The organism is Streptomyces sp. WAC 01529, from assembly GCF_003945545.1.
In the GTDB taxonomy this organism is placed as follows: domain Bacteria; phylum Actinomycetota; class Actinomycetes; order Streptomycetales; family Streptomycetaceae; genus Streptomyces; species Streptomyces anatolicus.
In genome coordinates, this window is record NZ_CP029617.1 from 7,888,698 (window position 1) to 8,000,885 (window position 112,188).

At 71.3% G+C, this 112,188-nt stretch carries 103 protein-coding genes and 4 pseudogenes (1 of these 107 cut by a window edge); 57 read left to right on the forward strand and 50 right to left on the reverse strand.

Annotated features, from left to right (window positions below):
- Positions 1–377, reverse strand: partial view of a cysteate synthase gene (locus DMA15_RS34645; protein ID WP_125516603.1) — the 5' end (the start) only. The gene continues 916 nt to the left of window position 1, outside the view; 377 of the gene's 1,293 nt are visible here — the first part of the coding sequence; the start codon lies at positions 375–377; its stop codon lies off the left edge, out of view.
- Positions 374–982, reverse strand: coding sequence for a cysteine dioxygenase family protein (locus DMA15_RS34650; protein WP_125516604.1), 609 nt, complete (start codon positions 980–982; stop codon positions 374–376). The genes DMA15_RS34645 and DMA15_RS34650 overlap by 4 nt, the downstream gene beginning before the upstream one ends.
- A 411-nt stretch (positions 983–1,393) precedes the next feature.
- Between DMA15_RS34650 and DMA15_RS34655 the strand changes: the two genes are divergently transcribed.
- The gene (locus DMA15_RS34655) at positions 1,394–2,782 is read left to right on the forward strand and encodes an FAD-dependent oxidoreductase (protein ID WP_125516605.1); all 1,389 of its coding nucleotides are present in this window, start codon (positions 1,394–1,396) and stop codon (positions 2,780–2,782) included.
- On the opposite strand, the gene DMA15_RS34660 is transcribed toward DMA15_RS34655, so the two are convergent.
- Both DMA15_RS34660 and DMA15_RS34665 read right to left on the reverse strand, forming a co-directional pair.
- Positions 2,779–3,288, reverse strand: a complete 510-nt coding sequence (locus tag DMA15_RS34660; RefSeq protein WP_240660098.1) for a 2'-5' RNA ligase family protein — start codon at positions 3,286–3,288, stop codon at positions 2,779–2,781. The two genes, DMA15_RS34655 and DMA15_RS34660, sit on opposite strands and share 4 nt — an antisense overlap.
- A 169-nt stretch (positions 3,289–3,457) precedes the next feature.
- The gene (locus DMA15_RS34665; RefSeq protein ID WP_125516607.1) at positions 3,458–4,357 is read right to left on the reverse strand and encodes a GNAT family N-acetyltransferase; all 900 of its coding nucleotides are present in this window, start codon (positions 4,355–4,357) and stop codon (positions 3,458–3,460) included.
- Positions 4,358–4,820: 463 nt separating this feature from the next.
- Here DMA15_RS34665 and DMA15_RS34670 point away from each other — a divergent pair, with 463 nt between their 5' ends.
- The 3 genes and pseudogenes from DMA15_RS34670 to DMA15_RS34680 all read left to right on the forward strand — a co-directional run bounded on the left by DMA15_RS34670 (position 4,821) and on the right by DMA15_RS34680 (position 7,944).
- Positions 4,821–6,161: a cation:proton antiporter gene (locus tag DMA15_RS34670; protein WP_125516608.1), complete on the forward strand. Its 1,341-nt coding sequence runs from the start codon at positions 4,821–4,823 to the stop codon at positions 6,159–6,161.
- 180 nt (positions 6,162–6,341) lie between these two features.
- The gene (locus DMA15_RS34675; RefSeq protein ID WP_125516609.1) at positions 6,342–6,686 is read left to right on the forward strand and encodes a GNAT family N-acetyltransferase; all 345 of its coding nucleotides are present in this window, start codon (positions 6,342–6,344) and stop codon (positions 6,684–6,686) included.
- A 262-nt stretch (positions 6,687–6,948) separates the two neighbouring features.
- Positions 6,949–7,944 (forward strand): annotated as a pseudogene (locus tag DMA15_RS34680) (alanine:cation symporter family protein).
- 270 nt (positions 7,945–8,214) lie between these two features.
- Here the strand turns inward: DMA15_RS34680 and DMA15_RS34685 are convergent.
- Positions 8,215–9,054: a patatin-like phospholipase family protein gene (locus DMA15_RS34685; RefSeq protein WP_125516610.1), complete on the reverse strand. Its 840-nt coding sequence runs from the start codon at positions 9,052–9,054 to the stop codon at positions 8,215–8,217.
- Between the two features lie 140 nt (positions 9,055–9,194).
- Between DMA15_RS34685 and DMA15_RS34690 the strand changes: the two genes are divergently transcribed.
- Positions 9,195–9,851: a TetR/AcrR family transcriptional regulator gene (locus DMA15_RS34690; RefSeq protein ID WP_125518211.1), complete on the forward strand. Its 657-nt coding sequence runs from the start codon at positions 9,195–9,197 to the stop codon at positions 9,849–9,851.
- A 187-nt stretch (positions 9,852–10,038) separates the two neighbouring features.
- On the opposite strand, the gene DMA15_RS34695 is transcribed toward DMA15_RS34690, so the two are convergent.
- The gene (locus tag DMA15_RS34695; protein WP_125516611.1) at positions 10,039–10,617 is read right to left on the reverse strand and encodes a fasciclin domain-containing protein; all 579 of its coding nucleotides are present in this window, start codon (positions 10,615–10,617) and stop codon (positions 10,039–10,041) included.
- A 241-nt stretch (positions 10,618–10,858) separates the two neighbouring features.
- Here DMA15_RS34695 and DMA15_RS34700 point away from each other — a divergent pair, with 241 nt between their 5' ends.
- On the forward strand, positions 10,859–12,463 hold the full coding sequence (locus tag DMA15_RS34700) for a sulfite oxidase (protein WP_125516612.1): 1,605 nt from the start codon (positions 10,859–10,861) through the stop codon (positions 12,461–12,463).
- A 61-nt stretch (positions 12,464–12,524) separates the two neighbouring features.
- On the opposite strand, the gene DMA15_RS36895 is transcribed toward DMA15_RS34700, so the two are convergent.
- Complete coding sequence (locus tag DMA15_RS36895; protein WP_164551889.1) at positions 12,525–12,677, reverse strand: hypothetical protein; 153 nt, start codon at positions 12,675–12,677, stop codon at positions 12,525–12,527.
- Positions 12,678–12,836: 159 nt separating this feature from the next.
- Positions 12,837–13,076 (reverse strand): hypothetical protein, encoded by a 240-nt coding sequence (locus DMA15_RS34705; protein ID WP_125516613.1) that lies wholly within the window; start codon positions 13,074–13,076, stop codon positions 12,837–12,839.
- Positions 13,077–13,369: 293 nt separating this feature from the next.
- Here DMA15_RS34705 and DMA15_RS37160 point away from each other — a divergent pair, with 293 nt between their 5' ends.
- From DMA15_RS37160 to DMA15_RS37795, 4 genes are all read left to right on the forward strand, one after another.
- Positions 13,370–14,152, forward strand: coding sequence for a hypothetical protein (locus tag DMA15_RS37160; RefSeq protein ID WP_206302896.1), 783 nt, complete (start codon positions 13,370–13,372; stop codon positions 14,150–14,152).
- Positions 14,153–14,155: 3 nt separating this feature from the next.
- Complete coding sequence (locus DMA15_RS34715) at positions 14,156–14,605, forward strand: phage holin family protein (RefSeq protein WP_125516614.1); 450 nt, start codon at positions 14,156–14,158, stop codon at positions 14,603–14,605.
- Positions 14,581–15,255 carry a DUF3618 domain-containing protein gene (locus DMA15_RS34720; protein WP_125516615.1) on the forward strand — a complete coding sequence of 225 codons (675 nt, stop codon included), beginning with the start codon at positions 14,581–14,583 and terminating at the stop codon, positions 15,253–15,255. Before DMA15_RS34715 ends, DMA15_RS34720 begins: the two co-directional genes overlap by 25 nt.
- Before the next feature lie 144 nt (positions 15,256–15,399).
- A complete protein-coding gene (locus DMA15_RS37795) occupies positions 15,400–15,873 on the forward strand; it encodes a hypothetical protein (protein ID WP_240660099.1) in 474 nt (157 codons plus the stop codon).
- A gap of 24 nt (positions 15,874–15,897) precedes the next feature.
- On the opposite strand, the gene DMA15_RS34730 is transcribed toward DMA15_RS37795, so the two are convergent.
- A complete protein-coding gene (locus DMA15_RS34730; protein ID WP_125516616.1) occupies positions 15,898–16,875 on the reverse strand; it encodes a magnesium and cobalt transport protein CorA in 978 nt (325 codons plus the stop codon).
- Between the two features lie 87 nt (positions 16,876–16,962).
- Positions 16,963–18,003, reverse strand: a complete 1,041-nt coding sequence (locus tag DMA15_RS34735) for a YihY/virulence factor BrkB family protein (protein ID WP_125516617.1) — start codon at positions 18,001–18,003, stop codon at positions 16,963–16,965.
- 127 nt (positions 18,004–18,130) lie between these two features.
- Here DMA15_RS34735 and DMA15_RS34740 point away from each other — a divergent pair, with 127 nt between their 5' ends.
- The 3 genes from DMA15_RS34740 (at position 18,131) to DMA15_RS34750 (ending at position 19,854) form a co-directional block, all read left to right on the forward strand.
- Positions 18,131–18,904, forward strand: coding sequence for a YsnF/AvaK domain-containing protein (locus DMA15_RS34740; protein ID WP_125516618.1), 774 nt, complete (start codon positions 18,131–18,133; stop codon positions 18,902–18,904).
- A 170-nt stretch (positions 18,905–19,074) separates the two neighbouring features.
- Positions 19,075–19,272: an antitoxin gene (locus DMA15_RS34745; RefSeq protein ID WP_125516619.1), complete on the forward strand. Its 198-nt coding sequence runs from the start codon at positions 19,075–19,077 to the stop codon at positions 19,270–19,272.
- A 234-nt stretch (positions 19,273–19,506) separates the two neighbouring features.
- Positions 19,507–19,854, forward strand: coding sequence for an SH3 domain-containing protein (locus DMA15_RS34750; protein WP_125516620.1), 348 nt, complete (start codon positions 19,507–19,509; stop codon positions 19,852–19,854).
- A 146-nt stretch (positions 19,855–20,000) separates the two neighbouring features.
- Here DMA15_RS34750 and DMA15_RS34755 read toward each other — a convergent pair whose 3' ends face one another.
- Entirely contained in the window at positions 20,001–20,594 is a 594-nt protein-coding gene (locus DMA15_RS34755; RefSeq protein ID WP_125516621.1) for a hypothetical protein, read from the reverse strand.
- A 737-nt stretch (positions 20,595–21,331) separates the two neighbouring features.
- Between DMA15_RS34755 and DMA15_RS34760 the strand changes: the two genes are divergently transcribed.
- The 3 genes from DMA15_RS34760 to DMA15_RS34770 all read left to right on the forward strand — a co-directional run bounded on the left by DMA15_RS34760 (position 21,332) and on the right by DMA15_RS34770 (position 26,137).
- Positions 21,332–22,282: a 3-hydroxyacyl-CoA dehydrogenase family protein gene (locus DMA15_RS34760; protein WP_125516622.1), complete on the forward strand. Its 951-nt coding sequence runs from the start codon at positions 21,332–21,334 to the stop codon at positions 22,280–22,282.
- A 163-nt stretch (positions 22,283–22,445) separates the two neighbouring features.
- Positions 22,446–24,329, forward strand: a complete 1,884-nt coding sequence (locus tag DMA15_RS34765) for a GAF domain-containing protein (RefSeq protein ID WP_164551890.1) — start codon at positions 22,446–22,448, stop codon at positions 24,327–24,329.
- 122 nt (positions 24,330–24,451) lie between these two features.
- Complete coding sequence (locus DMA15_RS34770) at positions 24,452–26,137, forward strand: tannase/feruloyl esterase family alpha/beta hydrolase (RefSeq protein ID WP_125516624.1); 1,686 nt, start codon at positions 24,452–24,454, stop codon at positions 26,135–26,137.
- Positions 26,138–26,451: 314 nt separating this feature from the next.
- Here DMA15_RS34770 and DMA15_RS34780 read toward each other — a convergent pair whose 3' ends face one another.
- Positions 26,452–27,345: an NAD(P)-binding domain-containing protein gene (locus tag DMA15_RS34780; protein ID WP_125516626.1), complete on the reverse strand. Its 894-nt coding sequence runs from the start codon at positions 27,343–27,345 to the stop codon at positions 26,452–26,454.
- Positions 27,346–27,700: 355 nt separating this feature from the next.
- Here DMA15_RS34780 and DMA15_RS38085 point away from each other — a divergent pair, with 355 nt between their 5' ends.
- A complete protein-coding gene (locus DMA15_RS38085; RefSeq protein ID WP_125516627.1) occupies positions 27,701–28,651 on the forward strand; it encodes a trypsin-like serine protease in 951 nt (316 codons plus the stop codon).
- A 66-nt stretch (positions 28,652–28,717) separates the two neighbouring features.
- On the opposite strand, the gene DMA15_RS34790 is transcribed toward DMA15_RS38085, so the two are convergent.
- Positions 28,718–29,371, reverse strand: a complete 654-nt coding sequence (locus DMA15_RS34790) for an NADPH-dependent F420 reductase (protein ID WP_125518213.1) — start codon at positions 29,369–29,371, stop codon at positions 28,718–28,720.
- A gap of 84 nt (positions 29,372–29,455) precedes the next feature.
- Between DMA15_RS34790 and DMA15_RS34795 the strand changes: the two genes are divergently transcribed.
- Positions 29,456–29,803 (forward strand): helix-turn-helix domain-containing protein, encoded by a 348-nt coding sequence (locus tag DMA15_RS34795; RefSeq protein WP_125516628.1) that lies wholly within the window; start codon positions 29,456–29,458, stop codon positions 29,801–29,803.
- A gap of 67 nt (positions 29,804–29,870) precedes the next feature.
- Here the strand turns inward: DMA15_RS34795 and DMA15_RS34800 are convergent, their stop codons facing one another.
- The 3 genes from DMA15_RS34800 to DMA15_RS34810 all read right to left on the reverse strand — a co-directional run bounded on the left by DMA15_RS34800 (position 29,871) and on the right by DMA15_RS34810 (position 32,333).
- Entirely contained in the window at positions 29,871–30,431 is a 561-nt protein-coding gene (locus tag DMA15_RS34800) for a TerB family tellurite resistance protein (RefSeq protein WP_125516629.1), read from the reverse strand.
- 191 nt (positions 30,432–30,622) lie between these two features.
- The gene (locus tag DMA15_RS34805; RefSeq protein ID WP_125518214.1) at positions 30,623–30,796 is read right to left on the reverse strand and encodes a CsbD family protein; all 174 of its coding nucleotides are present in this window, start codon (positions 30,794–30,796) and stop codon (positions 30,623–30,625) included.
- Positions 30,797–30,929: 133 nt separating this feature from the next.
- Positions 30,930–32,333: a DEAD/DEAH box helicase gene (locus tag DMA15_RS34810; RefSeq protein ID WP_125516630.1), complete on the reverse strand. Its 1,404-nt coding sequence runs from the start codon at positions 32,331–32,333 to the stop codon at positions 30,930–30,932.
- A gap of 147 nt (positions 32,334–32,480) precedes the next feature.
- Between DMA15_RS34810 and DMA15_RS34815 the strand changes: the two genes are divergently transcribed.
- Entirely contained in the window at positions 32,481–33,053 is a 573-nt protein-coding gene (locus DMA15_RS34815; protein WP_125516631.1) for a GNAT family N-acetyltransferase, read from the forward strand.
- On the opposite strand, the gene DMA15_RS34820 is transcribed toward DMA15_RS34815, so the two are convergent.
- A complete protein-coding gene (locus tag DMA15_RS34820; RefSeq protein ID WP_240660100.1) occupies positions 33,017–33,424 on the reverse strand; it encodes a hypothetical protein in 408 nt (135 codons plus the stop codon). The genes DMA15_RS34815 and DMA15_RS34820 overlap by 37 nt on opposite strands.
- 103 nt (positions 33,425–33,527) lie before the next feature.
- Here DMA15_RS34820 and DMA15_RS34825 point away from each other — a divergent pair, with 103 nt between their 5' ends.
- Complete coding sequence (locus DMA15_RS34825) at positions 33,528–34,031, forward strand: metallophosphoesterase (protein ID WP_125516632.1); 504 nt, start codon at positions 33,528–33,530, stop codon at positions 34,029–34,031.
- 38 nt (positions 34,032–34,069) lie between these two features.
- On the opposite strand, the gene DMA15_RS34830 is transcribed toward DMA15_RS34825, so the two are convergent.
- The 4 genes from DMA15_RS34830 to DMA15_RS34845 all read right to left on the reverse strand — a co-directional run bounded on the left by DMA15_RS34830 (position 34,070) and on the right by DMA15_RS34845 (position 36,108).
- Positions 34,070–34,486 (reverse strand): peptidoglycan-binding domain-containing protein, encoded by a 417-nt coding sequence (locus tag DMA15_RS34830; RefSeq protein WP_125516633.1) that lies wholly within the window; start codon positions 34,484–34,486, stop codon positions 34,070–34,072.
- A 97-nt stretch (positions 34,487–34,583) separates the two neighbouring features.
- A complete protein-coding gene (locus DMA15_RS34835) occupies positions 34,584–35,042 on the reverse strand; it encodes a hypothetical protein (protein ID WP_125516634.1) in 459 nt (152 codons plus the stop codon).
- A gap of 62 nt (positions 35,043–35,104) precedes the next feature.
- Positions 35,105–35,509, reverse strand: coding sequence for a hypothetical protein (locus DMA15_RS34840; protein WP_125516635.1), 405 nt, complete (start codon positions 35,507–35,509; stop codon positions 35,105–35,107).
- A gap of 188 nt (positions 35,510–35,697) precedes the next feature.
- Positions 35,698–36,108, reverse strand: coding sequence for an arsenate reductase ArsC (locus DMA15_RS34845; RefSeq protein ID WP_125516636.1), 411 nt, complete (start codon positions 36,106–36,108; stop codon positions 35,698–35,700).
- Between the two features lie 118 nt (positions 36,109–36,226).
- On the opposite strand from DMA15_RS34845, the gene DMA15_RS34850 reads away from it, so the two are divergent.
- Together DMA15_RS34850 and arsB are read left to right on the forward strand one after the other, a co-directional pair.
- Positions 36,227–36,538 carry a metalloregulator ArsR/SmtB family transcription factor gene (locus DMA15_RS34850; protein WP_125516637.1) on the forward strand — a complete coding sequence of 104 codons (312 nt, stop codon included), beginning with the start codon at positions 36,227–36,229 and terminating at the stop codon, positions 36,536–36,538.
- Positions 36,538–37,638 (forward strand): ACR3 family arsenite efflux transporter, encoded by a 1,101-nt coding sequence (gene arsB / locus DMA15_RS34855; RefSeq protein ID WP_125516638.1) that lies wholly within the window; start codon positions 36,538–36,540, stop codon positions 37,636–37,638. The genes DMA15_RS34850 and arsB overlap by 1 nt, the downstream gene beginning before the upstream one ends.
- On the opposite strand, the gene DMA15_RS34860 is transcribed toward arsB, so the two are convergent.
- Positions 37,628–37,987, reverse strand: a complete 360-nt coding sequence (locus tag DMA15_RS34860) for a metalloregulator ArsR/SmtB family transcription factor (RefSeq protein ID WP_125516639.1) — start codon at positions 37,985–37,987, stop codon at positions 37,628–37,630. The two genes, arsB and DMA15_RS34860, sit on opposite strands and share 11 nt — an antisense overlap.
- A 151-nt stretch (positions 37,988–38,138) precedes the next feature.
- On the opposite strand from DMA15_RS34860, the gene DMA15_RS34865 reads away from it, so the two are divergent.
- The gene (locus tag DMA15_RS34865) at positions 38,139–39,503 is read left to right on the forward strand and encodes an NAD(P)-binding domain-containing protein (RefSeq protein WP_240660101.1); all 1,365 of its coding nucleotides are present in this window, start codon (positions 38,139–38,141) and stop codon (positions 39,501–39,503) included.
- Positions 39,504–39,633: 130 nt separating this feature from the next.
- The gene (locus DMA15_RS34870) at positions 39,634–39,879 is read left to right on the forward strand and encodes a chaplin (protein WP_125516641.1); all 246 of its coding nucleotides are present in this window, start codon (positions 39,634–39,636) and stop codon (positions 39,877–39,879) included.
- Positions 39,880–39,956: 77 nt separating this feature from the next.
- Here DMA15_RS34870 and DMA15_RS34875 read toward each other — a convergent pair whose 3' ends face one another.
- From DMA15_RS34875 to DMA15_RS34895, 5 genes are all read right to left on the reverse strand, one after another.
- Positions 39,957–42,179 (reverse strand): VCBS repeat-containing protein, encoded by a 2,223-nt coding sequence (locus DMA15_RS34875; RefSeq protein WP_125516642.1) that lies wholly within the window; start codon positions 42,177–42,179, stop codon positions 39,957–39,959.
- Between the two features lie 73 nt (positions 42,180–42,252).
- The gene (locus DMA15_RS34880; RefSeq protein WP_125516643.1) at positions 42,253–42,891 is read right to left on the reverse strand and encodes a DUF6629 family protein; all 639 of its coding nucleotides are present in this window, start codon (positions 42,889–42,891) and stop codon (positions 42,253–42,255) included.
- A gap of 75 nt (positions 42,892–42,966) precedes the next feature.
- On the reverse strand, positions 42,967–44,247 hold the full coding sequence (locus DMA15_RS34885; protein WP_125516644.1) for a GDSL-type esterase/lipase family protein: 1,281 nt from the start codon (positions 44,245–44,247) through the stop codon (positions 42,967–42,969).
- Between the two features lie 217 nt (positions 44,248–44,464).
- Positions 44,465–45,562 carry a M20 family metallopeptidase gene (locus DMA15_RS34890; protein ID WP_346428941.1) on the reverse strand — a complete coding sequence of 366 codons (1,098 nt, stop codon included), beginning with the start codon at positions 45,560–45,562 and terminating at the stop codon, positions 44,465–44,467.
- Between the two features lie 33 nt (positions 45,563–45,595).
- The gene (locus DMA15_RS34895) at positions 45,596–46,108 is read right to left on the reverse strand and encodes a GNAT family N-acetyltransferase (protein WP_125516645.1); all 513 of its coding nucleotides are present in this window, start codon (positions 46,106–46,108) and stop codon (positions 45,596–45,598) included.
- Positions 46,109–46,133: 25 nt separating this feature from the next.
- On the opposite strand from DMA15_RS34895, the gene DMA15_RS34900 reads away from it, so the two are divergent.
- From DMA15_RS34900 to DMA15_RS34915, 4 genes and pseudogenes are all read left to right on the forward strand, one after another.
- Positions 46,134–46,667, forward strand: a complete 534-nt coding sequence (locus DMA15_RS34900) for a CGNR zinc finger domain-containing protein (protein ID WP_125516646.1) — start codon at positions 46,134–46,136, stop codon at positions 46,665–46,667.
- A gap of 146 nt (positions 46,668–46,813) precedes the next feature.
- Positions 46,814–48,214 (forward strand): annotated as a pseudogene (locus DMA15_RS34905) (alpha-amylase family protein); the annotation flags it as partial.
- Positions 48,215–48,277: 63 nt separating this feature from the next.
- The gene (locus tag DMA15_RS34910; protein WP_125516648.1) at positions 48,278–49,153 is read left to right on the forward strand and encodes an LLM class flavin-dependent oxidoreductase; all 876 of its coding nucleotides are present in this window, start codon (positions 48,278–48,280) and stop codon (positions 49,151–49,153) included.
- 61 nt (positions 49,154–49,214) lie between these two features.
- Entirely contained in the window at positions 49,215–50,192 is a 978-nt protein-coding gene (locus DMA15_RS34915; RefSeq protein WP_125516649.1) for a LysR family transcriptional regulator, read from the forward strand.
- Positions 50,193–50,290: 98 nt separating this feature from the next.
- Here DMA15_RS34915 and DMA15_RS34920 read toward each other — a convergent pair whose 3' ends face one another.
- The 5 genes from DMA15_RS34920 to DMA15_RS34940 form a co-directional block, all read right to left on the reverse strand.
- Positions 50,291–50,923, reverse strand: coding sequence for an isochorismatase family protein (locus tag DMA15_RS34920; RefSeq protein ID WP_125516650.1), 633 nt, complete (start codon positions 50,921–50,923; stop codon positions 50,291–50,293).
- A gap of 27 nt (positions 50,924–50,950) precedes the next feature.
- Positions 50,951–51,943, reverse strand: coding sequence for a helix-turn-helix domain-containing protein (locus DMA15_RS34925; RefSeq protein ID WP_125516651.1), 993 nt, complete (start codon positions 51,941–51,943; stop codon positions 50,951–50,953).
- 171 nt (positions 51,944–52,114) lie between these two features.
- Entirely contained in the window at positions 52,115–53,563 is a 1,449-nt protein-coding gene (gene argG / locus DMA15_RS34930; protein ID WP_125516652.1) for an argininosuccinate synthase, read from the reverse strand.
- A 50-nt stretch (positions 53,564–53,613) separates the two neighbouring features.
- Positions 53,614–54,090 (reverse strand): (2Fe-2S)-binding protein, encoded by a 477-nt coding sequence (locus tag DMA15_RS34935; protein ID WP_125516653.1) that lies wholly within the window; start codon positions 54,088–54,090, stop codon positions 53,614–53,616.
- 18 nt (positions 54,091–54,108) lie between these two features.
- Complete coding sequence (locus DMA15_RS34940) at positions 54,109–56,463, reverse strand: molybdopterin cofactor-binding domain-containing protein (protein ID WP_125516654.1); 2,355 nt, start codon at positions 56,461–56,463, stop codon at positions 54,109–54,111.
- A 297-nt stretch (positions 56,464–56,760) separates the two neighbouring features.
- Between DMA15_RS34940 and pstS the strand changes: the two genes are divergently transcribed.
- From pstS to DMA15_RS34975, 6 genes are all read left to right on the forward strand, one after another.
- On the forward strand, positions 56,761–57,840 hold the full coding sequence (gene pstS / locus DMA15_RS34945) for a phosphate ABC transporter substrate-binding protein PstS (protein ID WP_164551891.1): 1,080 nt from the start codon (positions 56,761–56,763) through the stop codon (positions 57,838–57,840).
- A gap of 90 nt (positions 57,841–57,930) precedes the next feature.
- Entirely contained in the window at positions 57,931–58,554 is a 624-nt protein-coding gene (locus DMA15_RS34955; protein WP_125516657.1) for a LysE family translocator, read from the forward strand.
- 143 nt (positions 58,555–58,697) lie between these two features.
- Positions 58,698–59,792, forward strand: coding sequence for a cation diffusion facilitator family transporter (locus DMA15_RS34960; protein WP_125516659.1), 1,095 nt, complete (start codon positions 58,698–58,700; stop codon positions 59,790–59,792).
- 115 nt (positions 59,793–59,907) lie between these two features.
- Complete coding sequence (locus tag DMA15_RS34965; RefSeq protein ID WP_125516661.1) at positions 59,908–61,350, forward strand: PepSY domain-containing protein; 1,443 nt, start codon at positions 59,908–59,910, stop codon at positions 61,348–61,350.
- Positions 61,351–61,599: 249 nt separating this feature from the next.
- Positions 61,600–62,799 carry an acyl-CoA dehydrogenase family protein gene (locus tag DMA15_RS34970; protein WP_125516663.1) on the forward strand — a complete coding sequence of 400 codons (1,200 nt, stop codon included), beginning with the start codon at positions 61,600–61,602 and terminating at the stop codon, positions 62,797–62,799.
- Positions 62,800–62,871: 72 nt separating this feature from the next.
- Positions 62,872–63,606, forward strand: a complete 735-nt coding sequence (locus DMA15_RS34975) for a hypothetical protein (RefSeq protein ID WP_125516664.1) — start codon at positions 62,872–62,874, stop codon at positions 63,604–63,606.
- Positions 63,607–63,645: 39 nt separating this feature from the next.
- Here the strand turns inward: DMA15_RS34975 and DMA15_RS34980 are convergent.
- A pseudogene (locus DMA15_RS34980) lies at positions 63,646–63,915 on the reverse strand (helix-turn-helix transcriptional regulator); the annotation flags it as partial.
- Between the two features lie 127 nt (positions 63,916–64,042).
- Here DMA15_RS34980 and DMA15_RS34985 point away from each other — a divergent pair.
- The 4 genes from DMA15_RS34985 (at position 64,043) to DMA15_RS35000 (ending at position 69,577) form a co-directional block, all read left to right on the forward strand.
- Positions 64,043–64,987 carry an oxygenase MpaB family protein gene (locus tag DMA15_RS34985; protein ID WP_125516666.1) on the forward strand — a complete coding sequence of 315 codons (945 nt, stop codon included), beginning with the start codon at positions 64,043–64,045 and terminating at the stop codon, positions 64,985–64,987.
- A complete protein-coding gene (locus tag DMA15_RS34990) occupies positions 64,969–67,206 on the forward strand; it encodes a serine/threonine-protein kinase (RefSeq protein ID WP_125516668.1) in 2,238 nt (745 codons plus the stop codon). Before DMA15_RS34985 ends, DMA15_RS34990 begins: the two co-directional genes overlap by 19 nt.
- A 142-nt stretch (positions 67,207–67,348) precedes the next feature.
- Positions 67,349–68,902, forward strand: a complete 1,554-nt coding sequence (locus DMA15_RS34995) for an NAD(P)/FAD-dependent oxidoreductase (protein WP_125516670.1) — start codon at positions 67,349–67,351, stop codon at positions 68,900–68,902.
- 57 nt (positions 68,903–68,959) lie between these two features.
- Entirely contained in the window at positions 68,960–69,577 is a 618-nt protein-coding gene (locus tag DMA15_RS35000; protein WP_125516672.1) for a TetR/AcrR family transcriptional regulator, read from the forward strand.
- A gap of 34 nt (positions 69,578–69,611) precedes the next feature.
- On the opposite strand, the gene DMA15_RS35005 is transcribed toward DMA15_RS35000, so the two are convergent.
- Positions 69,612–70,838, reverse strand: coding sequence for an FAD-dependent oxidoreductase (locus DMA15_RS35005; protein WP_125516674.1), 1,227 nt, complete (start codon positions 70,836–70,838; stop codon positions 69,612–69,614).
- 147 nt (positions 70,839–70,985) lie between these two features.
- Here DMA15_RS35005 and DMA15_RS35010 point away from each other — a divergent pair, with 147 nt between their 5' ends.
- A complete protein-coding gene (locus DMA15_RS35010) occupies positions 70,986–72,098 on the forward strand; it encodes a nitronate monooxygenase (protein ID WP_125516676.1) in 1,113 nt (370 codons plus the stop codon).
- The gene (locus tag DMA15_RS35015) at positions 72,095–73,660 is read left to right on the forward strand and encodes an acyl-CoA synthetase (protein WP_125516679.1); all 1,566 of its coding nucleotides are present in this window, start codon (positions 72,095–72,097) and stop codon (positions 73,658–73,660) included. Before DMA15_RS35010 ends, DMA15_RS35015 begins: the two co-directional genes overlap by 4 nt.
- Positions 73,661–73,713: 53 nt before the next feature.
- Here the strand turns inward: DMA15_RS35015 and DMA15_RS35020 are convergent, their stop codons facing one another.
- Positions 73,714–76,086 (reverse strand): penicillin acylase family protein, encoded by a 2,373-nt coding sequence (locus DMA15_RS35020; protein ID WP_240660343.1) that lies wholly within the window; start codon positions 76,084–76,086, stop codon positions 73,714–73,716.
- A 205-nt stretch (positions 76,087–76,291) separates the two neighbouring features.
- Here DMA15_RS35020 and DMA15_RS35025 point away from each other — a divergent pair, with 205 nt between their 5' ends.
- Complete coding sequence (locus DMA15_RS35025; RefSeq protein WP_125516680.1) at positions 76,292–77,794, forward strand: acyl-CoA synthetase; 1,503 nt, start codon at positions 76,292–76,294, stop codon at positions 77,792–77,794.
- A gap of 6 nt (positions 77,795–77,800) precedes the next feature.
- On the opposite strand, the gene paaK is transcribed toward DMA15_RS35025, so the two are convergent.
- Positions 77,801–79,090, reverse strand: coding sequence for a phenylacetate--CoA ligase PaaK (gene paaK, locus DMA15_RS35030; RefSeq protein ID WP_125518217.1), 1,290 nt, complete (start codon positions 79,088–79,090; stop codon positions 77,801–77,803).
- A 185-nt stretch (positions 79,091–79,275) separates the two neighbouring features.
- Here paaK and DMA15_RS35035 point away from each other — a divergent pair, with 185 nt between their 5' ends.
- Together DMA15_RS35035 and aroQ are read left to right on the forward strand one after the other, a co-directional pair.
- On the forward strand, positions 79,276–80,121 hold the full coding sequence (locus tag DMA15_RS35035) for an alpha/beta hydrolase (protein WP_125516682.1): 846 nt from the start codon (positions 79,276–79,278) through the stop codon (positions 80,119–80,121).
- Between the two features lie 140 nt (positions 80,122–80,261).
- A pseudogene (gene aroQ / locus DMA15_RS35040) lies at positions 80,262–80,771 on the forward strand (gamma subclass chorismate mutase AroQ); the annotation flags it as partial.
- On the opposite strand, the gene DMA15_RS35045 reads toward aroQ, so the two are convergent.
- On the reverse strand, positions 80,700–81,452 hold the full coding sequence (locus DMA15_RS35045) for a hypothetical protein (RefSeq protein ID WP_240660102.1): 753 nt from the start codon (positions 81,450–81,452) through the stop codon (positions 80,700–80,702). The pseudogene aroQ and the gene DMA15_RS35045 sit on opposite strands and share 72 nt — an antisense overlap.
- A gap of 109 nt (positions 81,453–81,561) precedes the next feature.
- On the opposite strand from DMA15_RS35045, the gene DMA15_RS35050 reads away from it, so the two are divergent.
- Entirely contained in the window at positions 81,562–83,007 is a 1,446-nt protein-coding gene (locus DMA15_RS35050) for a PLP-dependent aminotransferase family protein (protein ID WP_240660103.1), read from the forward strand.
- A 92-nt stretch (positions 83,008–83,099) separates the two neighbouring features.
- On the opposite strand, the gene DMA15_RS35055 is transcribed toward DMA15_RS35050, so the two are convergent.
- Positions 83,100–84,776 carry an acyl-CoA synthetase gene (locus DMA15_RS35055; protein WP_125516686.1) on the reverse strand — a complete coding sequence of 559 codons (1,677 nt, stop codon included), beginning with the start codon at positions 84,774–84,776 and terminating at the stop codon, positions 83,100–83,102.
- A gap of 222 nt (positions 84,777–84,998) precedes the next feature.
- On the opposite strand from DMA15_RS35055, the gene DMA15_RS35060 reads away from it, so the two are divergent.
- From DMA15_RS35060 to DMA15_RS35085, 6 genes are all read left to right on the forward strand, one after another.
- Positions 84,999–85,799 carry a crotonase/enoyl-CoA hydratase family protein gene (locus DMA15_RS35060; RefSeq protein ID WP_125516687.1) on the forward strand — a complete coding sequence of 267 codons (801 nt, stop codon included), beginning with the start codon at positions 84,999–85,001 and terminating at the stop codon, positions 85,797–85,799.
- A 194-nt stretch (positions 85,800–85,993) separates the two neighbouring features.
- On the forward strand, positions 85,994–86,956 hold the full coding sequence (locus tag DMA15_RS35065) for an OB-fold nucleic acid binding domain-containing protein (RefSeq protein WP_125516689.1): 963 nt from the start codon (positions 85,994–85,996) through the stop codon (positions 86,954–86,956).
- A gap of 24 nt (positions 86,957–86,980) precedes the next feature.
- Complete coding sequence (locus tag DMA15_RS35070; RefSeq protein ID WP_125518219.1) at positions 86,981–88,036, forward strand: thiolase domain-containing protein; 1,056 nt, start codon at positions 86,981–86,983, stop codon at positions 88,034–88,036.
- A gap of 44 nt (positions 88,037–88,080) precedes the next feature.
- Positions 88,081–89,247 carry a thiolase domain-containing protein gene (locus DMA15_RS35075; protein WP_125518220.1) on the forward strand — a complete coding sequence of 389 codons (1,167 nt, stop codon included), beginning with the start codon at positions 88,081–88,083 and terminating at the stop codon, positions 89,245–89,247.
- A gap of 106 nt (positions 89,248–89,353) precedes the next feature.
- On the forward strand, positions 89,354–89,596 hold the full coding sequence (locus DMA15_RS35080) for a DUF397 domain-containing protein (protein ID WP_125516691.1): 243 nt from the start codon (positions 89,354–89,356) through the stop codon (positions 89,594–89,596).
- Between the two features lie 90 nt (positions 89,597–89,686).
- Positions 89,687–90,610, forward strand: a complete 924-nt coding sequence (locus DMA15_RS35085) for a universal stress protein (RefSeq protein ID WP_125516692.1) — start codon at positions 89,687–89,689, stop codon at positions 90,608–90,610.
- Positions 90,611–90,626: 16 nt separating this feature from the next.
- On the opposite strand, the gene DMA15_RS35090 is transcribed toward DMA15_RS35085, so the two are convergent.
- Positions 90,627–91,511 carry an NAD(P)-binding domain-containing protein gene (locus DMA15_RS35090; RefSeq protein ID WP_125516694.1) on the reverse strand — a complete coding sequence of 295 codons (885 nt, stop codon included), beginning with the start codon at positions 91,509–91,511 and terminating at the stop codon, positions 90,627–90,629.
- A 50-nt stretch (positions 91,512–91,561) separates the two neighbouring features.
- On the opposite strand from DMA15_RS35090, the gene DMA15_RS35095 reads away from it, so the two are divergent.
- A complete protein-coding gene (locus DMA15_RS35095) occupies positions 91,562–91,969 on the forward strand; it encodes a MerR family transcriptional regulator (protein WP_125516696.1) in 408 nt (135 codons plus the stop codon).
- Positions 91,970–92,037: 68 nt separating this feature from the next.
- Here DMA15_RS35095 and DMA15_RS35100 read toward each other — a convergent pair whose 3' ends face one another.
- Positions 92,038–92,763, reverse strand: coding sequence for a leucine-rich repeat domain-containing protein (locus DMA15_RS35100; RefSeq protein WP_206302897.1), 726 nt, complete (start codon positions 92,761–92,763; stop codon positions 92,038–92,040).
- Between the two features lie 374 nt (positions 92,764–93,137).
- Between DMA15_RS35100 and DMA15_RS35105 the strand changes: the two genes are divergently transcribed.
- Both DMA15_RS35105 and DMA15_RS35110 read left to right on the forward strand, forming a co-directional pair.
- The gene (locus DMA15_RS35105; protein WP_125516698.1) at positions 93,138–93,638 is read left to right on the forward strand and encodes a hypothetical protein; all 501 of its coding nucleotides are present in this window, start codon (positions 93,138–93,140) and stop codon (positions 93,636–93,638) included.
- A 160-nt stretch (positions 93,639–93,798) separates the two neighbouring features.
- Positions 93,799–96,132: a glycoside hydrolase family 95 protein gene (locus tag DMA15_RS35110; RefSeq protein ID WP_125518222.1), complete on the forward strand. Its 2,334-nt coding sequence runs from the start codon at positions 93,799–93,801 to the stop codon at positions 96,130–96,132.
- Here the strand turns inward: DMA15_RS35110 and DMA15_RS35115 are convergent.
- Positions 96,129–98,117, reverse strand: coding sequence for an N-acetylmuramoyl-L-alanine amidase (locus tag DMA15_RS35115; protein ID WP_125516700.1), 1,989 nt, complete (start codon positions 98,115–98,117; stop codon positions 96,129–96,131). The genes DMA15_RS35110 and DMA15_RS35115 overlap by 4 nt on opposite strands.
- A 325-nt stretch (positions 98,118–98,442) precedes the next feature.
- Positions 98,443–99,630 carry an aminoglycoside phosphotransferase family protein gene (locus DMA15_RS35120; protein ID WP_125516702.1) on the reverse strand — a complete coding sequence of 396 codons (1,188 nt, stop codon included), beginning with the start codon at positions 99,628–99,630 and terminating at the stop codon, positions 98,443–98,445.
- A gap of 234 nt (positions 99,631–99,864) precedes the next feature.
- Here DMA15_RS35120 and DMA15_RS35125 point away from each other — a divergent pair, with 234 nt between their 5' ends.
- The gene (locus DMA15_RS35125; RefSeq protein ID WP_125516704.1) at positions 99,865–101,358 is read left to right on the forward strand and encodes a hypothetical protein; all 1,494 of its coding nucleotides are present in this window, start codon (positions 99,865–99,867) and stop codon (positions 101,356–101,358) included.
- Positions 101,359–101,372: 14 nt separating this feature from the next.
- Here DMA15_RS35125 and DMA15_RS35130 read toward each other — a convergent pair whose 3' ends face one another.
- Complete coding sequence (locus DMA15_RS35130) at positions 101,373–102,791, reverse strand: PP2C family protein-serine/threonine phosphatase (RefSeq protein WP_125516705.1); 1,419 nt, start codon at positions 102,789–102,791, stop codon at positions 101,373–101,375.
- A gap of 244 nt (positions 102,792–103,035) precedes the next feature.
- Complete coding sequence (gene hemC, locus DMA15_RS35135; protein ID WP_125516707.1) at positions 103,036–103,971, reverse strand: hydroxymethylbilane synthase; 936 nt, start codon at positions 103,969–103,971, stop codon at positions 103,036–103,038.
- Between the two features lie 247 nt (positions 103,972–104,218).
- Between hemC and DMA15_RS35140 the strand changes: the two genes are divergently transcribed.
- Positions 104,219–104,695: a GNAT family N-acetyltransferase gene (locus tag DMA15_RS35140; RefSeq protein WP_206302898.1), complete on the forward strand. Its 477-nt coding sequence runs from the start codon at positions 104,219–104,221 to the stop codon at positions 104,693–104,695.
- A gap of 83 nt (positions 104,696–104,778) precedes the next feature.
- Here DMA15_RS35140 and DMA15_RS35145 read toward each other — a convergent pair whose 3' ends face one another.
- From DMA15_RS35145 to DMA15_RS35155, 3 genes are all read right to left on the reverse strand, one after another.
- Positions 104,779–105,231 carry a peptidoglycan-binding protein gene (locus DMA15_RS35145; RefSeq protein WP_125516709.1) on the reverse strand — a complete coding sequence of 151 codons (453 nt, stop codon included), beginning with the start codon at positions 105,229–105,231 and terminating at the stop codon, positions 104,779–104,781.
- A 174-nt stretch (positions 105,232–105,405) separates the two neighbouring features.
- Positions 105,406–105,996 carry a sigma-70 family RNA polymerase sigma factor gene (locus DMA15_RS35150; RefSeq protein ID WP_125516711.1) on the reverse strand — a complete coding sequence of 197 codons (591 nt, stop codon included), beginning with the start codon at positions 105,994–105,996 and terminating at the stop codon, positions 105,406–105,408.
- A gap of 84 nt (positions 105,997–106,080) precedes the next feature.
- The gene (locus tag DMA15_RS35155; RefSeq protein WP_125516713.1) at positions 106,081–106,779 is read right to left on the reverse strand and encodes a hypothetical protein; all 699 of its coding nucleotides are present in this window, start codon (positions 106,777–106,779) and stop codon (positions 106,081–106,083) included.
- Positions 106,780–107,018: 239 nt separating this feature from the next.
- Between DMA15_RS35155 and DMA15_RS35160 the strand changes: the two genes are divergently transcribed.
- Complete coding sequence (locus DMA15_RS35160; protein WP_125516715.1) at positions 107,019–107,891, forward strand: alpha/beta fold hydrolase; 873 nt, start codon at positions 107,019–107,021, stop codon at positions 107,889–107,891.
- 36 nt (positions 107,892–107,927) lie between these two features.
- Here the strand turns inward: DMA15_RS35160 and DMA15_RS35165 are convergent, their stop codons facing one another.
- The 3 genes from DMA15_RS35165 to DMA15_RS35175 all read right to left on the reverse strand — a co-directional run bounded on the left by DMA15_RS35165 (position 107,928) and on the right by DMA15_RS35175 (position 111,347).
- Positions 107,928–109,181, reverse strand: coding sequence for a cation:proton antiporter (locus DMA15_RS35165; protein WP_240660104.1), 1,254 nt, complete (start codon positions 109,179–109,181; stop codon positions 107,928–107,930).
- A gap of 4 nt (positions 109,182–109,185) precedes the next feature.
- Positions 109,186–109,671: a TrkA C-terminal domain-containing protein gene (locus tag DMA15_RS35170; RefSeq protein ID WP_125516717.1), complete on the reverse strand. Its 486-nt coding sequence runs from the start codon at positions 109,669–109,671 to the stop codon at positions 109,186–109,188.
- Between the two features lie 125 nt (positions 109,672–109,796).
- Entirely contained in the window at positions 109,797–111,347 is a 1,551-nt protein-coding gene (locus DMA15_RS35175) for an ATP-dependent DNA ligase (RefSeq protein WP_125516719.1), read from the reverse strand.
- A 290-nt stretch (positions 111,348–111,637) separates the two neighbouring features.
- Between DMA15_RS35175 and DMA15_RS35180 the strand changes: the two genes are divergently transcribed.
- Positions 111,638–112,051: an SsgA family sporulation/cell division regulator gene (locus tag DMA15_RS35180; protein ID WP_125516720.1), complete on the forward strand. Its 414-nt coding sequence runs from the start codon at positions 111,638–111,640 to the stop codon at positions 112,049–112,051.
- Positions 112,052–112,188 lie beyond the last annotated feature (137 nt).

A 112,188-nucleotide genomic window follows, 5' to 3' on the forward strand; every position in this document is an offset into this window, starting at 1 on the left:
GCCAGAACGCTGTACGCCTCCAGCTCCTTGAAAGTCCCGCTCTCCATACGGCAGTTGCGTTCAGGCCAGAAGCCGCTGAAGGAGATCCACAGATCGCTCAGGCCGACGGCCATGGCGAGCCGTTCGCTGCGAAACACATGAGGCGCACTCGAGCCGGGCACCTCCCGGCACGCCGGCAACCAGAAGCCGTAACGGAAGATTCCCGAAGCCCCGGGCTCAGGCTTGAACCGCAGGGAACCGTAGTCGGTCCGCAAGAGGGAGCCATCCGCGCACGCAGGACATTCCAGGACCGTGCCGTCGTCGACGAGCCTCAGCCCGCAGCCCGTACACACCAGTTGGTAAGACCCGTCACGGGCGCATGGAGCGCCGCTGGTCATCGGGCGCTCCGCCGATCATTCGTGGACGGGGCGGGGGAGGCGATATCGATGAGGTGCGCCGGGTAGATCCGTCGGACGCTGGTGCCCAGCCGGCTGATGTCCGCTCCATACACGTGGAGGGAGATGGCCGGCCCGGGACCAGGATTACGGACCACGTGAATATCGCCTGGCGGGACGAAGCCGTTGACGTCTCCGACGCTGTTGACCAGCCGCTCCGTGGCAACGAGTCTCTCCCCTGGGCCGGTCGAGGCGATGCGGTACCGCTCCTCGACCTCCCTGCCTTCATATACGCCCGTCACGCACCAGGAAACATGGTCGTGGACGGGGGTCTCCTGTCCTGGAAGCCACACGAGCGCGACCACAGAGAAGAGCCCGCCTGGCTCGGCGTGCAGCAAGTGCTGCCGGTATCCATCGGCCCTCCCCTCTCGCTGGTGCGCCGCAAGCAGGCCCGGGGCGGCGAGAAAGGGGCGTAGCCGTTCGGACGTTCTGGCCACTCGCTGTGCCGCAGTGAACGACGATCTCACCGTCTCGCGCACCACTGCCACAAGATCTGCCAGTCGCGCGTTTCCCTCAACCGCATCAGGGCGGGACGGCACACCGACCACGAAGCCACTCCTCAGTCACGTCAGGCCTCGGCCGGAGAGACAAGCCCGAGCCAGATCGTGCTCCACGCTATCCACGCAGATGACACAGCGCCTTTGTTGCTCGGCCAGCTGGGGGCCTGGCTGCGCTCCGGCAGCACAGCAGAGCGCAGCCGGGTCGTCCTCTACGGCCCGCGGGTGGGAGCCGGACCGGGACCGACCCGACGGGGCACCAGCGGCACGATCGACGGCAGGCGAGCCCTATGCGGGCCGAAAGGGTGACCGCCGTACCGCGGGCCGGGTCGGGGAGCGGATTGGAGAGTCCGAAGCCGGATGATGGCGAGGCTTGTAGGGCTGTGACGGTTCGGCGTGGTGGCCCCGGGCGCTGGCGGTCACCGGCCGCCGACGCCGTCGGTGCGTTGAGGAGGATGCTCGATGAGTTTGTCCCGCAAGCAGCTGCTGAAGATCATGGGCGGGACCGCTGTCGCGGCCGGTATGCCGTTGGGCGCTGCCGAGGCTTCGGCGTCCCAGGCTCCGACACGGAAGCGAGATGTCTGCATCGTCGGTGGTGGGGCGTCCGGCACCTACACCGCCATGCGGCTGCGTCAGCTCGGCAAGAGCGTGCTCCTGGTCGAACGTTCCGACAGGCTCGGTGGGCACACCGAGACCCACCGTGATCCCGTCACCGGCGACACCACCGAGATCGGCGTGGTCCTCTGGCGCGATCTGCCCGCCGTCCGCGGCTACTTCAAACGGCTCGGTGTCCCCGTCGAGGTCTTCTCCGGCCACGAGTCGAAGCCTCCGAAGTACGCCGACTTCCGGACCGGGGCTCCGGTCAACGCCCCGGCGTCCCCACCTGATCTGATGACGTCCTACTTCAAGGTCCTCAAGAAGTATCCGTACCTCGCGACCGGATACGACCTGCCCGACCCGGTCCCCGCCGAGCTGTACATGCCGTTCGCGAAGTTCGCCGCCAAACACGGCCTGGAAGCTCTCGTCCCCCTCCTTGTACGGGTCATGATGGGCTTCGGTGACCTGCTCACCCTGCCCACGCTCTACGTCATGAAGAGCTTCGACATCGACATGGTGTCCCGCCTCCTCAACGGCGGCTCCTTTCTCACCACGAAGAGCGGGAACAACAGCGAGCTGTACGAAAAGGCGGCCACGCACCTGGACGATGACGTCCTGCTCAACGCCGAACTCATCCGGGTCAACCGGTCCCGTGACCTCGTCACCATCCGGGTCGGCACGCCGCAGGGGCTCCAGACGATTCTCGCCAAAAAGATCGTCTTCACCGCACCGCCGACGCAGCGCAACCTGGCCCCATTCGACCTCGACCGCACTGAACGGACTCTGTTCAGCCGCTTCCGTCCGCACTTCTACTACACCGGGCTCGTACGTCTTCCCGGCGTTCCCGACACCATGACGGTCCAGAACCTCGGTTCCACGCCGCCGTTCCACATGCCCGCTCTGCCTGCGCTTTACCACATCCAGTCGAGCGGTGTGCCCGGTCTGCACCATGTGAAATACGGCAGTACGGTCCCGCTCACCTATAGGCAGGTGCGGGCGAATATCCACGCCGACATCAAACGGCTCGTAGCCGCCGGGACGATTCCGGCGACGACCGTGAAACTCTCCACCCTCAAGAGCCACAGCCCGTACGGAATGAGCGTCAGCGCCGACGACATCGCCAACGGGTTCTACCGCAGGCTGAACGCCCTCCAAGGCCGCAACCGCACCTTCTACAACGGTGCCGCCTTCCACGCGCACGACTCGTCGCTGCTGTGGCAGTTCACCGAACGGCTCCTCCCCAACCTCACCTAAAGGGTGTTGCGGAGTGCGGCCGAGGGCGAGGTGCCGAGCGGTACCGCGAACCGCGGCTGCCAGCCTGCCTCCGTCAGTGCCACCAGCTGAACCGCCGTCGCCCGAGTGCGCAGCGGCAGCAGACTGCCGATCGCAGCGCGGACTTGGGCGGCGGCTGCCGGGGTGTCCGCACCCATGGCGACCGTGACATGGGCGGCGGGCTGCGCCCCGAAGCGGCCCTTGTACGGGCGCAACCCAGGCCAGCGGGTGCGGAACGCATCGACGATCGTCTGGAGTCCCGGAACGGTGACGGCGACGAAGCCGGACTCCGTCACGACCTCCTCCAAGAGCAGATCGGCTGCCGGAAAACTCGCGGCCAGGGACCGCACGCCCTTCTCGTCCCGATCTGTCAGCGCCGATTCCGGCACGAACGGGTAGAGGAGCGAGACGTGCGCCGGCACGCCACGACGCACCAGGGCCGGGTCGATACGCCATGCCGCATCGAGGAGCGGGGCGGCATCGGGCAAGACAATGACGACGGCAGTGGTCCCTGGCTCTGGCACGCCGTCATCATCGCAGGCCAGTCCGCTGCTGCGCGCGGATCTGGTCGTGGCCGTCCCTACAGCGAGCGCCGCCGCACGGAGCGTAAGGGGTCCGGACCTGACCTTGGCCCGGACCCCTCAGTGCTACTCCCCGCTAGGTCGCTCGGCCCGCCGGGTGGAAGTTGATGCGTTCCCTGACGACGGGGAAGCCGGCCCTGGCGAAGTTCGCGGCCATGGGGAAGTTGGCCTGGTCCGTCGCTCCGCCGATGAACTCCGCGCCCTGCTCGACGAGGAGGTGGGTGCACTCCGCGAGGAGGTCGTAGGCGTAGCCGCGACCGCGCTGTTCCGGGACGACCCCGATGAAGCCGATGGTCGGGCCGGAGGGGTTGTGGGCCGGGATGTGGATGCCGGCCAGGTCGCCCTCCGGCGTGTGCGCGGTCTGCCACCACTCCCGTGGGGAGGGGCACCAGTGGAAGAAGTCGAGTTCCTCCTGGGCGGCCTGGTCGAGACCGCCCTCCCCGATAGCCCTGAGCGCGTGGGCGTCCAGGGTGACGGAGTGGATGCGGCGCAACGCGTCGAAGAACACGGTGTCGTCGGGTTCGGCGCTGAAGCGCAGGCGTCCGGGCCGTTCGGGCAGCCCTCGCTCCGGGGTCCAGCGGTACAGGAAGCGTTCCACCAGGAGTTCGTACCCTGCGGCTCGTGCGGCGGCGAAGCGTGACTCGGCGCCGGCACGCAGGTCGGTCTCTTCCCGCCAGCCGCCTGGCAGGTTGATCTCGAGTTCGACCTGCCAGGGAGCGGAGCGCAGGAGTTCGGCACCTGCCTCCTCCTCGCCCTCGGCCACGTCGAACCAGTTGATGTTGACGGGCTCCGAGTCGTCGGGGCCGCCCCACCAGGCGCCGCGTGCGACGACCTCGCCGTCGCGCAGGGCGACGCGCTTCCAGTCGGGGCGGAACTGGGTACGCCGATGGGCTTCACGGGCGCCCAAGGGATCGGGGAGTACGTCGAAGAGATGAGCGTCGCTCGCGGAGAGCGCGTGGATGACCACGGCGGTCATGGATTCCTCCGGGATACAGGCTGCTTGGAGCGCTCCCGGTCAGAACCTACGAACCACGCCGGGACAGCGGAAAGAGGGAGCGCTGGAAAGGTGTGAACCGCACGGCACTCGCCTCCTTCCATCCGTCTCAGGGCGTGGAGCCACACATTAAGTGGCCCACTGCGCGCCCGTCCACCAATTTCGGATCGAGGCGCGGGTGGCCGGGCGAAACGGCACCGTGAACGTGGGTGTTGGTACGGCGGTACCGGCCAGACGAGGGATTGACGCCGGTGATCGTCTGCGGCGGGGTGTCGGCGTGGTCCTCGGGGTTAGACGTATGACAGTCATACGAAAGCTGAGGAGTTCCGATGAGCCGCCCCTTTCACCAGGACCCGGTGACCCGAGAGGACGGACCTGCCCGGCCGCCGCTGTGCCGTCAGGCCCCCGCGAGTGAGCGTCACGAGAGCCCGGTGAGCACAGCGCAGTGACCATTGCCGATGTGGTGTTCGCGTGGCTGGGAGTGGGGGCGTTGGTCGCCGCGGTGCTGCCCCGCGTAGTGGCGGGGCGGCCGGTGTCGTTGCCGGTGGTGTTCCTGGTGAGCGGCGTCGTCGTGTACGCGCTTCCGCTGCCGTTGCCGGTGGTCGACCCGGTGGAGCACCGGCTCGTGACGGAACACGTCACCGAGGTCTGCGTCATCATCGCCCTGATGGGCGCCGGACTGGCGCTCAACCGGCCGGTGGGCCGGCGCCTGTGGGCCTCGACCTGGCGTCTGCTGGGCATCACGATGCTGCTGACGGTCGTGGCGACCGCCGTGGTGGCGTGGTGGTTGCTGGAGTGGCCGCCGGCCGCCGCGTTGCTGCTCGCGGCGGTCCTCGCGCCGACGGATCCTGTGCTCGCGTCGGAGGTGCGGGTGGGGGAGCCCACCGAGGAGAAGCACGACGAGGACGAGGTGCGGTTCGCCCTCACCAGCGAGGCGGGCCTCAACGACGGCCTGGCCTTCCCCCTCACGTACGCGGCGATCGCGCTGGCCGCCGCCGCGGGCAGCGGCTGGTCGGCCGAGTGGATCGGCACGTGGGCGGCGCATGACGTCGCGTACAAGAGCGTGGTCGGTGTGCTGGGCGGACTGCTGATCGGCAAGCTGCTGGGCTGGCTGTTCTTCCGGACCCGCTCCTCGGTGCTGCGGCTGGCCGATCACCGGGAAGGTTTCGTCGCGTTGGGCGCCACCTTCCTGGCGTACGGGGTCACCGAACTCGCCGGTGGCTACGGCTTTCTCGCCGTCTTCACCACCGCCTGCGCGGTCCGGGCGGCCGAGCGCGCCCACGGCTTCCACAACGTGCTGCACGACTTCGTGGAACAGGTCGAGCGACTGCTGACCGCGGTGCTGCTGTTCCTGCTGGGCGCGTTCATCGCGCTGGGCGGTCTGGCACCGCTGACCTGGCGGGGCGCCGCGACCGGTCTGCTGCTTCTGCTGGTCGTCCGGCCGCTGGCCGGGTGGGCCGGGCTGCTGGGAGGCCGCTTGCGGGGCTGGGAGCGCTGGGTCGTGGCGGGCTACGGGATCCGCGGTATCGGCTCGCTGTACTACCTCGCCTACGCGCTCGGGCAGCAGGACTTCGCGGTAGCCGAGCGCGAGCTGTGGGCGGTGGTGACCTTCACGGTGCTGGTATCGGTCGTGCTGCACGGCGTCACGGCCGGGCCAGTGGTGTCCCGTCTGGACCGGCGGCGGCCCGCACCGCCCCCAGAACCGGGGGAGAAGCGCGGGGACGAGACAGCGCGAGTGGAGGAAGCCCCACGTCCGGCCGTGGGCCCTGCGGCGGGCGATGGCTGAGCCACGGGCCGATCAGCCGAGGAGCGCCGAACACGGGTTCGCCTTTGCGCCCTTCGGGTGTTCCTCTGAGATTCCCTGCCGCAGCCCCGGATCTTTCCACTTGGATGTCCGAGGCGGCGTGGGCACCTTGGGCGGCGCGAGCACCTTGGGCACGCGGGCACCTTGGGCAGGGGGTGGCGAGTGAATCGGCAGGTGTGCTTCGAGTACGTGTGCCCGGCGCTGCCCGCACAACCCCAGGCGGTCTCCATACTGGACGCGGCCCATCACCCGGTGGGGTGCCTCGAATACCAGGTCTGCCATGTGTGTCGCATCGGGTACGTGGCCAACATCGCCGTCGCCACTCACTGGCAGGGCCAGGGGCTCGGCCGCCAGGCCCTGCACACGGCCATGGCCCCGTGCAGGGGTTACGCCTGGTCCACGTCCCGGCAGTCGTCCGAGGGACGCCGCTTCTTCGCCGCGATGGAGGAAGAGACGGAAGTCGCCTTCCCGCCCGCCGGTATGCGGTGCTCACACATGACGTCGTGATCGCTCCGCCTCAAGCGTCCTGCCACGGGCGCAACCGGCTCCAGCACGTTGCTGTCGCCCCGCACTCCCGAATGAGTGTCCGATGACCGGATCAGGAACTGCCCAACCCCGCAGGTGGCCACAGTCCTCGCCGCGACTTCGGAGTCGTCGGCACGCACCGGCAGTACGACCAGGGTGATCACGTTCCGAGTCCGCGGCACGTGAACCCAGGGGCGCCGATCGGACAACGGCGTTCGCTCGAAGACCGCAGGCCTCTGAACCCATAGCCACCTGGCTCGGGGACGTCGGCTTCTGCTCCGTGTCCGTCGGTGGTACGAAGCTGCCCCGTCAGGAAGTTCAGACTCGCCGTCGACGTGGTGCGCGGGAAGTACGACGAGAAGGGGTCGACCGGTGAGGTCAACCACTTCCAGGCGCTGACCGCCGCGGTCTCGGGCACCGTCGGTCTCGGCAACATCGCCGGTGTGGCCGTGGCCGTCTCCATCGGTGGCCCCGGCGCCACCGTCTGGATGATCCTGTGCGGCCTGCTGGGGGCAACCTCTTCCAGGTCAACCAGTGCTACGCCCAGATCGTCTCCGTCACGGGCGGCGAGAGCGGTCTGATGGGCTCCTCCGCCGGCGCGCTGATCATCGGCTTCCAGCGGGCCGCGTTCTCCAACGAGGCCGGTCTCGGCTCCGCCCCCATCGCACACTCCGCGGTCAAGACCGAGCACCCCACCAGCGAGGGCCTCGTCGCCCTGCTGGAGCCGTTCATCGACACCGTCGTCATCTGCACGATGACCGCGCTGACGATCGTCATCGCCAACCCGGCCAGCTGGGTCGAGGCCCGCAAGAGCGAGGGTGGGTCCATCGGCGGTGTCACCATCACCTCTGACGCCTTCGGCACCGCGATGCCCTGGTTCCCGTACATCCTCACCGTCGCGGTGATGCTGTTCGCCATCTCCACCGTGCTCACCCGGGGCTACTACTGCCTCAAGGCTTGGACCTACCTCTTCGGCCGCAGCAGGCGCAGCGAGCTGACTTTCAAGGTGCTCTACACGCTGTTCGCGGTCGCGGGCTCCCTGCTGACGCTGGAGACCCTGATCGGCACGGCCGACGCGGTGCTCTTCATGCTCGCCGTCATCAACATCATCGGCCTGTACCTCCTCGCCCCGGTCGTCAAGCGTGAGCTGAACTCCTTCCTGGAGTTCGTCCGCGCCCGCGACGCCGGCGAGGTCACCGAGGACGACGGAGACCAGGAGTCGGTGAAGACCACCGTCTGACCGCCCCCGCGGCCCGCTCGTCCCGTTGGCGGGGAAGTCCGGTCGGCGTCCCGCCCTCATCTCGATGCCCTGGAGATCGAAAATCCATCTACCAGGGGCTACATCCGTCTGCCAGGCCAACTGCCCAGCCGACGCAGGAGGTTGGAAAGGCTCAGCGTTTTCCATTCTCAGTCTGAGCTGGCCAGATGCAGGCTGAGGGTGGCCTGGACGAGACTCATGATCCGGGCGGTCGAGTATTGCGGCGGTTGGCAACGTGCCCTTTGACGCACGTCATCCCTGCCAGGCGTCGGCCACCGAAGGGGCCAGTGCACTGGCCTGGGCGTGGCCCGCGCGGGCGGCGGCCGGTCGGCGCGTGTCGTCCGTCATGTTGCGGCCCATGATGCGGCGCGCGGCGCGGTCCGGGGACAGCAGGATGACGCGCGCGCCTTCGTCGGACAGTTCCGCGGCCTGCTGCGAGGCGCTCGGATGCGGCCCGACCGCCTGGGGGATCGGTACGACGGCCAGCACCCGGCGGTACTCGCGTGCGAGCTGGAGGTTGGCAGTTGAACGGCTGCCACCATCTATCCAGCGCCGGCCCGCTACGGTAACCGGCGGCCATACGATGGGCACGGCGCAGCTCGCCGCGACCGCTTCGAGGAGGGGCACTCCCGAGTGTGAGTCGAACAGCTCGAGTTGTCCGGTCTGCGCGTCGACTGCGGTGATCCTCAGCTCCCGCTCGGGCCAGTCGCGGACGTCGCCCAGAAGCGCGCCGACCGTGTCGAAGACGTCTGACTCTGGGCCGGTCCGGGCGCGTAGCGCTGCCCGGGCGAGGCGTTCGATGGACCGCTGGGGGTCGCGGGAGCCGAGCGCCGCCCAGAGGAAGCGTGCCGTCTGGCGCGCCGTCACCGGCAGATGGACCGCGTCTGATCCGGAGAGCTGGCGCTCGTACAAATCTGCGGTCGGGACGCCGGCCAGGAGCCGGGATCCGAAGACGGCACCGGCGGAGGTGCCGATCACGACGTCGGCGCTGCGGAGATCGATCCCAGCCTCGGTGAGCCCGGCGAGCACCCCTGCCAACCAGGCTCCACCCACCGGTCCGCCGCCCCCGAGCACGAGTGCGGTGTCGGACACGCTTCCCCCTCCCCGCAGCGACCGCGGACGTCCCGTCCGCGGGAAACGAACCGGGGGAGTCGTCCCCGTTTGGTCGCCTGACGATAGCATCCGTACCGGGGAGCACTCCCCGGTACGAGGGGCGGGAAGAGGGAGACATGATGGGTGACCGTCCGCCGGCAGGACGCCGCGATGCGCTGCGCAACCGGAAGCTGCTGACCGACAAGGCCCGCGAGGTCTTCGCCGAACAGGGCCTGAATGCCCCGCTCGATGAAATCGCCCGGCGGGCGGGCGTGGGCAACGCCACCCTCTATCGCCATTTCCCGACCCGTGCCGCGCTCGTCGATGAGGTCTTCCGGGATGGGCTCACCGAGACCACAGCGGCGGGAGAACGGGCACGAACCGCCGAAGACGCATGGACGGGACTGACGGAGTACCTGCAAACAGTGTTCGCCGGTCTGGCCGCAGACCGCGGCACCAACGACCTCATGACCACGAATGTGGAAGGCGTCGCTTCTCTGGAGGCGATCCACGCCCACAACCGCACAACCATCCACGGGCTGCTCCAGCGCGGTCAGGAGCAAGGCACCATTCGGTCAGACCTCACCGTCGAGGACCTGCTCCTCGCCCTGGCAGCACTGGGCCGGGCCGTTCCCGCGCTCACCACAGTCACCCCGGATGCCTGGCTCCGCCCGCTCACCCTGCTCCTCGACGGCCTTCGCGCCCGTCCGGCCACGCCCCCGCTGCCCGCGCCGGCCCTCACTTCCGCCCAGCTCCGCGCGGTGCTACTCAATCTGAGTCCGTACAGGCAGCGTTGAGCGGTTGCTGGTCAAACACGGTTGTCCTGGTAGACCACCCCTTCACCAGGGACTTACTCGTCTCGACATCGCGATCAAGTGGGAAAGGGCTCACCGTCGCCGGCGGGCACAGTGGCTCGATGCGACAGGTCCTGGCTACGGCGTCGCATGGCGCCGTAGCCAGGACCCATCCCTGGTGTGCAGCCCGCTACTTGGGCGGCATGAGGACGTCGTCGATGATGTGCACCTTCGCGTTGGCCGTCTGGATGTTGCCGCAGACGATGTTCGCCGTGTCATTGACCTTGTAGGACTCGTCCGATCCATCGGTGGTGAGCTTGCTGCCCTCAAGGGTCTTGAAGGAGCCCATCGACAGCTGGCTCGGTGCGATCGTCTCGCCGACCACGTGGTACGTGAGGATCTTGGTGAGCTGCTCCTTGTCGGCGAGGACCTTGTCCAGGTCGGCCTTCGGGATCTTCTTGAAGGCGTCATTGGACGGGGCGAAGACCGTGACGTCCTTCGCGTTGTTGAGCGTGTCGACCAGACCCGCCTTCTTGACGGCGGTCGCCAGTGTCGACAGCTCCGGGTTGTTGGACGCGGCCGTGGCCACCGGGTCCTTGGCCATGCCGTCGAGGCTGCCGGACCCCTCTTCGGGCACCGACGAACACGCGGATCCGAAGGTCTCGTGGTCGTCCGCGTGAGCGGCCGGCGCGAGGAGCCCGAGGGACACGGGCAGGGCGATCGCCGCGGCTGAGACGGCGGCAGTGCGGATCATGCTTCGAGTGGTCATGATCAGTTCCTTCTCTGTGCGAGGCAGATTCTCGAAAGAACCCTTGCGCTGGGAATTCGAAGCGGATTCCGATCCGGATTGGTCCTCTTGCCGGGAACTGGAGTCGAATTCTCGTGTCCGTGACTCCGCTTGCGCGGCTTCGCTCCGCAGCGGACAATTTCCCCGGCGCGTTTTGACGTGTCCGCGGGAATGAGTGCAGGATTCCGCGCCGTACTGCCAGGAAGGTTTTTCCATCTCTGCAATGGGCGAGAAACGGAATTCCTCAGGACGGCGCCGTCGGTGGCGACTCCCCTTGCTGGGTGCGCTGAGCGGACTGCTGACCGGTTATGCGGCTCTGACCGTTGCCGAGCTGGTCTCGGCCGCGATCCGCCCTCAGGCGAGACCCGTGGTGGCGGTGGGAGGAGCCGCCATCGACCGCACCCCGATTGCTCTCAAGGACTGGGCGATCCGGCACTTCGGCACGAACGACAAGCTCATTCTCCAGCTCGGCATCCTGGGCGTACTGGCTCTCCTCGCAGTCGTCCTGGGCGTCGTCGCGGCCCGTTATCGCCGCGTCGGGTCGGCCGGTGTCCTGCTGTTCGGTGTGGTCGGCGCGCTGGCCGCCACCAGCCGTCCGGATTCCAGCGGCTTCACCGATGCTCTGCCGTCCGTGGTCGGTGCGCTGGTGGGCGCTTGCTTGTTGTACTGGCTTGCCGGCCGCTTGCACGCGACTCCCGCCGGAGCGTCGGCTGACGACGGCGTCGGCGCCCGTCCCGGTTGGGACCGGCGCGGGTTCATCACCGCGGCGACAGCGGCTGCCGTGGCCTCTACGGGGGTCGGCCTGCTGGGGCGTGCACTGAACGGTTCCCAGGGTGAGAACGCCGTCGCCTCGCGTAAGGGCGTCAAGCTGCCCGCCGCCGCCTCGCGGGCGAAACCAACCCCGGCCAACGCCCAGGTGCGGGTCCCCGGGACCAGCGCGTTCATCACCTCCAACAAGGACTTCTACCGCGTCGACACCGCCCTCGTCGTACCGAAGGTGGACGCCACGACATGGCGGCTACGCATCCACGGCAAGGGCGTCACCCGCCCCCTCACCCTCACCTTCGACGACCTGCTGCGTCGGCCGCTCATCGAACGGACCATCACTCTGACCTGCGTCTCGAACGAAGTCGGAGGCCCCTACGTGGGCAATGCCCGCTGGATCGGCGTCCGCCTGGCGGACCTGCTCGCCGAGAGTGGCGTCAAGCCACCCTCCAAGGGCGGCCCCGCGGACCAACTGGTGGCGCGCTCGGTCGACGGCATGACGATCGGCACCCCGGTCGACGACATCATGGACGGCCGGGACGCGATGCTGGCGCTGGGGATGAACGGTCAGCCGCTGCCGTTCACGCACGGTTTCCCCGTCAGAATGCTGGTCCCCGGCTTGTACGGCTACGTCTCCGCCTGCAAGTGGATCCAGGACATCGAACTCACCACGTTCGACGACTACGACACGTACTGGGTCAAGCGGGACTGGGCGCAGAAGGCGCCGATCAAGACGCAGGCCCGCATCGACACTCCCAAGCCGTTCGCCACCCCCAAGGCAGGCAGGGTGATGGTCGCCGGAGTGGCCTGGGCGCAGCATCGCGGTATCGACAAGGTCGAGGTCCGCGTCGACGACGGGCCCTGGGAACAGGCCACTCTCGCGGCAGAGGACACCCGGGACACCTGGCGCCAATGGTCCTACGCGTGGAAGGCGACCCCGGGCCGCCATGACCTGACGGTGCGGGCGACCGACCGTACCGGCCGGACGCAGACGCGCAAGCGCACCGGCACCGTGCCGGATGGCGCCAGCGGCTGGCACTCGGTCGTGGTCACTGTCGACTGACGCTGTCACAGGGCTGCCGGAGGGTTCCTGGTGCTGCCAGGTCGCCAGGGCGCGCCGACTGTCAATGGGCTCCGGCCCCGAACTCCGCGTGCCGCGCACGCATGGCGTAGGCATCGTCCTCGCCCTCGTCCGGGGGAGAGGGCGCAGCCAGGTGCCAACGCTGGATCTCCCGGCGGGCCTGAGCGATCAGCTCGTCGAACTCTTCGTCTGTCATCTCGCCCACACCTCCCGCCGTTCCGCCGAGGAAACGAGCCCTGGTCGGGCTCTCCACAGGTGATTCGGAGCGGCCGGCGCGAGCGGATTGGTCTCAGGAGGCCTGGGCAATCCGTCGGTTCGGGACGAACATCCGGCGTCAGCTGACCAGTTGCGAGCCCTACACGTCCGCTGCTGGGTTCGGCTCGCGCGCCTCGCGTGCGGTGTCTGCTCGTAGCGAGCGCCCCTGCGTCATCTCGACGAACCACCAGGTACCGGCCACCACGCACGACCACAACAAGCCGTGCGCCATCGCGCCCGGCCAGGTGGTGGCGTACTCCGCCCACCGTTCCACGGCAGCCACTGCCACCCAGCTGATCAGCGCTACGCACATGACCCGTACCCGTCGATGCTTCAACATGTATGCCTGGCTACCCGCAGTAGTAGTGCTCACACCGCCCCGACCCCCACCACCGCGTAGACGCCGTACGCCGTTACCGGTGCTGCCGGTCCGACATGCGGCGGAGGCCCGCTTGCGGCAGCGTGGGGACCGGAATGCAGCCGCAACCCCCGCGGCCACGCCGCGTCTGCCAGGGCCATGGTCGCCCGGCCATCGCACCGGTGTTCTCCCGCGAAGAAGAGCGGTTCGTCCCCGGGAGAGGGGTACGCGGCGGGTGCCAGACAACCGAACGCTTCGATTGACCAGGAGGAGCTTTGAGTGACTTCCAGGGCACGAGCCGCGCGGACCAGAGCAAGCCGGCAGCGGTAGCGCAGACAGCTCAGGCCAAGGCCGGCGAAGGCGCCGGTCTGGTGGGCGACAAGGCCACCGAGGTGGCCGGCACCGCAAGGGAACAAGCGGCAGGAGTGGCTGAAGAGGCCACCGCTCAGGCGCGTGACCTGGTGGGAGAGCTGCGCGATCAGCTCCAGGACCAGGCCCAGTCCCAGACCCGGCGCCTGGCGGAGAACGTGCGTCGGTTGGCGGGTGAGCTGCAGGAGATGAGTGAGAGCAGCAAGCCGGATTCCAGCGTCTCGGGTGTGGTGCGTCAGATAGCCGATGGCGGCCATCAGGTGGCTTCCCGTCTGGAGGAGCGCGGGCCGGACGGGCTCATCGGTGACCTGCAGGACTTCGCGCGGCGCCGACCGGGCGTGTTCCTGGCGGGTGCGGCGCTGGCGGGCTTCGCCGTGGCGCGGGCCGGCAAGGGGATCAGCGCCGCCGGCTCCCACACGTCGGGCACCGCCGCGACGGAGAGCGGGCAGCGCCAGACTCCCGTCGGCCCGACCGGCTCCCCCCGGCCCCAGGTGACGGAGGCCGGCGCTCCTTACGCAGGGCCTCCAAGCCCCCCGGCCCCCGCCGGTCAGTTCCGGCCGCCGCCCGCTGCTCCCGGCTACGGCCCCTCTCCCGCGCCTTCGCGGCCCGCTGCGACGCCGCCTCCCGCTCCGCCGGCGGCCCCGCCGCCCTACTCGGGTCCGCAGCCGCCGCCGAGCCAAGGGAGCTGAGCGGTGGCCACACAGTTTCCCGAACCCGTCGGAACGGACGCCGAGCATCCGGCGGCCCCGAGAGCCGCCAAGCCGGACGATCCGTCGATCGGTGATCTCCTCAGCGAGATCAGCACGGATCTGTCGCAGCTGGTCCGCGACGAGATCGAACTGGCCAAGGCGGAGATCAAGCAGGAGTCGACGAAGGCGGGCAAGGCCGTCGGCATGCTCGGCGGGGCCGGTTACGCCGGTCACCTCGCGCTGCTGCTCGGCAGCTTGACCGTGATCTTCGCCCTCTCCCATGTCGTGGACATCGCCTGGGCGGCCCTGATCGTCACCGCCGTGTGGACGGTGGTCGCGGCGGTGCTGTACAAGACCGGCCGCAAGCGCCTGCGCACCGTGAACCTCAAGCCCGAACAGACCGTGGAAACCCTGAAGGAGGACGCCCAATGGGCACGACACCCGACGAGCTGAGGACCGACGTGGAGTACCGGCGCGCTCACCTCGCCCACAACGTCGACCTCCTGGCGGACAAGGTGACCCCCCGCAAGGTGGCCCAGCGCAAGGTCGGCGCGGCCCGGGGCCGGCTGACCGGCATCAAGGAGCGCGTCATGGGCACAGCAGGCGACACGGCCGGGAACGTCGCGGACACCGCGCACGGTTTCGCGGACTCGGCCGGCCAGGCGGCAGGCAGCCTCGCCGACACCGCCAAGGACACGACCGGACAGCTCAGTGATGCCGTCCAGCGGGCGCCCTCCCAGGTGAAGCAGCAGACGCAGGGCAGCCCGCTCGCGGCAGGTCTCATCGCCTTCGGCGCCGGCATGCTGACCGCCGCGCTCCTGCCGACCACCAAGGTGGAGGAACGAGCGGGCCAGCAGCTGCGCGAGCACTCCGACGAGCTGCTCGAACCGGTGAAGCAGCAAGCCGTCCAAGCGGCCCAGGACGTCAAGGAAGAGCTGCGACAGCCGGCCGCCGAAGCAGTGGAGGCGGTCAAGTCCACGGCACAGGAAGGGGCCCAGATCACGAAGGAGCAGGCCCAGAGCGCGGGACAGGACACCGCGCAGGGGCTGCGCGAAATGGGCCAGGACACCGCCCGTGAGGTACGCCGGCAGCCCAATACTTGATCGGTACGACGAGGACCGGCCCACCCCTCGGTTCGGGGGTGGACCGGTCCTCGTACGTCGCGCGCGGCGCCCATATGGCGCCGCGTACACATATGGTCCCGGGTATCGGGCACCCGTGAGTCCATGGGAAACCAGACGCCTGCCATGACCACCACGCACCGCCAGTTGACCGGGCGACGAGCTGACGCCCCAGTACGGCGGGCCGGGGGACGGCACCGGCGCTCGTCCGAACGGCGATGGGGTAAATGGCACCGACGGTTCCTGGCCTACCGCGCCATCGAACTGCTGCCCTCCCTCTCGCCCGAGGGAGAGGAAAAGGACTGTCTGCTCCTGGTGCACATCCGCAAAGTGGTCGGACGAGTGACCTATCGCGCGTGCGCCCAGTGTGCCGAGGGAGTCATCACCGACGTGGTCCTCGACGAACCCTTCCGCGACAGCGGGCTCGGTACCAGGGCGCTGTCGCATCTGCGTTCCTGCTACCCCGGCGTGACCTGGCGCACCACGCTAGACCGGCGCCTCACCCGCGACCTGCTGCGGCGGATGCGCGTCCCCACGGCCTCCGCCGCGGGGAGCTGCCCTCATCTCCGGCCCGCCGTCACTGCCCCCGCCGGGGGCTGAGTGGCCCATGGCGGACCGCCGCGGTCATAGCCATCCGTTGCGACGGAACACCCGGTGGAGCGCTGTGCACGCGCCGACCATCAGGACGATGGCGGCGGGGTAGCCGTAGGTCCACTGCAGTTCGGGCATGTGGGCGAAGTTCATGCCGTAGACGCCGGCGATGAGGGTGGGCAGCGCGAAGATGGCGGCCCAGGCGGAGATGGTGCGCATGTCGTCGTTCTGCCGGGCGCCCACCTGCGCCAAGTGAGCGTCCAGGACGGAGTTCAGCAGCTCGTCCAGAGACCGCACCTCGGTGTCGGTGCGGTGCACGTGGTCGGCGACGTCCCGGAAGTACGGAAGGGCCTCCTCGGGCCAGCCGGAGCGCGGCCCGGCGAACTCCTGCACCACCGGCACCAGAGGCTGTACGGCGTCACGGAATTCCAGCACCTCCCGCTTGAGGGAGTACACCTCTTCGATCACCTCCCCGCGGCCCGGCGAGAACACCCGGCGCTCCAGATCGGTGAGGTCATCGCGTACTTCCGCGGCGATCGCGGTGTAGGTGTCCACGGTGACGTCCAGCACGGCATGCAGCACCGCCAACGGGCCCAGCGCCAGCAGGGCCGGGTCGCGATCGAGACGTTCGGCGGCTTCCGCCGCGGGGTCCGCCTGTCCGTGGCAGACGGTGAGGACGAAGTGCGGGCCGAGGAAGATCATGGCGTCGCCCGATTCGATCTGCGAGGTCTCCTCCACGTACCGCAGCGTCTTCAGCGCGACGGACAGCACCTCGCCGTAGCGCTCGCGCTTGGGCCGCTGGTGCGCTTGGACGGCGTCCTCGACTGCCAAGGGGTGCAGGCGCAGCTCGTCGGCCAGGGCCTCCACCTCCTGGGCGGAAGGATCGGCCAGGCGGATCCACCCGAACGAACCTTCCGGCGCGTCCCGCAGCCGCTTCAACGCGCTCTCGCTGCTCTCCGCCACGTGCGGTGCCCGCGGGGCACCGTCGCTTCGATAGATCACACACTCCATGCCTTACACCTGCGCACCGCGCCGCGATTCATGCCCGCTCATCTGCGGAAAGAGCACCAGCACGGATCTCTCGGCGCCGACACCGGTTCACTCCATGCGGCGGCGGTCTTCGTCGGTCCACTTGGCGGTGTCGCGAGGTTCGACGTACGGCTCCTCGTTCTCGGGATGGCCGCCCTCTATGGCCCGCTGGCGGGCCATCTCGGCGTCGAACTCCAGGCCCAGCAGCACCGCGAGGTTGGTGATCCACAGCCACACCAGGAAGATGATGACGCCGGCCAGGGCGCCGTAGGTCTTGTTGTACGAGGCGAAGTTCGCCACGTAGAGCGCGAAGCCTGCGGAGGCGACCATCCAGAGCAGCAGGGCGAGGAAGCTGCCGGGGGTCACCCATTTGAAGCCGCGGCCCCGGGCGTTGGGCGCGGCCCAGTACAAGATCGCGATCATGATGACGACGAGCAGGACCAGGACCGGCCATTTGGCGATCGACCACGCCGTCATGGCGCCGTCCCCGATCCCCAGTGCGGAGCCCGCCCGCTGGGCGAGGGGGCCGGTGAACACCACGATCAGCGCGCTGATGACCGCCAACACCATCAGGACGACCGTCAGCGCCAGGCGCAGGGGCAGCACCTTCCAGGCGGGGCGGCCCTCGGGCATGTCGTAGACGGCGTTGGAGGTGCGGATGAACGCCGCGATGTAGCCGGAGGCCGACCACACCGCCAGCACCAGACCGACGATCGCCATGAGCGAACCGGTGCCGCCGCTGCCCTGCAATTGCTCAACGGCATTGGTGATTATGTCCCGGGCCGGGCCGGGGGCGAGCTTTTGCAGGTTGTCCATGACCTGCTGCGTGGCGGACTTGCCCGCGATGCCGAGCAGGGAGACCAGCACCAGCAAGGCCGGGAAGAGGGAGAGGACACCGTAGTAGGTCAGGCCCGCGGCGCGGTCGGCGAGTTCGTCGTCCTGGAACTCCTTCGCCGTGCGCTTGAGCAGCACCCACCACGACCTCTTGGGCATGGCGGTCGGCTCGTCGGGTGCGTTGCGTTCCACTTCCGGGTCCGGACCGATGTTCTCGGTGCCGTTGTCGCTGCCGGGTTCGTTTCGATTCTGATGGGGTTCCGGGGTCCGTGCCATGCCAGATGGGTAACCGGACCCGACGGGAGAGAAACAGATTCCCTTTGCATGCACTTGAGATGTTTCGTCCCGCGTATGTCGGTGAGCCGGAGGGGGAGCCCAACACCGAGGAAGCAGGAGGGTCACGATGATCACCCGAGAGCAGATCCCGACCGTGCTGGACCACCCGGTCCACGACGCCGAGGGCAGCAAGATCGGCGACGCCAAGCACGTCTTCCTCGACGACGTCACCGGCCGCCCGGCGTGGGTCAGCGTCAAGACCGGCCTCTTCGGCACCAGCGAATCGTTCGTGCCGATCCAGGACGCCACCATGGTCGAGGACCACCTTGAGGTCCCCTACGCCAAGGACAAGGTCAAGGACGCGCCCAACGTCGACGTCGATTCCGGCGGACACCTGTCCGAGGACGAGGAACACCGCCTCTACGAGCACTACGGCATCGCCTGGGACGAGGCCTGGCAGCAGGCCAACAGGCCCGGTGAAGGCGGCTGGGCCCGCGGCGACACCGCAACGCGGCACTCCGGTGACCAGGCGATGACGCGCTCCGAGGAGCAGATGCACGTCGGCACCGAGCGCCGCGAAACCGGCCGGGCCCGTCTGCGCAAGTACGTGGTGACGGAAGAGGTCCAGCAGACCATCCCCGTACGGCACGAAGAGGTCCGCATCGAACGCGAGCCGATCACCGCAGCCAACGCCGATCAGGCGCTGTCCGGCTCCGAGATCTCCGAGGCCGAACACGAGGTCACCCTGCACGCCGAGCGCCCCGTCGTCGAGACCGAGGCCGTGCCGGTGGAGCGGGTGCGCCTGAACACCGAGGAACGCGTCGAGGAGGAGACGGTCCGCGGCCAGGTCCGCAAGGAACGCATCGAGGCCGACACCCCCGACCGCGACACCGGTCGCTGACGACAGGTTCCGCCGTATGACGGAGGCTGACGACAGGTTCCGCCGTATCACGGAGAACGAACCGATCACTCGGACAGACCGCCCGTCCAGCTACAGCGGTTTTGGCCGCGGCTGAGGGGTAGGCGATGCAGCGTACGACGACACACCGGCACCACCGCAGGAGGTAACTCATGGGCAAGCTCGGCGACATGGCGAACAAGGCCAAGGAGCTGGCCAAGGGCCACCCGGACCAGGCCGACAAGGGTGTCGAGAACGTGGAACGCGCGGTCGACAAGCGGACCGGCGACAAGTACGACGCCCAGACCGACAAGGCTGCCGACGCGGCCCGTCGTTCCTACGGAGGGGGCGGCACGGCCGCCGGCCACTGAGCAACACCATCACGGCGAGTCCACAGCGCGGGCGCTGTGGACTCGCCGTTTCGCGGTTGGGTGCCGCCCTCGATCGCTGATCAACACCTTCACCTCGGGGGACCAAGGTTTCGTCATGGTCATCACAAATCTCTGTTAGCGTCCGTAACGCTTGATCCACTCCTCGCCCAAGTGGCCGCAGTGGACGCAGCGTTCAGAAGAAGTGACTGCACGACACACGCAACGGGGATCTGTATGCGCCGTACCAACCTCCGGAAGACGTTCTTCACCGGAGCCGCCACCGTCATCGTCGCGCTTGGCGGCTCCCTGCTGATGGCGCCGAGCGCCTCGGCTGTCGGCTCGTCCGCGTGTACGAAGAACATCGCGGACCAGACCTGGAACGTCACCAACACCTTCAGGTCCGTCATGCAGAACGGACCGGGCTACAGGTACGCGAACAAGGAGGAGCTCTGGGCGGGCGCTCCCTTCCGCGTCTACTGCAAGACGAAGAAGTCCGGCATCACCTGGTACTACGGCAAGCACCTCAACGGCGGCATCAAGGGCTGGCTGGACTACCGCGCCTTTGAGGACTTCGGTACCTGAGAGTTCGGTACCGCGGTGCCGCGCCTCGTGACCTCCTCGCGAGGCGCGGCACCCTCGCGCGGGGCCCTCGCGTAGCGCTTCCTCGACCGGGGCGGTGACTGTCAGCCGCCACATGTTCTGGTCACAGGTCAGGGGCCGGTGGAGGGTCAGTCGTTTTCGTGTGCGGTGATGAAGGAACGCATCTTCGCCAGCGCCGCGGCATTGGAGACGATCATGAGATGGTTGGGTGCCGTCGGCCCGCTCATGAGGTAGTTCTCGTCCGCACCGGCAAGCATCGCGGTGTCGGTCGGCACCGCGTTGTAGTCCGCGGTCGACCTGATCGTGAGGTAGTCGATCCTGTCGTTGAAGGGGACCTCCGTGGGGCTGTTCAGTGCCTTGAGGAACGGGGTGTTCGGAGAGGCGAACTGCTGGCAGGACACGTACCACTGACAGCCGTTGTTGGTGGTGCCGTGCTGCGGTCCGGCGAAGCCGATGTACTGGGAGACCTTGTCGGCGCCGTCGAGGTTCTTTATGTAGTACCGGGCGGCCAGCGTGGAGGCGGACCACGTGGCGAGGACGACCTTGTCGGCTCCGGTCCGGCCGCGAACCTCGTCGACCTTGGCCGACAGCTGCTGGGCGGCCTTGGCCAGGTCCTGCGTCATGGAGCTGCTGTCGGTCCAGGTGACCAGCCTGTCGGCGGGCCAGCCGTTGGTCTGCAGATTCGACTTCATGGCGTTCATGTTGGACGTGCTGCCGGTCATGCCTGGGATCATGATCACGGGGTCGTGTCCGGCGGCGGCGGGCGCCGGCTGGGGCGCCGCACTGGAGGTCTGGGACGCCAGCCCCAGAAGGCTCGTGGTCAGCAGGGCCGCGAGGGAAGCGCTGAGCAGCCGCCGTGAACGGACCGGTCGCCGGTCGCCCGTGCGTGTCGATGCCGTCCCGCGGGGCGTCGTGGATGCAAACAGCATGGGAGCTCCTTGCCCGTCGTGCGGTCATCGAGCGCTGATGGTGCGGCTCGCACTCGGCGGACGCCGACGGGGGTGGTGGGGTGGTGTGACACAGAGCACGCTAAAGCCCCGGCCGCGGCGGCCAGATGGTCACGGCGCACGTCTTTCGCCCGCATCAATGTCCGCTCCGGCCATTACGTCTCGGCCGCACGAGCGGGGCACGCGCTACCGCTGATGCCCGGGCCGCGTGGGCGCGCCAGTATGCGTGGTGCACACCCCTGATGCTCCGCGTGTGTGCGCGGCACCTCTCGTAGCGCCTGGCGGGGGCGGCATACCGTCACAGCAATTCGGCGGGGTCGCCATCGACCGGGCTGTGCGGATCACGTGCCGCGGTTTCAGCTTCAGCCTCCGCCTGCCGCGCGCCTCGCCAGGCATCTCCAGCTCGCGAAGCCGCGAAGCCGCGAAGCGTAGGGTCGCGAAGCCGTGGGGCCGTGGGGCATGGAGGCTCGTACGTCACCGCGTACCCCCGCCCAGCCATTGGAGGACAGACAATGACCCGGTTCGGAATCATCGGCGGTGGGCTCATGGGGCACGGGATCGCTGTTGCTCTGGCTCAGGCAGGGCACCGTGTCATGGTGCACGACGCGGACCCCGCGACCCTCGCCTCGCTCGACGAGCGCATCGTGCGGGCCCTGGAACGCTGTGACACCCCGCCGGGCGATGTCGGGATGACGACCGCACGCATCACCCCGGCCAAAACCCTGGCGGACCTGGTGCTACGCGTGGATGTGGTGATCGAAGCCGTCCCGGAGCGTCTCGGCGTCAAGCACCAGGTCCTGGCAGCGCTGGAGGCGAAGATCCCGGCCGTGATGCCGGTGTGGTCCAACACCTCCGTGCTCTCGCTCACCGAGGTGGCCAAGGGCATGCGGTATCCGCAGCGGTTGGTGGGGGTGCACTGGTGGAATCCGCCCTATGTCATCCCGCTGGTGGAGGTCGCCCCGGGCGCGGAGACGGATCACCGGTTCGTGCGGGAAGCGTGCGACATGCTGGACGGGATGGGCAAGACGACGGTGCGCCTGCACCGGGATGTCCCGGGGTTCATCGGCAACCGACTCCAGTTCGCCCTGGTCCGGGAGGCACTGCATCTCTTGGAGCAGGGAATCTGCGACCCGGGGACGATCGACACGGTCATGCGGACGAGTCTGGGCCTGCGCTGGTCCGCCGTGGGCCCCATGGAGAACGCGGATTTCATCGGCCTGGACCTGACCAGGGACATTCTCGACAGTCTGGCACCCCACTTGTCCGCCGCGGTCACGTTCCCCGCGCTCGATGAATCCCTCGCCGCCGGACATCGGGGCCGCGCCTCCGGTGGCGGGCTGCTGGCCTGGCCGGCCGGGCGGGGGGAGGAGGTGGCAGAGCGCCTGGAGAGCGGCATCCGCCGCAACCTTCTCGAACCGCGAGACAACCTCCTCGAACGGCAAGGCAACCTCCTCGAACCGTAAAGCGCCCGGCGTCGGCGGCAGGCAACCGGCAAGAGACGGCGGTGCCGGAAGAGCAGAAGGCGGCTCACTCACCTCACTGCCGTACCCAGGCAGGCAGCGCCATACTTGCCGGGCGCCGGGCGCCGGGCGCCGGGCGCCGGGAGGACGGCTTGACGGAGGATCGATGGCACACGGGTACGGATACAGATCGTCTTTCCTGAAGCTGCTGGCCGATGACGCCGACCTCGAAGCCTTCGACGAGGCCCTGGTACTGGCCCGCACCGCAGGAGAGCCGCCCGGCCGGCTGGACATGCTGGAGGAGGAGCGGGCGATCGCGCTGCGTCTGCGGGAGAGGCTGCAGCGTCACCGCCGCAACGAGGCGGAGCTCCAGCTGCTCAACGACACGGCGAACGACCTGGCCTCCCTACGGGACTTGGACACCATCCTGCAGGCGATCGCCGACCGGGCACGGCGGCTGCTGGAGTGCGATCTCGCCTACATCAGCCTCAGCGACCGCGGCCGCGGCGACAGTTACATCAAAGCCGCCGCCGGCAACATCTCCGGCCTGCTGCGCGAACTGCGGCTGCCCATCGGGACCGGCGTGGGAGGAATCGTCGCGCGGACCGGCGAACCTTACGCCGTCGCCACCTACCTCACCGATGAATCCTTCGCCCACACCACCGAGATCGACACGACCGTGGCCGCCGAGCGGATCGAGTCCTTGCTGGGCGTGCCGGTCAAGCTCAACCAGGAGGTGATCGGGGTCCTGCTGGCCGCACACCGCAGCCAACGGGACTTCAGCAGCCGGGACATCAGTGTGCTGATGATGCTCGGCTCGCACGCCGCGGTGGCCATCGAGAACAGCCGCCTGCTGAGCGCCGCCCAGCAGGCGGTGGCGGAGCTGCGGGTCGCCAACGACACGATCAGCTCCCACATGGCGGACCTGGAACGCACCGCGGAGGTCCATGAGCGTCTCACCCGCCTGGTCATCCAGGGCAACGGCGTCGACGAAGTCGTACAGGCCACCGCGGCCGCGGTCTCCGGCACGGTGGTCGTCCTCGACGAGGAGGGCAACACGGTGGCCCGGTCCTGCGGCCACGACACGGTCCCGGCCGACGAACTCGGACGGCTCAGCGCGGACGCCTGGCAGGCCGGGCACACCGTGATCCGCACGACACGGTGCGCCGTTCCCCTGATCACCGAGTCCGAGCCCCTGGGCACGATCGTCCTGAGCGCCACGGCGCAGGTCGACGCCACCGACCGGCGCATCCTGGAGAGGGCCGCCCTGGTGGCCTCCCTCGTACTCGTCACCCGCAGACGCATGGCGGAGGCCGAGGCCCGCGTGCGCGGAGAACTGCTGGGCGACCTGCTGGCCGCCCACGACAAGGACCACGACCTCCTGCGGCACCGGGCCGCTCTGCTCGACGTCGACCTCGCCGTCTGCCGCACCGTGGTGGTGGCCCGGGTCGACGACGAACCACGCGAGCGGGTCTACGCCGCCGCCGCGGCCATCGCCCGGCGCTGTCACGGCCTGGCGACCTTCCAGCGCGACGCGATCATCCTGCTGCTGCCAGGAGATGACCCCGAAGCCGTGGCGCGCCACGCCGTCGAGGAACTGGCGCGGACCTCACGCCACCCCGTCACCGCCGGCACCGCGCACGCAGCGGACATCACCCGCATCGCCGCCGCCTTCCGCGAGGCGGACAACTGCCTGCACGCCCTGGTCGCCCTGGGCAGGACCGGCGAGGTCGCCGGCACTCGCGGACTCGGCTTCGTCGGAGCCCTGTTCAGCGGCGAGCCGACCACTGCCTCCTTCATCGAATCCGTCATCGGCCCGGTCATCGACTACGACCGCACCCACCACTCCGACTTGGTCCACACCCTCGACACGTACTGCCGCACCGGTCGGCACGCCCGCAACACCGCGCATCTGCTGCACCTGCACGTGAACACCGTCAGCCAACGCCTGAGCCGGATCAGCCAGCTGCTCGGCGCGGCCTGGCGCGACCCCGAACGGCTCCTGGAGATCCAGGTCGCCCTGCGGCTGCTGAGAGTCAGCAAGCCCTAGCCCGGCCCTCGCCCAGCACATTCTCCGGGCCATTCATGTGTGCGCTCGGCCCATACCGTCTCCGGCGACGCACTCCGTAACCTTTGCGCCTCCCGACACGAGGCACGAGCAACGGAGACGCCATGAGAAGCACCCTCGCCGCCGCCGGACTCGCCTGCGCGCTGTTCAGCGGCACGCTCCTGTTCCCGGCCCACGCCGACCAGCGTCCGGCCGACTGCGGTGACCTGCGCGGCCTGCGGATACCCGCCTCAGAGATCGGGCTGCACACCACGGGCGGCGAGGTGAAAGCGGCGAACACCATCGCGCCACCCGGCAGCGGGACCTCCGCGCCACCCGGCAGCGGGACTGCGGCGACGGGCCCGTACTGCCGTGTCGACGCCGTCATCCACCCCGTAGACCCTCAGGCGCCCGACATCACGCTGCGCGTCGCCCTGCCTCAGCAGTGGAACAGAAAGACGATGATGTTCGGCGGCGGAGGCTATGACGGCACCATTCCCGATGTCACGGGCAACGTCCCCTTCGGCCCGACCGATCAGCCGCGCCCGCTCGGCCGCGGCTATGCCACCTACGCAGGCGACTCCGGCCACCAGGCGGCGCCGGACTTCCAACCAGTCCCTTCCCTCGACGGCTCTTTCGGAGTCAACGACGAAGCCGTCCACAACTTCGCCGGTGACGCACTGAAGAAGACCCATGACGCCGCGCGTTTCATCATCCGCGCGCACTACCGCGCCGCCCCCGCCCACAGCTACTTCGCCGGCGGCTCAAGCGGCGGACGCGAAGCCCTCGCCGTCACCCAGCGATGGCCCGCCGACTTCGACGGGGTCATCGCCGCCTACCCCGCCTGGAACGCCGCCGGTCTCAACCTGTTCTTCGGCCATGAAGCCCAGATCCTCTCCCGCCCCGGAGCCTTCCTCGGCCCAGCCGAACAGGAGTTGCTGTACCGCGCCGTCATCCGGTCCTGTGACGGCGAGGACGGCCTGCGCGACGGCGTCGTCTCCAACGAAGCAGGCTGCCGCTTCCAGCCCCGCACCCTGCGCTGCCCGAACGGCAAGGACAGCGCGGACCCGTGCCTGACCGACCACCAGATCCACGCCGTACAGGCGCTCTCCTCGCCACTGCGGTGGAAGTACCGCCTGGCCAGCGGCGAACGTGGCTACCCGGGGTTCCCCTTCCTCTCCGGCGCCGACATGACCACCCCGCTGCTGGGCATGGGCTCCCGCGCCCCCGGCCATCCGATGCCGAAGGACAGCGGCTACGGCGTCCAGTTCTGGGACCAGTGGGTGAGGTACTTCGTCACCCGTGACCCGGCATTCGACTCGCTGGCCGTGGATCCCCGCCGCCCCGGCATCTGGCAGCAGCGCATCAGCCGTCTCTCCGCCCTACAGGACGTCAACGACCCCGACCTGCGCCGCTTCGCCAAGGCGGGCGGAAAGCTCCTCATCCTGCACGGCACCGCCGACGAGCTCGTCAGCCACCGCTCGACCGTCGAATACTTCCAGCGTGTCCAGAAACTCATGGGCCCGCACGCCACCCGCGACTTCGCCCGGCTCTATCTCATCCCCGGCGCCAACCACGTCAACGTCGACGCGGCCTTCGCGGCAAGCCACGACTCGCTGAGCGCCTTGGAAAGGTGGGCGGAGGAAGGCAAGGCGCCCGCACGGCCCGTCGTCACCGACCTCAGCCCCGCGGGCAACGCCCGCACCCGGCCGTTGTGCGCCTACCCCTCCTGGCCGAAGTACCTCGGCTACGGCGACCCCGCCTCGGCCCACAGCTTCGCCTGCCACAGCAGCGCACGGCCACGAACCTGATCCGCCCCGGGCCCGGGTCGGCCCCCTTCCGCCATGGCCGCGGCGATACGACAGCGCAACCCCTGCCGTCCACTACGTCATGGCAGCCGTGCTGCCCACGGCCCTCGCACTCGGCTGCGCCCACGAGACCCGTCACCGGCACCTGGCGGACACAGAAGCCTCGGTGGTCACCCGTGCTCTCCGGAAGAGCACCGGGAGCCACAGGAGACATGCCAGCAGGGGGACCGCGAAGACACCGGGACGGTGACCCGATACCCGATGCGCCGGTCCACGCGCTCCGAAGACCTCAGTGTCCCCTTGTCGTCCCGCCGCTGTCACACCCGCGACTGCGCGGGCTTCCTGAGCAGTTCATAGAGCACCGAGAAGCTCTCCTCGCGGTGGCCTTCGGCGACAGCGCGTCGCAGTAGATCGTGCATCGGCTCGGTCCAGGCGACATCGACGTTCGCCTCCTCGCCCAGTTCCTTGTCGTAGGCGATCCCCTCGTAGAAGTTCCCGACGGAGGACAACGGCCTGCTGTAGTCGCCGCTGTCGATCTCCTCCGCGATGCCCGGAAGGAGGGCGATGATCATCTCCAGCCATTTGACGGAGTACGGAACCATGCTGCCGGCCTTCAGTCCACGCGAGGAAAGAAGCGCGGCGCCGTGGAAGAACCCGATGAGCGTGGGCAGCAGGGTGGCGCCCACGGCCGACTCGTAGAGGGCCGCGAGGTCCGGGTCTTCCCCGAGGTGCACGGTGTCGCCGCCGAGTGCGCGCAGCGTCGCCTCGTGCTCGTCGAAGGTGGCCCGGTCGCCGCTGTAGTAGAGCAGCGTGTCCGGCAGCCCCACGGCCGCGGGGACGTTCTTCACGGCCCCGTCGAGGAAGCGTGCCCCGTATCCGGCGGCCCGGTCGGCCATCTGGCGCGCCCCGCCCGGGGTACCGGAGTTGAGGGTGACCAGAGTGCGTCCGGTGAGCGCGGCGGCGGCCGGGGCCAGCGCGGCGAGTGTGGCGTCGTAGGTGGTCAGGCAGGCGATGACCAGCGGGCTTGCGGCGACCGCGTCCGCGATGTCCTCGTGGTGGACGGCGCCCCGGGCGACGAGGGGTGCGGCCTTCTCCGCGCTGCGGTTCCATACGGTCGTCGGGTGTCCGGCGCGGACGAACGCCTGGGCGAGCGCCGCGCCCATCGAGCCGAGCCCGATGACGGTGACAGGGGTGCGGTTGTTGCCGCTCATGTGTGCTCCATCTCCGCGTCTTGCGTACGCCTCCATGCTGGTCTTCATACACACACATCCTCAAGTACCTACAATTTAGTGCGTACTTACCTTTCGGTATGTGGGAACACCGAGGACGCACGCGAGCAATCCGGATGGGTCAGGCCAGTAGAACCGCCCGCCCTGGGCCGACCGGCCACCTGCGGCCTACCTCTCAAGGCACGGTTTAAAGGGGGGCGCCTGCACCGAGCCGCCGCGTCGGCCCGTTGTGTCACAGATCGTCGACAGCGCCAACCGGGCAGCAGGCTTCTCCACTCTTGGAGTGCGGACCGGTGACCGCCGTCCGCCGACCGCACGAGCCGAGGAGAACCCCGCCATGCCCGAGACATCCACGCACCTGACCCGGCGAGTTCGGGGCAGGGGTAGGGGACTGGCCGTGGTCGGTGCGGTCCTCGCTCTCGCCTTCGCCGCCCCGGTCCAGGCGACGGCCGTAACCGCCAAGGCCCCCACCCCCACCGCCTCCGCCGTACCCGCCGCCTCCGCCGACCCGGTCTCCGTCCTGAAGTTCACCGCCCAGGAACGCAAGGACGCCCTCGCCTACTGGACGCCCGCCCGGATGAAGGCCGTTGGCAAGTCCGTGGACCTCGGTCCGACCGGGCCGAAGGCCAAGCCGTGGCGCGGCACCACCCTGAAGACCGTGGGGCGGCTCTTCTTCGTCAACGCGAGCGGCGCCGACACGTGGTGCACGGCCACCGCCGTGAAAAGCGCCAACCGCTCCGCCGTGATGACCGCCGCCCACTGCGTGCGCCGGGGCTCCTCTCCCGTCAACACCAACTTCTCGATGGTCTTCGCCCCCGCTTACAGCAAGGGCAGGACGCCGTACGGCACGTTCGCCGTCCGCTCGGCCGCGACTCCGCGCAGCTGGGAGACGGACTCCACCAACGACATGTCCACACTGACCGTGGACGCCGACAAGCGCGGCAAGAAGCTCACGGACGTCGTGGGCGGTCAGCCCGTCGCCTTCGACCGGCCCGTCGGCGGCACCGTCTCCTCCTTCGGCTACCCCGCCACCCGCCCGCAGCTCGGTGAGGAACTGCTGCGCTGCGTCGGTAGGGCGAAGAAGGAGCACGGCACGCAGGTCATCCCCTGCGACATGAGCGGCGGCTCCAGCGGCGGCCCGTGGCTGGCCGACCTCAACGCCACCACGGGCAAGGGAGTCCTCGTATCGGTCAACAGCTCACTGGACTCCCTGACACCGACCAAGATGTACGGAGAGGTGCTGGGCGCGACGGCCAAGAAGGTGTACGAGCGGGCGCAGCGCGTCTGAAGCACGTCACCGACGGGCCTTCTGGGAGCAGAGGCCCCCGCCACGTCACGCCCGCCAACTCCCTCGTCACCCCTCCGCGGGCCCCGTCACATAGGCCAGCGGAGGCGCTATCGCCTGGGCGTCCGCGCCCTCCCCGACCCACAGCCCGATGAACAGCGCGGCCGTCGCCTCCAGGAGCCCCGCCCGGTCCAGACCTCCGCCCGCCACGGGCTCACAGCCCACATCCCGCACCAACCGGTGTACGCGCGTCAGGGCTTCCTGGTCGTCGCCGCAGACCGGAACGGCCAGCGACCGCCCGTCGAACACGGGTGGCCGCATGCGCCACACACCCTCGTGGCAGACATTGAACGCCTTGACCACATGGGCTCCCGGCACCGCATCGGCCAACCGCCGCGCGGCCGAAGGGCCTTCCTCCGTGAGCAGCCGGAAGCCGGGCCCGACCGGATTGGAGCAGTCGAGCAGCACCTTGCCGTCCAAGGCCACCCGCAGTTCCCGCACGACATCCGCCCCCACGTCGAAGGGCAGCGCGACCAGCACCACCTCGCCGAACTCGGCGGCCGCGTGCAGGGTGCCCGCCTTCGCACCGCCCCCGACGCGCACCGCCAGCCGCTCCGCCTTGGCCATGTCCCGGCCCCCGATGGTCACTTCATGTCCGGCCCGCACCCAGTGGGTGGCGAGCGCGTCCGCCATGTTGCCCGTGCCCAGCACACCGATCCTCATCGTTTCCCTCACCGCGTCGCCTCTCCCTGCTCGCTTTGATCGTCAGGAACGACGCTAGGCGGCCCCTCGGGCACCATTTGGTAAGTGACCACCGATGACTTCCTCGCCGACTGCCGCGCCCGCCTCGCCTTCGACCTGCTCTCCAACACCTGGAACGCCGTTGTGCTGTGGGCGCTGCGCGACGGCCCCAGCCGCCCGGTCGAACTACGGGAGCGGATCGGGGGCATCAGCGCCAAAGTCCTCAACGAGACGCTGCGCCGCCTGCAGTTCAATGGCCTGGTGGCCCGGGACGCCCACCCCGGAGCGCCATCCCGGGTGGAGTACCGGCTCACCGCTCTGGGCCGGACGTTGCTCGGCCCCATAGACGCCTTCGGGGCATGGGCCTACGAGCACGGGGACGAGGTGATGGCAGCCCAGGAGGCAAGCTCCTAGGGCGGGAAAGACGAGCGGGGGCCCGCACCTCAGGTGCGGGCCCCCGGCTGTGCGGACTCTCAAGCGGTCAGAGGCCGAACTCCTGCGGCGAGACACCGAGCGCCGCGCACGCCTCGCGCAGGACCTGCTCCTCGGCCGGGGCGATGTACCCGTCGGCGCCCGCGACGACGAATCCCGTCTGTACGACCGCCTTCGCCTCCGCAGGCTTCTTCGCCGCCTTGGCGATCTCTTGCATGGCCTCGGTCTTGCCCTGCTGGAAGTTGAACGACAGCTGGTCCACGTGCTTGTTGAAGCGCTGGCGCAGCTGATCGGGCGGGAAGTTCTGCAGGACGTCGTTCTGGAGGATCAGCGACTCCACATGCTGCCGCTCGACCGGGTCGACCGACCCGTCGGCCGCCGCGACCAGGGCGCACATGGCCATGCTGGCGTCCCTGTAGGCACCGCTCTTCAGCTCCGTCTTGAGAGAGGTGAGCTGGGACTTGAGCACGCCCACGAGCTGCGCCTTGGAGCCCGAACCCGAGCGGGACCCCGACCCCGGCCCGGGGCCATGACCGCCGGAGCCGCGGGCCCCCTGCGACTGCTGCTGAAGACCCTTGGCCTGGTCCTTGATCCGGTCCCACATCGCCATCCGTGCCACCTCGGCTACCCGTTCGATTGTCCGCACGTGATCCGCGCGTCCCTGTGCCAACGTCTTCCCGCCCCGCGAAGTTCCATGACCCACGGAGTGGTTGACCCACGAGAGCCGACGGCCCGGCACGCGCGTGGGGGCGCCCCTTCGAGGGGCGCCCCCACGCGCGTGATGCCGGGGTCCGGTCAGCGTCAGTGCTTACCGGCGTCCTTGACCTTCTCCTTGGCCTGGCGGGCGTCGCCCTTGACCTGGTCGGCACGTCCCTTGGCGGTGAGGCGTTCGTTGCCCACGGCGCGGCCGGCCGCTTCCTCCACCTTGCCGGTGGTCTGCTCGGTCTTCGCCTTGGCCTTCTCATCGGCGGCCATGCTGCTCACACCCTTCAGTGTCGGGATCATGTGCTGCATGTACGTCTGGCCGCTGAGAGCGGGCGCAAACGTAGAAATTCCGGATGCGTTCCCCGAGGGCCCGGGCCGCGTCCCCAAGGCACCCGGTCCGCTCTCAGCGGCCGCGCCGCACCATGGCCGCCTTGCGGGCCTCGGCGAGCTTGCGGGCCTCGCCGGCCTTGCGGGACTTTCCGCCCGTACCGCGAGAGGCGTCCTTGCTGGTGCCCAGGCCGCGGAAGGGAGCGTTCGTGTTCTTGGGCCGTGACGAGGGACCGCCGTCGAGCGGGGTGCCCGAGGGTGCCTTGGCGCCGGTGATGCGGCTCAGCGCCGCCTCGCCCGAGCGCACCTTGGTGACCGTCGCCTCGATGCCCGCATCGGCCATCAGACGGCTCACCTCGCGACGCTGGCCCGACAGGACGAGCGTGACGACGCTCCCGGACTCACCGGCGCGGGCGGTACGGCCCGCGCGGTGCACGTAGTCCTTGGGGTCGGTGGGCGGGTCGACGTTGACGACGAGGTCGAGGTCGTCGATGTGCAGGCCTCGGGCGGCGACATTGGTCGCCACCAGGACGGTGATCTGGCCGTTCTTGAACTGCGCGAGGGTCCGCGTGCGCTGCGGCTGGGACTTGCCGCTGTGCAGGGCCGCGGCCTGCACCCCGCTGGCCCGCAGATGCCGGGTGAGCAGGTCTACGGAGTGCTTGGTGTCCAGGAACAGCAGGACGCGGCCGTCACGGGCGGCGATCTCCGTGGTGACGGCGTACCGGTCGGGGCCGTGGACGACCAGCACGTGGTGGTCCATCGTCGCGACCGCGCCCGCGGCCGGGTCGACGGAGTGGACGACGGGGTCGTGCAGGTAGCGCTCGACCAGATTGTCGACATCACGGTCCAAGGTGGCCGAGAACAGCATCCGCTGACCGTCGGCGTGCACCTGGTCGAGCGCCTCCGTGACCTGCGGCAGGAAACCCATGTCGCACATCTGGTCGGCCTCGTCGAGGACCGTGATCCGCACCCGTCCCAGATGGCAGGCCTTGCGTTCGATGAGGTCGTGCAGCCGGCCGGGGGTGGCGACGACCACCTCGGCCCCGTCGCGCAGGGCGGCGATCTGCCGGCCGGCCGACATGCCACCGACGACCGCGGCCATCCGCAGCCGCAGCGCCTCGGCGTACGGCGTGAGGGCCTCGGTGACCTGCTGGGCCAGTTCCCGGGTGGGTACGAGGATCAGGGCGAGCGGACGCTTCGGCTCGGCACGCCGCCCGGCCGTCCGCGCGAGCAGCGCCAGGCCGAAGGCGAGCGTCTTGCCGGATCCGGTGCGTCCACGCCCGAGGACGTCGCGGCCCGCGAGCGCGCTGGGCAGCGTCGCCGCCTGGATCGGGAAGGGCTCGTGGACGCCGAGGGCGGTGAGCGTGCGCAGCACCTCGGCGGGCAGCTCCAGCTCGGCGAAGGAGGTGATCGCGGGCACGGCAGGGGCGGGCTCACCGCCGGGGGAGCTGGGGATGCCGGGGCTGTCGGGGTGCTTCATGAAGAGCCTTCCGCAGAGGGAACGTACGAACGTACCGAGGAAGGCCCGGCAGGATGAGCGCACAAAGGACTCATGGTAACACAGAGTGACAGACCGGCGGAGGGGCACAGACGGCGGGCGACCGCTCCTCCGTGCCATCGTGGAGCCATGGCCATCGAAGTTCGCCCCGCTTCGCTCTTCGAGGACGTCCGCGCCGTGCTCGGCCCGAAGACGCCCGGGGCCAACGTCTGCTGGTGTCTGAGCTACCGGATCCCGTCCAAGCTCAACAACGAACTGCGCGGCCCCGCCCGTGGTGAGTACGTCGCCGAACTGTGCCGCAAAGGACCCCCTCCGGGGGTGCTCGCCTACGACGGGGACGAGCCGGTCGGCTGGGCGGCGGTGGCACCGCGGTCGGACACCGCCTTCGCGCGCAGCCGCGTCATCCCGCACGTGGACGACCTGCCGGTCTGGTCGCTGTGGTGCGTGCGCGTACGGCCCGGCCACCGGAAGAGGGGCATCTCGCACGCCCTGATCGCCGGGGCGGTCGAGTTCGCCCGGGCGCACGACGCCCCGGCGATCGAGGCGTACCCCCTCGACAACGGCGACGCCAAGGTCGATCTGACGATGGCGTACGCCGGTATCCGGAAGAACTTCGAGCGCGCCGGCTTCGCGTACGCCGCCGACACCACCTCGGTGCTGGCAGGTCACCCCCGCATCGTGATGCGGCTCGACCTGCGCTGACCCTGACCCCCGGCCTCCGCCACGGCCCGCGCATAGGCGTAGGCCACGCCCGGTTCCACCAGGCCGTGCTCCCGCAGCCTCCGCGCCAGCTGCGTCAGCCGCGGCGCGCTGCCGCGTACGTCGCACAGCAGCACTCGGCGCGGCGGCCGCGCCGCCGACGAGAGCAGCAGCTCCAACGAGCTGGCGCCGATGGATCCAAGACCCACGAACGCGACATCGAGGTCCGCGAGGTCCTGGCCGGTGGCGGCGAGCGCCGCGTGTGCCGTCCTGACCACCGACACGACCGTCACCGCGTGCCCGGTCGTGACGGCGGCGGTGCCTTCGACGGCCCGCAGCACGTCGTACCCGTATCCGCTCAGCGAGGGGATCATCCCCGCCAGCGAGACGCACCGGGCGCCGTACGACGAGGCCAGCGACGCCGCCCGGGAACAGCATCCGGCCGCCCACCGCCACGCGCGCGCCTACGCTGAAGGCATGCGCCTGCTGCTGACCTCCGACACCCACGTGCCCGCCAGGGCGAAGCGCCTGCCGGACGGCCTTCTGGCAGCCATCGACGTGGCGGACGTGGTGATCCACGCCGGGGACTGGATCGACGACGCCACGCTCGACCTGTTCGAGGCCAGGTCGCGTCGGCTGATCGGCGTGTACGGCAACAACGACGGCCCGTCACTGCGCCGACGCCTCCCCGAGATCGCCCGCGCGGAACTGGGCGGGCTGCGCTTCGGCGTCGTGCACGAGACAGGGGCGGCCACCGGACGCGAACGGCGGTGCGCCGAGCGCTTCCCCGACCTGGACGTCCTCGTGTTCGGCCACAGCCACATCCCGTGGGACTCCCGGGCCCCGGGCGGCCTGCGGCTGCTCAACCCCGGCTCGCCGACCGACCGCAGACGGCAGCCCTTCTGTACGTTCCTCACCCTGACCGTGGCGGACGGGGCCCTGCACGATGTCGTCTCGCACCGGCTGCCGCCTAGGAGTTGACCCGGGCCCCGGCGGCCGGGCCGGTGCGGGGAGGCTCCTCAGGGGTGCAGGGCGCCCCACGTCGCCGCGTCCACGACACCCGTCACGGGCAGGGCGAACTGGCGTTGCAGATGCTCGACCGACGCCTTGGTGACCTCTTCGAAGACGCCGTTCACGGGGACGTTCACATAGCGGTAGACCTCGTTGAGGATGCACTGGAGGTGCCGCACGGCCTCTCCCGTGCTCCCCAGCTGGAGGGTGCTGTGCCCGCCCAGATACATGCACAGACGCCACTCGGCGCCCGCCGCGACCTCGGGGCGGGCGCCACCGTCGGGGTCCTTGATGGCGGCGGCGCTGAGCTGCGGCGGCGCGCCCTCAGGGGCGCGGGCGGCGACGGGGCCTGCGGCGGACATCGCCAGCGCGGCGGCGGCCACGGCCACCGCGGCGGCCGTGCGTATCGTGCGTCCGGTCTTCATCGGGACTCCTCCTCGCGCCTGGGGGGCGCCTGCGGAAACTGATCGGGACAGGGCAGGTGTCGCGGGACAGCACGGTTCGGTGCGGGGCCCGGGGCGCTCAGTACCAGGGGCAGCGCGGCAGCCCGGCGACGGGGTGCGACATGCCGGAGGGGATCGTGACGACCTCCGCGGGGACGTTGCCCCAGCCCTTGATGCGGGGCAGCTCACCGACCTGGTCGCCTTGGGTGTAGTACCAGACGTTGTTGCCCTGGGTGTCCTTGGGACCGATGGTGTAGCAGGTGAACCAGGACGGCGAGAGGCGCAGCCAGCCGGTGATCGGCGCGTCGAAAGAGGGCCTGCCGTATACGTCCGACGGAAGGTTGTCGCAGTACAGCGCCTTGGTGAACGAGTTGCCGATGGTGTCGCGCAGTGTGACGCCCTCCTGGAGGGAACAGGTGGCCCGTGCGTCGGCGCTCGCGGGCGTGGCGGTGAGGGGCAGGCAGAGCAGCGCGCCGACGACCGCGGCGAGGGCGGCCGCGCGGGGCGAGCTGCGCGGGAGGGTCGATCCCCTTTTCATCGCGTACTCCTGATGGCTCGTCATGTGCCGGGGGAGGGTGGCAGAGGTGGCGCGGGGGCCGTTCACGACCAGGGGCACTGCGTGAGACCGGGGAAGGGGTGCTGGGGCGCCTTGACCGCGACCGCCGGCATGTAACCCCAGGCCTTGACGGTGGGGGAGGCCACGATCTGGTCGCCCTGGGTGTAGTACCAGATGTTGTTGCCCATGTAGTCGGAGCCCTCCTTCCAGCACACGAACCAGCGCGGGCTGAAGAGCATCTTGCCGACCACCGGACTCGTCGAGCGCGACTGGATGCGCACCGAGCCGGGAGTGAGGTCGCACCACATGTCCCCGCTGAAGTTCATCCCGGTCCAGTCCCTGTGCGGCTCACCGGGCCGCAGCCAGCAGGCCGGGTCCGCGTCGGCCGCGGCGGAGGCGGGCGCGGTGAGCGCGCCGCACATCAGCGCGGCGGCGGCCAGCGGTCCCACGAGCCGACGCGACCGACGCGGCCGGCCTCCGGGTCTTTCCCTCATGGCGAGCACACCCCTTGTCTCGGTGAACGGTCGTCCCGGCGGGCCCTCCGGTGCCTCTCCGCCGGTACGGGGCCGATGGTGACCGTGCCGCCTGACGTGCCGCTGACGAAGGGAAGTCGGCCCTCGTCAGCCCGCCATGAGACTCAGGCGCGCTCCGGGGCGATCTCCGCGAGCAGGCCCTCCACCAGGGTCTTGATCTCGTCGCGGATGGGGCGGACGGCCTCGACGCCCTGGCCCGCCGGGTCCTCGAGCCGCCAGTCGAGGTAGCGCTTGCCGGGGAAGACCGGGCAGGTGTCTCCGCAGCCCATCGTGACGCAGACGTCCGACTCCTCGACCGCGTCGACGGTGAGGACCTTCGGCGTCTCGGCGGAGATGTCGATGCCCACCTCCCGCATGGCCTCGACCGCCGCTGGGTTCACCTCCCTGCCCGGGTTCGACCCGGCCGAGCGGACCTCGACGCGGTCGCCCGCCAGATGGGTCAGCCAGGCGGCGGCCATCTGGGAGCGGCCCGCGTTGTGGACGCAGACGAACAGGACGGAAGGCTTCTCGGGCATCTGAGGCCTCTCTTGATGTCGGGCACGGCGGGGGAGCGGGTGTGCGGTGTGCGGGGGAGCGTCCCGGCGGGTGGGCGGAGGTTCACATCACTGGTCGCTGATGTGACAGTATCAGCCCATGCTGACATCAGCCGACACTGAACTGATCCGGGTGATCGCCGACCCGCTGAGGCTGCGGATCGTGACCCTGCTGGCCCACGAGACGCTGTGCACCACCCACCTCGTGGCGGAGACGGGCGCGAGGCAGACGAACCTCTCCAACCATCTGCGTGTGCTGCGCGAGGCGGGGATCGTGGAGACCGAGCCCTGCGGCCGCTTCACCTACTACGCGTTGAAGCCCGAGGTCATCGAGGCGCTGGCCGCCACCTTCGGCGAGCTGGCCGAGACCGCGCGCACCACCGTGGAGACCGGCCGGAAGCGGGTCTGCTGATGACCGCGACCGACCCCGGAACCACCTCGCCGCCCCGTGGCGGCGAGGACGCCTCGATCGTCGCCAGGCTCTCCATGCTCGACCGCTACCTCGCGGTGTGGATCCTCCTCGCGATGGCCGTGGGGATCGGGCTCGGACGCCTCGTCCCCGGCCTCGACGGCGCGCTCGCCGAGGTCGAGATCGGCGGCATCTCCCTGCCGATCGCCATCGGCCTGCTGGTCATGATGTATCCGGTCCTCGCCAAGGTCCGCTACGACAAGCTCGACGCCGTGACGGGCGACCGCACGCTCATGGTGTCGTCGCTGGTCATCAACTGGATCGTCGGCCCGGCGGTCATGTTCGCCCTGGCCTGGATCTTCCTGCCCGATCTGCCCGAGTACCGCACCGGCCTCATCATCGTGGGCCTGGCCCGCTGTATCGCCATGGTCATCATCTGGAACGACCTGGCGTGCGGCGACCGGGAGGCGGCGGCGGTCCTCGTCGCGCTGAACTCGGTCTTCCAGGTGATCGCGTTCGGCCTGCTGGGCTGGTTCTACCTCGATCTGCTGCCGACGTGGCTGGATCTCGGCGACGGCGAGCACCTCGACATCTCCATGTGGAAGATCGCCCTGAACGTGGTCGTCTTCCTCGGCGTACCGCTCCTCGCCGGGTTCCTCACCCGCCGCATCGGCGAGCGGAGGCTCGGCCGCGAGCGGTACGAGTCCGGCTTCCTGCCCAGGATCGGCCCGTGGGCCCTCTACGGCCTGCTCTTCACGATCGTCATCCTCTTCGCCCTGCAAGGCGGGACCATCACCTCGCGGCCGCTGGATGTGGCCCGCATCGCGCTGCCGCTGCTGGTCTACTTCGCCGTCATGTTCTTCGGCAGCTTCCTGCTGGGCAAGGCGCTCGGCCTCGCCTACGACCGCACCGCGACGCTGGCGTTCACCGCGGCGGGCAACAACTTCGAACTCGCCATCGCCGTCGCCATCGCGACCTTCGGCGTGACGTCCGGTCAGGCGCTCTCCGGGGTCGTCGGGCCGCTCATCGAGGTCCCGGTGCTCATCGGGCTCGTGTACGTCTCGCTGGCCTGGCGTGGGAAGTTCAGGGCCGTCAGGCGGTAGCGCGACCCAGCATGTGCCCCATCGCCGCCAGCACGGACGGCTCGACGCGGTAGTACACCCACGTCCCGCGCCGCTCGGAGGTGAGCAGGCCGGCGTCCTTCAGCTTCTTGAGGTGATGGGAGACGGTCGGCTGGGAGACCCCCACGTCGGAGATGTCGCACACACACGCCTCGCCGCCCTCGTGCGAGGCGACCAGCGAGAACAGCCGCAGCCGGACCGGGTCGCCGAGCGCCTTGAACATCGCGGCCGTCCGCACCGCCTCCTCGGCGGTGAGGGGGCGCTCCGTCAGGGGAGGGCAGCAGGGCTCGGCGCCCGGATCCAGCAGCGGCAACGCCTTCGCATTCGACATGTGTCTATGTTGACACATGTCGAATCAGAACGGCCCGCCCCTCGCGAGTCAGCCACTTACTTCGATTGATGTCTATGTTGACGACTGTCGAATCAGGTGTCATCCTGGCGGCACAAGCCATCGACAAACGTCGAATCAAAGAGGAGTCCCCGTGACTGCGCCGATCCCTCACACGCCCGCCGCCCTGCCCACCGTGGTGATCGGAGCCGGACCCGTCGGCCTGGCCGCGGCCGCCCGACTCGTCGAACGGGACATCGAGCCACTGGTCCTCGAAGCCGGCGCCGCCGCGGGCAGCGCCGTGCGCGAGTGGTCGCACGTACGCCTCTTCTCCCCCTGGGCCGAGGTCGTCGACCCCGCCGCCGAGAAGCTCCTGGCCCCCACCGGCTGGGTGAAGCCGGACGGCGCGGCCTACCCCACCGGCGGCGACTGGGTCACCGGGTATCTGCGGCCGCTTGCCGACGTCCTCGGCGACAAGGTCCGCTTCGGCGCGACGGTGACCGGGGTCTCCCGCCAGGGCCGCGACCGCGTCGTCGACGCCGACCGTGAACGGCAGCCCTTCACCGTGCTCGTCCGGAACACCGACGGCAGCGAGGAGCGCATCCTCGCCCGCGCGGTGATCGACGCCTCGGGCACCTGGTCCACGCCCGGCCCGATCGGCGGCGACGGCCTGCCCGCGCTCGGCGAACGGGCCTCCGGGGAGCGCGTCTCCTACCGCGTGCCCGACCTCAAGGACCCGGCCGTCCGGGCCCGTTACGCGGGCAAGCGCACCGCGGTGATCGGCTCCGGAGCCTCCGCGTTCACCGCGCTCGCCTCGCTGGCCGACCTCGCCAGAGAGGCCGCGGGCACCCATGCGGTCTGGGTGCTGCGGCGCGGCATCAGCGGCGCCACCTTCGGCGGCGGCGAGGCGGACCAGCTCCCCGCTCGCGGCGCCCTCGGCCTGGCGGCGAAGGCGGCCGTGGACGACGGGTACGCCGACGCCGTCACGGGCTTCCGCACCGACGCCGTCGAAAAGAGCGGCGCCCGCCTGGTGCTCGCCGCCGAGGACGGCCGCCGCCTCGACCCGGTCGACGAGATCATCGTCCTGACGGGCTTCCGCCCCGACCTGTCCTTCCTCGGCGAACTGCGCCTCGGCCTCGACGACCGCCTCCAGGCGCCGGTCGCGCTGGCCCCGCTGATCGACCCCAACCAGCACTCCTGCGGCACGGTGTACCCGCATGGCGTGCAGGAGCTCTCCCACCCGGAGAAGGACGTCTACCTGGTCGGCATGAAGTCCTACGGCCGCGCCCCGACCTTCCTCGCCATGACCGGCTACGAGCAGGTCCGCTCCGTCGCCGCGGCCCTCGCCGGAGACCACGAGGCCGCCGCGCGCGTGGAACTGACGCTCCCGGAGACCGGAGTCTGCGGCGGCGCGGGCCTCTTCGACGAAACGACCGACGCGCAGGAGCCGGGCAGTGCGGAAGAGGCGGGCGGTGTGAAGGAAGCGGGCGGCTGCTGCGGCACGCCGTCCGCGTGCTGAAACGCTCCGCGGGAATTGCAGCCCCCCTGCCCGCGTACATCGCCCGAACGGCGGTGAGCGTTCGCGCAAGCGGCCCAGAGGCCTTCTGCTGGAGAGCGATCGCATTTCCTACCACGGAGGAGATCACTCCATGCGTGTCCGCACTCTCAGTGTCGCCGTCCTGCTCGCCGCCACCACCGTCGTAGGCGGCGCGAGCCAGGCGCTCGCCGACGACGACGGCCCCACCGCCACCGGCGTCTCCTCGAACAACCCCGGTGTCATCTCCGGCAACAACCTTCAGGTGCCGGTCGAGCTGGGCGCCAACATCTGCGGCAACACCGTCGACATCCTGGCGGCCCTCAACCCGGCCCTCGGCAACATGTGCAAGGCCAACTGACCACGCTGTCAGCGAGGTCGACGCGGCCCGGACCGGGACTCCCGGTCCGGGCCGCTGTCGGTCGGGGTCGCCGCCGGTCAGCCGATGGAAGCCCAGTGCTTCCAGTAGTTCGCCGCACCGAACGAGACCCGGTTGGCGAAGGTCCCGTCGCCCTTGCCCGCGTTGAGCCACAGCCGGTCAGAGGTGTCCCGCGCGAGCAGATCCTGCTTGCCGTCGCCGTTCACGTCACCCGCGCCGATGACGTCCTTGTAGGAGGCGCCCCAGTCCTTGAAGACGAGGACGCGGTCCTTGAGCTTGCCGGTGCGCAGACCCGCGTAGCGCCACAGCTCGCCGGACTTGTCGAGGGCGAGGACATCCCCGACCCCGTCGCCGTTGAGGTCCCCGGCGCCGATGACCCGCGTATAGCCGGTCCAGGCGGTGCGGATCTTCACCCGTGACTTGAAAGCGCCCGCGCCGTCGGCCGCGTACAGGTACACATCACCGGTCGCCTTGTCCCGGGCCAGCAGGTCGGGAAGGCCGTCGCCGGTCTGGTCGCCGCTCGCGAACAGCGTGTCGTAGCGGCTCCAGTCCCGCGCGAGCCGCTTGTACGCCGAATCCGGCGAGGGCAGACCGCCGCCGCACACCGGGGTGTACAGGCGGGTCTCGCCGTCCGGCAGCCGCACGATCAGGTCGTTGCAGCGGTCGCCGTCGAAGTCGCCGAACGGCACCACGCGGGTCTTCTCGTCCCACGGCGAGGCGTAGAAGGTGTCCGTGGGGTTGGTGGTGTCCCCCGTGTACAGCTTCATCGAGGCGCTGAACGACAGGCCCGCCACATCGCCGCGCGAGTCGTCCGCGTAGTCGTGCCAGGCGGGCTTCCCGCGGGTGCCCGTCGTCGCGGTGAACGCCGCGGGCGTGCCCCCGTCGGCGGACGACTGCGTCCAGACCGCCACCGGACGGCCCTGCCCGTCGACGGCCGCCCGGCCGGCGCTCACGGTCTCCTTCGTCTGCGCGTTGAGGGTGCGCGGCTTGGCCAGGTCGCCGCCCTCGACGGTCTGCGCGACGAAGTCCTCGCGCAGGGTGCGGCCCAGCTCGAAACGCTTCTGCGTGTACGTGACGACGACCGCGCCGCCCGCGCCGGGCACCGCGCCCAGCGAGTCCGCGTCGACGTTCGAGGCGAGCTTGCGGGCCGCGCCCCAACTGCCGCGGGAGGCCAGGCGGGTGGCGACGCCCGGCGTACCGCGCGCCTGCATGCCGACCGCGGTGATGTCGCCGTTCGGCGCCGTCAGGAGTTCGGCGGGCGCGTACGTCCGTGCGCCGACGCCGATCTGCTCGGACTGGCCCCACTCCGCGGCACCGGCCGCCTTGCGGGCGTAACCGCCGTGCGAGAGCAGATGGAACCCGCCCTCGGGGTGGGCGGCCAGCGTGACCTGCTCGGGCTGCTCGCCGAGCTGCGCCAGATCGCGCGGCTCCGTCCAGGAGGACGCCGAGTCCGCGGGCTTCTCCACGTACTTGTAGTGCCACTTGTACGCGGTCGGGTCCGGGTCGACGCCATCGCCCGCGTAGTGGCTGTTGCCGCCCCAGATCACACCGACCGTGCCGGCGGGGTCGACGGCCACCCGCATGTCCCGCAGCGTGTAGTCGTAGGTGTGGTCGTCACGCACGATCGGGTCCGGCAGCTGGTCCAGCGTCTTCGGCGCGGACCAGTCGGCGCTCGCTCCGGACCGCTCGACGACGGTCAGGCGGCGGTCCTCGTCCATCCACGCGACGGCCTGCCGGCCCTTGGCGTTCGCCGCCAGCGTGGTGCTCTGCGTGCGCCAGTGGGCGCCGCCGCGGGTGACCGTGCCGGTCGCGATGTCCTCGGCGGGCGTGAAAGCGGTGCCGTCCGGCGCGAGGCGGGACATCTTCAGCGTGTCGGCTCCGCCGTCCGCCGCGCCCGTCCACCACAGCAGCGAGACGGCGCCGTCATCGGTGCGCTGGAGAGTGCCGCCCGGCGGCACGGGCGTGGCCGGCTGCCAGGTCGTGGCGCCCGCGGGCCGCACCGAGAGCACGGTCTTGCCGCCCTGGGTGAAGAGCCCGGCGACAGTGCCGTCGCGGGTCGACTTCAGGTCGACGACGCCGGTGATGCCGGTGATGCCGGGCAACTCCTTCGGCGCGGCCCACGGGCCGAGCCCAACCGGCACGGCGGCGGGCAGCGTTGCCGGCGCAGCCGCGGGAGCGGCCGCGGGCGCGGCCGCGGGCGTGGCCGCCTGGGCGTACGGCGCGGCGGCGCCCAGAGCGAGCGCGGAGACGAGCACGCTCCCCAAGAGCGCGCGAGACTGCATGGTCATATGAGAAAGCCCCCCCGGGCTTGATGCCTGTCCCGGCTCGCTGCCGGGAAAGTAGCCGAAGCGTATATCAGCCAAGATCGTGTCGCCGGGCCGGGATTCCGCCCCTCCTGACCCAGAACAGCAGCACTACCGAACACACCGCGGCGAACGCGCACCACGTCGAGATGTACTCCTGCCGCCACAGCACCAGGGAGACCGCGGCCCCGAAGCCGACCAGGAGTCCGAAGAGGACGAGGCCCCGGTCGCCGGAGAGGAGCAGGGAGCCGATCGTGGCGAGGAGATAGCCGACGACGACCAGCTCCGCCTGCGGCAGCCCCAGGGAGTAGCCGACGGTGTGGCCCCGGATCTCGGCCGTCACCGTGCGGGTCGCCAGTGCGTGGGCGAGCGCCGCCGCCGTCGCGGCCCCGGCCACGAGGGGGACGAGCAGACGGCGGCGGGCGCGCGGCGGCGCGGCGCACAGCACGGCCGCCGGCACCCACAGCGCCAGCAGCGGGAGCGCGATGACGGCCCAGGCGACGGTGGCGGGCCCGGTGCCGCCGCCGTTGCTCCAGACCGCGGCCTCGACGATCTGGTGGACCCCCAGGAGCAGCGGCAGCGCGGCCAGCGGCAGGTCACGGGGGCGTCGGAGCGCCAAGGCCACGGAGGCGACCCCCACGGCGGCGATACCCGTGCCCGCGACGAGGTCGGCCGTCGCGCTCCAGCACATGGCGGCAACGCTACGTGCGCTGTGGCGGGGGCGCGCGTCGGAGATCCGGCGCGACGGCCTCGCCACGCCTCGCCCTCATGACCTCGGAGTGCCTGATGACCTCGGAGTGAAGGGTCCTGCCGGGCCGAAGGCCGCGGCGGCGAAGCGTTCGCCGATCAGGCGGTGGGTGGCGGCGTCGGGGTGGAGCTGGTCGGGCAGCGGCAGCTCGGCGAAGTCGGCCTGGCCGTAGAGGTCGCGGCCGTCCAGGTAGTGGAGGTTCGCGTCGTCGGCGGCCCGCTGCTTCACGAGGCGGGCCAGCTCATCCCTGATCACGTTGAGCGTCAGCTTCCCCGCGGCCCGTTCGGCGGGGTCGCCCATCGCCACGAACCGGAGCCTGCCCTCACCGATGTCCTCGAAGTCGGGGGCGCCGGGTCCGGGCGTGTCCTCGTGGATCGGGCACAGGAGGGGCGAGACGACCAGCAGCGGGACGGTGGGGTGCCCCTCGCGGATCGTGTCGAGGAAGCCGTGCACCGCGGGCCCGAAGGCGCGCAGCCGCATCAGGTCCAGGTTGACGAGGTTGATGCCGATCTTGACGCTGATCAGGTCCGTGGGGGTGTCGCGCAGGGCGCGCGCGGTGAACGGGTCGAGCAGGGCGCTGCCGCTGAGACCGAGGTTGATCAGCTCCACGCCGCCGAGGGAGGCGGCGAGCGCGGGCCAGGTCGTGGTGGGACTCGCGGCCTCGGAGCCGTGGCTGATCGAACTGCCGTGGTGCAGCCACACCTTGCGGCCGTGCTCCGGGGCCGGCTCGACGGGGGCGTCGGTGCGCAGCGCGACGAGATGGGTGACCTCGTTGTGCGGCAGCCAGATCTCCACGTTCTTGACGCGGTCGGGCAGGCCGGGCTGGTCGGGCAGGTCGGGGAAACGGACCGTGCCGACGGGCCCCGGCACGGTCTCCGACGAACCGGTGGTCATGTCCACCTTCAGCACATTGCCGCCGGTGACACTGGCCTGTCCGGCGAGGGCGCCGTCGACCAGCAGGTCGTAGACGCCGTCCGGGCGGGGCGGGGCTCCCTCGTAGGCCATCTTGGTGCGGAGCGTGTCCAGCTTGATGGTGGTGGCGCGGGTGCGGAACACCAGCCGTACGCCGGAGGGCTGGGCCTCCGCCATGGCCAGCTGCCCGTCGGCGCACTGGGCGCGGGCCCGGGCGGGCAGCCGGTGCGGAAGCACTCCGTGCTCGGTGCGCTCCAGGTCGAGTGCGCCGCGCAGGAGATCCCGCGCGAGGGGGAGGGTGATCGGGGTGGTGATCCAGTCCGTTCCCCGGGGCCGCCCCGAGAGGGCGGAGGGGGAGCCGGGGACGGGGTCGTGCGGAGAGTCCATGATCTCAGCGTGACAAGCGGAATCGTGATCGGCACGTACTTTTCCGGCCCCGGCCGGGGCGGACGCTCCCGCTGTGGCCGTGGCGGACCCGCCCTGGAGGCTCCCGCTGTGGGCAGGCGTTCCGCAGGGCGGAACGGGTGGGCACAGCCCTCAGCGCAGGGTGCCGATGAAAGAGGCGGCACCCTGGACGCTGGGGGCGCTCACCGGACAACCTCCTCTACGAGGGCGGCGAGAAGCCGCGCCCGGGGACCATCTCGGCGACGATCACGTGCTCGTGGTCGGCGTGGGCGCCACCGCCGACAGCGCCCAGGCCGTCCAGAGTGGGGCAGCCGAGCCCGGCGGTGAAGTTCCCGTCGGACGCTCCGCCGACCGCCGCCGAGAGCAGCGTGCCAAGCCCCTGCCGCCGGGCGATCGCGTGGGCCCGCGCGAACAGCTCAGCCGACGAGGTCTCCTCCAGCGGCGGCCTGTTGGGGCCGCCGCGCACTTCGAGGCGGGCGCCCGGCACGGTCACCTTCAGTGCCCGGATGGCGGCATCCACCCGCTCCTGCGCCTCCAGGGTGGGCACCCGCACATCGACGCTGACCGCGGCCTGGGCGGGCACTGTGTTGCTCGCCGAACCGGCCGCCACCACCGTGGGGACCACAGTCGTACGCCAGTCCGCCGGCGCGCCCGCGTTGACCTCGTCGGCCAGCCCCTCCAGGGCGAGGGTGAGATGCGCCGCCTCGACGGCCGCGTTGACGCCCTTGTCCGGCTCAAGGCCGGAGTGGGCCGCCTTGCCGTGCACCACCAACTCATAGGCGGAGGTGCCCTTGCGCGCCGTCTTCAGTGCGCCGCCGTCCCCCGACGCCTCCAGGACGAAGGTCGCCGCGCACTGCCGGGCCGCCTCCTCGATGAGGGGGAGCGAGGTGTCCGAGCCGATCTCCTCATCCCCGGTCACCAGGACACACACCCCCTCCAGGGAGGGCAGCGAGGCCAGGGCGTGGAACATCTGCACCAGACCGGCCTTCATGTCGAAGATCCCGGGGCCACGCGCGATGCCGTCGCGCACCGACCACGGATGAGTCGCCAGCGAACCCATCGGCCACACCGTGTCGTGATGCCCCAGGAGCAGCACTTTGGGCGTGCCGAACACCCACCGCAGATGCGTCACCCCCTCGACGAGCAACCGCTCGGGCTCGGCACCGAGAAGCCGGGCACCCTGCGCGGCCACCGCCTCCGCGCTGCGTGCCACAGCAGCCAGGTCGGCGGAGTACGACTCGCACACCACCAGCTCCTCAAGGTCCGCGACCATCGCACCGAGCAGATCTTCGGTCACCTTCGGCTCCTTCCCGGAAACATTCCCGCGATGCTAAGGGCGCCAGTACAGCGCGGGATCCGGGTGGTCGGCAAAGCCCAGGTCGCGGTAGAGGGGTTCGCCTTCCGGCGAGGCGTACAGGTCGACGCGGGAGGCCTCCCGCTCACTGAACCAACGGAGCAGCGCCCGCATGATCGCCCGGCTGTGGCCGCGCCGCCGGTACGCCGGATCGGTGACCACGCCGATCACGTGGCCGACGCGTCCGCTGGGATTGTGCGGACCGGGAAACCACTGCTCGACCGTGCCGATGCCGCACGCGGCCAGGCCCTCGTCACCGTCCACGACGAGGATCCTCGCGGACTCCGCGGTCAGCTGCTCCTTCAGGACCAGAGCGAGGCGGTGGCGCCAGTCGTCGCCCGCCGAGGAGGGGTTGAAGTAGTCGCCTCCCAAGTCCGCGAAGAGCGACGCACGCAGGCGTACCAGCTCCGGAATGTCGTCCTCGACGGCCTGCCGTACGTCTTGCTGTTCCTCGGGCCGCACTTCGAGCTGCTTTTCGGGGCGTCTCATGAGAGAACCCTGCTGTAATCAGCTTATGCACCTCAACCCTTACGGAACAGACGCCGTGAACCTCGCGGCGGACCTGGCCAACCGGCGCCCGACCGACCCCGACGACCTGGCGAACCACTGCCGCGCGGCCGGCCTGACCCTGGAACGCCCGGCGGAACCAGTGGACTTGGCGATCCTGCTGGCCGCCCTCGACGCCTGGGAGAAGGTCGTCGACGCCACCGGCGAGCAGGAGCGGGCCGAGGCGGTCAACAGCATGCTGGCCGCGTCCGCCGCCCACCCCCGGCTGACCGACCACGCGGGCGACGGCTGGCATCTGCACTACCGCGAGGACCAACTGCCGCTCGGCGCCCTGCTGGCCTCCCTGATCTCGGTCGGCACCGCCCTGCATCTGGTGGGGCGCGGAATGCACCGGCTGCGGCGGTGCGAGGTCGCCGAGTGCACCACGATCTTCGCGGACACCTCCCGCACCGGACGGCAGCGCTACTGCTCCCACCCCTGCGCCAACCGCGACGCCGTACGCCGTCACCGCGCCCGTGCGAGGCCTTGCGCGAAGGGTTGACCGGGCGTTTGAAGGCGCTTACGGTCCCGATCGCAACTTCTTGCAGATTCAACCTGCAAGATTCTGCAAGCGATTCGTCGTGCCCACACCGCCGCCCGGGCTCCCGCGCCCGGCACCCGCGTCCCCCCACCCCACCGGAGGCCCCCATGAACGGCCCAACGCGCACAGCCCGCAGACCCATAGCCATGACGCTCGCCCTCGCGGCCGGCGTCATCGGGAGCCTCCTCACGCCGGCACCCCGCGCGGAGGCGTCCCCGCCCGGCGGCAAGGACGTCACCGCCGTCCTCTTCGAGTGGCGCTTCGACTCGGTCGCCCACGCCTGCAAGAGCCAACTCGGTCCCGCGGGCTATGGGTTCGTACAGGTCTCACCGCCCCAGGAGCACATCCAGGGCGGCCAGTGGTGGACCTCGTACCAGCCGGTCAGCTACAAGATCGCCGGGCGCCTCGGTGACCGCGCGGCCTTCAAGAACATGGTCGACACCTGCCACGGCGCGGGCGTCAAGGTCGTCGCGGACGCCGTGATCAACCACATGGCGGCCGGATCGGGAACCGGCACCGGCGGCTCGTCCTACACGAAGTACGACTACCCCGGCATTTACTCCGGCGCCGACATGGACGACTGCCGTTCCGTGATCACCAACTACGGCGATCGCGGGAACGTACAGAACTGCGAACTCGTCGGCCTCGCCGACCTGGACACGGGCGAGGGCTACGTACGCGGTCGGATCGCCGCCTACCTGAATGACCTGCTCTCGCTCGGCGTCGACGGCTTCCGGATCGACGCGGCCAAGCACATGCCCGCGAGCGACCTCGCCGACATCAAGTCACGGCTGAGTGACCCGGGCGTGTACTGGAAGCAGGAGGCCATCCACGGAGCCGGCGAGGCGGTCTCACCGAGCGAGTACCTCGGCAATGGAGACGTCCAGGAGTTCCGGTACGCCCGCGACCTCAAGCGCGTCTTCAACAACGAGAAGCTCGCCTATCTGCGCAACTACGGCGAGGGCTGGGCCTACATGCCCTCCGGGAAGGCCGCCGTCTTCGTCGACAACCACGACACCGAGCGCGGCGGCGACACCCTCAGCTACAAGGACGGCGCCAACTACACCCTGGCCAACGTCTTCATGCTCGCCTGGCCCTACGGGGCGCCCGACGTCCACTCCGGATACGAGTTCTCCGACCGCGACGCCGGGCCGCCCAACGGGGGCACGGTGAAGGCCTGTTACTCCGACGGCTGGAAGTGCCAGCACGCGTGGCGCGAGATCTCGAAGATGGTCGCCTTCCGCAACACCGCGCGCGGCCAGGGCGTCACCCACTGGTGGGACAACGGCAACAACCAGATCGCCTTCGGGCGCGGTGACAAGGCGTACGTCGCGATCAACCACGAGACCTCCTCGCTGCACCGCACCTTCCAGACCTCCCTGCCCGCGGGGGAGTACTGCGACGTCCAGTCCGGCAGGCGCGTCACCGTCAACGCCGCCGGGCAGTTCACGGCCACGCTCGGCGCCAACACGGCGGTCGCGCTGCACGTGGGTGCGAGGAAGTGCGGGGCCTGAACCCCCGTCCCCGTAAACGCTGTTGATCACCCGGGGCGAGCGGGGTAGGAAGGCGTCATGACTGTTCTCGGTATGGTGTTCCGGCCCCAGCTTCCCCCCGAGCGACTGCGCTCCATGGTGCGCGCGGCCGACGAGGCGGGCCTCGCGGAGCTGTGGCTCTGGGAGGACTGCTTCCTGGAGAGCGGCATCGCCTCCGCGGCCGCGGCACTGGCCTGGTCCGAGCGGCTGCGTGTGGGGGTCGGTCTGCTGCCCGTCCCACTGCGCAACGCCGCACTCGCCACGATGGAGGCGGCCACGCTGCACCGGCTCTTCCCCGGCCGGGTCATGCTCGGTGTCGGGCACGGCGTGCAGGACTGGATGGGGCAGGTGGGCGCGCGGGCCGAGTCGCCGCTGACCCTGCTGCGCGAACACCTCGACGCCATGCGGGCGTTGCTCGCGGGCGAGCGCGTCACCACAGAGGGGCGGTACGTCCGGCTCGACGGCGTCGCCCTCGACTGGCCGCCCGCCTCCGCGCCCGCCGTCTACGCCGGTGCGCGCGGGCCCCGCTCGGTGCGGCTGACCGGGGAGGCCGCCGACGGCACGATCCTGGACGCGAGCACCACACCGGAGGGCGTGCGCGCGGCGCGCCGCCTCATCGACGAGGGAAGGCGGAGTGCCGGGCGCGGGGGAGCGGCCCACCCGGTGGTGGTCTACCTCCACGCGGCGACCGGTCCGGACGCGCGGGAGCGGCTGCGCGCCGAACTCGGGCGCGACGGCCAGGAGGGGACGCCCGGCCTCGGGGCGGCGGGCGACGCCGAGCACGTGGCGAAGGCCGTCCGGCGGCTCGCCGAGGCGGGCGCCGACACCGTCGTCCTCCAGCCCACCGCCGACGAACCGGACCCGGAGGGCTTCATCCGCTTCATCACGGACGAGGTCGGCCCGCTGGTGCCGTAGGGCCTGCCCGGCGGGGGCCCACCAGGAGCCCTCGCCGACGGGGGACCTTAGGCTCATCCGTATGGGAAACAGAGAGGCGGAGAGCAACGGCGAGACGACACCCTCGCAGGCCGCGACCGCCCCCGGAGCCGCGACCGGCGCCGGATCGCTGGATCTCAACCAGTTGCGCACCTTCCTCGCCGTCTACCGCTCCGGCTCCTTCACCGCGGCCGCCCGCCTCCTCGGACTCTCGCAGCCCACGGTCACCGCGCAGATCCGCTCCCTGGAGCGTCAGCTCGACCGAGAACTGTTCGAGCGGCTGCCGCGCGGCGCCGCCCCCGCCCCCTTCGCCGACGAACTGGCGTCCCGGATCGTCGAGCCCCTGGACGCGCTCGCCGAGGTCGCGGGCCACGGCGGCCACGGCTCGACGGAACCCGTCCATCTGGCGGGACCCGCCGAATTCCTCTCCCACTGCGTGGTGCCCGGCCTCGCGCCCCTCGTCGAGAAGGGCGTACGGCTGCGGATCACCACGGGCCTCACCGACGACCTCCTCGACGGTCTGCGCGCGGGCCGCCACGACCTGGTGGTCGCCACCGTCCGGCCCCGCGGCCGGGCGCTGGCCTCCGTGCCCCTCGCGGACGAGGAGTTCGTGCTCGTCGCGGCGGGCGGCTGGGCGGAGCGGGTCGGCGGGCGGGAGCGGATCGCCGCCCACGGACCCGCCGCGCTGCGGGGCGTGCCCCTGGTGGCGTACGCCGAGGACGTGCCCATCGTCCGCCGCTACTGGCGCCACGTCTTCGGCAAGCGCCTGGTGTGCGAGCCCGCCGTCACCATGCCCGACCTGCGCGCGGTCAAGGCGGCGGTGGTGGGCGGCGCCGGGTTCAGCGTGCTGCCCCGCTATCTGTGCCTCGACGAGCTGGCGTCCGGAGCCCTGGTCCTGCTGAACGACCCGGAGGACCCGCCGATCAACACCGGCTACCTCGTGCAGCGCCCCGGCTCATCGGAGAACCCACACGTCGCGCTGGTCCGCGACCACCTGCTGGCGTCCGCACGGGACTGCTAGGCCCCTTCGGCCATGCCCTCAGGGCGCTAGGGGTCCGTGAGCGGGTCCTGACACCGCGCGCGCCGCGCCGCCGCGAGACGGAGCGGGACGCGCGGTGCTCAGGACAGGGCGTCGACGGTCGGTACGACGGTGCCGAACAGGTCGGTGACGGCTGTCAGGGCCGCCGTGTGGAGCGCGGCCGCCGACAGGACCGTGCCGTCAGGGGCGGTGAGGGCGCGGGTGGCGGTGGCCTCGGCGACGACGGTGGGCCGGTAGCCGAGGTTGAAGGCGCCCTGCGCGGTGTAGTTGACGCACATGTGCGTCATGAAACCGGCGAGCACCAGGTCCTTGCCGCCGCCCGGGGTGACGCCCAGGTCGGTCAGCGTCTTCTCCAGCTCGGTGGCGTGGAAGGAGTTGGGGAACTGCTTGACCACGACCGGCTCCCCGTCCACCGGGGCGACCTCGTCGCTGAGGGTGCCGATGTGCGCGCGGATGTCGTAAGGAGTGTTCTCACCGCCGTCGTTGATGACGTGGACCACCGGGATGCCCGCGGCCCTGGCCCGCTCCAGCAGGCGTGCCCCCGCCGCGAGTGCCGCCTCGGCACCTTCCAGGGCCATCACTCCGGTGCGGTAGGTGTTCTGGAAGTCGATCATTATCAGCGCGGACTCGCTCAGCCGGGGCGGCTGGTTGTCCAGGCCGATCACGTCGCGCAGGGTGGTGGACGCGGGGTTCGAGTGCGTATTCGTGGTCATCGGGATGCCTTTCACGGGAAATGGGGGTCAGTTGGTGCCGACGCGGAAGCGGCGGCGGTAGGCGGCGGGGGTGATGGCGAGCTGTCGCCGGAAGGCGCGGTGCAGGGTCTCCACCGAACCGAGCCCGGCGGCCGCGGCGACCTGCTCCAGGGAGTGGTCCGTGGTCTCCAGGAGGCGGCGGGCCGCCTCCACCCGGGCCGCCTCGACGTACTCGGCCGGGCTGGTGCCCGTCTCCTGTTTGAACACGCGGGCGAAGTGCCGTTCGCTGAGGCACATCCGGGCCGCGAGCGCCGCCGCGGACAGCTCGTCGCCGAGGTGTTCGGCGATCCACAGCCGCAGCGCGTCGATGTCACGGCGTTCGGACGCGGGGCGGCTGAGCGGCACCGAGAACTGGCTCTGCCCGCCCTGCCGCTTGAGGAACATCACCAGCTGCCGGGCCACCGCCAGGGCGACGTCCTCGCCCTGGTCCTCGGCGACCAGCGCCAGCGCGAGATCCAGACAGGCGCTGATCCCGGCGCCGGTCCACAGCCGGCCGCGATCGGCGCGTACGAAGATCGGGTCCGGGTCGACCGTGACGTCCGGGTGGTCGGCGGCGAGCTGCGCGGCGGTCGACCAGTGGGTGGTCGCCGTCTTGCCGTCGAGGAGTCCGGCCGCGGCCAGCAGATGGGCGCCGACACACACCGACGCCACCCGGCCCGCGCGCGGGGCGGTCTCCCTCAGCCACTGGACGACCTCGCCGTCGATACGGGCGAGCGGACCGTCGTCGGTCATGTCGACCGCGCCGGGCACCAGCAGGGTGTCCACCCGCTCACCGATCTCCGCGAAGGACACATCGGTGAGCAGCCGCACGCCCGCCGACGTGCGCACCGGACCGGCGACCGGCCCGGCGAGGCGGACCTCGTACCCGGCGCGGCCCCGCGTCTCCCGGTTGGCCAGCGAGAAGACCTCGGCGGGGCCGGTCACGTCGAGGAGATCGACATCGGGGAAGACCGCGATGACGACGCGGTGTGCGGTAGGCATGCGGCAATCCTCGCGCCGCCGCCCGATGGCCGCAATGACGATTCCCTGTCACATCCGGACATGCGCTTGTGGGGCCGCCGGGCCTGACCGCGGCCCGGCTCGGCCCGTCGCGGCATACGACAGCGGGCCCGGCGGAACGCATCCGCCGGGCCCGCTGTCGTACAGGTGCTGTCAGTCCGTGCCGGACTCCATCGCGGCACGGTCCAGCATCGTCTCCTCTTCGGTGGTCTCGCCGCGCGAGGCGATCGCCTGGGCGCCGCCCGCGTCCATGGCACCGATCAGACCCGTCGAGGCCGCCTGCGCGGCGCCGATCGGCGTCGGGTGTGCGGTGCCGACCAGGCCCAGCTCCACGTACTGCTCGAGGCGGGAGCGCGAGTCCGCGATGTCGAGGTTGCGCATGGTGAGCTGGCCGATCCGGTCCACCGGGCCGAACGCCGAGTCCTCGGTCCGCTCCATGGAGAGCTTGTCCGGGTGGTAGCTGAGCGCAGGGCCCCGCGTGTCGAGGATCGAGTAGTCCTCGCCGCGCCGCAGCCGCAGCGTCACCTCGCCCGTGATCGCCGCGCCGACCCAGCGCTGGAGCGACTCGCGCACCATCAGGGCCTGCGGGTCCAGCCAGCGGCCCTCGTAGAGCAGCCGGCCGAGCCGCCTGCCCTCGTTGTGGTACGCGGCCACCGTGTCCTCGTTGTGGATCGCGTTGACCAGGCGCTCGTAGGCGAGGTGCAGCAGCGCCATGCCGGGCGCCTCGTAGATGCCGCGGCTCTTGGCCTCGATCACCCGGTTCTCGATCTGGTCGGACATGCCGAGGCCGTGCCGGCCGCCGATCGCGTTGGCCTCCATGACGAGGTCGACGGCGGAGGAGAACTCCTTGCCGTTGATCGTCACGGGACGGCCCTGGTCGAAGCCGATCGTCACGTCCTCGGTGTCGATCTCCACCGACGGGTCCCAGAACCGCACGCCCATGATCGGGTCGACGGTCTCCAGGCCGGTGTCGAGGTGCTCCAGCGTCTTCGCCTCGTGCGTGGCGCCCCAGATGTTGGCGTCCGTGGAGTACGCCTTCTCCGTGGAGTCCCGGTAGGGCAGCTCGTGCGCGAGCAGCCACTCCGACATCTCCTTGCGGCCGCCCAGCTCCGTGACGAAGTCCGCGTCCAGCCAGGGCTTGTAGATCCGCAGGTGCGGGTTGGCGAGCAGGCCGTAGCGGTAGAACCGCTCGATGTCGTTGCCCTTGAACGTGGAGCCGTCGCCCCAGATCTGCACGCCGTCCTCGAGCATGGCCCGCACGAGGAGCGTGCCGGTCACGGCACGCCCCAGCGGCGTGGTGTTGAAGTACGGCCGCCCGCCCGACCTGATGTGGAACGCGCCGCAGGCGAGCGCCGCGAGACCTTCCTCGACCAGCGCGGCCCGGCAGTCGACGAGTCGGGTGATCTCGGCGCCGTACGCGGAGGCTCGGCCCGGCACGGACGCGATGTCGGGCTCGTCGTACTGACCGATGTCGGCGGTGTAGGTGCACGGGACGGCGCCCTTGTCGCGCATCCAGGCGACGGCGACGGAGGTGTCGAGACCGCCGGAGAAGGCGATGCCGACGCGCTCGCCGGTGGGGAGGGAGGTGAGGACCTTGGACATAGGAAGAGTATGCATCAGAATGCATGGCCATGCAAACAGCCTCGCTGGCGTCACATGTTCTTCGCGCCCGCCTTGATCGCCTCCCGGATGCGGGTGTACGTGCCGCAGCGGCAGATGTTGCGGATCTCGTCCAGGTCGCGCTCCTCTATCTCACGGCCCTCGGCCGCGGCCCGGCGGACCTTGGCGACGGCGGTCATGATCTGGCCCGGCTGGCAGTAGCCGCACTGGGCCACGTCCAGCTCCAGCCAGGCCTCCTGCATGGGGTGCAGGTCCTTGCCGACGGTGGCGGGCAGCCCCTCGATCGTGGTGATCTCGTCGTCCGGCGCGATCTTGGCGACGGGGACCGAGCAGGGGTTGAAGGCCTTGCCGTTGATGTGTGACGTACAGGCCTGGCAGACGCCGATGCCGCAGCCGTACTTGGGCCCGGTCACGCCGAGCAGATCGCGCAGCACCCACAGGAGACGTACGTCGTCCTCGGCCTCGACGGTGATCCGCTCGCCGTTCAGGGTGAAGGTGTGGCTTGCCATGGAGGGAATCAGGGCTCCTCAGAAGGCGCGGTCGAGACCGTCGGTGGGGGACTGGGGTGTGGAGGGCTCGCGGGGGAGCGGGTCAAAGCCGAGCGTGCCGTGGTTGATGGGGAAGCTCGTCGGCAGGGTGCCCGTCGCGCGCGCGTACGCGCAGGCGATGGCGGCGAACGCGGGCGCGACGCCCAACTCGCCCGCACCAGCGGGCTTCTCGCTGTCGCTCGGCATGATCACGACGCGCAGTTCGAGCGGCGTGTTCCACTGCCTCGTGTAGAAGTAGTTGTCCCAGCTGCCCTCCAGCGGGAGGCCGTCCTTGATGTGCAGGCTGGAGGTGAGGGCCATCGCGAGCGCGTCGTTGAAACCGCCCATCATCTGGGCCTCCAGGCCGCGCGGGTTGATGGCGAACCCCGCGTCGACGACCATCAGCGCCTTGGTGACGCGCGGTCCCCCCACCCCGTCCCTGATCTTCCGGTTGACGGTCTCGGGGCGGCAGTCGATCTCGACGAGCGTGGCGACCGCGCCCCGGTACTCCGCGTGCACGCCGATGCCCTGCGCCACCCCGGCGGGCAGAGACCTGCCCCAGTCGCCCTCCTCGGCCGCCCTGTCGAGCACGGCCCGCAGCCGCTTGTCCTTGAGGAACGCGCGCCGGAACTCCACCGGGTCCTTGCGCATCCTCGCGGCCAGCTGATCGACAACCAGCTCCCGCGCGCACGCCACGTTCGGCGAGTAGATGTTGCGCATGCTGCCCGTGTTGAACTTCAGCGGCACCTCGTTCAGCAGCTGCGTGGTGACGCCGAAGTGGTACGGCGTCGACTGCGTCAGCTGGAAGATCGTCTCGGCGAACGTCAGATTGCCCGCGACGGGCAGCTTCGCCGCCGCCGACGTGATCATCTCGCCCAGGCCGTGGCCGAAGTCGGTCTGCGCGCCGGTGTGCCGCTGCTCGTAACTGAGGACGTTGCCAAGGGCGTACGTCGCCCGTACGCGCGAGACGCACATCGGATGCGTACGGCCCTGGCGGAAGTTGTCCGTGCGGGACCACGACAGCTTGACCGGCTTGCCCATCTTCTGGGAGATCTCCGCCGCCTCGGCCGCCACGTCGTGGAAGAGATGCCGGCCGAAGGAGCCGCCGCCCTCCACCACATGCACGGTGACCGCCTTTTGGGGCAGCCCGAGCCGGGCGGCGATGTCCTGCTGCGCCACGATCGGGACCTTCAGGCTCGACCAGATCTCGGCACGGTCGGCACGCACGTCGGCGATCGCGTTGTCCGGCTCCAGCGGACTGTTGCTGGCGAACGCGAAGGTGAACTCGGCGTCCAGCTTCTTGGTGAGCAGCGGCGGTACGACCATCGGCAGGGCGGCCGCCTTGATCTTGCGCAGGACGGTGTCGTCCGACTCCGCGTCGACCGTGCCGCGCCCCCAGGTCACCTCCAGGGCCCGCAGCGCGTCGACGCACTGGCCGAATGTCGCGCCTCGCACGGCCACCCCGTGCTCGATCACCGCGACATCGGTGATGCCCGGCATCCGCAGCACCGCGTCGGCGTTGTGCACCGCCTTCACCGTGCCGTTGATCGTCGGCGGCCTGCGCACCATCGTCGGCTTCGCGTCCGGCACGTCGTGGTCCATGCCGAACTTCTTGCGGCCGGTGACGATCTCCAGGGCGTCGATACGGTTCTGGGGCGTGCCGAGCACCGTGAAGTCCGCGCGGGGCTTGAGCCGCGCGGCGGCCGCGCGGACCGTCGTGCTCGCGGCCTTCTCGGCGAGTGAGCCGTACGTGGCACTGCGGGTCCCGTGCCTGATCACACCGGACTCGACGGTCAGCCGGGAGGCGTCGACGCCCCACTGCGCGGCGGCCGTCGACACGAGCCGCTCCCGGGCGACGGCGGCGGCGGTGCGGACCGGCAGATACATGCTGCGCATCGAGTTGGAGCCGCCGGTGAACTGGTTCATCAGCAACTCGGGCCGTGCGTCGGCGAGCGCGACCCGCACCTTCCCCAGTGGCAGGTCCATCTCCTCGGCGATCATCATGGCGATCGCGGTGGTCATGCCCTGGCCCACCTCCGCGCGGGGCACGGCGAACGAGGCGGTGCCGTCCGTGTGGACCTGGACCGTGATCAGGCCGGACGTCGGCGCCGCCACCAGGTTCTGCAGATCGCCGAGGTCGAAGAGGTTCTCGGGCTGCGGAGGGGACGGTACGAGCGCCGCGGCCTCCTGCGCCCCGACCGCGTCGGCGGCGAAGCGGACGCCGACGGCGAGGGTCGGGGCGGCGAGCAGATAGGCGAGCACTCGGCGACGGCCGGGGCTTTCAGAGCTTTCAGAGCTTTCGGGGCCTTCGGGCGCCGGAGGCTCCGGCTCCGCCGGGGGAGTGGGTTCTGCCATGTGGGGTCCTTCCAGAGCGGGGACGGGTTTCTGCGCACGAACGGGGGGACAAGTGTGGCGTGTTGGAGGTCCTGGGACGGAGGGTCGGCGGCCGAGAATCGCCGGTCGCCTCCGTACGGCAGTACGACGCCTGATGTTCGCCGGGATGTCATCCCCTGTCACCCTTGATCGCCGACCATCTGAGATCGATCGCGGTATCCCGGACCGCGGTATCCCGAGAGGACGACGTTGCAACACCCACGTCCAGGACGTACATACACAGGCAGCGGAACGCTCGCGGCGGGCTCACTAGCGGCCGTGCTGTCACTGGCCCTGGCGGGATGCGGATTCGCGGGCCTCGGGGAAGAGGATGGCGACGACCGAGCGTCGGGCGCCCCCGCGGCCGTCGCCGGGATCGACTGCGCGGAGTCGGGCAAGGTCCCCGGGACGGGTTCGAGCGCCCAGCAGAACGCGATGAAGTACTGGATCAAGGAGTACGAACGCGCCTGCCCCGGCGTGCGGATCGCCTACAACCCGATCGGATCCGGGGCCGGAGGCGCCCAGTTCCTGCGGGGCGCCACCGCGTTCGGCGGTTCCGACAGCGCGTTGAAGGCCGACGAGGTCACCCTCTCCAAGGTAGTCTGCAAGGGCGGGCGCGCGATCGATCTGCCCATGGTCGGCGGGCCCATCGCGATCGGGTACGACCTGCCCGGCGTCGACGACCTGGTCCTCGACGCCCCCACCCTCGCCAAGATCTTCGACCGGCAGATCACCACCTGGGACGACAAGGCGATCCAGCGGCTCAACCCCGGCGCCGAACTGCCCTCCATGCCGATCCGTCCCGTCCACCGCTCCGACGACTCGGGCACCACGCACAACTTCCAGGCCTATCTCGCGGGCGCCGCGCCCGAGGACTGGCAGCACCCGGTGGGCAAGGCGTGGCAGGGCAGGGGCGGCGCCTCCGCGAGCGGATCGAGCGGCGTCGCGACGGAGGTCACCTCGGGCTTGGGTGCGATCGGCTACTTCGAGCTGTCCTTCGCGCGGGCCCGGCACGTCAAGACCGTCGGCATCGACACGGGCGCGCCCGCCCCCGTCAAGCCGACGCCCGCGACCGCGTCGGCCGGTATCGCGGCGGCCCGTGTGGCGGGCAAGGGCAAGGACATGACGCTGAAGTTCCGCTACGGCGCCTCGACTCCTGGCGCGTACCCGATCGTCCAGGTCACCTACGAGATCGTGTGCGACAAGGGCAACCAGAAGGCGACCCTGCCCGCCCTGAAGTCGTTCCTCGGCTACATCGCGAGCGAGGCGGGCCAGGAGCCGCTGTCCCGCCTCCACTATGCGCCGCTGCCCGAATCCGTCGCCGGTCAGGTACGGGACGTGGTGCGCACGCTCTCCTGACCGGGGCCGGATGGTCCCACCCCGGGCGCCCCCAGCGGTGACGGGCGACCCCCCTGTGGCCGGGCGGGGGCGCGGTGCGAGACTGCCCGCATGCTTACGGAGATCATCGCGGCGGCCGGCGTGCTCGGCCTGCTCACGGTGGTGCCAGGGCCGGACATGGCCGTGGTCACCAAACGGGCCGTCAGTTCCGGCTGGCGCGACGGACTGCGCACGGTCGGCGGCATAACCGCCGGACTGCTTGTCTGGGGGGTGCTCACGGTGGCCGGACTCGCCGCCGTGCTGGCCGCTTCGGCCCTCGCCTACACCGTCGTCAAGCTGCTCGGCGCCGCCTACCTCGTCTTCCTGGGAGTCCAGGCCCTGGTGCGCAGCCGCAAGGGGGAGCAGCCGCCCACCGACGCCCTCAGCGCCGCGGCGACCGGCGGCAACCCGTGGCGGACCGGCCTCGTCAGCAATGTCCTCAATCCCAAGATCGCCGTCTTCTACACCGGTCTGCTGCCCACGCTGACGCCCCGGTCCCTGCCCTCACACCTGGGCATGGCCCTGCTGGTCCTGCTGCACGCTGCCCTCACCCTGATCTGGCTGGGCGGCTACGTCATGGTGCTCTCCAAGGCCCGCGCCTTCTTCTCCAGGCCCCGGGTGCGCCGGGCACTCGACCGCGTGACGGGTGTGGTGCTGATCGGATTCGGGCTGAAGGTGGCGACGGCCGACAGCTGACGGGGGCCCCGAACCGCTCCTCGCCCGGGGTGTGCGGATGCGCAGGATGCGCAGGTGAGAGGTGCAAGCGTGCGCTCACACGCACATAATCAGGGGCCGGGCGACCGGTGTCCACGCCGGACGCGTACCGGAAGGGGCACCACGTGAGCGACGGCCACCACCACCACGAACACCCCCACCCGCACCCGCACCCGCACCCGCACCCGCACCCGCACCCCCACCCGCACCCGCACTCCCATCCCACCGGCCCCAAGCGGCACCGGCACCGTCTGCGCCACCTGTTCACCCCGCACTCCCACGACTCGGCCGACAAGTCCGACACGGCGCTGGAGAGTTCGGCGCGCGGCATCCGGGCGCTCTGGGTCTCCCTCGGCGTGCTGGGCCTGACGGCCCTCGCGCAGGCGGTCGTCGTGGTGATGTCCGGTTCCGTCGCCCTGCTCGGCGACACCGTGCACAACACCGCGGACGCCCTGACCGCGGTGCCGCTCGGCATCGCCTTCGTCCTCGGCCGTCGGGCCGCCACGCGCCGCTTCACGTACGGATACGGAAGGGCCGAGGATCTGGCGGGCCTCGTCATCGTCCTCACCATCGCCGCGTCGGCCGCGTTCGCCGGCTGGACGGCCGTCGAACGGCTCCTTGACCCACGGGACATGAGCCACGTGCCCGTCGTGGCCCTCGCCGCGGTGATCGGCTTCCTCGGCAACGAGGGCGTGGCCCGCTACCGCATCCGCGTCGGCCGTGAGATCGGCTCGGCCGCGCTCGTCGCCGATGGACTCCACGCGCGTACGGACGGATTCACCTCGCTCGCCGTGCTGATCGCCGCGGGCGGCTCCGCACTCGGTCTGCGGTTCGCCGACCCCGTGGTCGGCCTCCTGATCACCGCCGCGATCCTGCTGGTCCTGCGGGACGCGGCCCGCGAGGTCTTCCGCCGGGTCATGGACGCCGTGGACCCGGCGCTCGTCGACGCGGCGGAGCGAGCGCTCCTGGAGGTGCGGGGCGTACGAGGCGTCGGCGAGCTGCGGATGCGCTGGATCGGCCACCGGCTGCGCGCCGAGGTGGCGGTCGTCGTGGACGGCTCGCTGAGCGTCCGGGAGGCGCATGAGGTGGCCGTCGAGGCCGAGCACGTACTGCTGCACGCCGTGCCCCGGCTGACGGCCGCCCTCGTGCACGCCGACCCGGAGCCCGTCGCGGGTGAGCGCGATCCTCACCTGGCCCTGGCCCATCACGCGCCCGCCTGACCTCCCTGTGGTGCGGGTCACATGAAGTGGCGGGAACTCGGCGGGTGCGCGGGCCGACTCCTTGTCCGGTCCGGTCGCAGCCGGGCCGCGGCCCGTCGATCCAGGAGAACCACTCATGCCCGCCGAACCCACCGTCCTCGCCGAAGGCGACGGGCAGCAGCCAGTCGAACCTCCGGAGCTTCCCGAGGCCTCGGAGGTCCGGCCCACAGGGAAGCGGTCCGCCTGGGCGTCGTTGCGCCCGCTCGTCCTGCGGCTGCACTTCTACGCCGGGCTGTTGATCGCCCCCTTCCTCCTCGTCGCGGCCGCCACGGGCCTGCTGTACGCGTGCTCGTACCAGGTCGAGAAGATCGTGTACGCCGACGAACTGCGCGTGCCCGTGGCGGCAGGCAAGAGCGAACTGCCCCTGGCGCGGCAGGTGGCCGCGGCCCGCGAGGCGCACCCCGAAGGGACGGTCGGCGCGGTGCGGCCCGCACCGGAGGACGGCGCCACCACCCGCGTCCTGCTCTCCGGCGTGCCGGGCGTCGACCCCGACCGCACGCTCGCCGTCTTCGTCAACCCGTACACGGGCGAGGTGCGCGGCGCGCTCGAACAGTACGGGGCGTCCGGCGCCCTGCCCCTGCGCACCTGGATCGACGAACTCCACCGCGATCTGCACCTCGGCGAGCCGGGCCGGCTCTACAGCGAACTCGCCGCGAGCTGGCTGTGGGTGATCGCCGGCGGCGGCCTCGTCCTGTGGTTCGGGCGCCACAGGTCGCAGCGGAAGCTGCGGAACGCCAGGACCACGACGGGCCGGCGCCGCACGCTCTCCCTGCATGGCTCCGTGGGCGTGTGGGCCGCGCTCGGCCTGTTCTTCCTCTCGGCGACCGGTCTGACCTGGTCGACGTATGCGGGCCAGAGCATCAGCGACCTGCGGGACGCCATCGGACAGACCACGCCGAGCGTCGCGGCGGCCGCCGGAGGTGAGCACTCCGAACACGGCGGCGCGGCCGGTTCCGGCGGTACCGGAAAGGGCGCCGACGTGGGTCTCGACGCCGTCCTGAAGGCGGCGCGCGGCGAAGGGCTCTCGAACCCGGTGGAGATCATCCCGCCCGCCGACGCGTCGTCCGCGTACGTCGTCAAGCAGATCCAGCGCAGCTGGCCCGAGAAGCAGGACTCGGTCGCCGTGAACCCGGCGGACGGCCAGGTCACCGATGTCCTGCGGTTCGACGACTATCCCGTCCTGGCGAAGCTGACGCGCTGGGGCATCGACGCGCACTCCGGTTCGCTCTTCGGCGTCGTCAACCAGATCGCGCTCGCCGCGCTCGCCCTCTGTCTGATCCTGCTGATCGTGTGGGGGTACCGCATGTGGTGGCAGCGCGGGCGCGGGACCTCGTTCGGGCGGCCCATGCCGCGCGGCGCCTGGCAGGACGTACCGGCGTACGTCCTGGTCCCGCTGATGGCGGCGATCGCGGTGCTCGGCTACTTCGTGCCGCTGCTCGGCATCCCGCTGGCGGCCTTCCTCGCCGTGGACATCGCGCTGGGCGAGATCGCGTACCGGCGGGGCCGCAGGGCCTCGTAGCGACGAGGTTCGGGCAGATGTGTGTGACCGGCCCCTGAGCGGGCACTCGAAAGGTGGGCCCCGCCGTGTCTCCCCCGTCGCGGCGGGGCTCCTTCGTGGAGCGCCGAGGCGCCCGCCGCAGCTCTGTTCGGGGGCTGTGGGGTCACCGCACCGGGCCGGGTCACCGGCATTCCCTATTCCTGTAACGCGTTCTACTGTGTGCGCCGTCAAGTCCGAGGCCGAGCGAACCAGTCAGCGCCTGGAGGGGCCGTGCACCTCGAATACACGCCTGAGCAGCAGCAGTTGCGCACCGAGCTGCGTGCCTACTTCGCCGAGCTGGTGCCGGACAACGTGCACGCGCGGTACGCCGAGCCCGCCGCCCAGAAGCGGTTCTACCGGGAGACCATCCGCCGTCTGGGCGCGGACGGCTGGCTCGGCGTCGGCTGGCCCGAGGAGTACGGCGGGCGCGGGCTCACGCCCATGGAGCAGTTCATCTTCTTCGACGAGGCCGCGCAGGCAGGCGTCCCGCTGCCGCTCATGGCCCTCAACACCGTCGGCCCAACGATCATGCAGTTCGGCACGGACGAGCAGAAGAGCTACTTCCTGCCGAGGATCCTCTCCGGAGAGCTCGACTTCGCCATCGGCTACAGCGAGCCCGACGCGGGCACCGACCTCGCCTCGCTCAGGACCAAGGCGGTCAGGGAGGGCGACGAGGCCACCGGCCACTACACGGTCAACGGACAGAAGATCTGGACGACCAACGGCGACACCGCCGACTGGGTCTGGCTCGCCGTCCGCACCGCCACCCCCGAGGAAGGCGTCCCGCCGCACAAGGGCATCACCATGCTCCTCGTCCCGACGAGCGACCCCGGCTACTCCTGCACCCTCATCAACACCCTCGCCTCGCACGACACCACCGCCAGCCACTACGAGAACATCCGCGTCCCCGCCTCCCGCCGCGTGGGCGAGGAGAACAAGGGCTGGCGGCTGATCACCAACCAGCTCAACCACGAACGCGTCACCCTCGCCGCCCACTGCACCATGGCCATCCGCGCCCTGCACGACGTGCAGCGCTGGGCCATGGAGACCAAACTCGCCGACGGCCGCCGCGTCATCGACCTCGCCTGGGTCCGTCGGCAGCTCGCGAGGACCCACACCAGGCTCGACGCGATGAAGCTCCTCAACTGGCAGATGGTCAACGCCGTCCACGAAGGCACCCTCACCCCGCAGGACGCGTCCGCCGTCAAGGTCTACGGCTCGGAGGCGCGCCGCGACGCGTACGCCTGGCTCATGGAGGTCGTCGGCGCCCCGGGCGCCCTGAAGGAGGGCTCGGCGGGCGCGGTCCTCCACGGCGAACTGGAGCGCGGCTACCGTTCGGCGGTGATCTTCACGTTCGGCGGCGGGAACAACGAGATCCAGCGCGAGATCATCTCGTGGATCGGCTTGGGAATGCCGCGGGTGCGCCGCTAGCGCCTGACTCCTCGTAACCCCGGCGCGTCCCGGAGACTTCGGCTCCTGATCAAGCCGCTAACCTTCGTACGCATGACCGATTATCAAGCGCGCGACCGGCTCGTGGGTGAACTCGCGAGACCGGCGCCCCGCCGTCTCTTGCGGTTCGCCGCAGGCGGCACCGCGTTCTTACTCTTCGCCGACCTCGCCACACGCGCCTACAACCGGTACGACTCCATCCCGGCCATCCGCACGTTGGTGAACGTGGACGTCGAGGCCAACCTGGCCACCTGGTGGAACAGCACGCTGCTGCTGGCCGTGGCGGGCATGGCGCTGACCGCCGCGCTGCTCAGCGGAGCAGACGTGCGCCCCGGGCGCCTGTCCTGGCTGGGTCTCGCCGCCGCTACCGCACTGCTCAGCATCGATGAAACGGTCTCGCTGCACGAACGCCTCGGTGAGGTCGGCCGGGCGTGGAAGGAGTGGGCCGGGGGCACGCTGCCCACGCACGCCTGGGTGTTGCCGGGCGCGGCGCTCGCGGCGGCGGGCACCGTGTGCGCCGTGCTGTGGGCGCGGAAGCTTCCCCGCGACCTGCGGCACGGGCTTCTTGCCGCACTGGCGGTGTATCTGGGCGGGGCGTTGCTGACCGAGGCGTTCAATGGCTGGGCGCGCGAGAACGGCCACAGCACCGTGCTCATGCTGGGCACGATCGTGGAGGAGGGCTTGGAGATGAGCGGCTGCCTCGTGGCCCTCGCCGCCCTCAGCCGGTACGTGATGCTGGAGCGCGACCCGGCCTCCGGCCACGCGGTCGTCCGCCTGCGGGACGGCTAGGCCCTGGTCCGCCGGAGCCTGTGGCGCGGCGGCGGCCCCCTTGGAGCTGATGCGGTAGAAGCGGCGCCGCGGGCGGCCCTCACCTTCGGCGATCTCGTCCCGCTCCCAGTACCGCTCGACCCAGCCCGCTTGCCGCAGACGCTCGAGAATCGGGAAGAGTGTGCCGTTCGGGAGGCTGGTGCGCTTCGACAGTTCCAGTCCGTACAGTCCCTCGGCGAGTGCGACGGTGCGGTGTTCGCGGGCGTCGCCGTGGCCGAGGAGGGCGCGCAGCACGGTTTGCGTGTGCGGCGTCATCTTCACATCCGGCATGGACGCAATCTACTTAGGTCGAATGAGGCTTGACTACCTAGGTAGTTGGCCACACTCGGGACCAACGAGCCACAAGACGTCACCCGTCAGGAGATGGTCACCCCATGACTCAAGAGGTGGTCGCCCCATGACCGAGCCCATACCCCCGGCCGAGCCCGACCCCGGCCTCTTCGGCCCGGCGTCGGTGACCTGGCAGCTCCACTCCGACCCGATGATGTGGATCGCCGGGATCCGCGCCCTCTACCTCCAGGCCCTGCACCCCCGCGCGGTCCGCGGCGTCATGCAGAACAGCGACTTCCGCAACGACGCCTGGGGCCGCCTGATGCGCACCGCCCGCTTCGTCGGCACCACCACCTACGGCACCACCGAGGCCGCCGAGAAGGCGGGCGCCCGCGTACGCAAGATCCATACGATGCTCACGGCCACCGACCCGGACACGGGTGAGCGGTACCGCGTCGACGAGCCCGAGCTGCTGCTCTGGGTGCACTGCGCGGAGATCGACTCCTACCTCCACGTAGTCCGCCGCTCGGGGATCCGGATGCCGGACGCGCTCGCCGCCCGGTACGTGGACGAGCACCGGCAGAGCGCCCGGCTGGTCGGCCTCGACCCCGCTGACGTACCCGGCTCGACGGCGGAACTCGCCGCGTACTTCGCCGAGGTGCGCCCCGCGCTGGCCGCCGGGCCCGACGCCCGCGCCGTCGACGACTTCCTGCGCAGCCCGCCGACGCACCCCCTGCTCGCCCCGGCGCGCGCCCTGCTGTGGCGGCGCGTGGCCTCCCTGGCGTACGCCTCCCTGCCGTCGTACGCCCACGAGCTGTACGGCAGAGCCGCCCCACCGCCCTCCACCGTGACCCGGCGCCTGACCCTCACCGGCACCGCCCTGCGCGCCGTCCCCGCGCGTGTGCGCTGGCAACTTCCGCCCAAGCACATCCTGCGCGCCATGGCCCGCCTGGGTCCCGGCAGCCGCCCGGCCCCGTACAAACTCGACAGGGGGGACGCCATACTGGACGGGCCGGGGAGGGCGCAGCGAGGCAACGGGGGCGACAGCGGGAGATGGCGGACACCAGGCTGATCCAGGGCCGCTACCGGCTCCTGGATCTGATCGGGCGCGGCGGGATGGGCGAGGTGTGGCGGGCGCGCGACGAGTCGCTCGGACGCCAGGTCGCCGTCAAATGCCTCAAACCGATGGGGCCCCAGCACGACCAGTCCTTCACGCGCGTGCTGCGCGAGCGCTTCCGGCGCGAGGCGCGCGTCGCGGCCGCCCTCCAGCACCGCGGCATCACCGTCGTCCACGACTTCGGCGAGCACGACGGCGTGCTGTATCTGGTGATGGAACTGCTCGAGGGCCGCAACCTCAGCCAGCTCCTGGAGGACAACGAACAGCAGCCGCTGCCCGTCGCCGACGTCGTGGAGATCGCCGACCAGGTCGCCGCCGCCCTCGCCTACACCCACGAGCAGGGCATCGTGCACCGGGACCTGAAGCCCGCGAACATCATGCTGCTCTCGGACGGCACCGTGAAGATATGCGACTTCGGCATCGCCAGGCTCGGCGCCGACATCGGCTTCACCTCGCGCCTGACCGGCACCGGCATCGCCATGGGCACACCGCACTACATGTCGCCCGAGCAGATCAGCGGCGAACCCGTCGACCAGCGCAGCGACCTGTACTCCTTCGGGTGCGTGCTCTACGAGATCGCCACCGGCGCCCCGCCCTTCGACCTGGAGGACGCCTGGGCCGTCCTCGTCGGGCACCGCGACACCGTGCCCGCCCCGCCGCGCCGCCACCGCGGCGAACTGCCCGCCTACTTCGAGCACATCGTCCTCGACCTGCTCGCCAAGGACCCCGGCGACCGGCCCCCGGACGCGCGCGACCTGCGCCGCCGCATCTCCGCGGGCCGCGCCACACCCTCGTACGTCCCGACCGTCATCACGCCCCCGGTACGCCGACCCGGGCAGCCGCCCTCCGGTGAGCCGCGCCTGCCCTCCTGGACCCGTGGCATGACCACCGGACACAAGGCGAGCGGCGCCTCCGTGCTGCGCACCACCCCGCCCGACGCGGCGGCCGGACTGACCGGCGAGTGGGTCCCGCGCGCCGACACGCGCCGGACCCCGGCGCCCCACCGGCCCGAACGGCCCACCCCGTCACCGGAGCTGGTCGCCACCCTCGCGGGCCGCCACAACGCGGGGCTGAGCCTCGGCAGGCTCGGGCGCTGGGCGGAGGCGGGCGAGGTGCACCGCGCGGTCGCCGCCGAACGGGAGCACGCGCTGGGGCCCGACCACCCCGACACGCTCGCCAGCCGGTACGAGGTCGGCTTCACGCTCAGCCGCACCGGCCGCGCCGCCGACGCCCTGCGCGAGTACGACAGGGTCGCCCGCGGCCGGGAGCGCTCCCTCGGCCCCGAGCATCCGGACACGCTCGCGGCGCGCCAGGAAATGGCGTACGTACTGGGGCAGTTGGGGCAGCACTTCGAGGCGCACCAGATGTACACCTCGGTGCTCGCCGCCCGGGAACGGACGGCGGGCCCCGACCATCCGGACACCCTGCGCTGCCGCCACAACCTCGCGTACAACCTCAGCCGCCTCGGCCGTCTGGAGGACTCCTACCGGCTGGCGCAGGAGGTGGCGGCGGCCCGTGCGCGCGTCCTCGGCGCGACCCACCCCGACACACTGGTCACCCGCTACGAAGTCGCGTACGCGCTCGGCCAGTTGGGGCGCTGGCCGGAGGCGCTGCAGACCTACCGCGAGGTCGCCGACGCGCGGGCGCGGGCGCTCGGCGCGGACCACCCCGACACGCTCGCCGCCCGCTACGAGGTCGGCATCAGCCTCGGCAGGCTCGGCCGCAGCGCCGAGGCCCTGGAGCTCTACCGCGACCTCGTCGACGACCGTACGCGCGTGAGCGGCCCCGCCGACCCCGAGACGCTGCGGGCGCGGCACGGGCTCGGTGTGAACCTCGGCCGGCAGGGGCGCTGGGAGGAGGCGCTCGCGGAGGCCCGGGACGTATGCGCCATCCGCGAGCGGGTGCTCGGCCCCGACCACCCCGACACGCTGGTGAGCCGCCGCGAGGTCGCGGTGGGCCTCGGCTGGCTGGGCCGCTGGCCCGACGCGCTCACCGAGTACCGCAGGGTGGCCGCGGCCCGCGAACAGGTCTTCGGCCCCGACCACCCCGACACGCTCGCCAGCCGCAACGACGAGGCGCACTGCCTGGAACAACTGGGCCGCGGCACGGAGGCGGTGGAGCTCTACCGCAGGGTGGCGTCACTGCGACAGCAGCGGGCGTCCGGGACGCTGTGAACACCACGGCGCGCCGGGCCTTCCGTCGGGCGGCCTGGAGAGCGGCGCCCCTTGAGGGTTCGGCGGCCCACCCGTCTAGGCCTTCGGCGGCCCACCCGCGCTCCAGCGCCCCCGCCCCCGAGCCGCCGTGCTAGGAAGAGGCATGTCCGATCGTGATGCGTACGACGCCGTCATCGTCGGCGGTGGCCATAACGGTCTTGTCGCCGCCGCCTATCTCGCCCGCGCCGGGCGCTCCGTGCTGCTCCTCGAACGGCTGGCCGGGACCGGGGGCGCCGCCGTGTCCGATCGGCCCTTCCCTGGGGTCGACGCGCGGCTGTCCCGCTACTCGTATCTCGTCAGCCTCCTGCCGAAGAAGATCGTCCGGGACCTCGACCTGGACTTCAGGGTGCGCACACGCACCACCTCCTCCTACACCCCGGCCGACCGCGCAGGACGCCCCACCGGCCTGCTCGTCGGCGGCGGCGCGGGCCGCACCCGGCGCGCCTTCGCACGGCTCACCGGAGGCGAACGGGAGTACGAGGCCTGGCGGAGCTTCTACGCCATGACCGGCCAGGTCGCCCGCCGCGTCTTCCCCACACTCACCGAACCCCTGCCGAGCCGCGCGGAACTTTGCGCCCGCGTCGACGACGCCACCGCCTGGCGCACCCTCTTCGAAGAGCCCATCGGCACGGCGATCGAGGACCGCTTCGCCGACGACCTCGTGCGCGGGGTCGTCCTCACCGACGCCCTCATCGGCACCTTCGCCGACGCCCACGACCTGGACCTGCGACAGAACCGCTGCTTCCTCTACCACGTCATCGGCGGCGGCACCGGCGACTGGAACGTGCCCGTCGGCGGCATGGGCGCCCTCACCGGAGCCCTCGCCGACTCCGCGCGCATCGCGGGCGCGCGGCTGCGCACGGGATGCGAGGCGACACGGATCGAAAGCGACGGGGAGCGCGGCGAAGTCACCTACCGGGAGGGCGACCGCGGCGAGCGGACCGTCGCCGCCCGGCACATCCTCGTCAACGCCTCCCCGCAGGCCCTCGCCGAACTCCTCGGCGACGAGCCGCCCCCGCCCGCCGAAGGCGCCCAGCTCAAGGTCAACATGCTGCTCAAGCGGCTGCCGCGGCTGCGCGACACGTCCGTCGACCCGCGCGAGGCCTTCGCCGGGACCTTCCACATCGCCGAGGGATACGAGGAGTTGGCGACGGCGTACGCCCAGGCCGCCTCCGGCACCCCGCCCACCGCGCCGCCCTCCGAGATCTACTGCCACTCGCTCACCGACCCCACGATCCTCGCCCCCGACCTCGCCGAGCGCGGCTACCAGACCCTCACCCTCTTCGGACTGCACACGCCCGCCCGCCTCTTCGCCAAGGACAACGACGCGGTACGCGCCGACCTCCTGAAGGCGACCCTCGCCCAGCTCGACGCGCACCTCGCCGAGCCGATCGCCGACTGCCTCGCGTCCGACGCCCAGGGCCGCCCCTGCGTCGAGGCGAAGACCCCGCTCGACCTGGAGCGCGATCTGCGGCTGCCCGGCGGCCACATCTTCCACCGTGATCTCGCCTTCCCCTACGCCGAGGACGGCGCCGGCCGCTGGGGCGTGGAGACCCGGCACGCGAACGTCCTGCTGTGCGGGGCGGGCGCCGTCCGCGGCGGCGGCGTCAGCGGCATCCCGGGCCACAACGCCGCCATGGCCGCGCTCGGCGCATAACGCCTGGTGTACGGTCGTACGTCGATCACCGGCGCGAACGAGGAGAGGGGTGCCGCGATGGCTTCCCGCCGAGGGGACGGCACCCCGACCTTCACCGAACAGGCCCGCCGAGGCCAGCTCATCGAATGCACGATCGACCTGATCGCCTCGAAGGGCTACCCGGCGACGTCTCTGGCGGCCATCGCCGAGCAGGCCGGTCTGTCGAAGGGCGCGGTCCTCTACCACTTCGCCTCCAAGGACAACCTGACCCAGGCCACTTTCTCGTACGTCATCGAACGGTTCACCGCGTACGTGAACGAGAAGGTGGCCGCCGAGCCGGACCCGCGCGCGGCGGTCGTCGCCTACGTCCGGGCGATGATCGACTACCAGCGGGACAACCGCCGCCATGTACGGGTGATCACCGAAATGCTCCTCGACGACGCGGGCGGCACCCGGCTCAAGAACCCCGGCGGCCATGACACGGCAGGCCGTTGGAACGCCCTGGCGGATCTCCTCACCGCGGGCCAACAGGCCGGTCAGCTGCGCGAGTTCGACCCGGCCACGGTCGCCCTCGCGATCGGCGGGGCGATCGACGGCGTGATCGCCCACTGGCTCGCCCACCCGGAGCTGGACCTGGCCGCCGCGGCGGACGAACTGGTGACGTTCACGCTGCACGCCATCGAGAAGCGCGACTGAGGCCTCCCGGCCCGGGATGGGGTACCGGTCGCGGTCAGCGGCGCGCGAACGCCGGTGCGTGCTCCGGGCGCACGCCCACCCCGCCCAGGTACCCCGTCACCGTCCGCAGCGCGGGCACCCGCCGCAGCATCCTGAGGGGCAGCGGCAGCCGGTCACCGCTGAGGGTCCCGGCGAGCGCGGGGGTCAACAGCATGTCGTGCTCGCCCTGTTGCTGCTTCTGCGTCACGGCCATCGGCAGCCACCGGCGCTTCTGGACGCGGGCGAGATCGCGTACGCCGATGTCGCCGCGCCGCAGCGGTCCGGCGAGGAGACGCGCCGCCGCGACGGCGTCCTGGATCGCGAGGTTGACGCCCACGCCGCCGACCGGCGACATGGTGTGCGCGGCGTCGCCGATGCAGAGCAGGCCCTCGGTGTACCAGCGGGGGAGGCGGTCCATGGTGACCTCCAGGAGTTTGACGTCGTCCCAGGAGCGGATCTCCGCCATCGTGGCGCGGTCCCAGCCGAGCAGGGCGCCGAGGCGGTCGCGGAACCACTCGACGCCGTGGGAGCGCAGCTCGCCGTCCGTGCCCTTCTTGATGAGGTAGGAGGTCTGGTAATAGTCGCCGCGGTCCATGGTGGCGGCGACCTGGCCGTCGCGGATGCTCAGGAAGACCCGGTCGCTCTTGAGGTCGTCCGGCGGCGCGGGCACGCGGACCTGCCAGACGTCGATGGGTACGTCGTACGAGACCGGGGTGAGCCCGGCGGCGGCGCGCACCAGGGAGCCGCGCCCGTCGCAGGCCACCGTCAGATCGGCGGCGATCTCGCCGGGCGTGCCGTCCTCGGCGACGTAACGCACTCCGGTGATCCGGCCGGAGCCGTCCCGGCGCACTCCGGTCGCCGCCGTCCGCATCCGCAGCGTGAACGACGGCTCGGTGGCGGCCTCGCCCGCGAGCAGGTCGAGGAAGTCCCACTGCGGGACCATCGCGATGTACTTGTGGCGGCCGGGGATGTGCCGCAGGTCGCCCGCGACGACCGTGGTGCCCTCGATGTGCATCCGCATGTCGCGCAGCTTGCGGGCCGGCAGCCGGGCGAAGCGTTCCCCGAGGCCGAGTTCGTCGAGCAGGCGCAGCGTCGAGGGGTGCACGGTGTCCCCGCGGAAGTCGCGCAGGAAGTCGCCGTGCTTCTCCAGGACCGTCACCTCGATCCCCGCCCGGGCCAGCAGCAGGCCGAGCATCATGCCGGCCGGGCCGCCGCCCACTACACAGCACGTCGTGCGTTCCATGTCGGTGTCCTCCCTGAGTAGGTGCGGCCACACTAACCGTTCGGTCAGAAGTCTGACCATGCGGTCAGTCATCGTGTGCGCGCACCAATCTGACGCAGCATCAGGAAACCTCTTCCTTCGGCATGGCCGCTGCGGCATCCTGCGGCCATGCAGACGGAGTTGAGCAGGAGACTGGGAGTCGAACACGCCATCTTCGGTTTCACGCCCTTCCCCGCGGTGGCCGCCGCCATCAGCAGGGCGGGCGGGTTCGGGGTGCTCGGCGCGGTCCGCTACACGGCACCCGACGAGCTGGCCAGGGATCTCGACTGGATGCAGGAGCACGTCGACGGCATGCCGTACGGCCTCGATGTCGTGATGCCCGCCAAGAAGGTCGAAGGCGTCACGGAGGTCGACGTCGAGGCGATGATCCCCGAGGGCCACCGGCAGTTCGTCAAGGACACCCTCGCCAAGCACGGCGTGCCCGAGCTGCCCGAGGGCGAGGCGTCCGGCTGGCGCATCACCGGCTGGATGGAGCAGGTCGCCCGCGACCAGCTCGACGTCGCCTTCGACTACCCGATCGCCCTCCTCGCCAACGCCCTCGGTTCACCCCCGGCCGACGTCATCGACCGCGCACACGGCAACGACGTCCTCGTCGCCGCCCTCGCGGGCAGCGCCCGGCACGCCCGCAAACACGCGGACGCCGGCATCGACATCGTCGTCGCCCAGGGGTACGAGGCGGGCGGGCACACCGGCGAGATCGCCTCCATGGTGCTCACCCCCGAGGCCGTGGAGGCGGTCGCGCCGATGCCGGTCCTCGCCGCCGGGGGCATCGGCAGCGGCGAGCAGATCGCGGCCGCGCTCGCGCTCGGCGCCCAGGGCGTCTGGCTCGGTTCCCTGTGGCTCACCACCACCGAAGCCGACCTGCACTCGCCCGCCCTCACCCGCAAACTGCTGGCCGCCGGTTCCGGCGACACGGTCCGCTCCCGGGCCCTGACCGGCAAACCCGCGCGCCAGCTCCGCACGGAGTGGACCGACGCCTGGGACGACCCGCAGGGCCCGGGACCACTCCCCATGCCGCTCCAGGGGCTCCTCGTCGCCGAGGCGGTCTCGCGCATCCAGAAGTACGAGGTGCGGAACCTGCTCGGCACCCCGGTGGGGCAGATCGTCGGCCGGATGAACAGCGAACGCGGCGTCCAGGCCGTCTTCGACGATCTGACACGCGGGTTCGAGCGGGCCGTCGACCGGATCAACCGCATCGCGGGAAGGGGAAGCCAGTCGTGAGCACACCTGCCAGCAGCACCCCGCCGAACGGCTTCTGGGCACAGGCCGTGGCCGACCCCGGCCGCACCGTCCTCGTCGCCCCCGGCGGCGAGCAGTGGACGGCGGGCCGACTGCACAGCGCGGTCAACCAGTTGGTGCACGGTCTGCGGGCCGCCGGTCTGGAGCGCGGCGACGCGTTCGCCGTCGTCCTGCCCAACGGCGTGGAGTTCCTCACCGCGTACCTGGCTGCCGCCCAGGCCGGCTTCTACCTCGTCCCCGTCAACCACCACCTGGTCGGCCCCGAGATCGCCTGGATCGTCGCCGACTCCGGGGCCAAGGTGCTGATCGCCCACGAGAGGTTCGCCGACGCGGCGGTGGCCGCGGCCGACGAGGCGGCCCTCCCGGCCACCCACCGCTACGCCGTCGGCGAGGTGTCGGGCTTCCGCCCCTACCGCCAACTCCTCGAAGGTCAGCCGGAGTCGGTCCCCGAGAACCGCACGCTCGGCTGGGTCATGAACTACACCTCCGGTACCACCGGCCGCCCCCGCGGCATCCGCCGACCGCTCTCCGGCAAACTCCCCGAGGAGTCCTACCTCGGCGGCTTCCTCGGCATCTTCGGCATCAAACCCTTCGACGGCAACGTCCACCTCGTCTGCTCACCGCTCTACCACACCGCCGTCCTCCAATTCGCGGGCGCCGCCCTGCACATCGGCCACCCCCTCGTCGTCATGGACAAGTGGACTCCCGAGGAGATGCTCCGCCTCATCGACGCGCACCGCTGCACGCACACCCACATGGTGCCGACCCAGTTCCACCGCCTCCTCGCGCTGCCCGAGGCGACGAAGGCCGCGTACGACGTGTCCTCGATGCGGCACGCCATCCACGGCGCCGCCCCCTGCCCCGACCACGTGAAGCGGGCGATGATCGAGTGGTGGGGCGAGTGCGTCGAGGAGTACTACGCGGCCAGCGAGGGCGGCGGCGCCTTCGCCACCGCGCAGGAGTGGCTGAAGAAACCGGGAACGGTCGGAAAGGCCTGGCCCATCAGCGAGTTGGCCGTCTTCGACGACGACGGCAACCGCCTGCCGCCCGGCGAACTCGGCACCGTCTACATGAAGATGTCCACCGGCGGATTCTCGTACCACAAGGACGAGTCGAAGACGAGGAAGAACCGCATCGGCGACTTCTTCACCGTCGGCGACCTCGGCCTCCTCGACGAGGACGGCTACCTCTTCCTGCGCGACCGCAAGATCGACATGATCATCTCGGGCGGCGTGAACATCTACCCCGCCGAGATCGAGTCGGCGCTGCTCACCCATCCCGCGGTCGCCGACGCCGCGGCCTTCGGGATCCCGCACGACGACTGGGGCGAGGAGGTCAAGGCCGTCGTCGAGGCCGCCGAGGGCAGGACCGCCGACGACGCCCTCGCCGCCGAGATCCTCGCCCACTGCGAGCGGCGGCTCGCCGGGTACAAGCGGCCCAAGAGCGTCGACTTCATCGAGGCGATGCCCCGCGACCCGAACGGCAAGCTGTACAAGCGCCGGCTGCGCGACCCGTACTGGGAGGGCCGCGAGCGCGCCATGTGAGGGCGGCGAGGGGCGGCGGGCCGGGCCTCCCGAGGGCCCGGCCCGCCGAGAACTCAACGGCGCTCGCGCACCCGCACCACCTTCAGCGCGGGATCACCGAGGATGTCCTTCTCGCAGAAGCGCGACGTCACCCAGCGCTCCTTCGCGTACAGCCGCGTCTGGTCGCTGAAGTGCGGCGAGCCGGGCTCGGACGACTGGGAGTACGTCAGCAGCGTGCGGGCCTTGGGGCAGCGGCCCTCGCCCCAGCCGACCGCCTGGATGTGACTCGACCCGTGCGCGACCTCGGTGTAACCCGCCTTCGGGTCCCAGGTCGCCTCGATCTTGTTCCAGACGCCGAGGGACTCCGTGCCGCCGTGCACCGGCAGGCGCTTGCCGCCGCGCACGACGTACTGGTTCTCGCCCAGCGGAGCGTTCAGCGCGATCCCCGCCGCTTCCAGCTCGGACACCGCGTCCGCCAGCGCCTTCGGGAAGCCCGGTACCGAGGTGTCGAGGGTGTGGGGGGTGCGCACCGGATCGGCCGCGGAGAACGGCACCTTCCACAGCTGCGCCCTCGGCACGGTCGCCGTCAACATGCGCCAGAACCGGTCGAAGAGCAGCGCGCCGCGGCTGTTGGTGTCCATCCTGTGGTCCCAGCGCGCCAGCACCTTGCAGGCCTTGGATACGTCAACCGCCTTGCCGTCACTGCCCGTCGCCATGCCGCCGGGAAGCGCCGCGCAGGCCTTCGCCGCGTCGTCCGCCGCGAGATCCGCCGCCGGGACCCGGTTGGCGAACTGCTGGCGTTGCAGGTCGGCGACGGTCAGACGGCCCTTCTTGGCCATCGCCGCCACATCCTGGATGCCTCCGCGCGTACGCAGCGAACGCTGCGTGCCGATCGTGCCGAAGACCCGCTCGTAACCGGTGATCGGCCGGTCCGCGTTGGAGAGCCAGGCGCTGTCGTTGGAGTTCTCCGCATACGGGGCGTTCTTCAGCGTCGGCATCCGCGAAGGCCCGAAGATCCCGGGCTGCACCGCGTCCTCGTCGGAGCCGAGCGCGCACGCGCCCCGCGAGCCGTCGAGCACGGCGACACCCGACGCCGGGTAGGTGATCTTGCCGAGGTCCGTGCTGCAGCGCTCCGCGAGTTCATCGGTGATGCGGGGCAGCACCTGCGACTGCGTGAGCAGCGAGTGGCCGCGCCGGTCCGCCGCGACGGTGTTCACCCAGGGCAGCCCCTGGGTCTCCCGCAGCGACTTGAGGATGCCGGCGGTGGAACGGGCCTTGCCGAAGCCGAGGTTGGTGTCGCTGCCGCGCAGGTTCGCGGCGTTCGGGTCGTTCAGCGCGTACGCCGTGGTCGAGGACCAGGGCAGCGGCAGCTGCGGGCCGAGGCCGGAGACGACGGGGCCGTAGCGGGTCCACCACTGGGTGCGGGTCACCGGCGCGCTGCCGCCCTTCACGGGCACGGTGACGGTCCGCTTCGTCATCTTGTGCGGCTTGCCGTCCACCAGATAGGTGGTCGGATCGGCCGGGTCCAGGGTGAGCTGGTGCAGGTTCAAGGGGACGCCGGTGGCGACGGTGTGGCTCCACGCCACATCCTCGTTGAAGCCGATGTTGACCACGCCGGTGCCGAGCAACGAGGCGCCGGACACGTTCAGTTCGCCCGGGATGGTCTGCTGCGACTGCCAGAAGCGGCGCCCGCCCTGCCAGGGGTAGTGCGGGTTGCCGAGCAGCAGCCCCTTGCCGTTGGCCGTGGTCGTGCCGTGGAACGCGACGGCGTTGGAGCCCATGTCGGCGTCCTGCGCCGAGAACAGCTCCCGGGCGGCCTTCGCCGTGCGGCGCGGGTCGGCGGCGGGGTTCCTTTCCGTGGCGCGGTCCTTGTCCGCGGCGCCCGGCGGCCGTGCGCCCGTGATGCCGTCGATGCCGCGCCCCTGGCCGCCGAGCACCTGCACGGCGAAGCCGTGGCGGGCCACGTCCAGGGGGGTGATCGGGCGGACCCAGTCGGCCTTCGCGCAGGCCGGGTCGGTGACGCGGTTCTGCTTCAGCCAGGCGTTGTAGCCCGCGGCGAAGCCGCGCATCAGCTCCTTCGTCCGACGGCTGGGCCCCGCGGGGGCGGGCTGCTTCAGGAGCTTCTCCACCGTCCCCGCCTTCCGCACCCCACGGAAGTACAGGTCGCTGCTGAGGTTCGTGGACGCCGACGACAGGGCCGCGCCGGGGGAGGCCTCGGGCCCGAAGTGCCGGGAGCGCTCGCCGCGTACGGTCACATAGCCGTCGGCGAGAGTGCAGACCTGGTCGGCGGCCTGCGCCCATCCCGTGCCGAAGCCGAGGTTCGCGTAGTCCTTGGCGAGGATGTGTGGGATGCCGTACTGCGTGTAGCGGATGGTGGCGTGCAGGCCGCCGCCCGAGGGGTGGGCGTCGCGCGGCGCGGCCACCGCGCCGGCCGGCAGCAGGGCCACGGCGGTCAGCAAGGTGATGCCCGCGGCGGCCAGTCGTCTCGTACGGGTACGGCCTCGGACTCGGCCTCTGGGCTGGGTGCGGGTACGGGTGCGCAAGGGGGAGCCTCCCAACAGCGTTGACGGAAGCGGCGGTTGAGCGTACCAAGCGGTATGTCATCTGTATGGTCCCTTGACCGAGGTGCCGCCAGGGACACAGGATCACGTCATGACGGGTGTACGGGAGAGCACAGTCGACGCAGTCCTCAGCCGCAGCGCGCGCCGCACACCGCGCCGCACGGCACTCCACTACGGCGAGCGGTCCTGGACGTACGCGGAGCTGGACGACGCCGTCTCGCGCGCCGCCCGCGTGCTGCGCGACCACGGCCTCGCCCCGGGCGAGCGGGTCGGCGCGTACGCCCACAACTCCGACGCCTATCTGATCGGCTTCCTCGCCTGCGCGCGGGCGGGCCTTGTCCATGTGCCCGTCAACCAGAACCTCACCGGCGACGACCTCGCCTACATCGTCCGCCAGTCCGGCAGCTCGCTCGTCCTCGCCGACCCGGACCTCGCCGGGCACCTGCCCGCCGACGCGGCGACCCTGCCCCTGCGCGACACGGACGACTCGCTGCTCGCGCGGCTGGCCGCCTCAGCCGCGTACGACGGAGAGGGCCCCGGCGGCGACGACCTGGCGCAACTGCTCTACACCTCGGGCACGACCGCCCAGCCCAAGGGCGCGATGATGTCGCACCGGGCCCTCGTCCACGAGTACGCGAGCGCGATCACCGCCCTGGACCTCAAGGAGAGCGACAAGCCCGTCCACTCCCTGCCGCTCTACCACTCGGCGCAGATGCACGTCTTCCTCATGCCCTACCTCGCGGTCGGCGCCGAGAACACCGTCCTGGACGGGCCCGACGCCGAGCGGATCTTCGACCTCGTCGAGGCCGGGCGCGCCGACAGCCTCTTCGCGCCGCCGACCGTGTGGATCGGCCTGTCGAACCATCCCGGCTTCGCCACCCGCGACCTCGGCGCCCTGCGCAAGGCCTACTATGGCGCGTCGATCATGCCGGTGCCGGTCCTGGAACGCCTGCGCTCCAGGCTGCCTGGCCTCGGCTTCTACAACTGCTTCGGGCAGAGCGAGATCGGCCCGCTCGCCACCGTCCTCGGGCCCGATGAGCACGAGGGGCGCATGGACTCCTGCGGGCGGCCGGTCCTGTTCGTCGAGGCACGCGTCGTCGACGAGGACGGGCGCGAGGTGCCGGACGGCACCGAGGGCGAAGTCGTCTACCGCTCACCGCAGTTGTGCGACGGCTACTGGGACAAGCCGCAGGAGAGCGCGGAGGCGTTCCGCGACGGCTGGTTCCACTCGGGCGACCTCGCGGTGCGGGACGCGGAGGGCTACTTCACCGTCGTGGACCGGGTCAAGGACGTCATCAACTCCGGCGGGGTGCTCGTCGCCTCACGGCAGGTCGAGGACGCGCTGTACACGCACGGGGGTGTCGCGGAGGCCGCCGTGATCGGGCTGCCGGACGAGCGCTGGATCGAGGCGGTCACCGCCGTCGTCGTACGCAAGGACAAGGAACTCTCCGAGGCCGAACTCATCGCCCACGCGCGCGAGAAGCTCGCCCACTTCAAGGCGCCCAAGCGGGTCCTTTTCGTGGACGAGCTGCCGCGCAACGCCAGCGGAAAGATCCTCAAGCGGGAGCTGCGGGACCGCTTCAGCGCCTCCTGAGCCGCCCTATCCCCTCTCCCGCAGATCCACGATCCTCTTGAACTTGCCCACCGAACGCTCCAGCGTCTCCGGATCGACGATGTCGACGCCGACCGAGACGCCGATGCCGTCCTTCACGGCCGCCGCGATCTCCCGGGCCGCCGCCGCACGCCGCTCGGGCGGGGTGTCCGCGCGCGCCTCGGCCCGTACCGTCAGGGCGTCCATGCGCCCCTCGCGGGTCAGACGCAGCTGGAAGTGCGGGGCGACACCGGCCGTGCGCAGCACGATCTCCTCGATCTGCGTGGGGAAGAGATTGACCCCGCGCAGGATCACCATGTCGTCGCTGCGGCCGGTCACCTTCTCCATCCGCCGGAAGACCCGCGCCGTGCCGGGGAGCAGGCGCGTCAGGTCCCGCGTCCGGTAGCGGACCACGGGCATGGCCTCCTTGGTGAGCGAGGTGAACACCAGCTCACCGCGCTCCCCGTCCGGCAGTACCTCGCCCGTGATCGGGTCGACGACCTCGGGATAGAAGTGGTCCTCCCAGATGTGCAGCCCGTCCTTGGTCTCCAGGCACTCCTGGGCGACACCCGGGCCGATCACCTCCGAGAGCCCGTATATGTCGACCGCGTCGATCGCGAAGCGCTCCTCGATCTCGCGCCGCATCTCCTCGGTCCATGGCTCCGCGCCGAAGATGCCGACCCGCAGGGACGTCGTACGGGGATCGATGCCCTGCCGCTCGAACTCGTCCAGGAGCGTGAGCATGTACGACGGCGTCACCATGATGATCTCGGGCCGGAAGTCGAGGATCAGCCGCACCTGGCGGGCCGTCATCCCGCCGGACGCGGGGATCACCGTGCAGCCGAGCCGCTCGGCCCCGTAGTGCGCGCCGAGACCGCCGGTGAACAGGCCGTACCCATAGGCCACGTGCACCTTGTCCCCGGGCCTGCCGCCCGCCGCGCGGATCGAGCGCGCCACGACATCCGCCCACATGGACAGGTCGCGCTCGGTGTACCCGACGACGGTCGGCAGACCGGTCGTGCCGCTGGACGCGTGCAGCCGGCGCACCTCGGACTGCTCCACCGCGAACATCCCGAACGGATAGTTGGCCCGCAGATCGTCCTTGGTGGTGAACGGGAACAGCGCCAGATCGGCGAGCGAACGGCAGTCGTCGGGGCGCAGGCCCGCCTTGTCGAACGCGGCCCGGTAGAACGGGACGTTCTCGTACGCGTGCAACAGGGTGTCCTGAAGGCGCTCCAGCTGCAGCGCCCCCAACTCACGGGGGCCGAGCCGCTCCGCCGCGTCCAGCTGTGGCGGCATACGCGTCATAAGTGGTTCTCCCGTCCCGAACGGGCGACCGATCATTCGGTCGACGATCTTCCGTCGAGGTCAGTAATCCAGTCCCCGGGGTAAGCGTCAAGAGATCTCGCACGGCCGCTTCGAGCTGGTGGGCCGGGGGCGGAACGGCGTTGCCCGGGCCACACGGGGATGTGATGATCTCCGGCATGCCGGTATTCAGCGCGTACGACGGGACCCAGCTGGCCTACCACGAGAAAGGGGACGGGGCGCCGCTGCTTTGCGTGCCGGGCGGTCCCATGCGGGCCTCCGTCTATCTGGGCGACCTCGGCGGCCTCACCGCTCACCGCCGCCTCATCCTGCTCGACCTGCGGGGCACGGGTGACTCGGCGGCCCCGGACGACACCTCGACGTACCGCTGCGACCGCCAGACCGACGACGTGGAGGCGCTGCGCGAGCACCTCGGGCTCGATCAGGTCGACGTGCTCGGGCACTCCGCCGGCGGCGACCTCGCCACGCTGTACGCGGCCCGCCATCCCAAGCGGATCCGCACCCTGATCCTCGTCACCCCGGCCACGCTGGCCGTGGGCGGCGTCGTGACCGACGAGGACCGTCGTGAGGCCGCCGAGCTGCGCAAGGATGAGCCCTGGTACCCGGCGGCCGAGGTGGCACTGCGGGAGATCGCACAGGGGCGTACGCCCACCTCGGGCTGGGACGTTATCGGGCCGCTCTTGTACGGACGTTGGGACGCCGAGGCTCAGACGCACCGGGCACAGAGCACGGCGCAGAAGAACCTGGCGGCCTCCGAGGCGTACTACGGCGAGGCCTTCTTCGACCCGCCCGCGACCCGCGCCGCCCTCACGGCCATGACCGCGCCGGTGCTCGTGCTGGCGGGCGCCTACGACGGTGGGCCGAGCCCCGCCCGCGCCGAGGAGCTGGCCGCTCTCTTCCCGGGCGGCGTGTGCCAAGTACAGCCCGGCGGCGGGCACTTCCCGTGGCTGGACGATCCGGAGTGGTTCACGCGGCGGGTCGCGGGGTTCCTCGCGCAGCACTGAGCCGGGCTGTTCCCAGGGCGGGGGTGTGTCTGTCCGGGGAATGCCGAGGCGGGGGCGCTCGTACCATGGGTGCCCGCTCGTAGCGATCGCCCAAGGGAGTCTCCGTGCCGGTCACCTCAGCCGTGTGTCGCGTCCTGGCCATGGGCGCCGTCGCCGCCGCGCTCTTCGCGGGGAGTTCCGGGGCCGTCGCCGTGCCCGCACCGGCGGTCGTCGCTGGGGCGGCCACGGGTTCGTACGGGCAACTGCGCCCGCTCGCCGAGCTGTCGGCCCGGCGGCTTGCCGCCGCTGATCTCGTCGCCGCCGCCAAGTACGGCACGGGCAGCCCCATCGACGACCCGGCACGTGAGAAGCAGGTCCTGGAGGCCGTGGCCCGGCAGGCGCGGGAGAGCGGCGGCGACCCCGAGGCGACGGTGCGGATCTTCCGTGATCAGATCGAGGCCAACAAGGTGGTCCAGCGGGAGCTGTTCCGGCGCTGGGACGCCGATCCCTCCCGGGCGCCGAAGGAGCGGCCCGACCTCGCCGAGGTCCGCGAGGAGATCAACCGGATCAACGGCGGCCTGGTGCGGGGCATCGCCGCCTCAGCGGGCGCGCGGACCGCGCCGTACTGCGGGGGAGTCCTGACCGCCGCCGCCGCGCACACCCGGCACGCCGATCGGCTCGACGCCCTGCACACGCTCGCGCTGGGGCGGGCGCTGCGGTCCGTCTGCGCGGGATGAGACCCGTACGTACGCGAACCGGGGCAGGAAGAACTGGGTGACCGGGCCGACCGCGAGCGCGTAGAGCACGGTGCCGACGCCCACCGTCCCGCCGAGCAGCCAGCCCGCGGCGAGCACGGCGACCTCGATGAGCGTGCGGACCCGCCGCAGGGAAGAGCCCGTCACGGCGGAGAGGCCGGTCATCAGGCCGTCCCGGGGCCCGGGGCCGAAGCGCGCGCCGACGTAGACGGCGACGGCGAGACCGTTCAGGACCACCCCGCCGAGGAGCAGACCGGCCCGGGCGGGCAGGCCGAGGTGCGCGGGCACGAGCGCGAGGCCCAGGTCGGAGGAGACGGCCACGACGGCGATGTTGGCGAAGGTGCCCAACGTGGGCCGCTGTTTGAGCGGAATCCACGCCAGCAGCACGAGCACGCCCACGAGCGCGCTCAACGTGCCGAAGCTCAGCGCGGTGCGCCGCTCCAGGCCCTCGCAGAGGACGCTCCAGGGAGTGGCGCCCAGGGCCGCCCGGACCAGGACCGCGAGGCTGAAGCCGTACAGGGCGAGACCCAGGAAGAGTTGGGGGAGGCGCCTCAGCGGGTCCTCGCCCAGGGGTACGTACGTGATGTCCTGCCGCATGCCGTGTTGCCTCCGGGAAGTGGTGCAGGGGAGCTGCCCGTCAGGGCCATTGGTTGCCACTCTGTGGTGTGATTGGCCCTGGAAGTACGGCCAATCCAAGGAGAATGGTGTGGTTGACGCGCTGGGCAGCCGGCAGCTCGCCGCCCTGCTGCCCGACTCCGCCGGCAGGCGCCCCGCCTACCGCCACCTCGCCCAGGCGATCAGTGAACTCATCCTGGACGGCCGCATCGCGCTGCACGTCAGACTCCCCGCCGAGCGGGAACTGGCGGGCGCGCTCAACACCAGCAGGACCACCGTCACGGCCGTGTACGACCTCCTGCGCGAGGGCGGTTACGCGCACAGCCGCCAGGGCGCCGGAACCTGGACGGCCCTGCCCGAGGGGCGTGCCACCAGTGGCGTCCGGCGCCTCCTCGCGGCGGCCGAGGAGAGCGCCATCGACCTGGCGAGGGCCGCACCGGCCCTGCCGCGCGACACGCTCGCCGCCGCCCTGACCCGGGTGGCCCCGCACCTCGCGGACCACGCGGACACCCCCGGCTACCACCCCTACGGGCTGCCGGAGCTGCGTGCCGCCGTCGCCGAGCGCTTCACCCGGCGCGGCCTGCCGACCATGCCGGAACAGATCCTCGTCACCGCCGGTGCCCAGCACGCCCTCACCCTCGTCCTGGGACTGCTCTGCCGTCCCGGCGACCGCGTCCTGGCCGAGAACCCCTCGTACCCCAACGCCCTGGAGGCGATGCGGCGCGCCCGGCTGCGCACGGTGCCGGTCCCGGTGACCGACACCGGCTGGGACACCGAGATCGTCGAGTCGACCTTCCGCCAGGCCGTGCCCCAACTGGCCTACCTCATACCCGACTTCCACAACCCGACCGGCTGCCTCATGCCCGAAGGGGAACGAGGACGCGTCCTGCGCGCGGCTCAGCGCTCCGGTGCCTGGCTCGTCGTCGACGAGACCCTCGCCGAACTCGCCCTCGACGCCCCGGCCCCCGCGCCCTTCGTCTCCCACGCGGCCCCCGGCGGCACGGGCCAGCTCATCACCATCGGCTCCATGAGCAAGACGCACTGGGCGGGCCTGCGCGTCGGCTGGCTGCGCGCGCCCGCGCGGCTCGTCACCGAACTGGCGGGGCAGCGCGTCGCCACGGACATGGGCGGCTCGGTCCTCGACCAGCTGCTCGCCCTCGACCTGCTCGACCGTGCCGACGAGCTGCCGGCGAGCCGCCTGGAGCAGCTGCGCGGCCGTCGGGCCGCGCTGGCCGCCGCCCTCGCCGAGCACCTTCCGCGCTGGAGCTGGCGACTGCCGCCCGGCGGCCTGTCGTTGTGGGTGGACCTCGGGCAGCCGATCGCCTCCGCGCTGGCCGAGCGGGCGCTGGAGCACGGGGTGCGGATCGAGAGCGGCGCCTGCTTCGCCACCGATCCGGGCGTCTTCGAACAGCGGCTCCGCATCCCGTACACCCTGCCCGGGGACACCTTGCGCGAGGCGGTGTGCCGGTTGGCCACCGCGTACGGCGGGGGGCTTGCACCGGTCGCCGCCGCCCGGCGGCCGCACTGGGTGGCCTGAGCGCGGGCCGGGCGCCCTGGATACGGCGGCCAGGTCCCCTGGATACGGTGGCCACGCGCCCTGGACGCGGCGACGCGCTCTGAACGCGGCGGCTACGCTCCCGCCGCCACCGTCTTCGCCCAGCGGTAGTCCGCCTTGCCGCTCGGTGAGCGCTGGATGTGGTCGGTGAAGACCACCGCGCGCGGAATCTTGTACCCGGCGAGCAGCGCGCGGCAGTGGGTCTGGACTGCCTCCAGGTCCAACGCGGGCGCTCCGGGGCGCAGTTGGATGACGGCGGCGACCCTGGAGCCCCAGCGCGCGTCGGGCACTCCGGCGACCAGCGCGTCGTACACGTCCGGATGTGACTTCAGGGCCTGCTCGACCTCCTCCGGGTACACCTTCTCGCCACCGGTGTTGATGCACTGCGAGCCACGTCCGAGGACGGTGACGATGCCGTCCTCGTCGACCGTCGCCATGTCGCCGAGCAGCACCCAGCGTTCGTCGTCCTTCTGGAAGAAGGTCTCGGCGGTCTTCACCGGGTCGTTGTAGTAGCCGAGCGGGACATGCCCGCGCTGGGCGAGGCGGCCCGGCTCGCCCACCGCGACCGGCTCGTGGGTGGCCGGATCCACCACGCGCGTACGCTCGTTGACCTCCAGGCGGAAGCCCTTCCGGGGCCCCGAGTCATCCGTGGCCTTCCCGTTGGAACCGGACTCGGAGGAGCCGAAGTTGTTCAGGAGCAGCACATGCGGCACCAGCTCCTGGAACTGGGCCCGCACCGTCTCCGACATGATCGCCCCGGACGAGGAGACGCTGAACAGCGACGACAGATCGGTGCCCTTGAGCGGGCCGCGCAAGGCGTCGATGAGCGGCCTGAGCATCGCGTCGCCCACCAGGGACACGCTCGACACCTTCTCCCGCTCGATGGTGCGGAGCACCTCTTCGGGGACGTATTTGCGGTGCAGGGCCACCCGCTGGCCGTAGTGGAAGGCGATGAACGACGTCAGCGTCGACGTGCCGTGCATCAGCGGGGGAGCGGGGAAGAAGGTGAGGCCGGGCCCGCCCGCCGCGACCCGCTCGGCCAGCTCCTCGGGCCGCTTCACCGGCTCGCCCGCCGGTTCGCCCCCGAAGAGCCCCGCGAAGAACAGGTCCTCCTGGCGCCACATGACGCCCTTGGGCATGCCGGTCGTGCCGCCCGTGTAGATGATGAACAGGTCGTCCGGCGAGCGCGGCCCGAAGCCCCGGTCCGGGGAGCCCGCGGCCTCCGCGTCGGTGAACGCCACGATGTCGAGGGCGTCCACGGTGTCCGTCACGTCGGCGGCGTCCGTGGCGTCGGCGGTGTCGGTGGAGGCCGACGGGGCGGCGGGGGAGGGCGGCTCGCCCACCCGTATCAGGTGCCGCAGCTTCTCCGTGCGCGGCAGCGCCGCCGCGACCCGCCCGGTGAACTCGGCGTCGAAGACGAGCGCCGCGAGATCCGCGTCGCGGTAGAGGTAGACCAACTCATCTTCCACGTAACGGTAGTTGACGTTGACCGGTACGAGCCGTGCCTTGAGGCAGGCCAGGACGGTCTGAAGGTACTCGACGCCGTTGTACAGATGCAGGCCCAGGTGCTCGCCGGGCTTCAGGCCGCTGTCGATCAGGTGGTGAGCGAGGCGGTTGGCCGCCGCGTCCAGCTCGGCGTAGGTCAGCCGGCGCTCGGCGCCCGTGCCGGGGTGGTCGATGTAGACGAGTGCCTCGCGGCCGGGAACCACGTCGACGACCGACTCGAACAGGTCGGCAAGGTTGTACTCCACCGCTCTCCTCCTGACCCCGAACGTCCCCTGCGACGCTTCGTCCGACGTCCGGCCTGGCGGTCATCAGAGCAGAGGCGCCCACAACTGGGAAGGGGCCCCGCGCAACAAAACTGACTATGTGTCAGAAAACTATTGAACTGGCTCCCCGGCTACTGCAACCTGTTCCAGGTCCGGAGGCGACAGGCCGGCCTTCGGTGGCCGTCGATGGAGGGAGCACGGCACATGGGTGGGACGGAACACCTCTCCGTGCGGCGCGAAGGCGCCACACTGATCCTCACGCTGAACAGGCCCGAAGCGAAGAACGCCCTCTCGCTGTCGATGCTCGTGGGCCTCTATGACGGGTGGGTGGCCGCCGACGAGGACGACGCGGTCCGCTCGATCGTGCTGACCGGCGCGGGCGGCGCGTTCTGCGCGGGCATGGACCTCAAGGCCCTCGCGGGCAAGGGGATGGAGGGCGAGCGGTACCGGGACCGGATGAAGGCCGACCCCGATCTGCACTGGAAGGCGATGCTGCGCCACCACCGGCCCCGCAAACCGGTCATCGCCGCCGTCGAGGGGTACTGCGTGGCCGGCGGCACGGAGATCTTGCAGGGCACGGACATTCGCGTGGCGGGGGAGTCGGCGACCTTCGGGCTCTTCGAGGTGCGGCGCGGGCTCTTCCCCATCGGGGGCTCGACCGTGCGGCTCCCTCGCCAGATCCCTCGTACGCACGCCCTGGAGATGCTGCTCACCGGGCGGCCCTACTCGGCGGCCGAGGCGGCGGCGATCGGCCTTGTCGGGCATGTCGTGCCGGACGGCTCGGCGCTGGAGAAGGCGCTGGTGATCGCCGAGCAGATCAATGGGTGCGGGCCGCTCGCCGTGGAGGCGGTCAAAGCGTCCGTCTATGAGACCGCTGAGATGAGTGAGGCGGAGGGGCTCGTGGCGGAGCTGGAGAGAGGGTGGCCCGTCTTTGACACCGCCGACGCGGGGGAGGGCTCCAGAGCCTTTGCGGAGAAGCGGGTGCCGGTGTTTCGGCGGGCGTAGGTCTTTGTCGGCTGCGGGTGTGTTGTGGCTGGTCGCGCAGTTCCCCGCGCCCCTGACGGGGCTTACCGCCGGTCGGTTGTTCGCTGCGGGTGCGTCGTGGCTGGTCGCGCCGTTCCTCGCGCCCCTGACGGGGCTTCCCTCTCCCTGAACCCTGACGGGCGCCTCTCGTGTCCCGAGTGAAATGGAGTCTGTCCATGGCATCCGCTCCCTCGTCCGGCGTGCTTCGTGCTCCTCTTGTCGTCGAGTTTCCGTTCACCCGGTCCCTCGGGCCCGTGCAGAGCGCCTTTCTCACCGGGCTGCGCGAACGCGTCGTCCTCGGGGTCAAGGCCCGGGACGGGCGCACGCTCGTACCGCCCGTCGAGTACGACCCCGTGACCGCCGAGGAGATACGTGACCTCGTCGAGGTCGCCGCCACCGGCACCGTCACCACCTGGGCCTGGAACCACGAGCCCCGTCGCGGCCAGCCCCTCGCCACTCCCTTCGCCTGGGTCCTGGTGAAGCTCGACGGCGCCGACACCGGCCTGCTCCACGCCCTCGACGCCCCCGGCCCGGACGCCGTACGCACCGGCATGCGCGTCCGTGTCCGCTGGGCCGCCGAACGCGTCGGCGCCATCACGGACATCGCCTGCTTCGAGCCGTACGAGGGGGAGCGCGGCGCCCGCCAAGGCGCCCCGCACAGCGGGGAGTTCGCGGAACCCGTCACCGGGATCGTTGCACCCGCTCGGCTCGACTACACCTACTCGCCCGGCCGCGCCCAGACCGCCTACATCAACGCCCTCTCCGCACAGAAGACCGTTGGCGAACGCTGCCCCTCCTGCCGCAAGGTGTACGTCCCGCCCCGGGGCGCCTGCCCGACCTGCGGAGTCGCCACGGCCGAGCGGGTCGAGGTCGGGCCGCGCGGGACCGTCACCACGTACTGCATCGTCAACATCAAGGCGAAGAACCTCGACATCGAAGTCCCCTACGTCTACGCCCACATCGCCCTCGACGGCGCCGACCTCGCCCTGCACGCCCGCATCGCCGGGATCCCCTACGACGAGGTGCGGATGGGCCTGCGCGTCGAACCCGTGTGGACCGAGGGCGGCCGCTTCCCCGACCACTACCGGCCCACCGGCGAGCCCGACGCCGACTACGACACGTACAAGGAGCTGATCTAGATGGCGCCCCGCAAGCCGTCCGTGATGCGGCCCGCCCGCGACGTCGCCGTCGTCGCCTTCGGGCAGACCGACCACCTGCGCTCCACCGACGAGCTGTCCGAGGTCGAGATGCTCATGCCGGTGCTGCACCAGGTCCTCGCCGCCACCGGCCTGAGGACCAGCGACATCGGCTTCACCTGCTCCGGCTCCTGCGACTACCTCGCGGGCCGCGCCTTCTCCTTCACGATGGCGCTCGACGGCGTCGGCGCCTGGCCGCCGATCTCCGAGTCGCACGTCGAGATGGACGGCGCCTGGGCGCTGTACGAGGCGTGGACCGCGTTGCAGACCGGCGAGGCCGACACCGCGCTCGTCTACTCCTACGGCAAGTCCTCGCCCGGCTCCGTACGCGACGTCCTGACCCGCCAGCTCGACCCGTACTACCTCGCCCCGCTGTGGCCCGACTCCGTGGCGCTCGCCGCGCTCCAGGCGCAGGCGCTCATCGACGCCGGCGAGACCGACGAGCCCGCGCTCGCGGGGGTGGCGCGGCGCAGCCGCGCCGATGCCACCGCCAACCCCCATGCGCAGCTGAGCGGTTCCGTCGCGCAGGGCGATTACGTCGTACGCCCTTTGCGCACCGGGGACTGCCCGCCGGTCGGTGACGGCGCCGCCGCCGTGATCCTCGCGGCGGGGGAGCGGGCCCGGGACCTGTGCGAGCGGCCCGCGTGGATCCGGGGCATCGACCACCGCGTCGAGGCGCACGGCCTCGGCGTGCGCGACCTCACCGACTCGCCGTCCACGCGCCTGGCGGCCGAGCGCGCCGGAGTCTTCGAACGGCCCGTGGACACCGCCGAGTTGCACGCGCCCTTCACCTCCCAGGAGGTCGTCCTGCGCAAGGCCCTGAGGCTCGGCGACGACGTCACCGTCAACCCCTCGGGGGGTGCGCTCGCCGCCAACCCCATGATGGCCGCCGGCCTCATCCGGATCGGTGAGGCCGCCGCCCGCATCCACCGGGGCGCGTCCCACCGCGCCGTCGCGCACGCCACCTCGGGGCCCTGCCTCCAGCAGAACCTGGTCGCCCTCCTGGAAGGAGACACCCGATGAGCAACTCGGTGAGCAACTCAGTGAGCGATTCGATGGGCAGTTCGGTGGGCAAGGAGCCCGTGGCCGTCGTCGGGATCGGGCAGACCAAGCACGTGGCCGCCCGGCGTGACGTGTCGATCGCGGGCCTCGTCCGCGAGGCCGCCCAACGCGCGCTTGTGGACGCCGAGTTGACGTGGGCCGACATCGACGCCGTCGTCATCGGCAAGGCCCCCGACTTCTTCGAGGGCGTCATGATGCCCGAGCTGTACCTCGCCGACGCCCTCGGCGCCGTCGGCAAACCCATGCTCCGCGTGCACACCGCCGGTTCCGTGGGCGGCTCCACGGCGCTTGTCGCCGCCAACCTCGTCGCGGGCCGCGTCCACGGCACGGTCCTGACCCTCGCCTTCGAAAAACAGTCGGAATCCAACGCGATGTGGGGCCTGTCGCTGCCCATCCCCTTCCAACAGCCGCTGCTCGCCGGGGCGGGCGGCTTCTTCGCCCCGCACGTACGCGCGTACATGCGGCGCACCGGCGCCCCCGACACGGTCGGCTCCCTCGTCGCGTACAAAGACCGCCGCAACGCCCTGAAGAACCCCTACGCGCACCTCCACGAGGAGGACATCACCCTGGAGAAGGTCCAGGCCTCGCCCATGCTCTGGGACCCGATCCGCTACTCGGAGACGTGCCCCTCCTCCGACGGGGCCTGCGCGATGATCCTCACCGGCCGTGCGGGCGCGGCCCGTTCGCCCCGGCCGCCCGCCTGGATGCACGGCGGCGCGATGCGCAGCGAGCCCACGCTCTTCGCGGGCAAGGACTTCGTGTCCCCGCAGGCGGGCAAGGACTGCGCCGCCGACGTCTACCGCCAGGCGGGCATCACCGACCCGCGCAGGGAGATCGACGCCGCGGAGATATACGTGCCGTTCTCCTGGTACGAGCCGATGTGGCTGGAGAACCTCGGCTTCGCGGCGGAGGGCGAGGGCTGGAAGCTCACCGAGTCCGGTGTGACGGAGCTGGACGGCGACCTCCCCGTCAACATGTCCGGCGGCGTCCTGTCGACCAACCCCATCGGCGCCTCCGGCATGATCCGCTTCGCGGAGGCGGCACTTCAGGTGCGGGGACAGGCAGGCGCACACCAAGTGGAGGGGGCGCGCAGGGCACTTGGGCACGCCTACGGAGGCGGTGCGCAGTTCTTCGCCATGTGGCTCGTCGGGGCCGAACCGCCCGCCACCTGACGCCACCCGGCACACCGGACGAACCGAGGCCCGACTCCGCGGCCTGTCCGGCGCCCGGAGCGAAAGCTAGGCTGACGCCGGACGACGCATCGGGAGGAGCACGGACGTGGCCGACAGCACCACTCAGCAGCATCCGCTCGCGGGCTGGGACAAGCCGGAGCTCGACCTCAGCACCGCCGACTGGCAATCGAGCAGCGAAGGGCGCGGGGACGTGGAGATCGCCTTCGTCGAGGGCTTCGTCGCGATGCGCAACGGCCGCAGGCCGGAGAGCCCGTCCCTGATCTTCACCCCCGCGGAGTGGGGAGCCTTCGTCCACGGCGCGCGCGAGGGCGAGTTCGACCTGACATAGCGCCGGGGCCTGTCCGGCGGACTTTCGGCCCTGCCGACCACGTGACCTTCGACTCTCGCCGCACGGGCCGCGCCGCACGAGGCTGAAGCCATGAGCAGCGAACCGGTGAGTGGTGGGTGGCCCGGCGGCGGCACCGGGCCCGTGGTCGCGGCCGTGGACGGTTCGGCCGGCAGCGGGCGCGCCCTGGAGTGGGCGCTGACCGCCGCCCGCCTGCGGGACGCGCCGCTGCGGATCGCGCATGTGCGTACGTACGACATACCGCTCGTCGACGGCCCGTCCGCCCCGGTGCGGATGCGCGCCGACAGTGACCCGGTGCTCGATGAGGTCCGCGCCTGCCTCGACGGGCGCGCGGGCCTGCCGCCGCTGGAGTTCGTCTCCGTGGACGGCAGGCCCGGGCGCGAGTTGCCGAGGCTCGGTGCCCGGGCCCGCCTCCTGGTGCTCGGCTCACGCGGCAGGGGCGGCTTCGCCAGTCTGCTGCTCGGTTCGAACGGCCTCACGTGTGCGCGAGAGGCGCCCTGCCCCGTGGTGGTCGTGCCGCGCCCCCATGGCGAGGCCGGGGAGGCCGTGCCGGCCGACCGGCCCCGGGTGGTCCTCGGCCTTGCGGTCCCCGCGCCCGACGAGAACGCCCTCGCGTATGCGTTCGCGGAGGCCGGCCGGCGCGGGGCGCGGCTCCAGGTGATCGCCGCGTACGCGTGGTCCGTGCTGAGCCTCACCCCGGTCGGCGACTTCGTGCTGAACGCCGTCGCGGACCAGGAGACGGAGAAGGCGTACGGCGAGCTGGCCGCCGCCCAGCTCGCCCCCTACCGGGAGCGCCACCCCGACGTACCGGTGGACGTGGTCCTCGCCTCGGGTGACGCCGCCGGTCACCTCGTCGACGCCTCGCACGCCGCCGAACTGGTCGTGGTCGGCCGCCACCGGCGCGGACCGGCGCGCGGACGCGTGCTCGGCTCGGTCACGCACGCGGTGCTCCTGCACTCGGCCTGCCCGGTGGCGGTGGTCCCACCGCCGACCTGACAGGATCTGCCCCCCGTCAGCCCTCGTGGGGCTTGCTGAACTCCTCGATCAGCACGGGGTACTGCTCCCCGCCGTGCCCGGCGGCGATCGACCGAGCGGCCATCGCCTTGATCAGCTTCGGCAGCTCGGCGTTGACCCCGAGCGCCTCGCTCTCCTCGATCAGGTGATCCATCGCCCGCGCGTCGGTCTCCAGGGCCGACACCTCGGCCGGGAAGGAGCCCTTGTCGATCTGCTCGGCGTACCCGGGCAGCCACTCGGCGACGCCCGCCGCGATCTGCCGCGCGAACGGCGCGTACGTCGCGGCGTCGACACCGGCCGTCCTGAGCATGGCGGTGCCCTGGAGCCAGGCGTTCAGGACGCTCCACATCATGGCGAGGCCCGCCACGTCGTACAGGGACGCGAGCCCGTGGTCCGCCCCGAGGTAGGAGACGGTGCCGAGCGCTTCGAGCACCGGCTTGTGCGCCTCGAAGTCGGACTCGGGCCCGCTGTGCAGGATCACCGCGTCGGCGGTGCCGATCACCGGGGGGACGGCCATGATGGCGCCGTCCAGGTAGCGGGCGCCGCGCTGCTCGGCCCAGCGGGCGGTCTCCCGTGCCTGGGCCGAGTCGCCCGACGTCAGGTTGACCAAGGTGGTGCCGGCCAGGTCGGCGTCGGTCGTGGCGAGCAGTTCGCGCAGGGCGGGGTAGTCGGTGACGCAGACGATCGTCAGGGGGCTCGCCTTGAGCGCGTCGCCGAACGTCGGTGCAAGCAGGGCTCCTTCGGCCACCAGTCGGTCGGCCTTGGCGGCCGTGCGGTTCCATACGGTCGTGGGGTGCCCGGCCTTGAGGAAGGCGCGGGAGAGGGCCTGGCCCATGAGTCCGAGGCCGATAACGGTCACATGTGTGTCGGTGGTGTTGTTCATGGCAACATCGTCAACGTTGATACCGGTGTGAAGGTCAAGCGGGGGATTCGATGCGGATCGGGGAACTGGGGCGCCGGACGGGTGTCCACGCCCACCAGTTGCGTTACTACGAGGCCCAGGGCCTGCTGGAAGCGGACCGCGGCGCGAACGGCTATCGCGAGTACGACGAGGGTGCCGTGCTGCGGGTGAGGCAGATCCGGCACCTGCTCGGCGCGGGTCTGTCCTCCGAGGACATCGCCTACCTGCTGCCGTGCGCGGTCGGAGAGGTCCCGGAGCTGCCCGGCTGCCCCGACCTGCTGGCCGCGATGCGGTCCCGGCTGCGGCGCATCGACGAGCAGATCGACGGGCTCGCCCGCTCCCGTGCCGCCCTCGCCGAGTACGTGGCAGCGGCCGAGCGCGTGGGCGGCGAGAGCTACGGACCCTTCGACGGCGCCGACCTGGAGTCCGTCCCCGCCTGAGCGGCCTGGGCGGCGTGCGTGGCCCGGGCGCCCGGCGCTGAGCGTGGCCGGGTGCGCGCCGCGGCCGCTCAGCGCAGGACCACGCAGCCCCTGGCGTCCAGGGCCCGCAGAACGCGGTCGTCGGCACGTACGCCGTTCCAGCGCAGGTCCAGTTTCTCCAGCGACGGCAACTCCGCGACCCAGCCGGGCAGTTCCGTGAGGTGATTGGCGCGCAGGTCGAGGCGGCGCAGGAGCGGCAGGCCACGCAGGGCCTCCGGCACGGTCGTGAACGCGTTCTCGCGCAGCTCCAGTTCGCGCAGCCCGCTCAAGGCGCCCACGGACGGGGGCAGTTCCCGCAGACGGTTGCCGCGCAGCCACAGCTCGCGCAGCGCGGTGAGACAGCCGATCGTCTCCGGCAGCCGGGACAACGCGTTGTGCTGGGCCCGCAGTTCCACAAGACCGGCGAGCGAGCCGAGCGTGTCGGGGAGCGCGGTCAGGCGGTTCTCCCCGACGTTCAGATACGCGAGCCGGGTGAGGCGGCCGAGGGACGCGGGCAGCTCGGTGAGGGCGTTGTCGTGCAGGTAGAGGAAGCGGCTGAGTGACGGCAGGTCGCCGAGTTCCGCCGGGACCGCGCGCAGCTTGTTGTGCCCGAGGTCGAGGGTGTGCAGCGCCTTGAGCGTGCCGATGCGGGCGGGCAGGTGCGTGAGTGCGTTGTCGGCCAGGAGCAGGGCCTCCGGGCGGGGGTGCCGCCAGACCTCGTCCGGTACGTCGGTCAGGCCCGCGCGCCAGTAGTCCAGCACGGATGCGTCGGTCATGTCGGGGGCTCCGCTGTCGGTGGGGGCGCCATTATGCGCGGGGCGCGTCGGCAGTCGCGGGCCGCCCCCACTTATCTCGACGAACGCCGGTGACCGCTTCCGTCCGCACAGACAGGTAGGCCCACCCGCATCGGCGGGGGCCACAGGTCGCCCGCCTCGCATCGGCGGAGGCCACAGGTACACCCCACCCGCACCGGCGGGCGTGACAGCCCCGCCCCACCCACACCTGGCGAGGGCCGCCGCCCCCACCCCCGCCCGCCCCGCTCCATGGCAGGTCGCACCGCCCCCGCGCCCCCGCAGCCCCGTCCCCCGCGCCCCCCGCAGGCCACGCGCCCCCGCGCCGGAACGCCTCGCGGGCCACGTACCATGGGCGCATGTCCTTCCTCCGCCGCCGCAGCTCCGCCACCCCCGCGGGCCCGGACTTCGATGTCCTGGCCATGGATCCCGGTGACTGGCCCGGCAATCTCGGCGCGGGCCTGCTGCCCGCCCCCGACGGCAGCTGCCAGGGCGTGTTCCTGCGCTACGACCTCTTCGGCGGGCGCGGCCCCGCGATGATCATCGGCAATCTCCCCGAGGGCGCGCCCGCGCGCGACACCGCCGAGGGCGAGGTCCCCTTCGAGGTGGCCCAGCTGCTCATCGCCCTGGAGAACGAGGAGGAGGTCACGGTCGTCTCCACCGAGGACGTGCCGGTGATGCAGGGCGACAACCTCCTCATCGTGCGCCGACTGAAGCTGTCGGAGAGCCGCATCTCGTGCGTGCAGTTCGACCGCAGCGACAACGTCCTTGTGACCATCGCCGCCTGGGACCGGCCGATCACCGACGACCTGTACGCACTCCTGAAGCCGCTGCCCGCGGAGCTGTTCCAGCAGGCCTGACCGCCCCCGCCCGCATCCCGCGCCCCGGCCGCCTCGCACACTTCCGTCCAAGCACCGCCCCGTTCCGTCCAAGGAGCGGGGCGGTTTTCCGTCTTGCCAGGCCAGTCATCGGACCTTAGCGTGACCGGCCATGACTCAGGGGATCACGCGACGGACCACCATGAAGTCCGCGATCGGCGGCGCGGCAGCCCTCGCGGCGGGCGGTGGCGCGCTCGCCGACGCCGAGGCGGCCGAGGAATCGCCCAGCGACACATCGGATGAATTATTGCTCTGGTACGCAGCTCCCGCCACGGACTGGGAACGCGAAGCCCTCCCCATCGGCAACGGCGCCCTCGGCGCGATGGTCTTCGGCACCCTCACCCGCGAACGGCTCCAGTTCAACGAGAAGACCCTGTGGACCGGCGGCCCCGGCTCGAAGGAGGGCTACGACTCCGGCAACTGGCGCGCCCCGAGACCCGGCGCCCTCGACGCCGTGCGCCGCGAACTCGACGAGAAGGGCCGACTCGACCCGGCCGCGGTCGCCGCGCGGCTCGGCCAGCCCCGGCGCGGCTACGGCGCCCACCAGACCTTCGGCGACCTGCACATCGACGTGCCCGACGCCCCGGCAGCCCCCGGCACCGCCTACCGCCGATCCCTCGACCTCGACCAGGGCCTCGCGACGGTCACGTACCGCCATGAACGGGTGCGCCACCACCGGGAGTTCTTCGCCTCGCACCCGCACGGCGTCATCGTCGGCAGGCTCTCCGCCGACCACCCCGCCAAGGTCACCTGCACCCTGCGCCACACCTCGCCCCGCACCGACTTCACCGCGCGGGCGGACGGCGACCGGATCACCGTACGCGGTGAACTCGCCGACAACGCGCTGAAGTTCGAGGCCCAGCTGCGCGTCGGGCACCAGGGCGGCACGCGCGTCACGCACGACGACGGCAGCATCACGGTGACCGGCGCCGACCACGTGTGGTTCGTCCTCGCCGCTGGCACCGACTACGCCGACACCTACCCCCACTACCGCGGCGAGGATCCGCACGCGACCGTCACCCGAGCCGTCGACAAGGCGATCGAGGCGGGCCACGGGGCGCTGCGCGCCCGCCACCTGCGCGACCACCGCGCCCTGTTCGGCCGGGTCGCCCTCGACATCGGGCAAACCCTGCCCGCCGACGTCCCCACCGACCGGCTGCTCAAGCAGTACGGAGGAGGGGACGGCGCCGCCGACCGGGCGCTGGAAGCGCTGTTCTTCCAGTACGGGCGCTACCTCCTCATCGCCTCCTCGCGCGCGGGCTCACTGCCCGCGAACCTCCAGGGTCTCTGGAACCACAGCACCAACCCACCCTGGTCGGCCGACTACCACACCAACATCAACCTCCAGATGAACTACTGGCCCGCCGAGGCCGCCAACCTCGCGGAGACCACCGCCCCCTACGACCGGTTCGTCCAGGCCCTGCGCGCCCCCGGACGCCGCACGGCCGAGGAGATGTTCGCCAGCCGCGGCTGGGTGGTGCACAACGAGACCAACCCGTACGGATTCACCGGCGTCCACGACTGGTCGACCGCCTTCTGGTTCCCCGAGGCCGCCGCCTGGCTCACCGCCCAGCTCTACGAGCACTACCGCTTCGGCGGCTCCACGGACTACCTGCGCTCCACCGCCTACCCGGCGATGAAGGAGGCCGCCCTGTTCTGGCTCGACAACCTCCGCACCGACCCGCGCGACGGCACCCTGGTCGCCACCCCCAGCTACTCACCCGAACACGGCGACTTCACCGCGGGCGGCGCCATGGCCCAGCAGATCGTCCACGAGCTGCTCACCAGCACCCTGGAAGCCGCGCGCGTGCTCGGCGACTCCGCGGACTTCCGCGCGGAGCTGGAGAAGAGTCTCGGCACGCTCGACCCGGGCCTGAGGATCGGCTCCTGGGGCCAACTCCAGGAGTGGAAAGCCGACATGGACGACCCCGCCGACCAGCACCGGCACCTCTCCCACCTCTACGCCCTGCACCCAGGTCGGCAGATCGAGGCCGGGAGCAAGTGGGCCGAGGCGGCGAAGGTCTCGCTCAGGGCGCGCGGCGACGGCGGCACCGGCTGGTCCAAAGCATGGAAGATCAACTTCTGGGCGCGGCTGCGGGACGGCGACCACGCCCACCAGATGCTCCGCGAACAGCTGAAGTCCTCCACGCTGCCGAACCTCTGGGACACCCACCCGCCCTTCCAGATCGACGGCAACTACGGCGCGACCTCGGGCATCGTCGAAATGCTCCTGCAGAGCCAGCACGACGTGATCGACATCCTGCCCGCGCTGCCCACCCACTGGCCCGACGGGTCGGTCCGCGGCCTGCGCGCCCGCGGCGGCGCGACCATCGACATCACCTGGCGGTCCGGCCGCGCCACCCGCATCGCCCTGAAGGCCTCACGCACCCGCGAACTCACCGTGCGCAGCACCCTGTTCAGGGGCGGCACGAGAACCTTCAGGGCGCGAGCCGGACAGCGATACGTCCTCGACTAGGACCCCGAGCGCATCACCTGCACGTCCGCCGCCCGCACATAGCCGATGCGGTGCCCGTACTGGATCACGTAGTACATGTCCTTGCCGCGCACCACCTTGTGCGGCGCGGTGTCGAACGTCGGCGCGTAGAAGTACTCGCCCGGCACCTTGTCGCCGATCACGTACTTCTGGCCCGCAAGGATCTTGTAGGGCAGCGGGGAGACCGCCTGGACGGGCACGCCCGCCGGGTACGCCTCCTTCTCCGGGTACGCGCGCCCGTACACCGGGACCTCCGTCGCGCCCTCCTTCGGCGTCACCACGAACCCCTTCGCGTCGACGGCGGTGGGCTGCTTCCTCGGGTTCTTGAACCACGCCTTCTGGCCGAGGTACCAGACGGCCGTCCAGTCGCCCTGCCGATCGGCCACCGCGTACTGCTGACCGGTGGAGAGCCGCGCCCCGACGTCGTTCACGTCGATCGTGGAGTTCCCGCCGTCCGGCCGCTTCCCGATGTCCTTGATCAGCGGCGCGTCGTCACGCGGCTCGGTGTGCACACGCACCGCGGCCGACCCGTGCGGCACGCACTTCTCGGCGGGCTTGGCGCAGCCCGTGTACTCCGGCCTGTTCGCGGAGTACTCCGGGGCCACCGTCACCAGGCCGCCCTTCGGTCCCGCCGTGCGGTGGAACGGCTTGCCGAGCAGGGTGAAGTAGTGCTGCCAGTCCCAGTACGGGCCGGGGTCGGTGTGCATCCCCCGGATCGTGGAGGAGACCGTGCCCTGCACGTTGTCGTGGCCGAGGATGTGCTGGCGGTCCAGCGGGATGTCGTACTTCTTGGCGAGGTACCTCACCAGCCGGGCCGACGTGCGGTACATGGCCTCCGTGTACCAGGTGTCGGGAGCGGTCAGAAAGCCCTCGTGCTCCAGACCGATCGACTTGGCGTTCACGTACCAGTTGCCCGCGTGCCAGGCGACGTCCTTGGCCTTCACGTGCTGGGCGATGTGGCCGTCGGTGGAGCGCAGGGTGTACTGCCACGACACATAGGTCGGGTCCTGCACCATCTTCAGGACGCCCTCCCACCGGCCCTCGGTGTCATGGACGATGATCGAGTCGATGCTCTGGCTCTTGGGCCGGTTCGACTTGTCGTGGTTGCCGTAGTCGGGATTGCCGTTGGGGTCCTTGAACTCCTCGTACGGGGCCGGGATCCACTCGCACGACACCGTCCTCGGGCACTCCGTCTCACCCGGGGCCGCCTTGCGCAGCCCCATCCGCTTCAGCTGCGCCGTGTCCGGCCGCAGCCCGGGCTCCGCCGGGAGCGCCACGTACTGGCCCGCGTCCGTCGTGCGCCGCTCACCGTCGCGGATGACGGCGAACACGTCATTGGCGTACGTCGCCGCCGTCGCCTCGTCGTCCGCCCCGGAGAAGCGGGCGACCGCGCCGTACCAGTCGGCGGGGTCGGAGCTCAGCGGCTTGCCGAGCTTTTTCTGCGCCGCGGCGAGCAGGGCGGCGCCGCCCTCCACATTCGCGGCGGCGTCGGTACGCAGCTCGTCCGCCGGCAGGCCGGTCAGCTCGGCCGCGCGGGGCAACGTCTTCAGGCGCGCCGGAAGTTCGGACTCCGCGGGCACCTTCGCCCTGGGCGGCGGCATCGGGCGCGAGGTGTCGCCGCGCGGGTCCTCGTCGCCCTCGCTGTGGTGCGGGGCGGAGGCCAGGGCGGTGCGGGCGTCGGTCAGGTGCATGGGGCCGTAGCCGCCGGTGACGCTGGCCGCGCCACCGTGCGCGTCCCAACGGGACTGGAGGTAGGAGACGCCGAGCAGCACGCTCTGAGGCACGCGGTACTCGTCGGCGGCGGACGCGAAGGCGCCCTGGAGGTCAGTGGCGGACGTCTGCCGGGGAGCGCCGGGCGACGGGGCCGCGCCGAGCAGCGGCACCAGCAGCCCGGCCGACGCGAGGGCGCCCGCCGTCCTGAGGGTGCGTCTGCGGGCGGACGGGGCAGGGGCGGTGGATCCTCGCAATGCAGCCTCCTGGGGCTTCCGGGCCGATGAAGCGTGGCGGGGCGTGCGGGGCCGGGCGTGCGTCAGTGGTACCGGCTCCCCGACGATCCGTCAATCATGCCCAGGACAACTGATTTCGCATGTCAGCGCCTGTCTCGGCGCGTCAGGACCGGACTTTCGCCGGGGCAGGCCCCACCGCCTGCGACGCGTCAGTGGCGTGGACCAATGAGCGGGCGCCTCACCGGCCGAGGACGGAGACGACGGGCATGCCGAGGACAGGTACCAGGGGCATGCGAAAGTCCGCGGTGCGCCCCTGGTACGGGCGCACCGCGGACCTCTGTCCCCGTCAGCGAGTGCCGACCGCCGCTCGTACGGCCCGGCGGGCCATCTGGCAGTCGTCGTGCAGCCGCCTCAGCAGCAGCCGCTGTTCCTCACCGGACGGCGCAGCACCGGGATGGGCCGGGCCCGATGCCGCCGGGGCCGATTCGTGCATCGAACGCTGCACGGCCGTTTCGTACGTACGGATCTCGCGGGTCAGCACCAGCATGAGGTTGACCAGGAACGCGTCGCGTGCCGCGGGGCCCGCCGACTGCGCCAGCTGACTGATCTCGCGCCGCGCCACCGGCGCGTCACCCAGCACCGCCCACAGCGTCGCCAGGTCGTACCCCGGCAGATACCAGCCCGCGTGCTCCCAGTCGACCAGGACGGGTCCGGCGGGCGAGAGCAGGATGTTCGACAGCAGGGCGTCACCGTGGCAGAACTGCCACATGGACTCGGGCCCGTCGCCCTGGTGGACGGCCGAGTGCGCGATGCCCTGCAGCAGCTTCTGCAGGTCGCCCATGTCACGGTCGGTCAGCAGGCCCAGCTCGTGGAAGCGGGAGATCCGCCTGCCGTACTCCATCGGCCTGCCGAACATCTCCGCCGGCGGACGCCACTGGTTCAGCCGCAGCACGGAACCGAGCGCGGCCCGGATGTCCGTCCGCGGCGGGGACTCGATCGGGTGCCGCTGGAGTGCTGCCACCCGCCCCGGCATCCGCTCGATCACCAGCGTGCAGTCCTCGGGATCGGCGGCGATCAGGCGAGGCGCCCGCACGGGCGGGCGGTGCCGGACGAACGAACGATAGGTCGCTATTTCGTGCCGGATCCGGTCGGCCCACAGAGGGGAGTGGTCCAGTAAACACTTGGCGACGGCGGCACCGCGTCCCGCCGTACCGACGAGCAGGACGGTGCGCCCGCTCCGGCGGAGCACCTGCACGGGGTTGAACTCCGGACAGATGCGGTGCACCGAGGCGATCGCGGTGCGCAGTTGCGCCCCCTGGGGGCCGGACAAGTCGAGTCTCCCGCTGAGCGGTTGAGCGCCGGATACCGGCACACGACGGGTCCGGCCGGCGCCGAGCTGCGCGGCCGCGGGCCGCACGGGCTCCAGATAGGGGCCGTTCCCCGAGGGCGGGGGCACCTCGCGGCCCCGGGGGGCCGGGGGGCGCGGGCGGAGCGGCCGGGGCGGGGCGGACACGGAGGACGATGCTGCGTACATGGGCGATACAGATCCCTTCGTGTGCCTGTGAATTGCGTGCGCCTCCCGCCCCGATCGCGTCGGGAGCACCCTGGGGAGTGCCTTGCGGCGACCGGGTCGGGGTGGCGCACTCCTACCTGACACCCGGCCTCCCCTGGCACACCATCTGGCGCACCCTGGCGAACCCTGGCGAATAGTCGCTCAGCAACTGACAGAGGGTTACTGTCAACTCAGCCGAGAACCTGGGGGCTTGACGTGAACGGACAACCCAACACCCGCCTTTCGGACCTGTTCGGCCTGGCCGGCTGGTCCAAGGGTGAGCTCGCGAGACTGGTGAACCGGCAGGCGGCGGCCATGGGCCACCCGCAGCTGGCCACCGACACCTCGCGGGTGCGGCGGTGGATCGACATGGGGGAGATCCCGCGCGATCCGGTGCCCCGGGTGCTGGCCGTCCTGTTCACCGAGCGTCTCGGCCGTGTCGTGACCATCGAGGATCTAGGTCTGGTCCGGCACGGGCGTCCAGGGAAGCGGCGCGGCGGCGGGAGTGTGGAGCACCCCGACGGCGTGCCGTGGGCGCCCGAGCGGACAGCCGCGGTCCTCACCGAATTCACGGGAATGGACCTCATGCTCAACCGACGCGGCTTGGTGGGCGCGGGCGCCGCGCTTGCCGCAGGCTCCGCACTCAGCAGCGCCATGCACGACTGGCTGCACACCGACCCGGCCCTCGTGGCCGACGCCCCCCGTATCAACGACCCATTGCACGCCGACCCCGCCGGGTTCGACCGCTACGAGGCCGCCCCCATCGGGTCACAGGAGATCGAGGAGCTGGAGCGCTCCGTCGAGGTGTTCCGCGCCTGGGACGCGGCCCGCGGCGGCGGGCTGCAGCGCAAGGCCGTGGTCGGCCAGCTCAACGAAGTGGGCGGCATGCTCAACTACCGCCACCCCGACCACCTCCAGCGCCGCCTGTGGGGCGTCGCCGCCAACCTCGCCGTCCTCGCGGGCTGGATGTCGCACGACGTCGGCCTGGAGCCCACGGCCCAAAAGTACTTCGTCATCGCGGCGCACGCGGCGCGCGAGGGCGGCGACCGTCCGCGCGCGGGGGAGGCCCTGTCGCGGGCCGCCCGCCAGATGGTGCACCTCGGCAAGCCGGACGACGCCCTGGACCTGATGAAGCTCGCCAAGTCGGGTGCGGGGGAGGAGGCCCTGCCCCGCACCCGGGCCATGCTGTACACCATCGAGGCCTGGGCGCAGGCGTCGATGGGGCGCGGTCAGGCGATGCGGCGCACGCTCGGGCTCGCCGAGGACCTCTTCGTCTCCGACAAGGGGGACGTACCGCCGCCGAGCTGGATGCAGATGTTCGACGAGGCGGATCTGCACGGCATGCAGGCCCTCGCCTACCGCACCCTCGCCGACCACGAACCGGCCGCGGCGACCATCGCGCAGCGGCACGCCAAGGCGGCCATCGAGCTGCGGGCCAAGGGCCACGACCGCTCCCAGATCTTCGACTACATCTCGCTGGCGTCGGCCTGCTTCATCGCCGACGACCCCGAACAGGCCGATCGGTACGCGCGGTTGGCGCTGGTGTCGATGAGCGCCAACTCCTCCCACCGCACCTGGGACCGGCTGCGCGAGATGTACCGCCTGACGGCGCACTACTCCGGATACCCGAAGATCCAGGACCTGCGCGAGGAGATCAAACTCGCGCTGCCGAAGGGGGGCAAGGGGGCGGGCAGGACGGCAAAGGCGTAACGCGCGCGGCGCTCTCAGCACCGGGCGATCAGCAGGCAGGCGTCGTTCTCGCGCGCGCCTGCGCCGAACTCCTCGACGAGGGTTTGCACACAGTCCTGTGCCGAGGATGCCTCGGTGAGGGAGGGGGCGAGGGAGAGCAGCAGGTCTGTCGTCGCGTCCCTGTCATGCCGCGGCACCAAGCCGTCGGTGTGCAGTAGCAACAGGTCCCCGGGCCGCAGTCGCTCTTCGGCCTGCTCGTACGCCGCTCCGCGGGCGGCGCCGAGGAGTACGCCGGCCGGTGGCGTCAGCGCGCGTCCCGTTCCGTCGCGGAAGAGCAGCGGGGCGGGGTGTCCGGCCTGCGCCCACGTGAGCAGGCGGGTGCCGGGGTCGTAGCGGCAGCAGATGGCGCTGCCGAGGGCGGGCTGGACCGTGGCGTCGATGAGGTCGTTGAGCCAGCCCATGAGGCGGCCGGGTGGGGCGCCCGCGACCGCCATGCCGCGCAGCGCGCCGAGCAGCATCGCCATGCCCGAGGTGACGGTGACGCCGTTGCCCGTGAGGTCGCCGACGCTCAACAGCGCCTGGCCGTCGGGCAGTTCCATGGCGTCGTACCAGTCGCCGCCGATGAGTGAGCCGATGGAGGAGGGGAGGTAGTGGGCGGCGAGGTCGAGCCGTGTGGGGCCGCCCCGCGCAAAGCGCAGGGCGCCGCGCCATGGCGGCAGGACCGCCTCCTGGAGTTCGACCGCCAGCCGGTGCTCGGTCTGCGCGATCTCGCGGCGGCGGCGCAGGGATTCCTGGGTCTCGCGCAGCACGCGCTGGCTGCGGCGCAGTTCGCTGACGTCCCGCAGGACCGCCCACATGGAGGCGGTGGAGCCGTCGGCGGCGAGGACGGGTTCGCCCATCATGTGCACCTGGCGCACGTCCCCGCCGGGGCGCACGATGCGGAACTCTCCGTCGATGGGCTTCCCGTCGACCAGGCAGTCCGTGACCATCGCGGTCAGCAGGGGCTGGTCGCCTGTGTGGACGAGGGAGGGCAGTTCGTCGAGGGAGAGCGGGGGGGCGGCCGGGTCGCGGCCGAGGATGTCGTACAGCTCGCAGGACCAGCTGGCCTCGTCGGTGAGGAGGTTCCACTCGGCGCTGCCCACCCGGCTCAGGAGCGAGTCCCGGTGCGGATCCGCGGACCGGGGTAAGGGCGGGGCCGCGGGCTCGCGTTCCGCCCGCGGCGGGCCGTCCCGCAGCTGGGCGAGATGGTCGTCGAGGTCGTCGAGCTGGTGCACGGCCAGGTCGCACAGGGCGCGCTGCCAGCGTCCCGCCGGGTCCCCGTGGTCGGCCACGGCGTCACGCCGGACGGCGTCGACGTCGCCGCGGAGCCGGCGCGTCTGCGAGATCAGCGACTCGACCGCGCCGCGCTCGGGCGGCTGACCCGCGGCGTGGTCCGCGAAGACATGGGACGGCATGGGTGCTCCGGTGAAGGTGCGGTGCGACCAACTTGACGGATGGTGGACCGCTAATGACTTTCGCACAGCGGGAGGGGGCTCGTAAGGGATTTGGCAACACCCGATGCGGTGTTGCTTGTGGCATATGCCTTTGTCCTGCGGGTGCGGACGGACGGGAGGTCGGTGAGGGGGTGGTGAGGGAGCGCCGAGGGGTCGGTGGGGGGTCGGTGAGGGGGCCGCCCGGCGGGCGGCGCGCTCGCGGTCGTCAGTGGGCGATGCCGTCGATCAGCTCGCGGGCGCCCTGGCGCAGCAGGGCGACGGCCACGGATGTGCCGAGTGTCGCCGGGTCGAGCGGGCCCGCCCACTCGTGCGCGTTCAGCACCGTCTTGCCGTCCGGGGTGAAGACGCAGGCGCGCAGCGAAAGATCACCGCCGCGCTCCGAACGCGCGTACCCGGCGATCGGAGAGTTGCAGTGGCCCTGCAGCACGTGCAGGAACATGCGCTCGGCGGTCGCCTCCCGCCAGGCGTCCGTGTCGCCGAGCCCCGACACCGCGTCGATGGTGGTGGTGTCCTCCTCGCGGCACTGGAGGGCGAGGATCCCCGCCCCGATCGGCGGGCACATCGTCTCCACCGAAAGGACCTCGCTGGCCAGGTCGGTGCGGCCGATGCGCTCCAGGCCGGACTGGGCGAGCAGCAGCGCGTCGGCGTCGCCCGCGGCGAGCTTCTCCAGGCGGCGGCCCGCGTTGCCGCGCATCGGGACGCACTCCAACTCGGGGTGCGATGCGGCCAGTTGGGCGCGGCGGCGCACCGAGGACGTGCCGATACGGGTGCCCGCGGGCAGCTCGTCGAGGGTGAGTCCGCCGGGGTGGATGAGCGCGTCCCTGATGTCGTCCCGCTTGAGGAACGCGGCGAACGTCGTCCCCGCGGGCAGCGGCCGGTCCGCCGGTACGTCCTTGACGCAGTGCACCGCCAGATCCGCCTCACCGGCGAGCAGCGCGGCGTCGACCTCCTTGGTGAAGGCCCCCTTCCCGCCGAGCTGCGCCAGATCGCCCATCCAGCGGTCCCCGGAGGTCGTCACCGGCACGACCTCGGTACGGATGCCGGGGTGCAGTGCGCGCAGTTCGGTTCGGACGCGCTCCACCTGTGCCAGGGCCATGGGGGAGGAGCGGGAGACGATGCGGATCAGCTCAGGAACGGACATGCGCCCCACGATAAGGGCTCCCGGGCGGTGCCCAGGACTGCCGTCCAACCGATCAAAGGACTGTCCGTGCGGGCGAGTTGCCCACCCGGGAAGCCGTCCGCGCCCTCGGCACCCCCGTCCCCCGCACGCGCCTCGGCCCCCGCGTTCTCCCCCACGGCCCGCTCGGCATGCGCGACCACCTGCCGCCTCATAGCGTGAGGTGGATGAAGCCGCGGCCGAGCGCCGCACCCGCCCCCTGGGAGGCCCCATGTCCACCCCCGCCGCGCCCGGGAGCCCGGTGATCGAGCTGGCGCCGATGACGGCCACCCATCTGGCCGATGTGCTCGCGCTGGGCCGAAAGGTCTACGACACCTCCGTGAAGCCCTACACGTCCTGGTCGCTCTCGGCGATCGCGGGCCACCTGGACAGCGAGGCGTCCGCGTGCTGGGTGGCGCTGGACGGAGAGCGGCTCGCCGGGTTCGTACTCGGCTCGATGGGCTTCGACCAGCGCGCCGACTGGGGCAACCTGGAGTGGATCGCGAGTGCCCCCGAGTACCAGGGGCAGGGCATCGCGAGCCGACTGGTGAAGGCCTGCTGCGCGACGCTCACCGAAGCGGGCGCCAGCGCCGTGGTGACCGATGTGGAGTCCCGCAACACCGCGTCGGCCGCGCTGATGCGGAGCAACGGCTTCGAGGCGAGCGTCTCGGTGACCCTGTTCGTACGCGAGACGCCCCGGCAGCGGTGACCTCGCGCGGTCGGCCGGCGCACCCTCGTGCCCCGCGCGGTCGGGCGGCGCGCCGGTCTGGCCGCGCCGCCCGACGGCGGTCACTAGATCCCGTTGGCGAAGCGCTTGAACGCGGCCTTCGTCCCCCGTCCGGCGTCCCCGTCGATCGCGCCGGTGTAGCCCCAGCTGTGCTTCAGGAGCCGCTGCAGCGCCTTGATGGTGTTGGGGCCGGGGGCACCGTCGATCCTGCCGGTGTAGCCCCAGTTCGCCTTCAGGCAGCGCTGGAACGCCTTCCAGCTGTTGGTGCCCAGCTTTCCGTCGATCGAGCCGGTGTAACCCCAGTACGTCTTCAGCCAGCGCTGGACCTTCTTCGCCTCGGCGGTGCTCAGGCCCAGGTTGTTCACCGCGGCCGGGGTGACCGCCTCGGCGCTGACCGCGGGCTTGGCGGGCGTCTCGCTCGCCGCGAAACTGGTGCCCGCGGCCGCCAGGGTCCCGGCGGTGAGCCCGACGACGGCGGTGGCGCTGATGAGCGCCCTCGTCACGATGTTCGAACGCATTATTCCCCCTTTGGGTCGTGCTTCGGGTCGTGGGGCGGCACCTGTCGCGGCCCGCGCCCCTCTCGGCGCGCGTGCCGGTACTTCGGTCGTGTCGATCCCGCCCACTCTCGGTTGTCGTGCGCCGAAGCGGCCCGGGCCCGGTGGACCCGGCCCGCCCCGGCGCACGGTCAGAAGCTACTTCCCGGCGAATTCGCCTTCGTCAACCCGGGAGTTGAGGTTTCGATCCACCAGTGGTTGACGGCCGTCTCCATCCAGTGGGGTAGCGCCGCGGGATGTACAACTTCCGCGGTACTCCTCGTGCCGGGCCGCGCCGTCCGCCGCGACCAGCAGCGCGCTCACCCGCTCCCGTGCGCGCGCCACCCGCGAGCGCACCGTCCCTACCGGGCAGCCGACGGCGGCTGCCGCCTCCGCGTACGGCAGCCCGGCGAGCTGGGTCAGCACGAACGCCTCGCGGCGCGGCGCGTCGAGCGCCTGGAGGAGGTCGAGCAGGGCCACGCCCTCCTCGAACCCGGGCAGGCCCCGCGGCTGCGCGCGCTCCGCGGCCGCCTGCCAGTCCGAGGTGTCGAAGATGCGGGGCCGGGCCGCCGCCGTGCGGAAGCGGTCGGCGACGGTCCGGCGCGCGATGGCGAGCAGCCAGGTGCGGGCGCAGGAGCGGGCCGCGTAGCCGCGCAGCGCGGTCAGGGCGCGCAGATACGTTTCCTGGGTCAGGTCGTCGTCCCGGGTCCGGTCAGGGTCGCGCCCGGGGCGAAAAAGGGCAGGAGTCATCGCAAGAGGTCCTTCGGTGCAGAGAGTTCTGAGAGCGGCGCGAACGCCGAAGATCCGCCCGGCACCAAGGGGGTGCGGGCGGTGTCAGGAACTGGCCGGAAGGACCGGCGGACCTCTGCGCGAGACGGCGTACTGGAGCAGGACCCCGCGCAGCCGTGGCACGGGCACGAGCGCGCCGACGTGCGGCGGCGCGGGGGGCAGGGCGGCGACCAGGACCGTGAGGACGAGCCGCAGCGGCACGAAGAGGGCCGCGGCGAGCGCGCGTCCGGTGCGGAACGCGGCGGCCTCGCCCCGCCACAGCCACAGGGCGCAGATCAGCGCGGCGACGAGGTGGGCGAGGAACATCCCCGTGCCGCTGTGCCCGAAGACGGACATCACCCAGTGGGACGCGCCCTCGTCCGGCATGGCAGCCGCGGCGTGGCCGCCCGGGGAGCCGGCGGACGACGGCGTCGGCATCGGCATCGGCATCGGATGGTTCATGTGGTTCATGCCGTCCATGCCGCCACCGGCCCGGACCGTCGGCGGACTCATCCGCTGCGCCACGCCGAACAGCTCGTGCAGGGCCAGCTGCGCCACGACCGTGGCGCCGATGACCGTCGGCGCGCCGCGCTCGCGCCCCGTGAGCCACCAGGCGGCGGCCGACGTGGCGGCGAACGCGTAGCCCACCGCCCACCAGGGCAGCGACGCCCCGGACATGAACGCGTGACCGAAGGCCGTCGTCACCACGCACACGGCCGCGAACACGGCGGCTCGTGCGAGGCGGAACGCGGGCCCTGACGTCATGGGGAGCATCGTGCCAGGCGGCGGGGCGTCCGCGGGGGCCGAGTCCCGTACTCGCCCGAAGTGCACCACGCCGCCCCAGATCGGCAAGGCCTGATCGATGTGACGAACACAGAACGTAAACCCCTTGACGCATTACGTGCCCACGGAAAACGATCTTCCCAGCGGTCGGCATTGCCGAACCGCGTTCGTACGTCGTCGACGCCACGCGTCGTCGGCCTCGCTGAACGATGGGATCTCTCATGCATCTGCGCCCTCTGCATCCCCTGCGTCCTCTGCGCCACGCCGTCCGGTCCGCGATGACCGCCGCGGCCGCCCTCGCCCTCGGAGTCGCGGGCTTCGCCGTCCCCGCCTCGGCCTCCCCGGCCACCGCCGCGCCCGCCTCGCTCCTGGACATACCGCCCCGGGGCGCGAACGACTGGTCGTGCAAGCCGGATTCGGCGCACCCGGAACCGGTCGTGCTGGTCAACGGCACGTTCAAGCTGATGGCGGAGAACTGGGCCACCCTCTCGCCGAAGCTGAAGAGAGCCGGCTACTGCGTCTTCGCGTTCAACTACGGCAACATGGCGACCGACCCGGTCCCCGGCTCCGCCGCCGAGCTGAAGGACTTCGTCGAGGCGGTGCGGGGCGCGACCGGCGCCGCCAAGGTCGATCTCGTCGGCCACAGCCAGGGCGGCATGATGCCCCGCTACTACGTGAAGTTCCTCGGCGGGGCGGACAAGGTGGACGACCTGATCGGCATCGTGCCGTCCAACCACGGCACGGCCAACCCACTGGCCAAGCCTCTCGGCGTCACCGTCTGCCCGGCCTGCGCCGACCAGATCACGGGCTCCGACCTGCTGACGAAGCTCAACGACGGCACGGAGACCCCGGCGGGCCCCGATTACACCGTCGTCACCACGCGCTACGACGAGGTCGTGATCCCGTACACGAGCGCCCTGCTGAGCGGCCCGAAGGAGCACGTCACCAACGTCGTCCTCCAGGACCGCTGCCCGCTCGACCTGTTCATGCACGACCAGTCGACCAAGGATCCGGTCGTCGCCCAGTGGGTGCTGAACGCCTTGGACCGCAAGGGCCCGGCCGACGCGGACTTCCGGCCCAGATGCATCGGCTGACCAGCGTCCCGCGTGGCCGCTCCTAGGCGCCAGCGCCTAGGAGCGGTCGCCCACGTCCTGGCCGTCCAGGGACTCGACCGCCTCCCGGGGCCCCGGCAGCCGCGCGGCCCCGGCGGCGGTCTTTCGGCGCCTGGCGAGGAGACCGCCCACGAGACCCGCGACGGGCTGTGTGTAACGGGCGGTCAGCGGGCCCACGATCACCAGGATCAGGACGTACGCCGTGGCCAGCGGTCCGAGCGACGGCTCGATCCCGGCGGCGACCGCGAGGCCCGCGATGACGATGGAGAACTCGCCCCGCGCCACCAGCGCGCCGCCCGCCCGCCAGCGGCCCTTGACGGAGACACCGGCACGGCCGGCCGCCCAGTACCCCGTGGCGATCTTCGTCAGGGCCGTCACGACGGCGAGCGCGAGCGCAGGGAGCAGCACGGGCGGGATGCTCGCCGGATCGGTGTGCAGCCCGAAGAAGACGAAGAAGACGGCCGCGAAGAGATCCCGCAGCGGCGCGAGCAGTGCGTGGGCGCCCTCGGCGACCTCGCCGGACAGCGCGATGCCGACCAGGAACGCGCCGACGGCGGCAGACACCTGGAGTTGCTGCGCGATTCCCGCGACCAGGATGGTCAGGCCGAGGACCACGAGGAGGAGCTTCTCCGGGTCGTCGCTGGAGACGAAGCGGGAGATGACCCGCCCGTAGCGCACCGCGAGGAAGAGGACGAGCCCGGCCGCGCCGAGCGCGATGGCGAGCGTGAGGCTGCCCGCGGCCCAGCCGACGCCCGCGAGCAGCGCGGTGATGATGGGCAGATAGACGGCCATCGCCAGGTCTTCGAGGACGAGGATGCTCAAGATGACCGGTGTCTCGCGGTTGCCGAGCCGTCCGAGGTCCCCGAGGACCTTGGCGATGACGCCGGACGAGGAGATCCAGGTGACACCGGCGAGCACCACGGCGGCGACCGGACCCCACCCCATGAGCAGCGCGGCGACGGCGCCGGGCACGGCGTTCAGGGTGCAGTCGACGAGGCCGGCCGGGTACTGCGTCTTGAGGTTGCTGACGAGGTCGGTGGCCGTGTATTCGAGCCCGAGCATCAGCAGCAGCAGGATGACGCCGATCTCGGCGCCGATGGCGACGAACTCCTCGCTCGCGCCGAGCGGCAGCAGCCCGCCCTCGCCGAAGGCGAGCCCCGCCAGGAGGTAGAGCGGGATCGGCGAGAACTGGAAGCGGCCCGCGAACCGGCCGAGCAGGCCGAGCGCCAGGATGATCGCGCCGAACTCGATGAGGAAGACAGCGGAGTGCACGCGCTCACTCCCGACCGAGTATGGTCGCCGCGCTCTCCACGCCTTCGCGCGTGCCGATCACGATGAGGGTGTCACCGCCCGCGAGCCGGAAGTCGGGCGCGGGCGACGGAATGGCGTCGGCCCGCCGCAGGACCGCCACGATCGAGACGCCGGTCTCGGTCCGCGTCCGGGTCTCGCCGAGGAGCCGCCCGTTCCAGTGCGAGGTGGCGGAGAGCAGCACCCGCTCGGCGACCAGGCCCAGATCCGTGGTGTGCAGCAGGTTCGGGCTGTGGTGCGAGGGCATCAGCGCGTCGATCAGCGCTTCCGCCTCACCAGAACTCAGCCGCAGCGAAAGCGCGCACTCGTCCGGATCGTCGGAACGGTACGCGCTCAGCGTCCGCGCCCCGTCCCGGTGCGCGACCACCGACAGGCGCCGCTGTTCTCGGGTCGTCAGGTCGTACCGGATGCCGATGCCTGGGAGCGGCGTACGGCTGAGACGTGAGGCGGGCACAGCTTTCCCCTTGCGCGATAGGTGATCATCTCTGGGTGTCACCCTATCGGGGCCAAGTATTGGCAAAATTACAGGGACGGAACGGGGCCAGGCGGACAGGACGGGACCAGGCGGACGGGACGGGATTACGCGGATGAGTCCGGCCGGGCTCCGGCCAGCACCGTCTCGACGGAGTCCGCCTGCTCGGGCGGCTTGTCCTCGCGGTAGCGCAGGACGCGGGCGAAGCGCAGGGTGACGCCCGCCGGGTAGCGGGTGGAGCGTTGCAGGCCGTCGTAGGCGATCTCCACGACGAGTTCGGGGCGCACCTTTACGACGTGGCCGTTGTCGCTGACCGCCAGCTCCTGGAGGCGCTCGGTCTGCCAGGCGAGCATCGCGTCCGTCATGCCCTTGAACGTCTTGCCCAGCATCGCGTACGTCCCGTCGGGCCGCCGCGCGCCCAGATGGAGGTTGGAGAGCTTGCCCGTGCGGCGCCCGTGGCCCCACTCGGCGGCGAGCACCACCAGGTCGAGGGTGTGCACCGGCTTCACCTTCAGCCAGGAGGCGCCCCGGCGGCCCGCGTTGTACGGGGCGTCGAGCGATTTCAGCACGACCCCCTCGTGACCGCGCCCCAGCGTCGCCTCGAAGAACTCCTGCGCCTCGCCGCGCCGCCGCTCGTCCGCGGGGTCGCCCACCACCGTGCGCCGCACCCGCATCGGCTCGGGCACCAGGGCGGCCAGTTCCGCGTGGCGCTCGGCGAACGGCAGGGCGAGCAGGTCCCGCCCCGCCACGGACAGGGCGTCGAAGAAGACGGGGGACAGGGGCAGCCCGGCCGCAGCCGCCTCGACGTCCACGCGCGAACCGACGCGCCCCGCGATGTCCTGGAACGGCCGTGGACGCCCCTCGCCGTCCAGGGCGATGACCTCACCGTCCAGGATGAAGTTCTCCCCCCGCAGCTCGCGCGCGGCGGCCGTCAGTTCGGGCAGCCGGTCGGTGATGTCGTCCAGGGTGCGGGTGTAGACGCGTACGTCGTCCGCGCTGCGGTGGACCTGCACCCGGATGCCGTCCAGCTTCTCCTCGACCGCGCAGGCGCCAAGCTTGTCGATGCCCTCGGCGACCGACGTGGCGCCGTGCGCCAGCATGGGCAGGATGGGGCGCCCCACCGTCAGCCGGAACTCGTCCAGCGCCTCCGGGCCGCGCGCCAGCAGCGCCTGCGCGACCGGGCTCACGGCACCCGCGAGCATCACCGAGCGCCGCACGGCGTCCACCGGGGTCTGCGTGGCCACCGCCAGGCCCTCGACGGCGACCGCGTCCAGGGCGCCCTGGCGGACCTCGCCCGTGAGCAGCCCGACCAGGAACCGCTGCTCGTCCGCGGTGGCGGCCCTCATCAACTCACCCACCAAGCGCCTGCGTTCGGCCTGCGAACCGGAACCGGAGACCGCGCCGATCGCGGTGAGCGCCTCGTCCACGCCGCGCACCGTCAGGCTCGGCTCGTCGGCGGGCGGCCCCGCGTCCCTGAGCGTGCTCCACCCGATGCCGAGCCGCCCCTGGGGCAGCCGCCCCGCCAGATAGGGGATGACAACCGGAACGTCCTGGGGCTCCGCCGCCCGGAACAACTCGGCGAGCAGGGCGATCTTCCGGGACCGCGCGGAGGTGGCGGCCACTTCCTTGGACACGTGTGCGAGCCGGGCGAGCAGCATGGGCCCATCCTGCAACGGGCCGGGGCGCGCCGCACGGCCGAGCGGGCGGGGCGGGACCGCTGTTGTTCCTGGATGACACGTGTGTACTCCGCTGTGGCGGGCACACGGAGGGTCACACGGCCCCCGCACATGCCGGAGGAGCGTGCGGCTCAGGCGGGGCGAGTGACACAGGTCACATGGATCTCTTGGCGTGTTGCCGTAATGCCACCCCTCCAAACGGGGTCGTAAGGGCACAGGGGTTCCGCGAGCGGACCCCGAGGACTGGAAAAACGCAGAAGTGGAGCTCGATCATGGCCGTCACCCTCCAGCAGCCCACCCGCGCGCGCCTCATCGCCCCGGACGGACATGAGTACGCCCTCCCCGTCGTCCTGCGCTACTCGGCCGAGGACCCCCTCGCGGTCCAGATCACGTTCCCCTCCGAGGCCTCCCTCGACGGCATGGAGGTCACCTGGATCTTCGCCCGCCAGCTCCTGGAAGACGGGCTCAGCGCTCCGGCGGGCGGCGGTGACGTGCATATCTGGCCGTGCGGCCGGGCGCGCACGGTGATGGAGTTCCACTCGCTCGAAGGGCTGGCGCTCGTGCAGTTCGACGACCTCGCCCTGCGCCGCTTCCTGGCACAGTCCTACGCCGTGGTGCCCGCGGGAGGCGAGGAACCGAGCCTCGATCTCGACCAGGACCTGACGCGCCTGCTCGGCGGCGTCTGACGGATCGCCGGGGGCCGCCGACGGCTACGCGTCCCCGCCGTACAGCGCGGGCCGCCCGGCCTGCTCGACCGTGACGCGCCCCGCCCACCGCGTCGCCGATCCGCCGCACGTGGTCGGCGCCCATGTGACCGGCGCCG

Excerpts from the sequence above, each read along its gene's own strand:
- DMA15_RS34655 (WP_125516605.1), top strand. The coding sequence starts at position 1,394 with ATGAGTTTGTCCCGCAAGCAGCTGCTGAAGATCATGGGCGGGACCGCT.
- DMA15_RS34665 (WP_125516607.1), bottom strand. The coding sequence starts at position 4,357 with ATGACCGCCGTGGTCATCCACGCGCTCTCCGCGAGCGACGCTCATCTC.
- DMA15_RS34690 (WP_125518211.1), top strand. The coding sequence starts at position 9,195 with ATGGGTGACCGTCCGCCGGCAGGACGCCGCGATGCGCTGCGCAACCGG.
- DMA15_RS34695 (WP_125516611.1), bottom strand. The coding sequence starts at position 10,617 with ATGACCACTCGAAGCATGATCCGCACTGCCGCCGTCTCAGCCGCGGCG.
- DMA15_RS34700 (WP_125516612.1), top strand. The coding sequence starts at position 10,859 with ATGGGCGAGAAACGGAATTCCTCAGGACGGCGCCGTCGGTGGCGACTC.
- DMA15_RS36895 (WP_164551889.1), bottom strand. The coding sequence starts at position 12,677 with ATGACAGACGAAGAGTTCGACGAGCTGATCGCTCAGGCCCGCCGGGAG.
- DMA15_RS34705 (WP_125516613.1), bottom strand. The coding sequence starts at position 13,076 with ATGTTGAAGCATCGACGGGTACGGGTCATGTGCGTAGCGCTGATCAGC.
- DMA15_RS34720 (WP_125516615.1), top strand. The coding sequence starts at position 14,581 with ATGGGCACGACACCCGACGAGCTGAGGACCGACGTGGAGTACCGGCGC.
- DMA15_RS37795 (WP_240660099.1), top strand. The coding sequence starts at position 15,400 with ATGACCACCACGCACCGCCAGTTGACCGGGCGACGAGCTGACGCCCCA.
- DMA15_RS34730 (WP_125516616.1), bottom strand. The coding sequence starts at position 16,875 with ATGGAGTGTGTGATCTATCGAAGCGACGGTGCCCCGCGGGCACCGCAC.
- DMA15_RS34735 (WP_125516617.1), bottom strand. The coding sequence starts at position 18,003 with ATGGCACGGACCCCGGAACCCCATCAGAATCGAAACGAACCCGGCAGC.
- DMA15_RS34740 (WP_125516618.1), top strand. The coding sequence starts at position 18,131 with ATGATCACCCGAGAGCAGATCCCGACCGTGCTGGACCACCCGGTCCAC.
- DMA15_RS34745 (WP_125516619.1), top strand. The coding sequence starts at position 19,075 with ATGGGCAAGCTCGGCGACATGGCGAACAAGGCCAAGGAGCTGGCCAAG.
- DMA15_RS34750 (WP_125516620.1), top strand. The coding sequence starts at position 19,507 with ATGCGCCGTACCAACCTCCGGAAGACGTTCTTCACCGGAGCCGCCACC.
- DMA15_RS34755 (WP_125516621.1), bottom strand. The coding sequence starts at position 20,594 with ATGACCGGCAGCACGTCCAACATGAACGCCATGAAGTCGAATCTGCAG.
- DMA15_RS34760 (WP_125516622.1), top strand. The coding sequence starts at position 21,332 with ATGACCCGGTTCGGAATCATCGGCGGTGGGCTCATGGGGCACGGGATC.
- DMA15_RS34765 (WP_164551890.1), top strand. The coding sequence starts at position 22,446 with ATGGCACACGGGTACGGATACAGATCGTCTTTCCTGAAGCTGCTGGCC.
- DMA15_RS34770 (WP_125516624.1), top strand. The coding sequence starts at position 24,452 with ATGAGAAGCACCCTCGCCGCCGCCGGACTCGCCTGCGCGCTGTTCAGC.
- DMA15_RS34780 (WP_125516626.1), bottom strand. The coding sequence starts at position 27,345 with ATGAGCGGCAACAACCGCACCCCTGTCACCGTCATCGGGCTCGGCTCG.
- DMA15_RS38085 (WP_125516627.1), top strand. The coding sequence starts at position 27,701 with ATGCCCGAGACATCCACGCACCTGACCCGGCGAGTTCGGGGCAGGGGT.
- DMA15_RS34790 (WP_125518213.1), bottom strand. The coding sequence starts at position 29,371 with ATGAGGATCGGTGTGCTGGGCACGGGCAACATGGCGGACGCGCTCGCC.
- DMA15_RS34800 (WP_125516629.1), bottom strand. The coding sequence starts at position 30,431 with ATGGCGATGTGGGACCGGATCAAGGACCAGGCCAAGGGTCTTCAGCAG.
- DMA15_RS34805 (WP_125518214.1), bottom strand. The coding sequence starts at position 30,796 with ATGGCCGCCGATGAGAAGGCCAAGGCGAAGACCGAGCAGACCACCGGC.
- DMA15_RS34810 (WP_125516630.1), bottom strand. The coding sequence starts at position 32,333 with ATGAAGCACCCCGACAGCCCCGGCATCCCCAGCTCCCCCGGCGGTGAG.
- DMA15_RS34815 (WP_125516631.1), top strand. The coding sequence starts at position 32,481 with ATGGCCATCGAAGTTCGCCCCGCTTCGCTCTTCGAGGACGTCCGCGCC.
- DMA15_RS34820 (WP_240660100.1), bottom strand. The coding sequence starts at position 33,424 with ATGATCCCCTCGCTGAGCGGATACGGGTACGACGTGCTGCGGGCCGTC.
- DMA15_RS34825 (WP_125516632.1), top strand. The coding sequence starts at position 33,528 with ATGCGCCTGCTGCTGACCTCCGACACCCACGTGCCCGCCAGGGCGAAG.
- DMA15_RS34830 (WP_125516633.1), bottom strand. The coding sequence starts at position 34,486 with ATGAAGACCGGACGCACGATACGCACGGCCGCCGCGGTGGCCGTGGCC.
- DMA15_RS34835 (WP_125516634.1), bottom strand. The coding sequence starts at position 35,042 with ATGAAAAGGGGATCGACCCTCCCGCGCAGCTCGCCCCGCGCGGCCGCC.
- DMA15_RS34845 (WP_125516636.1), bottom strand. The coding sequence starts at position 36,108 with ATGCCCGAGAAGCCTTCCGTCCTGTTCGTCTGCGTCCACAACGCGGGC.
- DMA15_RS34850 (WP_125516637.1), top strand. The coding sequence starts at position 36,227 with ATGCTGACATCAGCCGACACTGAACTGATCCGGGTGATCGCCGACCCG.
- arsB (WP_125516638.1), top strand. The coding sequence starts at position 36,538 with ATGACCGCGACCGACCCCGGAACCACCTCGCCGCCCCGTGGCGGCGAG.
- DMA15_RS34860 (WP_125516639.1), bottom strand. The coding sequence starts at position 37,987 with ATGTCGAATGCGAAGGCGTTGCCGCTGCTGGATCCGGGCGCCGAGCCC.
- DMA15_RS34870 (WP_125516641.1), top strand. The coding sequence starts at position 39,634 with ATGCGTGTCCGCACTCTCAGTGTCGCCGTCCTGCTCGCCGCCACCACC.
- DMA15_RS34875 (WP_125516642.1), bottom strand. The coding sequence starts at position 42,179 with ATGCAGTCTCGCGCGCTCTTGGGGAGCGTGCTCGTCTCCGCGCTCGCT.
- DMA15_RS34880 (WP_125516643.1), bottom strand. The coding sequence starts at position 42,891 with ATGTGCTGGAGCGCGACGGCCGACCTCGTCGCGGGCACGGGTATCGCC.
- DMA15_RS34885 (WP_125516644.1), bottom strand. The coding sequence starts at position 44,247 with ATGGACTCTCCGCACGACCCCGTCCCCGGCTCCCCCTCCGCCCTCTCG.
- DMA15_RS34895 (WP_125516645.1), bottom strand. The coding sequence starts at position 46,108 with ATGAGACGCCCCGAAAAGCAGCTCGAAGTGCGGCCCGAGGAACAGCAA.
- DMA15_RS34900 (WP_125516646.1), top strand. The coding sequence starts at position 46,134 with ATGCACCTCAACCCTTACGGAACAGACGCCGTGAACCTCGCGGCGGAC.
- DMA15_RS34910 (WP_125516648.1), top strand. The coding sequence starts at position 48,278 with ATGACTGTTCTCGGTATGGTGTTCCGGCCCCAGCTTCCCCCCGAGCGA.
- DMA15_RS34915 (WP_125516649.1), top strand. The coding sequence starts at position 49,215 with ATGGGAAACAGAGAGGCGGAGAGCAACGGCGAGACGACACCCTCGCAG.
- DMA15_RS34920 (WP_125516650.1), bottom strand. The coding sequence starts at position 50,923 with ATGACCACGAATACGCACTCGAACCCCGCGTCCACCACCCTGCGCGAC.
- DMA15_RS34925 (WP_125516651.1), bottom strand. The coding sequence starts at position 51,943 with ATGCCTACCGCACACCGCGTCGTCATCGCGGTCTTCCCCGATGTCGAT.
- argG (WP_125516652.1), bottom strand. The coding sequence starts at position 53,563 with ATGTCCAAGGTCCTCACCTCCCTCCCCACCGGCGAGCGCGTCGGCATC.
- DMA15_RS34935 (WP_125516653.1), bottom strand. The coding sequence starts at position 54,090 with ATGGCAAGCCACACCTTCACCCTGAACGGCGAGCGGATCACCGTCGAG.
- DMA15_RS34940 (WP_125516654.1), bottom strand. The coding sequence starts at position 56,463 with ATGGCAGAACCCACTCCCCCGGCGGAGCCGGAGCCTCCGGCGCCCGAA.
- DMA15_RS34955 (WP_125516657.1), top strand. The coding sequence starts at position 57,931 with ATGCTTACGGAGATCATCGCGGCGGCCGGCGTGCTCGGCCTGCTCACG.
- DMA15_RS34965 (WP_125516661.1), top strand. The coding sequence starts at position 59,908 with ATGCCCGCCGAACCCACCGTCCTCGCCGAAGGCGACGGGCAGCAGCCA.
- DMA15_RS34975 (WP_125516664.1), top strand. The coding sequence starts at position 62,872 with ATGACCGATTATCAAGCGCGCGACCGGCTCGTGGGTGAACTCGCGAGA.
- DMA15_RS34985 (WP_125516666.1), top strand. The coding sequence starts at position 64,043 with ATGACCGAGCCCATACCCCCGGCCGAGCCCGACCCCGGCCTCTTCGGC.
- DMA15_RS34990 (WP_125516668.1), top strand. The coding sequence starts at position 64,969 with ATGGCGGACACCAGGCTGATCCAGGGCCGCTACCGGCTCCTGGATCTG.
- DMA15_RS34995 (WP_125516670.1), top strand. The coding sequence starts at position 67,349 with ATGTCCGATCGTGATGCGTACGACGCCGTCATCGTCGGCGGTGGCCAT.
- DMA15_RS35000 (WP_125516672.1), top strand. The coding sequence starts at position 68,960 with ATGGCTTCCCGCCGAGGGGACGGCACCCCGACCTTCACCGAACAGGCC.
- DMA15_RS35005 (WP_125516674.1), bottom strand. The coding sequence starts at position 70,838 with ATGGAACGCACGACGTGCTGTGTAGTGGGCGGCGGCCCGGCCGGCATG.
- DMA15_RS35010 (WP_125516676.1), top strand. The coding sequence starts at position 70,986 with ATGCAGACGGAGTTGAGCAGGAGACTGGGAGTCGAACACGCCATCTTC.
- DMA15_RS35025 (WP_125516680.1), top strand. The coding sequence starts at position 76,292 with ATGACGGGTGTACGGGAGAGCACAGTCGACGCAGTCCTCAGCCGCAGC.
- paaK (WP_125518217.1), bottom strand. The coding sequence starts at position 79,090 with ATGCCGCCACAGCTGGACGCGGCGGAGCGGCTCGGCCCCCGTGAGTTG.
- DMA15_RS35035 (WP_125516682.1), top strand. The coding sequence starts at position 79,276 with ATGCCGGTATTCAGCGCGTACGACGGGACCCAGCTGGCCTACCACGAG.
- DMA15_RS35045 (WP_240660102.1), bottom strand. The coding sequence starts at position 81,452 with ATGCGGCAGGACATCACGTACGTACCCCTGGGCGAGGACCCGCTGAGG.
- DMA15_RS35060 (WP_125516687.1), top strand. The coding sequence starts at position 84,999 with ATGGGTGGGACGGAACACCTCTCCGTGCGGCGCGAAGGCGCCACACTG.
- DMA15_RS35065 (WP_125516689.1), top strand. The coding sequence starts at position 85,994 with ATGGCATCCGCTCCCTCGTCCGGCGTGCTTCGTGCTCCTCTTGTCGTC.
- DMA15_RS35070 (WP_125518219.1), top strand. The coding sequence starts at position 86,981 with ATGCGGCCCGCCCGCGACGTCGCCGTCGTCGCCTTCGGGCAGACCGAC.
- DMA15_RS35085 (WP_125516692.1), top strand. The coding sequence starts at position 89,687 with ATGAGCAGCGAACCGGTGAGTGGTGGGTGGCCCGGCGGCGGCACCGGG.
- DMA15_RS35090 (WP_125516694.1), bottom strand. The coding sequence starts at position 91,511 with ATGAACAACACCACCGACACACATGTGACCGTTATCGGCCTCGGACTC.
- DMA15_RS35095 (WP_125516696.1), top strand. The coding sequence starts at position 91,562 with ATGCGGATCGGGGAACTGGGGCGCCGGACGGGTGTCCACGCCCACCAG.
- DMA15_RS35100 (WP_206302897.1), bottom strand. The coding sequence starts at position 92,763 with ATGACCGACGCATCCGTGCTGGACTACTGGCGCGCGGGCCTGACCGAC.
- DMA15_RS35105 (WP_125516698.1), top strand. The coding sequence starts at position 93,138 with ATGTCCTTCCTCCGCCGCCGCAGCTCCGCCACCCCCGCGGGCCCGGAC.
- DMA15_RS35110 (WP_125518222.1), top strand. The coding sequence starts at position 93,799 with ATGAAGTCCGCGATCGGCGGCGCGGCAGCCCTCGCGGCGGGCGGTGGC.
- DMA15_RS35120 (WP_125516702.1), bottom strand. The coding sequence starts at position 99,630 with ATGTACGCAGCATCGTCCTCCGTGTCCGCCCCGCCCCGGCCGCTCCGC.
- DMA15_RS35130 (WP_125516705.1), bottom strand. The coding sequence starts at position 102,791 with ATGCCGTCCCATGTCTTCGCGGACCACGCCGCGGGTCAGCCGCCCGAG.
- hemC (WP_125516707.1), bottom strand. The coding sequence starts at position 103,971 with ATGTCCGTTCCTGAGCTGATCCGCATCGTCTCCCGCTCCTCCCCCATG.
- DMA15_RS35140 (WP_206302898.1), top strand. The coding sequence starts at position 104,219 with ATGTCCACCCCCGCCGCGCCCGGGAGCCCGGTGATCGAGCTGGCGCCG.
- DMA15_RS35145 (WP_125516709.1), bottom strand. The coding sequence starts at position 105,231 with ATGCGTTCGAACATCGTGACGAGGGCGCTCATCAGCGCCACCGCCGTC.
- DMA15_RS35150 (WP_125516711.1), bottom strand. The coding sequence starts at position 105,996 with ATGACTCCTGCCCTTTTTCGCCCCGGGCGCGACCCTGACCGGACCCGG.
- DMA15_RS35155 (WP_125516713.1), bottom strand. The coding sequence starts at position 106,779 with ATGACGTCAGGGCCCGCGTTCCGCCTCGCACGAGCCGCCGTGTTCGCG.
- DMA15_RS35160 (WP_125516715.1), top strand. The coding sequence starts at position 107,019 with ATGCATCTGCGCCCTCTGCATCCCCTGCGTCCTCTGCGCCACGCCGTC.
- DMA15_RS35175 (WP_125516719.1), bottom strand. The coding sequence starts at position 111,347 with ATGCTGCTCGCCCGGCTCGCACACGTGTCCAAGGAAGTGGCCGCCACC.
- DMA15_RS35180 (WP_125516720.1), top strand. The coding sequence starts at position 111,638 with ATGGCCGTCACCCTCCAGCAGCCCACCCGCGCGCGCCTCATCGCCCCG.